92 protein-coding genes are annotated in these 115,343 nt (G+C 38.8%); 14 read left to right on the forward strand and 78 right to left on the reverse strand.

Features of this window, described 5'->3' with window-relative positions:
* Positions 1–356: 356 nt before the first annotated feature.
* The 3 genes from ACR65M_RS01495 to ACR65M_RS01505 all read right to left on the reverse strand — a co-directional run bounded on the left by ACR65M_RS01495 (position 357) and on the right by ACR65M_RS01505 (position 3,638).
* A complete protein-coding gene (locus tag ACR65M_RS01495; RefSeq protein ID WP_121445708.1) occupies positions 357–1,643 on the reverse strand; it encodes an extracellular solute-binding protein in 1,287 nt (428 codons plus the stop codon).
* A gap of 204 nt (positions 1,644–1,847) precedes the next feature.
* Complete coding sequence (locus ACR65M_RS01500; RefSeq protein WP_440272362.1) at positions 1,848–2,444, reverse strand: DUF624 domain-containing protein; 597 nt, start codon at positions 2,442–2,444, stop codon at positions 1,848–1,850.
* Between the two features lie 336 nt (positions 2,445–2,780).
* The gene (locus ACR65M_RS01505) at positions 2,781–3,638 is read right to left on the reverse strand and encodes an SIS domain-containing protein (protein ID WP_121445706.1); all 858 of its coding nucleotides are present in this window, start codon (positions 3,636–3,638) and stop codon (positions 2,781–2,783) included.
* Positions 3,639–3,968: 330 nt separating this feature from the next.
* Here ACR65M_RS01505 and ACR65M_RS01510 point away from each other — a divergent pair, with 330 nt between their 5' ends.
* Positions 3,969–5,039: a hypothetical protein gene (locus ACR65M_RS01510; RefSeq protein WP_440272363.1), complete on the forward strand. Its 1,071-nt coding sequence runs from the start codon at positions 3,969–3,971 to the stop codon at positions 5,037–5,039.
* Positions 5,040–5,261: 222 nt separating this feature from the next.
* Here the strand turns inward: ACR65M_RS01510 and ACR65M_RS01515 are convergent, their stop codons facing one another.
* The 3 genes from ACR65M_RS01515 to ACR65M_RS01525 form a co-directional block, all read right to left on the reverse strand.
* Positions 5,262–8,135 (reverse strand): family 10 glycosylhydrolase, encoded by a 2,874-nt coding sequence (locus tag ACR65M_RS01515; RefSeq protein WP_440272364.1) that lies wholly within the window; start codon positions 8,133–8,135, stop codon positions 5,262–5,264.
* 555 nt (positions 8,136–8,690) lie between these two features.
* Entirely contained in the window at positions 8,691–9,830 is a 1,140-nt protein-coding gene (locus ACR65M_RS01520; RefSeq protein WP_440272365.1) for a M15 family metallopeptidase, read from the reverse strand.
* Positions 9,831–9,841: 11 nt separating this feature from the next.
* The gene (locus ACR65M_RS01525) at positions 9,842–10,525 is read right to left on the reverse strand and encodes a TraX family protein (RefSeq protein WP_440272366.1); all 684 of its coding nucleotides are present in this window, start codon (positions 10,523–10,525) and stop codon (positions 9,842–9,844) included.
* A 400-nt stretch (positions 10,526–10,925) separates the two neighbouring features.
* Between ACR65M_RS01525 and ACR65M_RS01530 the strand changes: the two genes are divergently transcribed.
* Entirely contained in the window at positions 10,926–11,450 is a 525-nt protein-coding gene (locus tag ACR65M_RS01530) for a hypothetical protein (RefSeq protein ID WP_341333035.1), read from the forward strand.
* 165 nt (positions 11,451–11,615) lie between these two features.
* Here the strand turns inward: ACR65M_RS01530 and ACR65M_RS01535 are convergent, their stop codons facing one another.
* Positions 11,616–13,013: a VWA domain-containing protein gene (locus tag ACR65M_RS01535; RefSeq protein WP_440272367.1), complete on the reverse strand. Its 1,398-nt coding sequence runs from the start codon at positions 13,011–13,013 to the stop codon at positions 11,616–11,618.
* Between the two features lie 272 nt (positions 13,014–13,285).
* Here ACR65M_RS01535 and ACR65M_RS01540 point away from each other — a divergent pair, with 272 nt between their 5' ends.
* The 3 genes from ACR65M_RS01540 (at position 13,286) to ACR65M_RS01550 (ending at position 16,134) form a co-directional block, all read left to right on the forward strand.
* Positions 13,286–14,263: a M20/M25/M40 family metallo-hydrolase gene (locus ACR65M_RS01540; RefSeq protein ID WP_440272368.1), complete on the forward strand. Its 978-nt coding sequence runs from the start codon at positions 13,286–13,288 to the stop codon at positions 14,261–14,263.
* Positions 14,264–14,650: 387 nt separating this feature from the next.
* The gene (locus tag ACR65M_RS01545; protein ID WP_440272369.1) at positions 14,651–14,851 is read left to right on the forward strand and encodes a hypothetical protein; all 201 of its coding nucleotides are present in this window, start codon (positions 14,651–14,653) and stop codon (positions 14,849–14,851) included.
* Between the two features lie 404 nt (positions 14,852–15,255).
* The gene (locus ACR65M_RS01550) at positions 15,256–16,134 is read left to right on the forward strand and encodes an N-acetylmuramoyl-L-alanine amidase (protein WP_440272370.1); all 879 of its coding nucleotides are present in this window, start codon (positions 15,256–15,258) and stop codon (positions 16,132–16,134) included.
* Positions 16,135–16,232: 98 nt separating this feature from the next.
* Here the strand turns inward: ACR65M_RS01550 and gloA2 are convergent, their stop codons facing one another.
* The 10 genes from gloA2 to ACR65M_RS01600 form a co-directional block, all read right to left on the reverse strand.
* Positions 16,233–16,619 (reverse strand): SMU1112c/YaeR family gloxylase I-like metalloprotein, encoded by a 387-nt coding sequence (gene gloA2 / locus ACR65M_RS01555; RefSeq protein WP_440272371.1) that lies wholly within the window; start codon positions 16,617–16,619, stop codon positions 16,233–16,235.
* A 226-nt stretch (positions 16,620–16,845) separates the two neighbouring features.
* A complete protein-coding gene (gene araA, locus ACR65M_RS01560) occupies positions 16,846–18,261 on the reverse strand; it encodes an L-arabinose isomerase (RefSeq protein WP_440272372.1) in 1,416 nt (471 codons plus the stop codon).
* A 16-nt stretch (positions 18,262–18,277) separates the two neighbouring features.
* Entirely contained in the window at positions 18,278–18,973 is a 696-nt protein-coding gene (locus ACR65M_RS01565) for an L-ribulose-5-phosphate 4-epimerase (RefSeq protein WP_341333042.1), read from the reverse strand.
* A complete protein-coding gene (locus tag ACR65M_RS01570; protein WP_440272410.1) occupies positions 18,967–20,583 on the reverse strand; it encodes a xylulokinase in 1,617 nt (538 codons plus the stop codon). The genes ACR65M_RS01565 and ACR65M_RS01570 overlap by 7 nt, the downstream gene beginning before the upstream one ends.
* A gap of 159 nt (positions 20,584–20,742) precedes the next feature.
* Complete coding sequence (gene mmsB, locus ACR65M_RS01575; protein ID WP_440272373.1) at positions 20,743–21,906, reverse strand: multiple monosaccharide ABC transporter permease; 1,164 nt, start codon at positions 21,904–21,906, stop codon at positions 20,743–20,745.
* A complete protein-coding gene (gene mmsA, locus ACR65M_RS01580) occupies positions 21,890–23,440 on the reverse strand; it encodes a multiple monosaccharide ABC transporter ATP-binding protein (protein ID WP_440272374.1) in 1,551 nt (516 codons plus the stop codon). Before mmsA ends, mmsB begins: the two co-directional genes overlap by 17 nt.
* Before the next feature lie 77 nt (positions 23,441–23,517).
* Positions 23,518–24,609, reverse strand: a complete 1,092-nt coding sequence (gene chvE / locus ACR65M_RS01585; RefSeq protein WP_121445692.1) for a multiple monosaccharide ABC transporter substrate-binding protein — start codon at positions 24,607–24,609, stop codon at positions 23,518–23,520.
* A 140-nt stretch (positions 24,610–24,749) separates the two neighbouring features.
* Complete coding sequence (locus ACR65M_RS01590; protein WP_121445691.1) at positions 24,750–25,967, reverse strand: response regulator; 1,218 nt, start codon at positions 25,965–25,967, stop codon at positions 24,750–24,752.
* On the reverse strand, positions 25,960–27,789 hold the full coding sequence (locus ACR65M_RS01595; protein ID WP_121445841.1) for a cache domain-containing sensor histidine kinase: 1,830 nt from the start codon (positions 27,787–27,789) through the stop codon (positions 25,960–25,962). The genes ACR65M_RS01590 and ACR65M_RS01595 overlap by 8 nt, the downstream gene beginning before the upstream one ends.
* 24 nt (positions 27,790–27,813) lie before the next feature.
* Positions 27,814–28,809 carry a substrate-binding domain-containing protein gene (locus ACR65M_RS01600; RefSeq protein WP_440272375.1) on the reverse strand — a complete coding sequence of 332 codons (996 nt, stop codon included), beginning with the start codon at positions 28,807–28,809 and terminating at the stop codon, positions 27,814–27,816.
* Between the two features lie 296 nt (positions 28,810–29,105).
* On the opposite strand from ACR65M_RS01600, the gene ACR65M_RS01605 reads away from it, so the two are divergent.
* Complete coding sequence (locus ACR65M_RS01605) at positions 29,106–30,575, forward strand: amidase family protein (protein ID WP_440272376.1); 1,470 nt, start codon at positions 29,106–29,108, stop codon at positions 30,573–30,575.
* Between the two features lie 75 nt (positions 30,576–30,650).
* On the opposite strand, the gene ACR65M_RS01610 is transcribed toward ACR65M_RS01605, so the two are convergent.
* From ACR65M_RS01610 to ACR65M_RS01640, 7 genes are all read right to left on the reverse strand, one after another.
* Positions 30,651–32,288, reverse strand: coding sequence for a xylulokinase (locus ACR65M_RS01610; RefSeq protein WP_440272377.1), 1,638 nt, complete (start codon positions 32,286–32,288; stop codon positions 30,651–30,653).
* Between the two features lie 132 nt (positions 32,289–32,420).
* Entirely contained in the window at positions 32,421–33,125 is a 705-nt protein-coding gene (gene araD / locus ACR65M_RS01615) for an L-ribulose-5-phosphate 4-epimerase (protein WP_341333051.1), read from the reverse strand.
* Between the two features lie 107 nt (positions 33,126–33,232).
* The gene (locus ACR65M_RS01620; protein WP_440272378.1) at positions 33,233–34,309 is read right to left on the reverse strand and encodes an alcohol dehydrogenase catalytic domain-containing protein; all 1,077 of its coding nucleotides are present in this window, start codon (positions 34,307–34,309) and stop codon (positions 33,233–33,235) included.
* Between the two features lie 87 nt (positions 34,310–34,396).
* Entirely contained in the window at positions 34,397–35,368 is a 972-nt protein-coding gene (locus ACR65M_RS01625; RefSeq protein ID WP_121445685.1) for an ABC transporter permease subunit, read from the reverse strand.
* Complete coding sequence (locus ACR65M_RS01630; RefSeq protein WP_440272379.1) at positions 35,365–36,864, reverse strand: sugar ABC transporter ATP-binding protein; 1,500 nt, start codon at positions 36,862–36,864, stop codon at positions 35,365–35,367. The genes ACR65M_RS01625 and ACR65M_RS01630 overlap by 4 nt, the downstream gene beginning before the upstream one ends.
* A gap of 75 nt (positions 36,865–36,939) precedes the next feature.
* Entirely contained in the window at positions 36,940–37,899 is a 960-nt protein-coding gene (locus ACR65M_RS01635; protein ID WP_440272380.1) for an ABC transporter substrate-binding protein, read from the reverse strand.
* 498 nt (positions 37,900–38,397) lie between these two features.
* Entirely contained in the window at positions 38,398–38,994 is a 597-nt protein-coding gene (locus tag ACR65M_RS01640; protein ID WP_121445682.1) for a response regulator, read from the reverse strand.
* A 298-nt stretch (positions 38,995–39,292) separates the two neighbouring features.
* On the opposite strand from ACR65M_RS01640, the gene ACR65M_RS01645 reads away from it, so the two are divergent.
* Positions 39,293–41,146, forward strand: a complete 1,854-nt coding sequence (locus tag ACR65M_RS01645) for a histidine kinase dimerization/phosphoacceptor domain -containing protein (RefSeq protein WP_440272381.1) — start codon at positions 39,293–39,295, stop codon at positions 41,144–41,146.
* Between the two features lie 188 nt (positions 41,147–41,334).
* Here the strand turns inward: ACR65M_RS01645 and ACR65M_RS01650 are convergent, their stop codons facing one another.
* The 6 genes from ACR65M_RS01650 to ACR65M_RS01675 form a co-directional block, all read right to left on the reverse strand.
* Complete coding sequence (locus ACR65M_RS01650) at positions 41,335–42,351, reverse strand: zinc-binding alcohol dehydrogenase family protein (RefSeq protein WP_341333054.1); 1,017 nt, start codon at positions 42,349–42,351, stop codon at positions 41,335–41,337.
* Positions 42,352–42,409: 58 nt separating this feature from the next.
* On the reverse strand, positions 42,410–43,678 hold the full coding sequence (locus tag ACR65M_RS01655) for a TRAP transporter large permease (protein ID WP_440272382.1): 1,269 nt from the start codon (positions 43,676–43,678) through the stop codon (positions 42,410–42,412).
* Between the two features lie 16 nt (positions 43,679–43,694).
* Positions 43,695–44,177 (reverse strand): TRAP transporter small permease, encoded by a 483-nt coding sequence (locus ACR65M_RS01660; protein WP_341333056.1) that lies wholly within the window; start codon positions 44,175–44,177, stop codon positions 43,695–43,697.
* A 129-nt stretch (positions 44,178–44,306) separates the two neighbouring features.
* Positions 44,307–45,350: a C4-dicarboxylate TRAP transporter substrate-binding protein gene (locus ACR65M_RS01665; protein WP_440272383.1), complete on the reverse strand. Its 1,044-nt coding sequence runs from the start codon at positions 45,348–45,350 to the stop codon at positions 44,307–44,309.
* Between the two features lie 92 nt (positions 45,351–45,442).
* Entirely contained in the window at positions 45,443–46,618 is a 1,176-nt protein-coding gene (locus ACR65M_RS01670) for a UxaA family hydrolase (protein WP_341333058.1), read from the reverse strand.
* A complete protein-coding gene (locus ACR65M_RS01675; protein ID WP_341333059.1) occupies positions 46,605–46,916 on the reverse strand; it encodes a UxaA family hydrolase in 312 nt (103 codons plus the stop codon). Before ACR65M_RS01675 ends, ACR65M_RS01670 begins: the two co-directional genes overlap by 14 nt.
* A 489-nt stretch (positions 46,917–47,405) precedes the next feature.
* Here ACR65M_RS01675 and ACR65M_RS01680 point away from each other — a divergent pair, with 489 nt between their 5' ends.
* Entirely contained in the window at positions 47,406–48,098 is a 693-nt protein-coding gene (locus ACR65M_RS01680) for a FadR/GntR family transcriptional regulator (RefSeq protein ID WP_341333060.1), read from the forward strand.
* Positions 48,099–48,382: 284 nt separating this feature from the next.
* Here ACR65M_RS01680 and ACR65M_RS01685 read toward each other — a convergent pair whose 3' ends face one another.
* The 18 genes from ACR65M_RS01685 to ACR65M_RS01770 all read right to left on the reverse strand — a co-directional run bounded on the left by ACR65M_RS01685 (position 48,383) and on the right by ACR65M_RS01770 (position 67,824).
* On the reverse strand, positions 48,383–48,994 hold the full coding sequence (locus ACR65M_RS01685; RefSeq protein WP_341333061.1) for a flavin reductase family protein: 612 nt from the start codon (positions 48,992–48,994) through the stop codon (positions 48,383–48,385).
* Positions 48,995–49,291: 297 nt separating this feature from the next.
* Positions 49,292–50,521: an FAD-dependent monooxygenase gene (locus ACR65M_RS01690; RefSeq protein ID WP_341333062.1), complete on the reverse strand. Its 1,230-nt coding sequence runs from the start codon at positions 50,519–50,521 to the stop codon at positions 49,292–49,294.
* Between the two features lie 57 nt (positions 50,522–50,578).
* Positions 50,579–51,274: an ABC transporter ATP-binding protein gene (locus ACR65M_RS01695; protein ID WP_341333063.1), complete on the reverse strand. Its 696-nt coding sequence runs from the start codon at positions 51,272–51,274 to the stop codon at positions 50,579–50,581.
* Positions 51,267–53,054 (reverse strand): branched-chain amino acid ABC transporter ATP-binding protein/permease, encoded by a 1,788-nt coding sequence (locus tag ACR65M_RS01700; RefSeq protein WP_341333064.1) that lies wholly within the window; start codon positions 53,052–53,054, stop codon positions 51,267–51,269. The genes ACR65M_RS01695 and ACR65M_RS01700 overlap by 8 nt, the downstream gene beginning before the upstream one ends.
* Positions 53,051–53,926 (reverse strand): branched-chain amino acid ABC transporter permease, encoded by an 876-nt coding sequence (locus tag ACR65M_RS01705; protein WP_341333065.1) that lies wholly within the window; start codon positions 53,924–53,926, stop codon positions 53,051–53,053. The genes ACR65M_RS01700 and ACR65M_RS01705 overlap by 4 nt, the downstream gene beginning before the upstream one ends.
* Before the next feature lie 11 nt (positions 53,927–53,937).
* Positions 53,938–55,089 carry an ABC transporter substrate-binding protein gene (locus ACR65M_RS01710; protein ID WP_341333066.1) on the reverse strand — a complete coding sequence of 384 codons (1,152 nt, stop codon included), beginning with the start codon at positions 55,087–55,089 and terminating at the stop codon, positions 53,938–53,940.
* 176 nt (positions 55,090–55,265) lie between these two features.
* Positions 55,266–56,312, reverse strand: coding sequence for a 2,5-dihydroxypyridine 5,6-dioxygenase NicX family protein (locus ACR65M_RS01715; RefSeq protein ID WP_341333067.1), 1,047 nt, complete (start codon positions 56,310–56,312; stop codon positions 55,266–55,268).
* Positions 56,309–57,151 carry an alpha/beta fold hydrolase gene (locus ACR65M_RS01720; protein WP_341333068.1) on the reverse strand — a complete coding sequence of 281 codons (843 nt, stop codon included), beginning with the start codon at positions 57,149–57,151 and terminating at the stop codon, positions 56,309–56,311. Before ACR65M_RS01720 ends, ACR65M_RS01715 begins: the two co-directional genes overlap by 4 nt.
* A gap of 117 nt (positions 57,152–57,268) precedes the next feature.
* A complete protein-coding gene (locus tag ACR65M_RS01725) occupies positions 57,269–57,934 on the reverse strand; it encodes an isochorismatase family protein (RefSeq protein WP_341333069.1) in 666 nt (221 codons plus the stop codon).
* Positions 57,935–58,012: 78 nt separating this feature from the next.
* Complete coding sequence (locus ACR65M_RS01730; protein WP_341333070.1) at positions 58,013–58,801, reverse strand: maleate cis-trans isomerase family protein; 789 nt, start codon at positions 58,799–58,801, stop codon at positions 58,013–58,015.
* Between the two features lie 318 nt (positions 58,802–59,119).
* Positions 59,120–59,899, reverse strand: coding sequence for an isochorismatase family protein (locus tag ACR65M_RS01735; RefSeq protein WP_341333071.1), 780 nt, complete (start codon positions 59,897–59,899; stop codon positions 59,120–59,122).
* Between the two features lie 484 nt (positions 59,900–60,383).
* The gene (locus ACR65M_RS01740) at positions 60,384–61,283 is read right to left on the reverse strand and encodes an AEC family transporter (protein ID WP_341333072.1); all 900 of its coding nucleotides are present in this window, start codon (positions 61,281–61,283) and stop codon (positions 60,384–60,386) included.
* A 227-nt stretch (positions 61,284–61,510) separates the two neighbouring features.
* On the reverse strand, positions 61,511–62,980 hold the full coding sequence (gene gucD / locus ACR65M_RS01745; RefSeq protein WP_341333073.1) for an alpha-ketoglutaric semialdehyde dehydrogenase GucD: 1,470 nt from the start codon (positions 62,978–62,980) through the stop codon (positions 61,511–61,513).
* A 29-nt stretch (positions 62,981–63,009) separates the two neighbouring features.
* Complete coding sequence (locus ACR65M_RS01750) at positions 63,010–63,912, reverse strand: fumarylacetoacetate hydrolase family protein (RefSeq protein ID WP_341333074.1); 903 nt, start codon at positions 63,910–63,912, stop codon at positions 63,010–63,012.
* A gap of 246 nt (positions 63,913–64,158) precedes the next feature.
* Entirely contained in the window at positions 64,159–65,151 is a 993-nt protein-coding gene (gene kdgT / locus ACR65M_RS01755) for a 2-keto-3-deoxygluconate transporter (RefSeq protein ID WP_341333075.1), read from the reverse strand.
* A 194-nt stretch (positions 65,152–65,345) separates the two neighbouring features.
* Entirely contained in the window at positions 65,346–66,248 is a 903-nt protein-coding gene (locus ACR65M_RS01760; protein WP_341333076.1) for a fumarylacetoacetate hydrolase family protein, read from the reverse strand.
* 14 nt (positions 66,249–66,262) lie between these two features.
* On the reverse strand, positions 66,263–67,036 hold the full coding sequence (locus ACR65M_RS01765) for an SDR family NAD(P)-dependent oxidoreductase (protein ID WP_341333077.1): 774 nt from the start codon (positions 67,034–67,036) through the stop codon (positions 66,263–66,265).
* A complete protein-coding gene (locus ACR65M_RS01770; protein WP_341333078.1) occupies positions 67,033–67,824 on the reverse strand; it encodes an IclR family transcriptional regulator in 792 nt (263 codons plus the stop codon). The genes ACR65M_RS01765 and ACR65M_RS01770 overlap by 4 nt, the downstream gene beginning before the upstream one ends.
* A 237-nt stretch (positions 67,825–68,061) precedes the next feature.
* Between ACR65M_RS01770 and ACR65M_RS01775 the strand changes: the two genes are divergently transcribed.
* Entirely contained in the window at positions 68,062–68,898 is an 837-nt protein-coding gene (locus ACR65M_RS01775; protein WP_341333079.1) for an isocitrate lyase/PEP mutase family protein, read from the forward strand.
* Positions 68,899–69,266: 368 nt separating this feature from the next.
* Here the strand turns inward: ACR65M_RS01775 and ACR65M_RS01780 are convergent, their stop codons facing one another.
* Both ACR65M_RS01780 and ACR65M_RS01785 read right to left on the reverse strand, forming a co-directional pair.
* Positions 69,267–71,102, reverse strand: coding sequence for a diguanylate cyclase (locus ACR65M_RS01780; protein WP_341333080.1), 1,836 nt, complete (start codon positions 71,100–71,102; stop codon positions 69,267–69,269).
* 161 nt (positions 71,103–71,263) lie between these two features.
* The gene (locus ACR65M_RS01785; protein ID WP_121445628.1) at positions 71,264–71,857 is read right to left on the reverse strand and encodes a DUF5317 family protein; all 594 of its coding nucleotides are present in this window, start codon (positions 71,855–71,857) and stop codon (positions 71,264–71,266) included.
* A gap of 232 nt (positions 71,858–72,089) precedes the next feature.
* On the opposite strand from ACR65M_RS01785, the gene ACR65M_RS01790 reads away from it, so the two are divergent.
* Positions 72,090–74,309 (forward strand): YhgE/Pip family protein, encoded by a 2,220-nt coding sequence (locus ACR65M_RS01790; protein ID WP_341333081.1) that lies wholly within the window; start codon positions 72,090–72,092, stop codon positions 74,307–74,309.
* A gap of 246 nt (positions 74,310–74,555) precedes the next feature.
* Here ACR65M_RS01790 and ACR65M_RS01795 read toward each other — a convergent pair whose 3' ends face one another.
* The 27 genes from ACR65M_RS01795 to ACR65M_RS01925 form a co-directional block, all read right to left on the reverse strand.
* The gene (locus ACR65M_RS01795) at positions 74,556–75,191 is read right to left on the reverse strand and encodes a YesL family protein (protein WP_341333082.1); all 636 of its coding nucleotides are present in this window, start codon (positions 75,189–75,191) and stop codon (positions 74,556–74,558) included.
* A gap of 53 nt (positions 75,192–75,244) precedes the next feature.
* Positions 75,245–76,651 carry an FAD-dependent oxidoreductase gene (locus ACR65M_RS01800; protein WP_341333083.1) on the reverse strand — a complete coding sequence of 469 codons (1,407 nt, stop codon included), beginning with the start codon at positions 76,649–76,651 and terminating at the stop codon, positions 75,245–75,247.
* A gap of 13 nt (positions 76,652–76,664) precedes the next feature.
* On the reverse strand, positions 76,665–78,002 hold the full coding sequence (locus tag ACR65M_RS01805) for an ABC transporter substrate-binding protein (protein ID WP_440272384.1): 1,338 nt from the start codon (positions 78,000–78,002) through the stop codon (positions 76,665–76,667).
* Between the two features lie 26 nt (positions 78,003–78,028).
* The gene (locus tag ACR65M_RS01810) at positions 78,029–78,916 is read right to left on the reverse strand and encodes a carbohydrate ABC transporter permease (RefSeq protein WP_121445622.1); all 888 of its coding nucleotides are present in this window, start codon (positions 78,914–78,916) and stop codon (positions 78,029–78,031) included.
* A gap of 16 nt (positions 78,917–78,932) precedes the next feature.
* Positions 78,933–79,817: a carbohydrate ABC transporter permease gene (locus tag ACR65M_RS01815; RefSeq protein ID WP_341333086.1), complete on the reverse strand. Its 885-nt coding sequence runs from the start codon at positions 79,815–79,817 to the stop codon at positions 78,933–78,935.
* Between the two features lie 203 nt (positions 79,818–80,020).
* Positions 80,021–81,517: a response regulator transcription factor gene (locus ACR65M_RS01820; protein WP_341333087.1), complete on the reverse strand. Its 1,497-nt coding sequence runs from the start codon at positions 81,515–81,517 to the stop codon at positions 80,021–80,023.
* A gap of 64 nt (positions 81,518–81,581) precedes the next feature.
* A complete protein-coding gene (locus ACR65M_RS01825; RefSeq protein WP_341333088.1) occupies positions 81,582–83,324 on the reverse strand; it encodes a sensor histidine kinase in 1,743 nt (580 codons plus the stop codon).
* Positions 83,325–83,670: 346 nt separating this feature from the next.
* Positions 83,671–84,660, reverse strand: a complete 990-nt coding sequence (locus tag ACR65M_RS01830) for a C-terminal binding protein (protein WP_440272385.1) — start codon at positions 84,658–84,660, stop codon at positions 83,671–83,673.
* 108 nt (positions 84,661–84,768) lie between these two features.
* The gene (locus tag ACR65M_RS01835) at positions 84,769–85,779 is read right to left on the reverse strand and encodes a Gfo/Idh/MocA family protein (RefSeq protein ID WP_440272386.1); all 1,011 of its coding nucleotides are present in this window, start codon (positions 85,777–85,779) and stop codon (positions 84,769–84,771) included.
* 82 nt (positions 85,780–85,861) lie between these two features.
* The gene (gene nagA, locus ACR65M_RS01840) at positions 85,862–87,001 is read right to left on the reverse strand and encodes an N-acetylglucosamine-6-phosphate deacetylase (protein ID WP_440272387.1); all 1,140 of its coding nucleotides are present in this window, start codon (positions 86,999–87,001) and stop codon (positions 85,862–85,864) included.
* Positions 86,961–88,061 (reverse strand): LacI family DNA-binding transcriptional regulator, encoded by a 1,101-nt coding sequence (locus ACR65M_RS01845; RefSeq protein WP_440272388.1) that lies wholly within the window; start codon positions 88,059–88,061, stop codon positions 86,961–86,963. Before ACR65M_RS01845 ends, nagA begins: the two co-directional genes overlap by 41 nt.
* Before the next feature lie 90 nt (positions 88,062–88,151).
* Positions 88,152–89,465, reverse strand: coding sequence for an ABC transporter substrate-binding protein (locus ACR65M_RS01850; RefSeq protein ID WP_440272389.1), 1,314 nt, complete (start codon positions 89,463–89,465; stop codon positions 88,152–88,154).
* A 70-nt stretch (positions 89,466–89,535) separates the two neighbouring features.
* Complete coding sequence (locus ACR65M_RS01855; RefSeq protein ID WP_440272390.1) at positions 89,536–90,360, reverse strand: carbohydrate ABC transporter permease; 825 nt, start codon at positions 90,358–90,360, stop codon at positions 89,536–89,538.
* Between the two features lie 16 nt (positions 90,361–90,376).
* Entirely contained in the window at positions 90,377–91,315 is a 939-nt protein-coding gene (locus ACR65M_RS01860) for a carbohydrate ABC transporter permease (RefSeq protein ID WP_440272391.1), read from the reverse strand.
* Positions 91,316–91,358: 43 nt separating this feature from the next.
* Positions 91,359–92,111: a glucosamine-6-phosphate deaminase gene (locus ACR65M_RS01865; protein WP_440272392.1), complete on the reverse strand. Its 753-nt coding sequence runs from the start codon at positions 92,109–92,111 to the stop codon at positions 91,359–91,361.
* Positions 92,112–93,182: 1,071 nt separating this feature from the next.
* On the reverse strand, positions 93,183–94,166 hold the full coding sequence (locus ACR65M_RS01870) for an agmatinase family protein (RefSeq protein WP_440272393.1): 984 nt from the start codon (positions 94,164–94,166) through the stop codon (positions 93,183–93,185).
* Positions 94,138–95,427, reverse strand: coding sequence for an imidazolonepropionase (gene hutI / locus ACR65M_RS01875; protein ID WP_440272394.1), 1,290 nt, complete (start codon positions 95,425–95,427; stop codon positions 94,138–94,140). The genes ACR65M_RS01870 and hutI overlap by 29 nt, the downstream gene beginning before the upstream one ends.
* 1 nt (position 95,428) lies before the next feature.
* A complete protein-coding gene (hutU, locus tag ACR65M_RS01880) occupies positions 95,429–97,102 on the reverse strand; it encodes a urocanate hydratase (protein WP_440272395.1) in 1,674 nt (557 codons plus the stop codon).
* 61 nt (positions 97,103–97,163) lie between these two features.
* Positions 97,164–98,687, reverse strand: a complete 1,524-nt coding sequence (locus tag ACR65M_RS01885) for an HAL/PAL/TAL family ammonia-lyase (RefSeq protein WP_440272396.1) — start codon at positions 98,685–98,687, stop codon at positions 97,164–97,166.
* A 40-nt stretch (positions 98,688–98,727) separates the two neighbouring features.
* Positions 98,728–100,308, reverse strand: coding sequence for a BCCT family transporter (locus ACR65M_RS01890; protein WP_440272397.1), 1,581 nt, complete (start codon positions 100,306–100,308; stop codon positions 98,728–98,730).
* A gap of 284 nt (positions 100,309–100,592) precedes the next feature.
* Entirely contained in the window at positions 100,593–102,077 is a 1,485-nt protein-coding gene (locus tag ACR65M_RS01895) for a helix-turn-helix domain-containing protein (protein ID WP_440272398.1), read from the reverse strand.
* 452 nt (positions 102,078–102,529) lie between these two features.
* Positions 102,530–103,054 (reverse strand): type 1 glutamine amidotransferase domain-containing protein, encoded by a 525-nt coding sequence (locus tag ACR65M_RS01900; RefSeq protein ID WP_121445605.1) that lies wholly within the window; start codon positions 103,052–103,054, stop codon positions 102,530–102,532.
* 294 nt (positions 103,055–103,348) lie between these two features.
* Positions 103,349–104,668 carry an alpha-glucosidase/alpha-galactosidase gene (locus ACR65M_RS01905; protein ID WP_121445604.1) on the reverse strand — a complete coding sequence of 440 codons (1,320 nt, stop codon included), beginning with the start codon at positions 104,666–104,668 and terminating at the stop codon, positions 103,349–103,351.
* A 24-nt stretch (positions 104,669–104,692) separates the two neighbouring features.
* Positions 104,693–105,619, reverse strand: coding sequence for a carbohydrate ABC transporter permease (locus ACR65M_RS01910; protein ID WP_207899825.1), 927 nt, complete (start codon positions 105,617–105,619; stop codon positions 104,693–104,695).
* Positions 105,616–106,500: a carbohydrate ABC transporter permease gene (locus ACR65M_RS01915; protein ID WP_121445603.1), complete on the reverse strand. Its 885-nt coding sequence runs from the start codon at positions 106,498–106,500 to the stop codon at positions 105,616–105,618. Before ACR65M_RS01915 ends, ACR65M_RS01910 begins: the two co-directional genes overlap by 4 nt.
* Before the next feature lie 14 nt (positions 106,501–106,514).
* Positions 106,515–107,867, reverse strand: a complete 1,353-nt coding sequence (locus ACR65M_RS01920; RefSeq protein ID WP_121445602.1) for an ABC transporter substrate-binding protein — start codon at positions 107,865–107,867, stop codon at positions 106,515–106,517.
* A gap of 65 nt (positions 107,868–107,932) precedes the next feature.
* A complete protein-coding gene (locus ACR65M_RS01925; protein WP_121445601.1) occupies positions 107,933–108,955 on the reverse strand; it encodes a LacI family DNA-binding transcriptional regulator in 1,023 nt (340 codons plus the stop codon).
* 415 nt (positions 108,956–109,370) lie between these two features.
* On the opposite strand from ACR65M_RS01925, the gene ACR65M_RS01930 reads away from it, so the two are divergent.
* From ACR65M_RS01930 to ACR65M_RS01945, 4 genes are all read left to right on the forward strand, one after another.
* Entirely contained in the window at positions 109,371–109,856 is a 486-nt protein-coding gene (locus ACR65M_RS01930; RefSeq protein WP_121445600.1) for a DUF2062 domain-containing protein, read from the forward strand.
* Between the two features lie 436 nt (positions 109,857–110,292).
* Entirely contained in the window at positions 110,293–110,838 is a 546-nt protein-coding gene (locus tag ACR65M_RS01935) for an RNA polymerase sigma factor (protein WP_121445599.1), read from the forward strand.
* Between the two features lie 4 nt (positions 110,839–110,842).
* On the forward strand, positions 110,843–112,507 hold the full coding sequence (locus ACR65M_RS01940; RefSeq protein WP_121445598.1) for a LolA family protein: 1,665 nt from the start codon (positions 110,843–110,845) through the stop codon (positions 112,505–112,507).
* Between the two features lie 514 nt (positions 112,508–113,021).
* On the forward strand, positions 113,022–113,897 hold the full coding sequence (locus ACR65M_RS01945) for a M15 family metallopeptidase (RefSeq protein ID WP_440272411.1): 876 nt from the start codon (positions 113,022–113,024) through the stop codon (positions 113,895–113,897).
* A gap of 212 nt (positions 113,898–114,109) precedes the next feature.
* Here the strand turns inward: ACR65M_RS01945 and ACR65M_RS01950 are convergent, their stop codons facing one another.
* Positions 114,110–115,291 carry a M14 family zinc carboxypeptidase gene (locus ACR65M_RS01950; protein WP_440272399.1) on the reverse strand — a complete coding sequence of 394 codons (1,182 nt, stop codon included), beginning with the start codon at positions 115,289–115,291 and terminating at the stop codon, positions 114,110–114,112.
* Positions 115,292–115,343: the final 52 nt, after the last annotated feature.

The raw sequence follows: 115,343 nt of genomic DNA on the forward strand, positions 1-115,343 counted from the left end.
TCAAATTAATGAAAAAGTGTTAAATTTAATATGGATAGGTGTTTTATATATGTCTCATTTGGCTAGGTCAGTTCATTGAATCTGCTATAACTGTGGGCTCTTTTCTTTCCCATAGGTTATTCCCTCCTAATCTTCTAAAACCTTTTCGTATTGCGCAGATTAGTAAGTCCACATGATGTGGGTCACAAAGACGTTTCCACAGGAAGTGGGGGTATGAAGCCTTAGTCTTTGGATCTTACTTTATAAAAAGTTCCATGATAAAATCTGCGGCAACGCAAAAGGCTTACCTCTTATTCAGCTTTTGCTGGATAAAAGTAAATGGGCAGATGTTCATCTGCCCATTCAATTTTCATATATTAACGAGCTAAAATATCATTAACTTCTTTTTCAGCTGCTTCAAGCTCTGCATCAAGGTCTTCATCATTGATGTAGATATTTTGTAGATGTTTATTGATTGCACTATCTACATCGCCTGCGTTTTCAACACCAAGGTAGAAATCTGTTGCTTTGTCTAAACTTTCAACAGATGCTGTTAAAGCTTGTCCTTCTAAAGTTCCATCATTTTTATAGAAGTGCTCATCCTTCGCAGCTTCTTTAGTAGATGGAAGTGTGTTTGCTACTTTCGAGAATGCTAATTGATTCGCATCATTTGTTACATAATGTGCAAATGCTGTTGCAGCATCTACATTCTTCGATTCTTTAGGAACAACTAGGTTCATTGTGTTTGTAAAACGAATGCCCGCTTTTCCTACTGGTGCTGGAACCGCGATTGTATTTTCATATACATCTGGTGAAGCTGTTTTTAATTGGTTAATAAATGAAGAACTTGAGATGATCATCCCTACTTGTTCACTACCAAACAGCTCAACCTGCTTACTAAAGTTCGGAATATCCTTTGGAATAACCCCTGCTTCGATTAAATCGATATTGCCTTGGATATATTCTTTTACTTCGTCGTTATTGAAGATTGCTTTATCGCCTTCTACAATTTTGAAACCTTCTTCAAGGATAGAGCGAGTTTCCATTGTGAATACGTATCCAAAAGAATCTGTTTTGTCAGCAATTTGTTTACCCCATGCTGCTAGATCTTCTTTTGTTTGTGGCGGATTATTTAAATCGATTCCTGCTTTTTCTGCTAATGATTTATTGATATAAAGAACCGGAATACCTGTATACCATGGAAGGGCATATGCACCATCACCCTGTACAGTAGAATCATAGATTCCTTCAAAATATATACCCTTTTGCTCATCTGTTAATGCCTGATTGAAATCTACTAACGCACCTTTTGACGCCATTTGATGAGCCATAACTGTATTTAAGTTAACTACATCTGGAGCTTGCTTACTTGCAATACTTGTTAATAATTTGTTTTGTACTGCATCATAAGGGAAGTCCTTCCAATCGATTTTTACGTTTGGATTTTCTTCTTCATATTTCGCAATAAGATCATTGAAGTAATCATTAAATGTTGGTTGAAGCGAAATGGTCCAAAATTCAACTGTTGTCTCTTCGTCCCCGCCTTTTGCTTTATCTGAGCCTGAATCTTTTGTTCCTGAATCTTCAGAACTACATGCAGCTAAGACACCTAAAACAAGTAAAAACACCATTGCTACGGATAGTACTTTTTTGAATCTACTCATTTTTTCCCCACCTCATTTGGAATTTTTTGAATTTTGATCTCTAATAGCAACTCTCTTTGTGTACCCCCTACTAGACTTCAAAACCCTTTTTGATTAAACGCTTTCAATAGAGAATTTTCTATCTATTAGAAATGTATCACCTTTTGGAGATTAAATCCACCTTTTTTATAAAAAAATAAAAAAATCTCCATTTTTTATTTTAATCTAACTATTCTCTGCCTCATAATCTCTTGCCATCATGACAAAATAGTAGGTAAAGGCAAGAAGACTGAAAGAGATTAAAAAAGGAACAAATCTTAAATAGATTGATAAAATCACAATCATTGTATTGATTATGATGATGAGTAAAGGCTTTAATGGTTTTCTAAAAAATAGAACAAAACTCCGAAATACTAAAGGTTTTAAACGATGCTCACCCAATATAAATAGTTTTGTAAGATAGCTAAATATCCCGAAAAATAAAAGAATCATAATGATATTAAAAGGAAGAAGAAAATTCTGTAACTCATTTGGTAAATAAAAGGAGGCGAAAATGTCTCCTATGATGACGACCGAAATAAAAAGAAGAGTCATCCAGACTTTCATCCCTTTTATTAAATACTGAATAAATAGCTTAAAAAACATTTTCCATGCAGGTAGCGGATCGTCTTCTGATGTATATTTAATCGCCCCCACCAATGCAACAAAGGCAGGGTATGCAGTTACGAGAGGAAGTGAACATATAATAAATAGAAAGTTTAATAGAACCAGATCTACTATATATTCGAGAACCTCAAATAGCTTATTATTTGAAGCAACCATGATTTTCACCTTTCTCTATTCGATTAGATTCTTGTTCAAAAAGGAGGATGAAAAGGACCCGTCTTCAACAACGCTACGTCCTGTGCAACTGTCTACACTAGCCCATCCTGCTCGTTTATAGTTCGAGGCGGTGCAGATTTGAACAGCGCAACGTATATTGTGAATACGTAAGCACAAAGAATGTTCCTTCCTTGAATCCGTTTCGCACGCCGGAAAAGTGGTTACTTTTCCAAGGAACTAAAAACCAAGCCAACGAACTTCCACTGGATGTGCCAGCTTTTAGTCGAAGTTCCTCCAGCGCTATGACATTTTCGCCAGCCGTTTTGAACATCCACTCTAGTACAATTTATCAAGAACTGATTCCGCTGTATTTTTTATCGCTCTAAATGTTTGTTCTTTATTCTTAAGAGCTGCATTTGTTGCTAGAACATCTAATAGTAAAAGCTGAGCAATCTTTGAAGAGAAAATACCACCTTCAAATGGGGATTCCTTATTTGCAGCCAACAGAATTAAATCCGCATATTTTGTAATCGGTGACCTCGCCTGGTTTGTAATACAGATGATAAACGCATTATTTTCTTTCGCAATTTCAATTGCATCAACGACGTCCTTTGTGCTTCCTGATGAAGACAAGGCAATAATTAAATCTTCTTTGCCTAATAACGAAGCAGTCATTGACATGATATGTGAATCAGAAACATGTTCTGTATCATAGCCCAGCCTCATAAATCGATGTTTGCCGTCTAATGCCGTGAATCCTGAAGAACCAACCCCGAAAAAATAGATTTTCTTGGCGCTATTAATCTTTTCGACCGCTGTCTGTATAGTAGGATCTTGGAGTAGGGCGACTGTATCATTTAAAGCACTTACATTTTGATTCGCTATCTTTTTCGCAATCACATCAAGGGAGTCATTTTCCTCAATCTTTCCATATACTTGTTCATCAACTTCCATTAGGTTTTGTGCGACAGCCAATTTAAACTCTTGAAAGCCACGATATCCTAGTTTTCTACAAAAGCGCAAAACAGTAGTTTCTCCAACCCCTACCACTTCCGCTAAATCGGTAACAGACGAATAGACTGCTTCCTTGTGGTGTTCCATTATATAATCCGCTACCTTTTGCTCTGTTTTCGTAAGCGAGTTATATACAGATGTAATAATTAAAAGAGGGTTTACGTTCTCTGTCTTTGGCATTATAAAAATCTCCTTTTTTACTACTAAAATAGTTTGAAGGAATATTCCTCCATTTTACACAAAAGAGAATATATCCTCCAACTCAAGAATACAAAATTCTCCCCGCTGGGTCAAGGGGACAGGTCCCTTATTCCACCATTTATTTACATCTTGAAGTTAACTTGTCCATCACTTATCTGTTAAAAAGGGGACTTTTTCCTCATTTATACAAAAAAAGGAGGAAAAATCCATCAAATATCGAAAGTAAATTAATATTGAATTCCCATCCCAACCTCTAAATGATTGAGCAACTGTCATTGGGATTTCAATAATATGGAGAGGAGGAACAAAATGAAATTGAAGTCTACTTTAGTCTTAGGTACTGTTTTATTGGCATTTCTTTTGCCAAATCAGACATTCGCCAATGAAAATTATGTACCAATCGAAACACTTCAGCCCGCTGTTCATCTAGAAAAGCCCGAATTAAAACAAACAGGAGGAAAACTGATACTGAGTGATTCTCCAGAAACATACTCCGACAGTGGTGCGTTTTATCGCGACTCCGCTACAGGAGAATTTCGTGTATTCTGGCATCATCAGAATACAAGTGGAGAAACTCGAATCGTCAGCCTAGCCCTAACCAATACCTCTGCGGAACCAGTAATGTTGTTCTCTAAAGGAGTTGGCGCTACAGCTAGTATTTATCCAGACGTTGCTGGGAAGGAAGCGTTAGTACAATTCCTAGAAGAAAAGGCTGAAAAAAAATACATTCAGACCCTACAGCCTGGTGAGAGCTATTTCTTGGAAACAAGTGCACCCGACGGAGAAACGGTTAGTGGGATTGCCCAATATGATGTTTATACAAAACATGGGAATCAGCCAGCCACTGTCACTGCAACGATTCTTAATTACGTAGAACGACCAGCTGACCCACTTTCTGTTGATATCTTACCGCCAGACTCACATGTTCGCGGAAGTTTTCCACACTTTGATCGTGAAGGTACACTTACGTATGATACTGCTTTAGGAAATGCCTATATTCGCCTCTCATCTGCTGCCTATGGTCAATGGAGCGATAAGTTACCGGGAGAATATGAAGAAGGTATTAGTGTTGTGGATGGAAACAAGCCGGTAATTAACAATGGGAATTATGGTGTGTTATATGATTTAGACGTTAAAGTGGAAAACAGTTTACATCGTCCACTGCAACTCTCAATCTATGATAATCCATCAGGTGGATTTGGCCATTTTGTGATGCAATGGAACGGTCACCTTAACACGACCGGCTTCCTAAGCTATGTAAATGCATGGAAGTTTGCGTCTGAAAACATTGGAGCCAACGGGAATCAATATGATTTTGTTACAAGTCTTCCAGGCGGCGCATCAGGTCCATCTGTGATTTACTTTGTTCCAGAAAACTAAAAGATAGAAAGGCTGCCATGATCAACATGGCAACCTTTTTTTGTGTCACCGGTTCAGTTGCGCCTCACAATTTCAGCTGTGGGACACGGGTCCATCCGCTCACACATTCAGTTGTGGGGCTCGGGTTCAATTGCGGCTAACGAATTCAACTGTGGGAAACGGGGACAGGTCCCCCGTCCCACCATATTTTTACAGGGACAAGGGACCTGTCCCTCCGTCCCATTATAAACTTTTTAAATATGATACTAGTTGTTCAGCCACTTCTTCTGGTATGTGTTTACCAGCATGTTTTTGAACAAATAGCTGAAGTTCTTCTAGTTTTTGGTTACCACTCGCTTTTGCTTCCTCTGCTTGCTCAACTAAGCCATCTTCTTTAAGTTTTTCTGCTGAAGCAAAATCCTTTTGTGCACTTTCTAATTGAGCGAGTACCGCTTGTTGGATACCTTTATTTGTGAAAGTAGCATTTTCAACAAATTCGATTACCTCATCAAATGTAAGTTCTTCACCAATAACTGTTACCGTTTGTTGGTGTGTTTTGAAACCATCGACAGTAACGACTATTTCAATTTGATTTTCACCTGGCTGAAGTGCAAGCTGTGCTGTGAATTCACCGTTTGATTGAAGTGTTGCTGGTGAACCATTCACTTGTACGTCTGCTTCTCCAGGTCCGACTACTTGCACTTTTCCTTGATATTCAAAACCTACAGTTGGATAGGTTTTCCCCTCATACTCTAAAAATCCTTTTAATAACGCGGAACGAACCTCATCCCCAATATCAAAATTAGTACCAACTAGGACCCTTTTTTCACGGGCACCGGAACGATCAAGTGCTGAAACGACAAATCCACCTTCAGGAATGAGGCTATTGTTATCTTCTACAGCAGTCCAGTTCCAGTTCATTGCTTGTTTTTTATTGACCATCTTAACAACTTTACCATTTGCATCAACTACTGCTTCTACTCCCCATTTATTGGTTCCTGTTGAAAGTCCAAACGAGTCAGAGTAAACATTTAAATTATCATCATTACGATTGACATTGAAGAAATCGCCAACAAAAGGACTTTCTGGTTGGATTGGATTACTGATTCCTAAAACATAATCCTTCACGTATTCCTCGTCTGCAATAGAAGCTTTAATAACAGGGAAGTTCGCTTGTGAATAGTCAAAAAGCATAAGCCCACTTGTGTTTTGAAGACCAGCTTGGAAGACTTCTCTTTGTAGGGCTGGATCTTGTACATTCACCAATGCCATTCCTGCATACAGAGGTACTTGTCCATCAGTTAAAATATTTCCTAACGTAATATATTTATTGATTTCCTGTGATGTCGTTTGGTACGTACCAATCATTAGGAAGTCTAATTTATCTGTATAAGCTGTTTGTCTATACTCTTCCCCATATAAACTCTCTTGAGGAAATTGCAAGCGAGAATCATATGAAAAGGTAGGGCTCGACCAGTTTACACCGTTTAGATAATACGATTCATACCATGAACCAACATACGCAGATAACTGTATATCTCGATTTTCACTACTATTATAGTGGTCAACTAATTCTCTTGTTTCTTCTACGTAACTATTAATGACTCCTGATCTAAACGTATACCATTCATTAATGAGCGGACCATCTACCCGGTTACTACCTTCATAATAGAAGATATCTTCTGGCCAATTTGTTAATGTTTTTCCTTTTTTATTAAGGAACTCTTCAAATTGCGTTTTAGTAAGATCGCTAAAATCAGCAAAATAATTATCATATCTTCCACGGTCTAATAAGACGCCGTCAACATCATAGTTTTTCATTACTTCTTCAAATGTTTTTAATTGATAGTCACGAACCTCAGGGTTAGATGGGTTCACAAATGTAACTAATGCACCACTTTTACCATACGTACTTTCTCTTAAAGGTAAAATTGCTCCGTTATCTTCAGAACGATAGACTTCCTCTTCCCATTCTGGATGATCATTTAAAACGGCAAATTCATTATGAGCAATAGAGCCTTCCGCGAACACGTTAAAAGAAGCATGAACCTCTAATCCTAACTCATGGCCATGTTTGATAAACTCTTCTAGTAAATCTAAATCTGGGTTCGAACCACTTCTACCTTCTGCTGTCATCTCACTTACATATGGACGATTTGTTAAATCATTCTTTTGATAGGAAGCGAATCCTTCAACACCTTTTACATCTAACACAACAGCCGTTACGCCTGCATCTTTCGCCTCGAGGAGCATATTACGTACATCCTCACTAGACTGGAATCTTCGAGCGCTTGGTCCTTGCTCAACCCAGAGAAACACTTCCTTCTCCTCTACAGATGGGTTGTCCTGATAGTAAACAACTAGAGACTTTACATCATGTAAAATATCATTCTTGTAAATTTCTACATCAATATAATTCGTCCCTTTTGCCAGTTCATACACATACTGGAAGGAACCACCTTCTTGAAGCTCTACCTCCTGCCCATTTACAAGTAATTGATAGCTTTGATCACTTTCAATGTTTTGAATGGAGCCAGAAATATCAGCCTGCGATTTAGTAAGCGTATACATTAATTCATTTTCTAAATTAATACTTGCTTTCAATCCATCACCAGTCATAAATTCTGTAATAGGAACTTCATTTCCGTTTTTCCTTAACTTAATCGTATCGCCTACTTTAAAATTTGTGGCTAAGAATTTACGGAAGTTTTTCGTTGCCCAAGAATCGTCATGAGCTAAAAGCACATACCCACCTTCTGGTATTGCTAAAGACTGTTCTTCCTCCCAAACAGGTGGTGCCCCATTTACAGATTGACTAACAACGTCTGTAACTTTATTATTTGCATCCACTTGAACAGCAACCCAGAACTGTTTCACTAAAATCTCTTTTGCATACTCAGATGTATAAAGCATGATAAAATCTGCTTTACCCTCAACATCTTCATCAATATAACTTATTGGATGCTTAAGCCCCATTGGATCAATTGAAGGGTCTAATGGTGCTGCCTCAACCTCAATCAAATCCTCACTTTTCGTTTCAGCAAGTGGTGAAACCGGAAATAAGGAAATCAGTAATAGCAATGATAAAAAAACACCTAAAAACTTTTTGACTTTCACAACCTTCACTCCCTTAATTTTGTAAGTTAATTTGGTAAGTTAAAAAAATTTCTTTACACCTCCCATAACCATTAGAAGGTAATAACCTCCTAAAAATAAAATAAGTTAGGAAAAATCCTCCTGAACTCAACATACAGAAGTACATTTAAGAGGTCAATGAAAAAGTTGAATTTTCAAATAAATAGGAAAAAGGTAATAGGACATGAGTTGGGTCGCAGGGTTAGGTCCCCTGTACCACTTCCATTAAACAAAAAAAGGCACAATAAGTGATTTTTTTAGCCACTCATTGCGCCTTATTTATTTCTCATAAAATTTTCGTTTGCAATATCAACATTTTAAGTGCCTATTTTCACACATCAAAAATACGTCCAAACAAACGATTGATTGAATTTCATATTTCATGCTGATATTGAATTAGGGTGCTAATCAAACGTTTGTTTGAAATTAAAGTTCCAGATTCACACTGAGTTAATAAAAGCGAAATTTCACTATAGTAGAATAGGGACGAGGGATCTGTCCCCTTGACCCACCGCAATCTGCGGGGCCTTTGTCCCGTTATGGGCTCTCGCTTAATATGTCAGTTAGTAGGTAACCCCCGTCGCTTGGGTTTTGTTTAGTTTGGTTCATGGCATCTAGATCGTTGAAGTGCCACCATTCGGATGCGAGTGGTGTGAGTCCAGCGTTTGTTAAATAGGATTGGAGTGTTTTCGCCGATTCATTCATTGTGTCTGCTAAAACTGCATGTTTCCATGCTGTTGGCGATGATGATGGGACAGGCTTTGTAAATGTAATGGATGCCAAGCTTAGTTCGTGAATAGGTGTTGGCATCGTATATTCTGTGTAATCCGTGATGTCGGTCACTAAATATTCACCAATGGCTATATCTTCTTTTGATTCGACTCTGGCTAAAGTTACATCAATCGCATAGCCCATTTGATGGTTCGAAATGTTTTTAGCGATAAACCAACCTGTGCTCCACGGAGCAGTATTTATGCCAGCCATTACAGCCATATCCTCATATGCAACAGAAGTCAATGCATCTACCACTGCTTTTTGAACGGAATAAGGTCGATATCCTTCATATATGACCAGCGTATCGCCATGCGCCAATGCTTCTTGTTGGGCAAGATATACCTTTTTTGACATGGAATACAAAACCGGTACAATGAATTCTTCTTTCCCAAATCTCTCATTAAAAGCTTTACCCTCATACAAAGTTTGTCCAGTTATTCCTGGGATTTCGATTCCGGACGAAACGAACTTAGAAGAATAGGTGTTGCTGCTATTATAGGCAATGGAAGGAATCACGTCGGGAAGATTAATGAAACAATACGTATGATCAACCCATCCCTCTGAAGTGGCATCTTTCACAAACCACCACTTTCCTTCTTCTTTTAAAATTGTAAAAGCTGTTCCAGCATTAAGTGTTTCAATAGTTTCCGAGTCTACATTTGGAGAAGTTTTTAGGTTTAGATCAACAGATGTATATCCTGTTGCACCATGAATCGGCAATTCCAAATCACCTTCATATTTTTCAGGAGTTGGGATTGGCTCTAACTCTTCCAGCGAATCTGTTTCTTGAACGTTCGCCACAGCTTCTACCGACTCTTCAACTTTCACATTTCCTGTAACATTTGAACAAGCTGCAAGTACCAGTAAAAATGAAATAAGTGCAAGTATCTTAGATCTGGACATATACCCGCCCCCTAAGCGTAAATTACGTATTTTATAATATATAAAACGATTAAATGTAATGGATAAAAAACATAAAATCCCCATTTTAAAAGGTTTGATTTTCTCCCACGTCTGCCTTTGTACAACAGTAACAATGGGATGGCCAAGAAAATGCCAATTTGATACGCATGATGCCAGCCCATATTCAAAATTTGCGGTATGATGTGGGCAAATATCCCGATAAGAAGAAAGCTAATAATTTGTTTTTTCAATTGTCCTCGATAAATGCCAAAAAATACGATCCACAATACGGCCACGAAGTTCCAATCTGCAGGATACGCAAGCATACAACAGACCAAAACAAGGGCTAGTTTCGCATACAATGGGAGTTTTTCACTTTTTACAATCGTCAACGCGATTAATCCCAACGCGAGGCTCCACATGACACTCGTCGTTTTCCACGGCGACAATTTAAAGTATAGTACATACGGAAAGTGAGAGATAGCTGCAAATATAACCAGTCTTTCGATATACTTTCTAATATTGGATGTGTAAAAATATCCCATCGCGATAAAATAACAAAAAATCGGTGCGACAACCCTTCCAGGAATCCGCAAAACAAAACCAGCTACCGTTTCCTGAGGGATAAAACCCGCAACAAGATGGTCAAAAAACATCGCAATCAGAGCTATGTACTTCAAAGCATTTGACGTCAAATCCCTCTGAAAAATAGTATCCTGAAACATATCCTTCTGATAAGTAGTATACTGCATCCATTCTCCCTCACTTATTGCGGGACAAGGGGACAGGTCCCTCATCCCAAATTCATCAACCACATGCAAAAAGGCACAACGAGCATTTTTATTACACTCATTGTGCCCTAATCATATTTAAATTATTGGAGATAGCTCGGTACTAAACTTTTTTCTCATACCCAGGTTTTAGTATCACGGGTTAATTCGTCTCGATCCACTATTTTTTATAAAGTTAAACTTCCTAATTATATCCTTTCGGAAGATGGAAAAGATAAAGCAGATGTACCATTAGTATTCTTCGCTAATACATTTTTAATGACTATATAAAAAAAACATAAAATGAATGGCCGAGGTGTATAGAATGACAATTGAGATTTCCGATATAAGTTATTCATTTTCTTTTGAAACTGACTTAAATATGATGAATGGCTACGGTGAAATCAAAATATTTTCAGATGAAGATTTTGAACAAGAGGAAACAATTGGAGGTATTTCATTCCACTTTTATAATGGCTATGAATTTGATAGCAATCAAGAACTCCTTATCAGCTCAGACTCTGTATCTGGTGATGAAATTTATATGATACATTCATTCTTGGAAAGTGACTTCGATCGAGGAAAAATTGTTACACTAGACCGAATAGATGTACAAGAAACTTACCATTCAGTTGAGATAGAACTGCAGATTTTAGAAGAATTTGTTGAGTTCTGTAACTACATGGATTTTGACTACATAGTAGTAATTGCAGCAAACCCGAAACATCACGATAAAAAAGGAATCGTTGAATTTCCACAATTAAAACCGTACCGCGAACTCAATTTTACGAAATTGGGAGGAACTGATAATCGATTACCCGTTATGATTAAGGTTCTAGATGAGATATAAGTTACATGCGGACAGGTTGCAAAAAAACAAAACAAGCCGCTTTTTGCGACTCATTGCGCTCCCAATTTATTAGTAATATTGTTGTGGGTCACGGGGACAGGTCCCTAGTCCCACATGCTCGAGATGCAACTCCACAAAAAAGACCAGGAACAATTTCCTGGCCTTTTAGTTCCCATTCTTCTTATCAATGGTTTCTCGTATTTTTTGGTTTCCTTCGTCAATGTATTCACGTCTTTCACGGTTCCCATTGTCAATAGATTCCCTTCGGAGTTGGTTACTTGTATCGATTCCATACCGTCTTTTGTCATTCGTGTAGTCGATCACCACAGAGCGTACATTTCGGACCGGATGGTCAAAGTCCTCGAAACGGTCCTCGAGATACTCCTGCGCCGCCTTCATCCGCTCTTTTTCACGAAAGGCCTTTTCCTTCACGCTTTCTTTTGTGTCGAAGGCAATTTTCTTTTTCTCTTCTTTTATATCGAATGCTTGCTTCTTCCCAGCTTCTTTCCACTCAAACCATTTCTTTTGAATCTCTTGATACTGGGCTCTCATATACTCTTTAAGATCCCGTTCGGAGTTAACATACGTGAACTCACCATTTCCAGCACTTGCTACTTCCTTAAGAAGCTTTTGACCCTCGTTATCGACATCAAAACCAATGATATTGACGACTGTTTGGATATCGGATGAAACGAGATCTTTCGCCTCCTTCACCGGATCGCCGTTACAAGTTTCAATCCCATCACTTACAACATAGACCACTACATCATCCGTGCCCTCTGGAATATCTCCCTTAACCATTTGCAGCGCAAGCGCGATAGGTGTCCAACCAACCGGTTTCACTTGTGATAACGCATTTTGGAAACCTGCAGCTTCAAAATGGCTATTATATAAAACTTCCGTGCTGTCACAGGACAGTCCTTTATCAGAATCACTGTTCGAGCCCTTATGTCCATAAACTCGTAATGAGATGGTCGCGTTTTCTGGGACTTGTTCCGCGAATTCCATAACGGCTTCCTTCGCAGCTTCCATCCTTGTCTTGCCTCCAACCTTTGCCGCCATACTGCCACTAGCATCCACTAAAATGGCATAGTGGGCTGTTTTTAAAGTTGGCGCATCAACAGTTTCATCCGGACGATCTATGTCAACCTCAATGGTCGAATCAAAGGTAAGGAGCGTCTCCATTTCTTGATGGTAATCCTCAGTCAATAAATACTTCAGTTCTTCCAAATACTGCTCCTTGGTAAGGTCATCTGGCAACTGGTCGAGTGCTTCCTGAACCTTTGCCTCGTCATACTTGTCACCACTAAAAACCCCCGGATGACGCAGCATCTCCTGCTCAAGCTCCGTTAATTCACGCTCGACACCTTCAACTTCATAATAGGCAACCTCTCTTGGAGTATAAACTTCCTCCGTTGGCTCTTCATCTCTCTCGGCCTTAGTTGTTTTTGCTTCCTCCGTTTTTGGTCCCTCAGGTTCAGCTTTCGCCGGCTGACTCTCATCCTTCGAACACGCAGACAGCAAAAGCACCAGCATAGCCAAACTTAGTAAAAGTTTCTTCAATCCTATTCTCCCCTCCAACAATGGGTCACGGGTACAGGTCCCTCCGTCCCATATCAAAATCACACCATTTACATACTACTACAATCAACACCCATAATTTCCTAAATTAGTAAAAATAGGTAATAAGTATTATGTGTTGATATACAAGGACAGGTTTTATATCCCTATACGGGACAGGGGACCTGTCCCTCTGTCCCACCTTTCGCCCTATTTCACCTTCACTATAAATATATTAATCTATAAATTAATACCTATATGAAGGAGGAATGGGAATGAAAAAGAAGTTAGCTTTGATTTTGATTGTTTTGATGGTAAGTTTACTCGGTTTTGTTGGAGGTGTCTCTGCACAGACGGTTACGTATCATCCGTCCTTAGTCCATAAAGATGGGGCAATGGCCTATGAGCACATGAAGTATCTGGCATATGAAATTGGGCCTAGGGTTGCCGGAACTGGAAATGAACGAAAAGCTGAGCAATACGTTAAGAGTCAATTTGAACGCATGGGTTTCACTACTGAGGTTCAGGAATTTAACTACACAAGAGGCGGAGCTATTATCTCATCATCTAACGTGATCGCCTACAAACCAGGCAAATCTAGCAAACAAGTAATCGTTGGCGCACATTATGATTCCGTTTCTGCCGGCCGTGGAGTGGATGATAATGCATCTGGCGTTGGAGTTATGCTCGAGGTGGCAGAGGTATTGAAAAAAATTAATACTCCATACTCCATCGTATTCATTGCATTTGGAGCTGAGGAACAAGGCTTAAGGGGTTCTAACTACTATGCAAGTCAGATGACAGAAGATGAAATTGAAAATACAGTTGGCATGATTAACCTTGACAGCCTAGCGGTCGGGGACCAAATGTATGTCTATGGCAGCCCAGGGGAAGATGGATTCATTCGTGATCAAGCATTAAAGATAGTTGAGAAAAAGAAACTAAATATCGAAACAAATCCTGGACTAAATCCGGATTATCCTGCTGGCACAACAGGCGACTGGAGTGACCATGCTCCATTCAAGAGGGCTGGTATTCCAATCGGATATCTAGAGTCTTCGAACTGGAAAATTGGAGACTTAGATGGATACACCCAAACGGTTAAACACGGAGGAGTATGGCATACAAAAAACGACACCATTGAATTTATTGAACAAGAATTCCCTGGTAGAATCCAAGAACACCTCTCCTCATTCAGTGTATTACTAACCGATCTACTAAAGTTCATGAACAAAACAAGCACCGCAAAATAGCACTGCAGTTTGCTTTGAGTCTCAGGTGGGACGAAGGGAAAGATTCTTCGTCCCACCTTATTTTTACAGGGACACGGGACCTGTTCCTCCGTCCTATTAATTTTTTACAGGGGCGCAGGGACAGGTTCCTCGCCCTACCAATTTTTTATAGGGTCAAGGGGGCAGGTTCCTCGTACCACCGTAAATTGAACACAGGTCCAACTTTGGAATTTTCGGGATCACTGAGCCATCCTACACACCATTCACCCAATCCAAATATTAACCAATATAAAAAAGGGGCATCACCAACTTTTGGTGATGCCCTTTTTCACCTTGTTTTGTCTATAACAATCGTAAAGGAAAGATTTTGTCCAAGGACTAGTAAACTTCGGACAAGCTAGTAACGAAATGGCAAGTTTGTGTCCGAAGGCTAGCAAACTTCAGACAGGGAAGCAACGAAATGGCGACGGTGTGTCTGAAGACGAGCAAACTTCAGACAACGAAGCAACGAAATGGCGTGATTCTGTCCGAAGACGAGCAAACTTCGGACAGAGATGCAACGAAAAGGCGACGGTGTGTCCAAAGACTAGCAAACTTCGGACAAGGTAACAACGAAAATGCGACGGTGTGTCCGAAGACGAGCAAACTTCAGACAAGCTAGTAACGAAATGGCAAGTTTGTGTCCGAAGGCTAGCAAACTTCGGACTAGGAATCAAAGAAAAAACTAGTTTGTGTCCGAAGTCTAGCAAACTTCAGACTAGGAATCAAAGAAAAAACTAGTTTGTGTCCGAAGACGAGCAAACTTCGGACAATGAAGCAACAAATAGGCGAGTTTGTGTCCGAAGACGAGCAAACTTCGGACAACATAGCAACGAAAAGGCGTAGTTGTGTCCGAACACCCCCTTAGAACTTAGACAGCTGTCCCAACTATAGCCCCTATTTCGCCAAACAAGGTATGTGCCTGTACAAACAAAATGAATTTTACATATTTTAACAGTAAAGGAGTGATTTTTATGAACTGGATTCAAGATGCCGGGCATGGTGGTAGTGACCCAGGTGCGGTGGCGGACGGGAATACGGAGAAGGTATATACACTAGAAGCTGCACTTTATGTGGACAAACGGTTGGCTGAACTAGGGATTGCAAGTGACTTGACCCGTTCAAGCGATGTTACTATAAATCCCGAGCCAAGGACCTCGAAGGTAAAGAAATACAAAAAGTGTATTTCCCATCATTTTAATGCTGGCGGAGGTAGTGGTGTTGAAACCATCCACTCGATTTATGCTAATGGCAAGTTTGAGCAAATGTTAATTGAGGAATTTAGAAAAGCTGGCTATCCAGTTAGACCACGTCCTGTGTACACACGTAAGAATTCTTCGGGCGGGGATTATTACTATATGCATAGACTTACTGGAAATTGTCGTACTACTATACTAGAATACGAATTTGTAGATGGCCCACAATCCGTTAAAATCAAGGATAAAGCATACCGAGAAGGAATGTATGAATGCGTGGTTCGCGCTATTTGTCTTGATGAAGGTGTTAAATATGCTGGACCTGGTTCTGAACCAAAACCAGCGCCTAAACCCGAACCAACGCCTGTCAATCCTCCGAAAGAAAATCTCGCAGTTGACGGTTATTTCGGGCCGAAAACAATTAGTGCCCTCCAAAGATATTTTGGAACACCTGTAGATGGTTACATTAGCAAACCATCTCTCGTCATTAAAGCATTGCAAAAATGGCTCGGCGTCACACAAGATGGCTACTTCGGGCCAATTACAATCTCAGCCCTACAAAAACGACTAGGAACACCAGTTGATGGGGTCATAAGCAAACCATCACTCGTCATTAAAGAACTGCAAAGACGTTTAAACCAAGGAAACTTGGGATAATATTGAAGGCCACAGGGGTTTCTGGTGGGTCACGGGGACAGTTCCCGCGCCCCACCATTTTTTTCCTTTTGGGATGATGGACCTGTCCCTCTGTCCCATTATCTTTCGTAGAGTTCTAATGGTAAGTCGTCTGGGTCTCTAAAGAAGGTGAATTTTTTACCCGTCACCTCGTCAATTCGCAAATCTTCTACTATGATTTTTTTGGCAGTTAACTCTTTCACCGCTTCTTCTATATCATCAACTTCAAAGGCTAAATGACGCAGACCCGCTGCCTCCGGATAACTTAGTCTTTTTGACGAGTCCGGAAATGAGAACAACTCAATTTGATAGGTATCCCCAACAGCTAAATCAAGTTTGTAAGAATCACGGTCTACACGAAACGTTTCATTTAAAATGGTAAAACCAAGCTTATTGACATAAAAGTCTTTTGACCTCTCATAGTCAGTACAGATAATGGCAATATGGTGAATACGATTAATTTTCAAAGTAACCATCCTATCCTAATAGTAATTAGTAGTTGATTCATAAATAAATAGTTGGAACTCCTGGCCCTCTATAAAACAGAGTATAATAAAAAAAGAAGTGCTTGAACACTTCTTCTGTACCCTCAACGATTAACTATTCTCGAAAATATGGTAGCAATATTAAAATAAGGATAGTATTTCATGCCAGGGCTGGAACAGTGGACCTGTCCCTGCGTCCCAAAATTTTTTATTTTATTAGGACGTATTCGAGGTCGACCAGTTTGGCGTAGGTTATGATTTGGTCTGTTGTTAATTTCAACGAGACGACTGTATGGTGACCGCCGCCGTTTTGGATCCAGGCTTTTACGCCATCTTGAAAGTTTGGCTTTACCTCCCAAAGCACACGCGCTACTGGAAGATTTGGAGCTGGGGTGGTTGGTTCAAATGCGCAAACTTCATTGATTAATAGTTTGTAATGGGTACCAAAGTCGGCCATTGAGACGACTACACCGTCTCCTGCCTTCCCATCAAATACTAAACGTGCAGGATCTTCTCGATCACCGATACCAAGTGGTGAGACAACAATTCTCGGTCTATTGCTTGCTAAGGTCGGATCGACCTCAAGCATATGAGATTGAAGGACTGCTTCCTGACCAGCAGCTAATTCATACGTGTAGTCTTCCATAAACCCCGTTGATTCGTTATGGCTCATTACCTTTAATAAGCGATCAAGTGCGGCCGTTTTCCAATCGCCTTCCCCCGCAAACCCATATCCCTGTGCCATTAATCGTTGAACAGCAAGACCAGGTAATTGCTTCATACCATATAAATCTTCGAAGTTTGTGGTAAAAGCATTGTACCCTCCATCATCTAGGAAACGCTTAATCGCAATTTCATAGCTTGCTTGCACTTTTACGCTAGCTTCCCAAGCCTCTCTCTCGTAACTGCCATAATCAAACTCATAGAGCTCTTCAAATTCGGCAAACAACGCATCAATTTCTTCTTCCTTAACCTCATTTACATATTGAACAAGATCACCTATACCAAAATAATCGACTGTCCATCCGAATTGAATTTGCGCTTCAATTTTATCTCCCTCGGTAACGCCAACATTTCGCATGTTGTCACCAAATCGAGCAACTTTTATGTTGAAACTTTCATTATACGCAACGGCCACATCCATCCAGTCTGCGATTTGTTTCTGTACTTCGGGGCGCTGCCAGTACCCGACTACCACTTTATTTTTCTTTTTCAAGCGAGCATTGATAAACCCATATTCCCGGTCACCGTGAGCGGATTGGTTTAAGTTCATAAAATCCATATCAATCGATGCCCAAGGAATACTTTCATTAAATTGGGTTGCCAAATGTAAGAGTGGTTTTTGTAACAATTTTGTTCCTCGAATCCACATTTTCGCAGGTGAGAATGTATGCATCCATGTGATGACACCGGCAACCTCATCCCGATAGTTTACTTCTTTCATAAGGTTTATAATTTTATCTGCACTAACCGCTAATTCTTGTAGTATGAGCGGATAAGGTAGTATACCACTTTCATTTAAGGCGTCCGTCATCTCTTGAGCATGTGCTTTTACTTCTGCCAACGCTACTTCCCCATATAGATGTTGGGAGCCTACGATAAACCAAAATTCTTTTTTCTCCATCTTAATCCCCTTTCCATCACTTTTGGCCGTAATATGCGTTTTTCCCGTGTTTTCGTAGATAGTGCTTATCTAAAATCCGTTGTGGTAGTTCTGATGCGAGGTCATTTAGTCCCCTTGCAAACAGGTTCATTTTCGAAACTTCATCCAAGACAACACTATTCACCACTGCGGCCTTTACATCTTTCCCCCATGTAAAAGGACCATGTCCGCGCAGCAAGACACCCGGAACCGCTAAAACATCGATCCCACGCTCTTCAAATGTTTCAATAATAACCTGACCAGTTGCTGCTTCATAACCACGATCAATTTCCTCTTGTGTCAAAAAACGAGCGCATGGGATTGCTCCATAAAATGTATCGGCATGAGTTGTTCCCATCGCCTGAACATCAAGGCCTGCTTGCGCCCAAATTGTCGCCCATGTTGAATGAGTGTGAACGATGCCACCAATTTCAGGATAATGCCTATATAGCACGGCGTGTGTCAGTGTATCTGATGAGGGATTAAAGTCTCCTTCAACAACATTCCCGTCTAAATCAACAACCACCATGTCACTTGGTTTCATCGTCTCATACTCAACACCACTAGGCTTGATCACAAATAAACCACGGTCATGGTCAATCGCACTTGCGTTTCCCCACGTGAATTTTACAAGTCCATGTTTGGGCAATTCTAGATTCGCCTGGTATACTTCTTCCTTCAGATGTTCTAACACGTTACCCCTCCCTCATTTTTGACATACAGCAAATGTTCAACAGCAGTTCGCTCAATCTCAAGTCCTTTTCTATATCGCTCAATAAACACTTCAAATCCTTCTACGTCTTCAGGATCAGGATTGATTTCGTCCCCAACCACATCGTTAAAGACTCTTCTATCGAGGAATTCTTCTAAACTTTCATCCTTGCTTTTATTCATCATATAAGAAGCAAGGATCGCCATTCCCCACGCACCACCATCACCGGCTGTTGCCATGACAGAAACAGGAGTATTCATTGCGGCTGCAAGAACTTTTTGTCCCACAATAGGCGTTTTAAATAATCCACCATGTGCTAAAATACTATCTATCGCAACATTTTCTTTCTTCGTTAAAATATCCATTCCCATTTTCAACGCACCAAAAGCAGTAAAAAGATGTGTCCGCATGAAGTTCGCTAGATTAAAAGGACTTTCCGGAGAACGAACAAATAATGGTCTACCTTGATCTAATCCCGTGATATTCTCACCTGAAAAATAACCATAGCTTAGCAATCCACCACCGTCTCGGTCTGCTTCCAACGCTTTGTTGAACATCAAACTGAATAATTGAGCAGTATCAATTTCATATCCCATCGCTTCCGAAAACTCTCGGAACAGTCCCAGCCACGCGTTGATATCACTTGAACAGTTATTCGCATGAACCATCGCAACAGGACTCCCGTTCGGGGTCGTAACGATGTCAATTTCCGGATATACGTTCGAGAGTTCTTTTTCTAACACAATCATGGCAAAAACGGAAGTTCCTACGGAGATGTTTCCGGTGCGTTTACTTACACTATTTGTCGCTACCATCCCTGTTCCTGCATCACCTTCTGGTGGACAAATCGGGATTCCAGGTTGCAATTGCTGTGAAGGATCTAGAGTGTTTGCTCCCTTTTCTGTTAAAAGACCTGCTTGTTTTCCTGATATAAAAACGGTCGGAAGAATATCTCTAAGATTCCAAGGATACTTTTTCACGGCCAAAAGTTCATCAAATTGCTGAAGCATTGCTTCATTGTAATCCTTCGTTTCTTCATCAATCGGGAACATCCCAGAAGCATCGCCAATTCCGATCGCTTTGTTTCCGGTCAGTAACCAATGAATATAGCCAGATAACGTAGTGATATAATCGATTCGAGGTACATGTTCCTCTTCATTTAAAATGGCTTGATAGAGGTGAGCAATACTCCACCTTTCCGGAATATTGAATTGAAATCGATTGGTTAAATCATTCGCTGCAGGACCTGTCGTCGTATTCCGCCAAGTTCGAAATGGAACCAGCAGCTCTCCCGTCTTATCAAAAACCAAATACCCATGCATCATCGCCGAAAAGCCAATCGAACCAATTGTTCGTAGTGTAATTCCAAATTTGCGTTCAACTTCCTGTTTCATTTCACGATAAGCCGCTTGCATACCAGCGATAACATCCTCTTGGCTGTACGTCCAATACCCATTTTCCAACCGATTTTCCCACTCATAACTGCCAGACGCGATTGTTTCAAAATGCTTATTAATCAAAACAGCCTTAATCCGGGTGGAACCAAACTCAATCCCAAGCGAAGTCTCACCCTTAGCAATCGCCAGCTGCATCTCATCATAATTCACCCTCACATCACATCCCTCCTCAAATGGGTCACGGGGACAGGTCCCTCGTCCCACCATTTTTTTCCTGGGACAAGGGACCTGTCCCTCTGTCCCAAACCAAGCGAGCACCACCTCATTGGAAGTTACCGGGAACATTTCGCCCCGCTATTTCCCTGCTCTGTTTTTGTTGTAGATATCAAATCCTACTGCGAGTAGGAGTACGAGTCCTTTGATGGCTTGTTGCCAGTCGATTCCGACGCCAATGAGTGACATACCGTTGTTCATGATCCCCATAACGAGTCCACCGACAATGGCACCGATGACGGTTCCTACGCCTCCTGCCATAGAAGCACCACCGATAAAGACGGAGGCAATGGCATCAAGCTCGAGCATGTTACCCGCTGCAGGTGTTGCAGAATTAAGACGCGAAGCAAACATTAAACCAGCTAAGGCTGCGATGACTCCGTTGTTCACAAAGACCCAGAATACGACACGCCTTGTTTTAATACCGGATAAATCCGCCGCTTTCTGGTTACCACCTGTTGCATACACGTGACGGCCCATAACTGTGTTTTTCATGACGAATGTGTAGACCACGATAAGAATGATGACAATGATTAACACCGTTGGAATTCCTTTATTTAACGCCAATTGGTACGCGAACCAGTTAATCACTGCGATAAGTAATGCCATTTTTGTAACAGATAGCCATAACGGACTCACTTCGAGGCTATATGTTAATTGTTTTTTACGGTTTCTGAACTCCATATAAATTAAGATGATTGATAGAATGACAGATAAAAGAATAGTGAGTAAGTGCAACTCCCCGGAACCAATCGAAGGTAAAAAGCCCCCACTCAGCATGCCAAATGACTCAGGAAATGGCGCAAGTGATTTTCCATCTAATAGATACAAGGTTAACCCCCGGAAAATTAACATGCTGGCCAAGGTCACGATAAAGGATGGTATCCCGACATACGCTATCCAAAAGCCTTGCCAAATTCCAATGATTGCCCCAACAACAAGCGATAGAATAATAGCCAACCATACCGGCACATTGTGATTAATCATGAGGACCCCTGCAATTGCGCCGACAATTGCAACAACGGAACCGACAGATAAATCAATATTTCCTGTAATGATGACTAAAACCATTCCAATCGCTAGGACGAGGATAAACCCGTTTTGCAAGATAAGATTGGTCAAGTTTAAAGAACTAAAGGATATTCCATCCGTTAAGATCCAAAACAGCCCTGCAATGAATACAAGTGCAATAATCATTCCATATTCCCGGATGTTGTTGCGAAATAAATTACTTAGTGTTTGCACGTTTCGTCCCTCCTGTTCCAGTCATATAACGCATGACACTCTCTTGGTTTGCCTCTTCACGACCGAGCTCACCGGTTATACGACCTTCATTCATGACATAAATACGGTCAGATAGCCCCAGTACCTCAGGTAACTCCGAAGAAATGACAAGGACACCCATTCCTTCAGCTGCAAGTTCATGGATGAGTGAATAAATTTCAAACTTAGCTCCTACATCAATTCCTCGAGTCGGTTCATCCAAAATTAAGATATCTGGCTCTGTAAAAATCCACTTACTTAAGACAATTTTTTGCTGATTACCACCACTTAAATTTCCTGCAAGTTGAGCCAATGATGGAGTTTTAATATTTAATCGTTCTCGTAAAATTTGGGCTTCCTGAACTTCCCTGTTTTCATCAATCACTGTATTCGTTGAAATTCGCTTGAGATTTGATAGAGTTATATTCCGTTTGATATCATCAATTAAATTTAGACCATATGTTTTCCGGTCCTCTGACACATAAGCAATTCCATGCTGAATCGCTTCGCTAACTGTATTTGCCTGTATTTCTTCACCATTTTTATACAACAGCCCCGTAATTTTTTTTCCATACGTTTTCCCGAAAATACTCATCGCAAGCTCTGTTCTTCCAGCTCCCATTAAGCCTGCTAAGCCGACTATTTCCCCGCGACGAATATGAAGATTGACATTGTCGATGACTTTCCGATCACGCTGCAATGGATGATAGACATTCCAATTTTCCACTTCAAAAATAGTGTCACCAATGTTCGGTATTCGTTCTGGATACCGGCTTGTCAACTCACGACCTACCATTCCTTTAATGATACGATCCTCTGATGCCTTTTCACCCTTCGCTGCAAACGTCTCAATTGTTTGTCCATCTCGTAAAATCGTAATGTTATCCGAAATACTAGATACTTCATTTAATTTATGAGAAATCAGTATGGAGGTAATCCCTTGTTTTTTCAGTTCAAGTAAGAGGTTTAATAAGTTTTCGCTATCTGTTTCATTTAGGGCTGCAGTTGGTTCGTCTAAGATTAAGAGTTTCACATTTTTAGATAGTGCTTTTGCAATCTCTACGAGCTGTTGTTTCCCAACCCCGATATCCATCACGGCCGTGTTAGGTGATTCTTTTAACCCGACCCGATCTAACAACTTTTTTGCCTCAGAAAAGGTTTCCTGCCAATTGATAATCCTTTTAGACTGTCTTTCGTTCCCTAGAAAAATATTTTCTGCGATAGATAAAAAAGGACTCAAGGCCAACTCTTGATGGATGATCACAATCCCAATTTGTTCACTTTGTTTAATATCTTTAAAGTGACATTCTTCCCCTTCAAAATAGATGCTACCTTCATAGGTTCCACTTGGATAAACACCACTTAATACTTTCATCAAGGTTGATTTTCCGGCACCATTCTCACCTACTAGTGCATGAATTTCTCCCTTTTTCACCTTTAAATTCACGTTGTCTAATGCTTTAACTCCTGGAAATGTTTTTGTGATGTTTCGCATTTCTAAAATATACTCAGACATATCCTCACCACCTCGTTAAAATCCGGAATGAAGTAATTTAGTGGTGACATGAAAATCACCACTAAATAGGGGGGTACTTATTTCACTTCGTCTTCTGTGTAATATCCGCTATCAATTAATACTTCTTTGTAGTTGTCGATATCGACTGACACAGGGTCAACTAAGTAAGAAGGAACGACTTTTTGACCATTATCATATGTCTCTGTATCATTCACCTCTGCTTCTTCACCAGCTTCAATCGATTTAATCATTTTTACCACTACAGCAGCTAAATTACGTGTATCTTTAAACACCGTTTGTGTTTGTTCACCCGCAATAATTGATTTAACAGAAGCAGACTCAGCATCTTGTCCAGTAACAACTGGTAGTGGAAGGTCAGCAGAACCGTAACCTACACCTTTTAATGCTTGAATAACGCCACGGCTAATTCCATCATAAGGTGATAAAACGGCGTCAACCTTTTCCCCGCCAGAGTACGCTTTACTTAAAATGTTTTCCATACGTGATTTTGCGGTGTTTCCATCCCAGCGCATTGTTGCTCCTTGTTCAAATTCTGTTTGACCACTTTGAATAACCAATTTCCCGCTATCAATATGTGGCTTTAGAACAGACATCGCACCATCCCAGAAGAAGTAGGCATTATTGTCATCTGGTGAACCACCAAATAATTCAATATTAAATGGTCCAGCTTCTTCCTTAAGGTTCAGTGCTTCTTCAATATAGGAAGCCTGTAAGACACCTACTTGGAAATTATCAAATGTTGCGTAATAACTTACATTTGGTGTTTCCATAATTAAACGGTCATACGCGATGACTTGTATGTCTTGATCGGCAGCTTTTTGTAATACATTGGTTAAAGCAGTACCGTCAATCGATGCCACAACCAAGATTTTTGCACCTTTTACAATCATGTTTTCAATTTGCTCGATTTGCTTATCGACATCATCTTCCGCATATTGTAAATCTGTTTTATAACCAAGTTCTTCTAATTGCTTCACCATATTGTTTCCATCATCCACCCAGCGCTGTGATGACTTTGTAGGCATCGCAACCCCGATTAACGTACCCTTTGAATCGCCCCCAGAACCTGACGATTTGTCGCTTCCACTACAGGCCACTAACGCAAATACCAAACTAATGATTAGTGCTAAAAAACCTAATTTCTTCATACATGTAACCCCTTTCATATTTTTGCTACTATTAAATTATCATTTCCGTTGATGAAAGGGCTTTACATAAAATCAAACACTTTTTATAATTTTTTAAACTTTCCGTAACATTTGTTATGAGTGCATAAAAAAAGCACCTTCTATGAAAGGTGCACGTTTTCTACATCATTCTTGAATTGCATTGGTGAAATACCGACTACTTTTTTAAAAGTGGTGCTAAAGTAATGTTGTGTATCATATCCAACCGTTTCTGCTATATCTCGGATCGATAAATCTGTTGTTTTCAGTAAATCAACAGCTTTGTTAATTCGCATTTGAGTTAAAAGTCCAACGTAGGAAATACCAAGCTCATGCTTAATCATCCGACTTAAATAGACACTAGTGATATGTAATTCATCCGCTACTCGTTCTAGCGTGAGGGAAGAATCCTGATAATGCTGTTGAATATAGGTTAGAGCCTGTTTAACAATTGGGGACATTTTGATTTGCTGTTCAACCTGCCGTTTGCATTGATCATAGATTTTATACAAATGAACAAAGTCCTGAATAAAAATATCTTCCATATGATAATAGATTGTGAGATTAAAATAGGTTTGCACGACTTCTTCTATTTTTGTGAGGAGCTCCCGGTTGAGTTGCTCCCATACACACACATTAAGCAAATGGGATTGGTCCCAAAAAATAACCGTCTTTTCTGAACCAATCATTTCTTTTACGATATTCTCTATCGCAAATAAGTACAACTGCCGGTCATTTTCTTGCATAAACGTTTGATTCAAATGATAATCGGGCCATTTAATCACGAGATATTGTGTTGGAAGAGCGACTGGCAGGTGTAAAAACTGAAGTTGCTCTCTAATCTCTTCATTCGCTAACTGACCTGCAATCCAATCCTGAAAAAAACGTTCCCTAAGCTGGACATGATTCCTTTTTATCTGTATGGTAGCTTGTTTGATATATTTCTTCTGGTTAACTTCCAGATCAAGTTTTTGTTTGAGGTCCATGATTAACTCTTCCAGTTTTCCCGGATTGATTGGTTTTAATAAATAATCTTCGACCTTTAATCGAAGGGCTGCTTGTGCGTAACGGAAATCATCATACCCCGAGATGACAACCATTTTACAGTTTGGCAATTGCTCCTTAATCTCCTCCATTGCTTCAAGTCCATCCATGATGGGCATATTTAAATCAACTAGTAAGATATCAATCTGGTGTTCAATCGCTAATTCAACAGCCTCTTCACCATCCTCTGCTTCCCCAATGACCTCCATATTGAACTTCTCCCAGTCAATAGAAGAATGGATTCCATCCCGAATAATATACTCATCATCGGCAATTAAAACCTTCCATTTACGCATGTTGTTTTCGCTCCTCTTCCCATTCAATATCTTCTTCTAAAATAGGTAACACTAACTCGAGCGTTGTCCCAACCTTTTCCTTACTCTCAATCGTAATCCCATACTGTTCCCCGAATGCAAGTACGATTCGAGCTTGAACGTTCAAAATCCCATATCCCTTCTTATGTTTCGATTCAGTTTGATTCTCTGTCCTTCTAACAGCATCCTTAAGGGCGACACGAATTTCGTGAAGCTGTGATTCTGACATTCCAGCACCGTTATCTTGAATCAATAGGCGTAAATTTCCGTTCATTTGTTTTGCAGAGACCATGATTTGACCCGGCCCCCGTCGCTCTTTTATTCCATGGTAGATTGCATTTTCGACAAGTGGCTGCAGAATAAATTTGAGAACATATAGCGAAGCGGCACGTTCGTCCACATCAATCTGATACTGTAATTTTTCACGATATCTCGTTTGTTGAATTTTTAAGTAACTTTCAATATGCTCTATTTCCTTATCGAGTGGTATCCGATCTCTTCCCTTACTTAATCCAATTCGGAACAATTTTGCTAACGATTCAACCACTTCGGCTATTTCAATCGCCTTTTGCTTTCGTGCCATCCATTGAATCGTATCAAGCGTATTATAGAGAAAATGAGGATTGATATTGGCTTGTAAACTTCTAAATTCGGCTTCTCGCTTCTGTCTTTCGTGCCTCTCCGTTAAGCGTAGCAATTCATTGATTTGTTTTAGCATTTTGTTAAAACTTCGGCCAAGCATACCAATCTCATCATCTCGTTTTTCAGTATACCGGACCCCAAACTCCCCACTTTCGGCTTTCCGCATAAACTTCATTAACTGGCGAATTGGCTTAGAGATCGAATTGGATAAGAAGTACGATACCGGAATCCCAAATAAGAGAATGATAAAGACAAAAACGACTAAATAAAACTGTATCTCCCTTATTTCGAATATGGATTCCTCGGTTGGAAAGACGCCGATGGTGGTCCAGTTCGAGTATGGTGATTCTTGAAAAATAAACTGCACCTTCTGTGAACCAATCTTCTTTGAAAACGTACCTGACCTTTTTTCATCCAGCCATTCATTTGGGATCGTTTCAATTAAAGGATCTTTGGGCTGGTAAATCGGTCTACTTTGTTCATCAATCACCGTCAAATAGCCGGTTTTTCCAAGCCGTACATCGACTAACGTTTCAGCAACCGTCCTAACCTTTAAATCGATTAAAATGACCCCTAGTACTTCCTGTGAAATTGGATCAATGACAGCGCGAACGCCTGACACCACTTCATCATTTTTGTAACTAACCAATGATGAGAGACGGCGGTCCTTCGGTTGACCAATCATTCGAAAGATCCCTTTATTTTCTACCGCCTCTTGATACCAAGACTCTTCCGTTAAATTCTCTGAAGCCGGAGCGTACAGTTCATTACTCACATACTCCCCTGCGCTGTTCACGACTAAAACCCCTGCTACTTCAGGCATTAACGTTGTAAAATTACGAAGATAGCGTTGAATCTCATATTCATTTGTTTGATATTGACCAGGTTGCTGACCATTATGATGAAAAAAGTCCTCAATCCGCTCATTATAGGAAATAAAGTAGGTAACACGTTGCATGTTGTTTATGTAGAATTCAAGTGTTTCATTCACTTTACTAATAAGCTGTAATGTATTCTGATTGACTTGCTCTTCCACAACACGCTCAACCGTCCAATTAATTAAAAAACCTAAGCAGATAATCGGGATGATACTAATAATTAAAAAATGAGAGATCAGTTTATATCGAATTGGTAAATTATTTATTTGTATGAAGTTCTTCAATTCAACCAATCCATTCCTAGAAGTTTATTGTGGATAGTAGGAGTTCACATTTTCCTTTGTAACAATGGTCACACCTGTATCCACGTATCGAGGTAAAGGTGCATTTTTTCGGTCTTGTTCATGAATGCCATGTTGCAAGTGAAACAAAAATTGCAAGGACCAGTATCCCATTTCCCATGTTCCCTGTGCAATGGTGGCGGAAATCACATCGTCCTTAATCATATCAAGGGTTCCCTTATCTGTATCAAAACTAATGATTTTAACAGAGTCTTTGAGTTTATTGGCGATGATGGTTTGTCCAACTCCAACTCCACCGTTCGCCTCCGTCACGAAGATGCCTGCCACATTCGGATTCTCGGCAATCATCGATTCTGCTACCTCTTTTGATATCACTTGATCGCCTCTCCCGTCTTTGACAGAGACAACCTCCATTTCAGGATATTCCCTGAAAATCGTATCCTGAAATCCTTTGGTACGTTCCTGATGGTTTAACTGATTGGGGAGGGTAATCACACCAACTTGTCCCTTTTCATCTACTAACTCTGCCATTTTGTGAGCCGCCTCAACACCTGCCTTGTAATTATCCGTTCCTAGAAACGAATACGCCTTACTTTCTGGTGCATCTGCATCGAACATGACGACTGGTATTCCAGCCTCAACCGCTTTATCAATCACAGGATTTAAAGCTTCTGGATCCATTGTGGAAATTGCAATTCCTGCTGGATTCTTAGCGATTACCTGCTCGAGGACTGTCATTTCCTCGTGTACATCATATTGCGTCGAACCCCGGTATTCAATCGAAACATTTAACGCTTCTGCCGCATCCTCAAAACCTTTTAACGCTCGCTTCCAGTAATCAATCCCCACCATAAACGTGACCATTACATACGTTTCATCCACGTCCCCGACCAGCTCATTCTCATTCCAGGCACGTTCCGTCGAACTCTCCGCTTGATAGTTATATATGTAAAGAACAAACAATCCAATGAGCAACAAATACACGAAAAGCAGCTTCTTCATCTATGAAACCCCTTTCATAAAAAGAGTGATTAGTAGATTCAATTTCAATATATGCCTATTATAGCGTAACTCTTTCAAAAATTCTTATTATTTTAGAGAGAGTTATAGAATGGAGGGGTTGGGTTGGCGTTGGTAGTCGTGCTGGGCCACGAAGTTAAAATCGGCCGTTGCTGGGTCACGGGGACAGGTCCCACCTCGAAAGAAAGGACTTGTCCCACTTTTTGTTTTAAATAGGTTAGCTATAGCATATATTTGGTTTGTAATATTCAAAATAATTTGATAGGTGGCGATGAGGTTTGGAACGATCTTCAGTACAATCTCGTGCATCTCAGGTATTACATAATCAAGGTAAGGATGAATTATGGCGTTGGTCGGCAACAGATTTGGCTCATGGCATTCGAACAAGACTCATTTCTTGTCGCGAGGCTGTTGAGAGCTGTTTGGACAGAATCGAGGAAGTCAATCCAGTGCTTAATGCCCTGGTTGAAGTTCATGCAGAAGAGGCACTTGCTGCAGCTGATCAGGCAGATCTTGCTGTAAAAAAAGGAGAACTGCTTGGGCCTTTACATGGTGTGCCTGTTTCTACAAAAGTGAATGTTGACCAAGCTGGACATGTAACAACAGATGGTGTTGTGGCTTTTAAAGATAATCTTGCTGAAACGGACAGTCCCCCAGTGGCAAATCTCCGGAATGCAGGAGCCGTCATTGTTGGCCGCAGTAATACGCCTGCTTTTAGTTTCCGCTGGTTTACAAATAATGATTTGCACGGAAGAACCCTGAACCCTTGGGATAAAACACGTACTCCTGGAGGGTCGAGTGGAGGCGCTGCATCAGCTGTTGCTTCTGGGATGATGCCAATTGGGCATGGTAATGATATTGGTGGTTCTGTTCGACACCCAGCATATGCTTGTGGAATTACTGGAATTCGACCAACTATAGGAAGAGTTCCTGGCTGGTTTGGTCCTCCGGATGGAGATCAATCCTTTTCAGGACAACTGATGTCAACTGATGGTCCGCTTGCCCGTAGCGTTGGGGATCTTCGCCTTGCACTTCAAAGCATGAGTGCATTTGATCCCCGTGATCCACTTCATGCTTCAGTACCGTTAATTGGCGAACCCCTTCAAAAGCCAATTCGAGTTGGGCTTTTACGTGATATTGGTGTCGCTACTCCATCTACAGCCGTTAATCAGGCTTTGAATGAAGCAGCCGACCAGTTGACAGAAGCAGGTTATGTAGTGGAAGAAGTGAAGCTCCCTCTATTTACTGAAGCCTACAGACTTTGGTATTTGTTAGTGCTTGAAGAATTCAAATTGAATATTTCGCTTATAGAGCAGTATGGAGACGAAGGTATGAAAAAGGCTGCTTTGCATTATTCCGAAAATGCAAAAGAATGGTGGGGCGAAAACCCTGGACTAACCGACTATATTAAGGGCTACGCACGTCGCGGAACGCTAATTGTACAACTTCAGGAGTTTTTACAAGAATACCCGCTATTGCTCATGCCAGTCTCCGCAGAACAGGCATTTGAACAAGATGAGGATATCAAAAGCATTGAGAGCATGAGGCGTGTTATGGATGCACAATGGTCCATGATGGCCATTCCAGTGCTTGGTTTCCCTGCTATTTCCGTTCCTACTTCTGTTGCCGATGGTCTACCAGTTGGAGTTCAACTCCTCGGAAGACGTTTCCGGGAGGATACACTATTTGATGCTGCTGAAGTAATTGAAGCACACGCACAAATCCAAACACCGATTAATCCAAGATAAAAGGTGGGACACCGGGACAGGTCCCATGTCCCACCATATTTTTCCTTTTGGGACGAGGGACCTGTCCCTCTGTCCCTACAATTTTACTGTTTTCTCGTCTTTTGTTAGATGCAAATTATCAACCGCTGCCTTCTCAATTTCTATTCCTTTTTTATAGCGCTCAATAAATACTTCAAACCCTTTTACGTCTTCAGGATCAGGATTGATTACGTCCCCAACCACATCGTTAAAGACTCTTCTGTCGAGGAAGTCTTCTAAGCTTTCATTCTTGTTTTCATTCATCATATAAGAAGCTAGAATAGCCATTCCCCACGCGCCACCTTCTCCGGCTGTTGCCATGACAGAAACAGGCGTATTCATGGATGCTGCCATCATCCTTTGTCCCACTACAGGCGTTTTAAATAAACCACCATGCGCCAAAATACTATCTATCGCAACATCTTCCTGCTTAGTCAGAATATCCATTCCAATTTTCAATGCACCAAATGCTGAAAATAGATGTGTACGCATAAAGTTTGCTAAATTAAAGTTACTCTCTGGTGAACGAACAAACAATGGTCTGCCGTGTTCTAATCCGGTAATAAATTCGCCTGAAAAATATCCGTAACTTAGCAATCCGCCACCATCTGGGTCAGCTTCCAATGCTTTGTTGAACATGACACTGAATAACTGATTGGTATCAACCTTATACCCCATCGTTTCCGAAAATTCACGGAACAATCCCATCCAAGCGTTAATATCACTTGAACAGTTATTGGCATGAACCATCGCAACAGGACTACCGTTTGGCGTTGTGACCATGTCAATCTCGGGATATACTTTTGAAAGTTCTTGCTCTAATACAATCATGGCAAAAACAGAGGTCCCCACTGATACGTTTCCTGTACGTTTTCTTACACTATTTGTCGCAACCATCCCTGTGCCTGCATCACCTTCAGGTGGACAAATAGGAATACCATGCTGTAAATCATGTGATGGATCTAGAATTTCAGCTCCAACATCCGTTAATTTCCCGGCATACTCACCAGAGATATAGACTGGAGGAAGAAGGTCTCTTAGCTTCCAAGAATATTTTTTCTCGGCAACGAGTTCATCAAATTGCTCGACCATTGCTTCATTATAATTTTTTGTTGCTTCATTAATCGGGAACATACCAGAAGCATCACCAATCCCAATTGCCTTGTTCCCAGTCAATAACCAATGAATGTAACCAGATAATGTTGTAATGTAATCAAGTTGTGGTACGTGATCCTCTTCATTTAAAATCGCTTGGTATAGGTGAGCGATACTCCATCTTTCGGGAATATTATATTGAAAAAGATCTGTTAATTCTTTAGCTGCTTTACCAGCATTTGTATTCCGCCACGTACGAAAAGGAACGAGTAGCTCTCCCGTCTTGTCAAACGCCATATAACCGTGCATCATGGCAGAAAATCCAATAGAACCAATCGTTCGTATCGTGATTCCGTATTTTCGTTCAACTTCTTTTTTCATTTCGTGATAAGCTGCCTGTAAACCAGTAGTTATATCTTCTAGGTCGTACGTCCAATAGCCATTTTCCAGACGATTTTCCCACTCATAACCTCCAGATGCAATGGTTTCAAACTGCCTATCAATTAGAACCGCTTTAATCCGTGTCGATCCTAATTCAATCCCAAGAGAAGTATCTCCATTCATAATCGCTTGCTTAATGTCTACCTGATTCGCTTTCATGTCACATCCCCCTCCAGTAACAATTTCAATGTGTAAATAGGATTCCAAAAGCGCCAATTATTGGGTCAAGGGGACAGGTCCCCTGTCCCACCCTATTTTTCCTGGGACAAGGGACCTGTCCCTCTGTCCCATTTAGTTGTTTACTTTTTTGTGTTGGCCATAGTATGCGTTCTTGCCGTGTTTTCGTAGGAAGTGTTTATCTAGTAAGTGTTGGTCAATTGCTTCTAGTTCCGGTGATAGACTTTGAGTATAGTAAGCAAATTTCGCAACTTCCTCCATGACAACCGCATTTTCTACAGCTTTCATTGGATCTTTCCCCCAGTTAAAAGGACCGTGGTTATTTACTATAACTCCTGGAATAGAGGCTGGATTGATATCTTTAAATGTTTCTACAATGACTTCCCCTGTATTGTGCTCATAGTCATTGTCAATTTCAAACGGAGTCATATGTCGTGTACAAGGAATGTCTCCATAAAAGTAATCAGCATGTGTTGTTCCATATGCAGGAATCGCCCTTCCTGATTGCGCCCATTTTGTACACCATGGTGAATGGGTATGCACAACCCCTCCTATTTCAGGAAATGCCTTATATAAAACTAAGTGTGTCGCAGTATCTGATGATGGGTTCAGTTCACCCTCAATGATATTTCCTTCAAGATCGATTACCGGCAAATCTTCCGCTTTCAAATCTTCATAAGCAACGCCACTTGGCTTAATTACTACTAGGCCTTTTTCTCGATCAATTCCACTTACATTTCCCCAAGTAAAGATGACTAAGTTTCGTTTTGGCAGCTCAAGATTTGCTTCTAACACTTTTTGCTTTAAATCTTCTAACACAATCATTCACTCCGTTCTATAAAGAAAACTCGGCAAATGCCGAGTCTTCCTTTATTCTTTATTATCAATACTCGCGACATATACTCTAATGTGTTATAACAGCTAAATTAAGGTTTTAATAATACTTTAATTGCTCCTGGATTATGTGCCATATCCATAGCTTCAGCAAAGTCTTCTACATTGTAGCTATGTGTAACAATACCTTCAGCTGTTAATAAGCCACGTTCAAATAGGTCGATTGCAATTGGGTATGTGTATGGTCCTAAGTGAGACCCTCTAATATCCAATTCTTTTCTGTCCCCGATAACGCTCCAGTCAGTAGTTACTTCTGATCCAAATACGCTAAATTCGATAAATCTTCCAAGTCTTCTTACCATTTCTAGGCCTTGTGTTACACCACTTGGATGACCAGTTGCTTCAATATATACATCACAACCATAACCGTCTGTTAAATCTTTAACGATTTTGATTGCATCCTCTTTTAATGGATTAATGACAAGGTCAGCGCCTAACTTTTTCGCAACAGCTAGTCGGTTTTCATTTCCATCTAGTACAATTAATTTCTTAGGTGTTTTTAATTTAATGAGTTGAAGCATACATAATCCAAGAGTTCCAGCACCTGCTAACACAACTACATCTTCAAACTCAATTGTTGCTCTTTGGATGGTATGAACGGCACAAGCCATTGGCTCAACTAATGCAGCTTCTTCAGGAGTAACTCCATCCGTAATTTTATAAATAGTTGCTGTTTCGCTGAATTTCATATATTCAGCCCAAGCTCCTTCAGCAATGTCTTTTTGGAAACCATAAATGTTATGAACATCACACATCCAGTACTTACCTGTTTTACAGAACTTACATTTTCCGCACGGATTAATTTGGTCAGTTGTTACGCGATCGCCAACTTGTACTCCGTGTTTTTCTGCAGCCCCCACTCCTAATTCAGCCACAATTCCGTAGAATTCATGTCCTGGAATAACCGGTGCTTTCATCCAAGGGTCTTCTCCGCCCCAATACATTGCAGAACCATGATATGCCTTTAAATCACTACCACAAATACCACAAGCTTCGACTTTGATGATAACTTCCCCTGGTCCAGCCTTAGGAACTGCAACTTCCTCTACTCGATAATCCTCTGGACCATGTGCTACTACAGCTTTCATTGTTTCTGGTAATACTGACATTGTTCTACATCTCCCTGTATGTTTAGAATTTTAATAGATTAAGTAAACTTACATATTGTTAACGCCAGTGCTTAGCATTCTAGTATATTAGTCTTTTTGACGAGTACTACTATAGTAGATCGCACCAACGATAATCACACCTTTAAGTACACGTTGTACATATGGCGATACACCCATAAGGTTTAATCCGTTACTTAATACACCTAATAGAAGAGCACCTAGTAACGTTCCAAAAATATGTCCTCGGCCACCCGCAATGCTTGTTCCACCTAATACAACTGCTGCGATTGCATCTAACTCATACCCTTCCCCAGCCATTGGTTGTCCGGAAGAAAGTCTTGAAGTCATGATCATTCCACTGATAGCAGCTGTCACACCACTGAATAGATAGACAAACGTTTTGATACGTTTTACTTTTACTCCAGATAATCTTACTGCTTCCTCATTACCACCTAATGCGTAGATATAACGACCAATTGGTAAATGGTTCAAGATTATATAAGCTGCGATAAAAACAAGAATCATAATGACTGCAGGCATTGGAATTACCCCAAATAGATAGCCTCTACCGATAAACGCATATGATGATGGCAGACCTGAAAGCGGATATCCACCTGTATATAAAAGGGCTAAACCACGAGCCGCCTCCATCATTGCTAATGTGACGATAATTGCCGGGATTTTCGCATATGCGGTAAACAAACCATTGATATAACCTAGTGCAGCACCTAAAACAATCCCAATTAATACTGCTACAATTGGAGGTAATCCAGTATTAATCATCATACCTGCAATTATGGTCCCAGTAAGTGCCATTACCGATCCAACGGATAAATCAATACCGCCTGTTAAAATAACAAAGGTCATCCCTACAGCGAGGATCCCGTTTATTGAAACCTGTCGAACAATATTCGAAACATTATCTGCCGTTAAAAAACTTTCTGCTGCAATGGAAAAGAATATACATAACACTAAAAATCCAATCAGCGTTAGCATCTCTGGGTACTTAAATATTTCCTTAGCGCTAAACCCTTTTTTCTTGTAATCTAATTCACTCATCCTTCAGCACCACCCGTTGCGTAATACATTACTTTTTCTGAAGTTGCTTCACTTCCCGGAAGTTCTCCCTTAATTTTCCCCTTATGCATAACAAGAACTCGGTCACTCATCCCTAGAATTTCAGGTAATTCTGAGGAAATCATAATGATAGAAAGTCCTTCGTCTGCTAGTTTTCTCATTAGTTTATAGATTTCTTCCTTCGCCCCTATATCAATTCCACGGGTAGGTTCATCGAAAATTAACACTTTACAATCGGTATTCAGCCATTTTGCTAAAACAACCTTTTGTTGATTTCCCCCACTCAGGTTTTTTACTAACTGTGAGCTGCTAGGTGTCTTGATCAATAAGTCCTGAATGGATTGCTCGACAATTTCGTTTTCTTTCTTCTTATTAATAATTCGTACGAAGTTGGTCAAATCTCTTAAAATTGGAATACTAATATTGTTTTTAATAGATTGGCTAAGCACGAGACCTTGCGTTTTTCTACTTTCAGGAATTAATGCGATTCCATGTGCTAGTGCATCTGTTGGATTCTTGATTGACACTTTTTGACCGTTGATATATACATCTTTCTCTTGTGCATCATCAGCGCCAATAAGTGCCCTTACAACCTCTGTTCGTCCTGAACCAACAAGACCAGCAATTCCGATGATTTCACCCTTTTTCAGGTTGAATTGAATATCATGAATCTGTTTATTTTGCATTCTCTTAACTTCTAAAAATACTTCCTCATTTCCTGTTTTCACTGGCTTATCAGGAAACGCATTGACAATCTCACGACCTACCATCATTTTGACAATGTCTTGTTTAGTTGAATCCTTCACTTCACGGGTTCCTACAAACTCACCATCCCGTAAGCAGGTATAGCGGTCGCACATTTTTAGAATTTCCTCTAAGTGGTGCGATATATATATAATGGTTACACCATCAGCTTTCAATTTGGCGATTAATTCAAATAACTTATCAATTTCTTTTCCTGTTAAACTAGCTGTTGGTTCGTCGAAGATTAATACCTTTGTATCAATTGCAATCGCTTTAGCAATTTCGATAAATTGTTGATTTGCCACACTTAAATGTGCGACAGGTTTATTGATATCAATATCTGCATCTAGCCTTTGTAATACTTCCCTTGCTTCCTTACGCATTTGTTTTCTATTTAATAACCCATTTGCTTGCCTTTTCTCACGACCTAAGAAAATATTATCCACACCACTTAAGTAAGGAATTAAACTAAATTCCTGGTGAATAATACTAACTCCTAATTGTTGTGCTTGCTTAGGATCTTTGAATGTGACTTCTTTTCCATCTAAACGAATTGTTCCCGAAGTAGGTGAGTAAACACCAGATAGAATTTTCATCAATGTTGATTTTCCAGCACCATTTTCCCCAACTAATGCATGCACTTCACCACGTCTAATAGTAAAACTAACTCCGTTTAAAGCTTTTACCCCAGGAAATTCCTTCGTAATATTCTCAATCTCTAGAATGTTATCCATAGCAATCACCTTCCTTCTTACACATATTTAGGAGAGGCGCTATGCAAGTTTGCAAAAGCGCCCTATTTTGTTAGATTACCAGCTAAAGTCAGCTGCGTTTTCTTTTGTTTGTAGTTCTACATCAATTGGAACTTCAGTTGGTACTACTTCTGCACCCCAAAGTTTAGCCAAAGCCATACCAAGACCAATTCTTACTTGGTCACGTGGGAATTGAGCAGTCGTTGCCTTGAATGGTCCACCCTTTGTGATTGCTTCAATTGCTTCTGGGTGTCCGTCAACACTATAAATCGCTACATCTTTACCTGATGCCTCAATTGCACCTAGAGTACCTAATGCACCTTCATCATTTACACTAAAGATTGCATTTAAATCTTTATTTGCTTGTAGCATGTTTTCTGTAACCTTCATTGCTTCAGCTCTATCTTGTTTACCGTTTTGCTTGTCAACAATTTCGATTCCTGGAGCCTCTTTAACTGCATCTTCGAAACCACGTACACGCTCTAGAATAGGAACAACTGGAATACCATCAAGAATTGCAACTTTACCTTGTCCACCTAAATCTTCTACCATTTGCTTACCAGCTAAATACCCAGCATCATAGTTTCTGGAGCCTACGAAAGAGTCAATAGGACCTTTTGCTTGAGCGTCAATAGCTACAACGATAATTCCTGCTTTTTTCGCAGCTTCTACTGCCCCTTCAACACCGTCACTGTCAGTTGGGTTGATTAATAAAATATCAATATCCTTTTGGATCATGTCATCAATATCATTAATTTGCTTTGTTACGTCATGTTGAGCGTCAGCAATAAATGTTTCTGCACCAATCTGTTTAGCCGCATCTTCAAATGCTTCTTTCATTGAAATGAAGTAAGGATTGTTCATTTCCTGGAAAGACATACCGATTTTAATATTTCCTTTTTTTGCTTCTCCGCCTCCATCACTTTCGCCACCAGCGCTGCCTTGACTTGAGCAACCCGCTGCGATGAATAGAAGTAAAACGAGTGAAAGTACAACGAACTTTTTCAAATGTTTCATTGGTTAGTTCCCCCTATTTTTTAGTAGAAATTTAGTAAAATTATATTGTAAACAGAATGAATATAAAGCGGTTACATCTTTCTTGAGTCAGTCTTGTTAACTTGTCATAAACCAGAGATCAAGTAACGTGTTACCATCTCTATTCCATCCCCATCACAACCACTTGGTTAATCAGCTAGTTCTTGAAACATCACCCCTTTCAATGGATTGAACACGTTTGCATTTCTTGTAAAAAACAAAAGGGTGCCTTAGACACGTAATCCTAGTAAACTCTACAAAATGAGAGAATAACAGATTAACGTATATAAGGCACCCATAGCCATTATAAATTTTATACCAGCCATAAGTATAAAATTTATCGTATATGAAATTTGATTGTAAACGGTTGTAATTTTCTATACCAATCATTAGTATAGATTTCAACTAACCTTTAAATTTGTAACGTTATTGTAAATTTAGTATATTTCCTTAAAATCGAATAGTCAAGAATTTTTTTCTCTATTTTTGATCTGAATGGAATAAAGAATCCGCTTCAATGAGCTCTTTCGCAATTACAACTAATTTCTTGTTTTTATCTCGACTCATTTTCTGTAACCGTTTCATGGCCTCTGGTTCTTTCAAGTTCATCCGCTCCATCATAATCCCTTTAGCTTTTTCAATATATTTACGGGCTTCTAATGCATTCTTAGTACTTTGCAACTCTTCCTGTAGCTTCTTAAATTCCTCAAATTTAGCTAAACTTATATTGATGGCTATTTTTAATTCTTCTATATCAATAGGTTTTAGTAAATAATAGAGTACACCCTCTTCTGTTGCTCTATTAATTAATTGTTCGTCATGATAACCGCTTACAATAATACTCGGGATAAATAAGGTTTTATTAATCTCTTTAATGGCATCAATCCCATCAAGGTTAGGCATATTAATGTCCATAATAACAAGGTCAGGCTTTTTTTCTAATGCTAATTCAACTGCTTTTTCCCCGTCTGTTGCCACGCCTACAACTTCGTGACCAAGGCTTTCTACATAAGACTTCGTCGCCATTAAAACCAAAAATTCATCCTCTGCAATCATAACTCGTAAAGACTGTAACAAAGCTATCACCACCCTATTTATTCATTGTTATATCCACAAAGAAGCATGTATTTAAAAGTTCATTTATCTACCTAAAGTATATAGAAATCAGTCTAAAAATGAAAGCGAAAACAGTCGAAATTTGTATTATATTATAAATATAACAAAGATTACTAGTATATAACTACTTGAAATAAAAAGTTGGATTTGTCGTATTCATAAAAATGATTTATCATCAAATAAGGTAATTAAACTATTTTAAAATAATAGTACCTTCCATTTTAAAAAACACGGTTTTCTTACGATTGGGGGTATATGCTTGAGTGAGTATATTTTGGAATGTAATCGTGTAACATTTAAAAGTCCTGATGGAGATATAGATAACCTTAGCTTTAATCTAAAATATTCTGAAATACATGCTTTTATCCTAAAGAATAGTTCTGAGCAAAAGGTGTTCGTACAGGCACTTAAGAACATAGTAGAGAAACCAAGTTTGAATGGTGAAATGAAAATAAAGGGCAAAGTGCTAACGAATGATAAACATGTAATAAATAAAATTGCTATTTTACAACAAAAACCGTTGTTGATAAAAAACTTTTCTATCGCTGAAAATCTTAACTTATCTAGTTTGCCAAGACGGAGATTTCTTCCCTTTGTCGATTGGAAAAAAGTGAATAAAAGAGCAGAAAAGGTGTTAACCCTACTTGATTTTCAATTTGACTATCGGAAGAAGATAAAATACCTCTCGGATGAAGAAAGAAGAATCGTTTATATTGCACGGGGCTTTATGCAGGATCCCGAAGTCCTTGTGATTCAAGAACCAATGGAAGGTCTTTCTGATAGCAATGCTTCAAAACTATATAACACAATGAAGCAATTTAAGAATGATGGCAAAAGTATAATCTACATTACAAAACAATGGGAGGATGCGTTAAAACTTGCCGACCGAATAACCGTAGTAGCCAACGGAGAAATTACTGCTGAAATGACAGCAGATGAAGCAAAAGCCGATCCTCAAAAATTACTTAAAAAAATTGAGAATTACAATTTTAACGATAATGATGAGTATAAAGACGAAGAAACGCAAACGGTTCTTGACGCTGTCTTTAAGGCCGCCGAATTTCTTACATCTGAATATGAGTTGAAAGATGTTTTGTTACTATTAGCGAAAGAAGTTACGAGAGTGATGAAAGCTGACAGCGGTTCAATTAAATTAATTGATGAGATCACATGGACGATTATTGATGATTACGAATATAAAAATAAACAAAACGTCAGCGCTCAACTAACGCAAGATGCCATTTTACAGATAGCGAAGGGCAATGAAGTCTTTTACGCAAATAAGAATGATACGTTCTATCCCACTTTGTTTGAAAAAGTTGAGAATGTCAAAACAATTATCTGTATTCCCGTTTTGATACGTTCCCAGGTAACGGGACTTATTCAGGTTTCCTATGAAAACTTATATGTTCATTCAAAAGAGGAGACGAAATTCTTATCAGCACTGGCACGACATGCAGCAATTGCAATTGAAGATACAAGATTATTGGGGAGATCCGCGCTTCTCCAAGAAAGCCATCATCGAATTAAGAACAATCTACAATCAATTGTTGGATTGATTTCCTTACAAAAAGTGTTTGTAACAAACAATCCGGAGCAACCTGTTGATGAATTACTTGATAGCCTTATTTCACGAATCAAAAGCATTGCCTCCGTTCATAACCTTCTATCAAAGGACAAATTAGGCAGGAGTATCATTAATGTAAAACAAATTATCGAGTCTATTATTCACATTATCGATAACAGTCCCAAAGTAACGATTCAACTAGAGCTTGATGATATTTTCATTCCGTATAATAAGGCTACATCAATCGCACTGGTAATTAATGAGTTAGTGATTAACTGCTTTAAGCATGCATTTGCTGATGATGATATCGGAGAAATAGTAATCAAATGTAAGAGGGTAGATCAAACCATCTACTTATCAGTTACAGATAATGGCCGTGGCTTCCCAGAAAACTTTGACATGACCAAGTCTGCATCCTTAGGATTATCCATCATCCAAGGTATCGTCACCAGCGAGTTCCAAGGTCAAATGAGCTTTGAAAGTAAAAAAGGAAACACACTCGTTGAAATTAAACTGCCAACAGAGCGGATTTTTCTGCACCAATAGATGGTGCCACTTTCAGTTTGGCAACTTGCTGGGTTGGGGTGGTGGGTCACGGGGACAGGTCCCTTGCCCCACCCTATTTTTCCTTTTGCGACAGGGACCTGTCCCTCTGTCCCAGAGGAAGCTTGGATTCTTGCTTTTTTTGAATTCTGAGTTGTCTATGGCCCCTTATCTTTGAAAGGAAATTGGTCCTAATCAAGTTCGATTAATACTTTATTCGTATTGTACATTTTGGCTTGGAAATAGTCTGGGACTTTTTCAAATCGAATTTTTTTAGTAATGTAGGTGTCAATATCAATATTACCTTGATTCATGCAATCAATGACATATTGGAAATCCTCAATTGTTGCATTTCTGCTTCCCATTAGAGTTAATTCTTTGGCGTGAAAATCCGGGTCATTAAAAGTAATTTGATCCTTTATAAGGCCTACATATATAAGCTTTCCGCCATGTGAAACGTAATTGAAGGCGCTCATCATGGAATGCTTGTTTCCAGTTGCATCAAAAACAATTGCAGGTAAGTCACCCTCATTTATGCTCGTAAGTTCTTTAACAAGTTCAAGCTCATTTCCAGCAATTAATACTTGGTCACACCCCGTCCATTCCTTAGCAAAAGCTAAGCGTTCTATACTAATATCCATCATGATTGTTTTCGCCCCTTGCAGTTTTGCAAACCTTGCAACGCCAAGTCCAATTGGACCTGCTCCAATAATCAGCACACTATCCCCTTTTTGTATTTGTGCTCTTCTCACTGCATGAGCTCCTATACTCAAAGGTTCAATGATTGCTGCAGCATTTAATGACAGTTCATTTACTTTTAAGACATGGCTCCCAGGCAGTACTAGGTATTCCGTCATGCCCCCATCAATATGTACTCCAATCACTTGCATTTTTGTACAACAATTTGTTTTTCCATTTTTACATGCAATGCATTCACCGCAATGCATGTAGGGAATAACCGTGACTTGATCTCCTATATCAAGAGTTTGCACATTTCCACCGACACTTTCCACAATCCCTGAAAGCTCATGACCAAGTATTCGGGGGTATTGAAAGAAAGGCTGGTTTCCTCCATATGCATGTAGATCCGTACCACAAATCCCGATCCTTTTCACCCGAATCAGGACATCCTTTTCCCCAAAAGATGTGGGTGCTTCCCTTTTATGCATTATCATTTCCCCAGGATTTTGGCAAATAATCGTTCTCATCTTTTCATATCTCCTTCCAATAGATTAAGGACCTATCCCATATAGGCCCTTAATTTGTCTAGAATAGTGTATTTGGTAGAAACATAGAAATTGCAGGAATAAACGCAAGCAACAGTGCTACAATTACCAACAGTAGTAAAAATGGCCAGCTATGCTTCACAAATTCCTCAACTTTTGTTCCGGTAATTGAACAAGTTGCAAACATGATTGTCCCTAAAGGTGGTGTTAAAGTCCCAATACTAATACAAACAATAAAGAAAATCCCAAAATGAACTGGATCAATTCCATACTGCATTAACATCGGCATAAATAGTGGTGTTAGAATAATAATTGAAACGTTTCCTTCAACAAACATCCCTATAACTAGAAGGAATAAAAGGACTACGATAAAGAACATAATGGTAGAAGAAACATTACCAACCATAAACTCTGTCATTCTTTGTGGTACCTGTTCCAAAGTTAGTACCCAAGCGAACGCAGAACCTGCTGCAATAATAATTAAAATGGATGCTGCTGTGTGTGCTGTTTCTAGCAATGCTTCCATTAACTGTTTTATCTTCATTTCACGATACACAAGCATTCCAAGTACTAAAGCATACAATACCGCAAATGCTCCCGCCTCAGTTGCACTAAATACACCAAAGCGAATTCCCCCAATGATAATAACAGGTAGAAGTAGGGCTAATAAGGCGTCTTTAAAACTGAGCAAAAATTCTTTAAGTGTGATTTTGTCTTGTTTTTCCGTTTCTAGGTTATGTTTTTTGGCATAGAAATGGACGTAAATCATAAAAGATAAACAAAGAACGATTCCAGGAATGATTCCAGCCAAAAATAATTTACCAATTGAAACGTTTCCTACATAACCATACATAATTAATGCAATTCCAGGTGGAATGATTGGGGTAATTAATGAAGTTGATGCTGTTAATGCAGTAGAGAACGACTTTGAATAACCCTTTTTAATCATTTCAGGCACTAGGATTTTTGATTGCATTGCTGCATCTGCAATATTAGAACCGCTCAAGCCGCCCATCAAGGTACTAAGAATAACGTTTACTTGAGCAAGACCCCCAGGGAGTGGTCGAGTAATTACTTGAGCAAATCGAAGCATCCTTGAAGTGATACCTGTGTAATTCATCAGAATTCCAGCAGTCATAAAGAAAACAATTGCTAGCAATGGTACAGACTCTACCCCACCAATCATTCTTTGGATGAGGACCATCGTAGAAAAACCATCCGAGAAGAAGAAATAAAACGCCGAAGCAACAATCATGGCAAATGCGATAGGAACATTAATTAAGAATAATATCAGAAGTACGATTAACATGAGAGTTAAGGCCATATCATGCTCTCTCCTTTTTCTCTGGATTGGTTTGGAAAGAACGAATTAGCTTAATGGTAAAATGAATAGCTGTTAAAAACCCTCCAATAGGAACAGCAAGATCAATATAGGTGTAGCTAATTCCTAATACAGGAGTTACTTTGCTTCCGGCTTGAGAAGCGAGCTCAAAACCCCAAAATATAAATATGTATATGAGTACAAAATAAATTGCCGCAGCACCTATGATCGTACACACATTACGAATGGCTTTCGGCATCTTTTGAATGAAATAATCTACTCCGATATGCCCATCTCTTTTCATTGCAGAGCTTATCCCTATAAAAACGAGCCAAATAAAACAACCAAGTGTTATTTCTTCTGCCCACGAGATGGGGCTATTTAATACAAAACGACAAATAACATTAATAATCGTCAAGAACGATATTACCGAAATTGCTATAACGGATATGATATCATCAATTGGGTTAAACCATTTTTTAATCATTATCTTATCCCTCCTGTAATCTAGAATAATTAATTATGAGAATAAAAGATTAGGAGACTTCCGTACCTGACGTAAAGACTATAAAGCCATACTGAGAAAAGGTAATAGCTTTTCTCAGTATGGAACTAATTAGGAAGGCCTATTTTCTAATAATTCTAGAATTCTATCGTATAAACCAGGAGTCCATTCTGGAAACTCTTCATATACGCTTTGAACTTTTTCCTTAAATTGTTCTACATCAACCTCGTGTATTTCAACGCCCTGACCTTTAAATTCATCTAAAACGCTCTCGGTTTGTTCTTCTAGTACACCTCTACCATAATCTCCAGCCTCATCACCTGTTTCTTTGAGAATCTGTACTACATCTTCAGGTAGGGTTTCGATAAAACTTTGTCCAGCAATCCAAGTTGTAATGAACTTTTGATGGCCTGTAAGACTGAGATGTTTTGAAACTTCCTGTGCCTTTACACCTTGTAGAACTGGAAGTGGATTCTCAGCACCATCAATAAGTCCCTGTTGGAGGGAAGTATATAAATCCCCTAGTGGTGTTGGAGTTGCTGTTGCCCCTAAAGCTTCAAATGTTGCAATCGACATTTGGTTGTTAGGTACACGAATTTTCATTCCATCCAAATCCTCAGGTGTTGTAACTGGATCATTAGTTAACAGGTGACGCTCACCGTAAACAGTATTTGTTGTAACAATATGAATCCCCTTCCCGTTTAAAGCTTCATGGAGTTCAGTAAACCAGTCGGTTATTGTTAAATATAACAAGTCATCAACACTATCCGTAATATACGGAGCAGTCAGAATCCCAGCATCTGGTACATAATCCATTAGGAAATCATATCCCGCCATAACAATTACGTTGTTCCCCATAGTTGCTTGTTCAACAACATCTTTTTCAGATCCTAACTGGGAACTTGGGTAAAGCTTTAATTCAATTTTTCCATTACTTTTTTCCTCAGCTAGTTCTTTCCACTTTTTCGCTAATAAGTCAATTGGCTCCCCTGGCTGATTTCCATAAGCAACGTTTATTGAAATTTTTTCATCGCTGCCTTTACTATCACCTGAACCTTTTTCGGAACTGGAACTTGAGTCTGAAGAGCAAGCAGTTAAAAAGGCGACCAACATTGCAACAACCAAAACAGACATCCATTTAGATCTTCTCACCATACGATTACCCCTTTTTCTTATTATTCATTTTTAAACAAGTAAACTTGTAATCTCTCCTGAATCATGTAAAATGTGACATTACACTTTATAGATTAGAAGGTTGGTCCGATTCTCCAGATGCCAAAATCATGTTGTTTTAATATTTCAGCCTTCGTTAATTTCCCGGAACTAACTAATGCAATTTCGTCAAATATTCTTTTACCAACTTCTTGGACCGTTTCTGTTCCTTCGATAATCGTTCCAGCATTGAGGTCCATATTGTCACTCATTCTTTCAAACATACCTGTATTTGTTGAAATTTTAATAACTGGGGCAATCGGTGAACCTGTTGGTGTGCCTCTTCCACTCGTAAACAGGACAACTTGGGCACCACCAGCAACCATACCCGTTAATTGTTCAATATCATGTCCTGGAGTATCCATCCACACTAGACCTTTTTCTGTTGGCTCTTCGGCGTAGTCTATTAATTCTTTAAGCTCACTTTTCCCAGCCTTATTTGCTGCTCCAAGGGACTTTTCTTCTAATGAACTTAATCCTCCGGCAATATTTCCAGGACTAGGGTTTCCAGTTCTAATATCCACTCCCATGAGAATAGAGCGATTTTCCATTGCCTCAATAACCTCGTATACCCGTTTCGCCACTCGATCATTTGCTGCTCGATTTGCCAACAAATGTTCTGCACCAATTAGTTCTGTCGTTTCTGCTAGAATGGAAGTTCCGCCTCGTTCTACAATCATGTCACTAACGGCACCTACAGCAGGGTTAGCAGATAATCCGGAACATGCATCAGATCCGCCACATTCCGTACCAATAATTAATTCACTGAAATCACATATTTCCCTTGGTTGGGCGGAAGCCTCTTGAACAAGCTTTGCAGCTGCTTGTGCTCCTTTCGCAATAGTAGTTAATGTGCCTCCATGGTCTTGAATCGAGATGGTTACTACAGGTTTTCCTGACTTAGCGATTTCTGCAGCAACGCTTCTGGCCTGATGTGTTTCACAGCCTAACCCTAAAACCACAACTCCATATACATTTGGATTTTTTCCTAAACCTACGTACGTTCTAAATGTTTGTTCATAATCAACTCCAACTTGTGCACAACCATGTTGATGGATAAAAGTCACTGTTCCATGAACTAGTTCAGTAATCCTTTGGGCCGTTTGTGTTGCGCAAGTAATTGTCGGTAAAATTAAAACGTGATTTCTCACCCCTACCTTACCATCTGGACGACGATATCCTAAAAACTTCCCTTCATTATTTAGTTCCAATTTGGTCACCTCTTCCTCGTGTTCCTTCAAGATTGTGAACATGTACATGCTCACCTTCTGCTATATCCCTAATCGCTTTGCCAATGATTTCTCCATACTTTAAGATAGTCTCTCCCTTTTGGATTGACTTAATGGCGAATTTATGGCCAAAAAGTATTTCGTCCTTTAATAGAATCTTCTTTGATAATTCACTAGAAAGTTCTACATTAACCTCTTCATTTTGAGGAATATCTTGCAGTGAAACTGCAACACTATCTGTCGGTTGCATAACTAGTGTTCGGTATTTTTTCTCGCTCATCTTACTCATCCTCCTTAGTGAAGGTATTAATGTTAAAAAATAGTTTAAAGACCTCTTACGTACACGAGCACAAGCTTTTAGTTTTCATTTTTTTACAATTACTAGGAATTTCTATGTAATTCGTTTGGTATTGTGGTAGTACCATAGACGCAAAAAAAATACTTATTATATTTAATCAACTCTCCTCCTTGGGAATTTATTTTGATTAACGAAACTACCGATAAAACGCTTTCATATAATGAAAAGGTTCTGTGGTAGTACCAGTAATTTGATGTTACCACGTAGTTTTTCCGTTTTCAACAAATTTTCAAATTTTTTTAATTAATTAATATATTTATATAAATAGACACAATTTCATTTCCTTTCTATTCTTCTCCGTTTTATCCACGAACTTTTCACATAATTCCTAATCATTTTAATTCTATTCTTGCTTACAATGTGGTATTCTGGTGGTACCAATAAAAATTTCATTCACTAAGGGTGTTGTATATGGTAAAAATCAATCCAATTAAAAGAGTAACTTTAACTGAGCAAATTTTAGAACAAGTTGCATCATGGATTATCTCAAACGAATTAAAACCTGGAGACAAGCTTCCAAATGAGAGATTATTAGCAGAAGAATTCCAGGTAAACAGAGGACGAATCCGAGAGTCTCTGAGAGCCCTTGCACTTATCGGCTTAATAGAAATCAAACCAGGTGAAGGCAGTTTTGTAAGCGCTAAAGAATCGGTACTGCCCGCTGAAACTATTCTTTGGATGTATCATGATGAAGTGAATAATTTAGAGGAAGTTTATGCTGCAAGGAAATTAATTGAGTCTGAGGTTTATTTAGAAGCAGCTGATCGCATGACAGAAAATGAGATTACAGTACTAGATGATATTATGAAGAAATTAAAAAACACCCCAAAAAATAACAACGAAGAATTTCAACGGTTATTAGACGACTTTGATCTGTATATGGGCTCATGTAGCGGCAATAAAATCTACAACAAGTTAATGCAAACAATTGTCCATCTTCGCCATCAATCTATGGTAAAAATCTTAAATGTCCCTGGTGCACGTGAGAACAGCATTAACTCTCGTACAAAATTAATTAAAGCCATTAAATTACGCAATCTTGAAGAAGTAAAGGAAGCTATTGATTTAAACTTTACAGGAGCAAAGAAATTTTATAAACAATAAAATAAACCCAATACAAAAATAAGACCAGAATCATCTGGTCTTATTTTTGGGTCACACGGACAGGTCCCGTAACCTACCATATTTTTCCTTTTGGGACGAGGGACCTGTCCCTCTGTCCCATAAAAAGACAGAACAATTCTGCCTACAATGGAGCATTATATGCGGTATATTATGGGGGAATTTAGTGGGCAGTTGAAAGACTGGCATTAGAGTTAGAAAATATTCGTAGTAGAAAGATTCGTCTTATTAGGTAAAAATGCCAAATCGTTTAAAATCAAACGAGCTTATGATTTCAGTACTTTATCTGGATTATAAGTTCTTTTTAATGAATATGGTTTTATATTCGTATACATATTCCCAGCTAATCGGCCAACTGGGTTTAACTTTTCAAAATCAATTTTGAAATTACCTTGGTAGATTGTATCATCTATATCAAAGTGAACCACCTCTGCAAGGACCATATTACTATCCTTTACCTGAATAATGCGATCTAGCTTGCATTCCATTTTAATAGGAGCTTCCTTGACGGCTATACCATCAATAACTTTGGCAGTAGCTGGAGTGAATCCTACTTCTTCAAACTCACTGATTTCCGGTAAATATTCCGAACCGGCATTATGAACTTGTTGGGCCATTTCAGCATTAACAAGATTGATGACAAACTCCGAATGTTGTTCAATATTAAGGACAGTATCCTTCTTTCTATTACCTTTCCTATTTCCAACCGAAAACATAACCATTGGTGGGTGGATGACATTGAAGAAACTGAATGGGGCAACATTGTAAATGCCTTCCGCACTTTTGGTGGAAACGAGGGCAATTGGCCTAGGGACAACCGTTCCGGACATTAATTTATAGAGCTCAGTTGGAGAACAGTCCTTTGTATAGATCTCCATATTAGCTCCCCCCTAACTATTATGTATTTCAGTCCCATATATAGAGTATTATCGTTCAAACCTTCATTTTCGTTCGTACTTAACTTATTAAACCTTCAAATACTCCTAATAAATCCGTAACTTACAAGAGGCCAAGTCACGAAAGAGCGCATCTACATCTATACCCTTTTCCAGACTAGAACCTCTTATTGTTACAACAATTGATAATCCAGCTTTATTTATCAGTACGATTCTATTTTTTCTAGTAAAGCAGGATGTTTATTTAACTAATTTGCTTCACTTCAACATTACTTTCATCTAAACTGACGCGTTCGATGTCCCAAAACGTTGACGACATGCTATTGCGTCGTACTCATAAATCCACTCAGCACTAATGCCAACAGCATTCGGATTCTGATTTTGCCTTTCACGCATTTCAAGATCACGCTTGCGTTGCTCCTCCGGGGATTCCAGATGATAGGTACGTCCTCTTTCACGGGCCTGTAATTGCACATTTCGGGTCCTATTGCGGCGCTCTGCTTCGTATGCGTCTAACGCCACAGTTACTTTCCTTTCAAAATAATCTAGGGCTTCTGCAAGAACATATGCATCTTCTATCGCCATCGCTGCACCTTGAGATAAGTATGGAAGCATTGGATGTGCGGAGTCTCCAAGGAGAGTCGCATGACCTCGGGACCACTGATCCATAGGATTACGGTCATACAAGCCCCACTTGAAAACTTGTAGATTATCTGTTTGTTTGAACAGATTAATCAAGTCAGGATGCCACCCTTCGTACGCATCCAAAAGTTCATCAGTTGTACTAGGTTCAGTCCACGATTCTTTCACCCACTCATCTGTCTCTTTGCAAGCTACAATATTGACTGCTTTACCACCTTTGACATAGTAAGTAACCACGTGAGCTCTCGGACCAAACCAAAAGTTCACAGACGGATCAACGAAAGGGAGGGGATGATTTTCGACCGGAACAAGGGCACGCCAGCACATATGCCCAGTAAATGTTGGAACATCCTGGCCGAACAATGCGCCCCTGACAGCAGACCGGATTCCGTCTGCACCAACAATGAGGTCTGCTTCGAATTCAGTTCCATCATCAAACACTGCAAGTGCCTTATCACTCTTTAATTTCACGTCTACACATTTCACATTAAACGTAATACTATCCTCTGGTATACCTAATGCTAAAATACTGTGAAGGTCAGCACGATGTACATGATAGTACGATGCACCAAACAGTTGTTCAAACGTACCCTTTAAGGGAGTTCGAAATAATTCTTCACCTGTTTCTCCACTTCGTCCAACCATCGCTTCTGGTAAAAAGCCAACCCTCTGAATGGCATTTTCCAAACCAAGAGAATTCAGTACTTTCACAGCATTAGGTGTCATTTGGATTCCGGCCCCAACTTCTCTAAACTCTGTTGCTTGTTCAAACAAGTGGAAGGAAATCCCTCTTTGTTGTAACGCGCGCGCTAAAGCTACCCCACCAATACCTCCACCGATAATACCGACAACTAAAGACTTTTTCATCTTTTACATCACCTCAATATTATTTTTGAAAGATAAAAATCAGCCAAATACCCCTGTTCATCCTAAATAAATAGATTGGATTTTCTGATCGTTTCTTAAAGCTTCACATTCTCCGGATAAGACACAACGACCAAGTTCAATAACATAAGCCCGATCGGAAACATCCAAAGCTAGTTCTGCATTTTGTTCAATTAGTAGTATCGTTGTTCCTGCCTTTCGTAGGGCAATAATAGAATCAAAGATCATATCAATGATTTGTGGAGCCAGACCTAGGGATGGCTCATCAAGCATTAGGAGTTTCGGTTCCCCAATCATAGCACGGCCAATTGCTAACATTTGCTGTTCCCCACCGCTCAAACTGCCCCCTAATTGGTTTCGGCGCTCTTTCAAACGCGGAAAGATACTATAGATTTCCTCTATTCTGGATTTAGTTACTTTTCGTTTGAGGAAACCTCCCAGTTTCAAATTCTCTTCCACGGTTAATGTAGTGAAAATCCTTCTTCCTTCTGGGACTTGTATGATTCCTCTGGAAACAATTTGATGAGGTGGTAGTCGAGTAATGTCCTCTCCATTAAAAATAATGGTTCCTTTCTTTTGTTTTACAATTCCACTAATTGACATCAAGGTGGTGGATTTACCTGCCCCATTGTTTCCAATGAGACAGACAATCTCCCCTTCATTTAAGGTGAAGTTGATATCCTCAAGTGCCTGTGCATTTCCGTAAAAAGCTTGGAGATTTTCAACATTAAGCATGCTTCTTATCTCTCCTTCCCAGATACGCTTGAATAACTTCTGGATCACGCACCACAGCAAGAGGCAATCCATCCGCGATCTTCTTTCCAAAGTTTAGAACAGCCATATGGTCACAGATCTTTGTTAATAAGTTTAGGTCATGCTCTACAATGAAGATTGTGATACCAAAATCATTACGTAAACGAATAATCAAGTCCTTTAAATTTTCTCTTTCCTTAAGGTTTAGACCGGCAGCAGGTTCATCCAAAAACAGCACTTTCGGTTGAGAAGCAAGAGCTCTGGCAATTTCCACTAGCCTGCGATGTCCGTAAGCAAGATTTGCACATAAATCGAACGCTTTATCTTCCAAGCCGACCAGCTTCACCAAGCTCATTGCAATGCTATAAGCCTCTTGTTCCTCATGATGAAACTGCTTATTTTGCAATAAAGCTAAACCAATATCATTTTTAATCATGGTCGAAGTTCCAACCATGACATTCTCAACGACTGTCATACTGTTAAATAGCTTACTAACTTGGAATGTCCGAACCATCCCCATTTCACCAACGTAATGCATCGGCTTGCCGCTGATGTCCTTGTCCATGAAAGTGACTTTACCAATAGTCGGCTTCTCTACGCCTGTAATGGTGTTAATAAAAGTTGTTTTACCCGCTCCGTTCGGACCAATTAGACCAAATACTTCACCTTGCTTTACTTCCAAATCCACATCATTAAGAGCAACCACACCTCCAAACTGCTTTGTAACATGATCCATTTTCAATATGGTCTGATTTGTATTAAACGGTTGGGACAAGTAATTTTTTAAGTTCAAATCCAATTTCGTGTACTTGATAATGGATTCCATCGTCTGTTTCTTGAATTTTTTCACTAGGCCATATAATCCGTTAGGCCAGAAAATCATCATTACTGCAATAAAAATTCCATAAATGATAGGACGGTAAAGTGGGATTTCCTTTAACAATTCATTTAAGAACGTAACCCCGAAGCCCCCAAGAAACGCCCCGAAAAATGAACCAAGACCACCTAGTACGACCATAAGAACAACGGTTATAGATTCATGGAAGGAAAAGGGCTCAGGACTGACGAAGGCATACATATGTACCATGACACTTCCCGCTAAACCAGCCCAGAAACAACCTAAGATAAAGCCTTTGATTTTTGTCATTCCAATGTCGATGCCCAGTGAGGAAGCAGCCATCTGGTTATCACGAATAGCACGGAAATTACGGCCAAGCCTTCCTTGAGTGATTCGGATAACAAAGAAAAATTGAACCAAGAGAATAAGAGAGGCAAGAATAAAAAATTCTTTCTTTGAATCTACTACCCAACCGAAAATATTCGGAAATGGGATACCTGGAAGTCCATTCCACCCTCCAGTGAGGCTGCCTCCGTTGGCAAATATAATAGTTAAAATGATATTGAATGCTAGAGTTGACATGGCAAAGTAGGTTTCATTTAACTTGGCCATAGGTGATAAAATGAGTGATGCTAGAGCAGCAACAACCCCTGCTGTTAAAAAGGCAAGGACGAAATTCCAGTCATAATGATAGGTTAAAATAGCTGAAGTATAAGCCCCGATTCCAAAAAAACCAGCGTGAGCTAAACTTACCTGTCCTACATAGCCAAAGATTAACTGCAGTGAAACGGCAAGGATGGTATAGATAACTGCTTGCGAGAGTAAAGACAACATATAATTCGACTGAACAAAGAAAGCGAGTAACGCTAAAATCGCTAAGGCACCGATTAATGTCCCATATTTCTTCACTACGGATTGACTCATGCTGTATCCCTCCGTTGTTTAATTCCCAAAATACCAGTTGGGCGAAATAACATAACTGCGATTAATATCACATAAAGGATTAAATCACGGAACTGCGAACTGATCATGGTACCACCAAAAGCTTCAATAAGCCCAAGTAAGATGCCACCAATAACAGCACCCGTTACATTTCCAAATCCTCCCACAACAGCTGCGGCAAAAGCCTTAACCCCAATAGTCCCCATATCATAAGAAGCGTAATAGATAGGTCCAAGGAGCACACCAGCTACCCCTGTTAATCCTCCTGCAATAAGGAAAATGAAGGCGATGTATTTATGGTTGTTTATCCCTAGTAACTGAGACATAATCCGATCGTCCGCAATCGCCCTCATCGCTTGCCCGAGACGTGTATAGCGGAAAAAAATCTGGAAGACTACCATTACAATAATACTTAATACAATAACGAGGAAGCTCATTCCGGAGATTTGTGTTACACCAATATTGACTTGGCCCTGCGAAATATTGTTTGGATAGCTTAAAGGCTCAGCCCCCCATATCAAAGCACCTAATTGAGGTAGGCTGATTAAAATTCCTATGCTGGCAATCAGGACATGAACGTCCTGACCGCCTCGCTTTTGGATTGGATGAAAAATAAGTGTGTTTGCTAGATAACCAACGATACCAGCAATTAACATTGCTAGAATGATAGACACATAATAATTTGCCGAAAAACTGCTGATAACTGAATATCCTACTAATCCACCGATCATCACAAACTCGCCAGTACCAATATTCAACACTCCAGATGACCGAAAAATCAAACTGAAAGACATGGCGATTAAACTATAGATACAACCAACAGCTAGTCCGCTTACTAATATATCTAAGTACACGATATCCCCCCTTAATAGGATCCTGGTTCGAGTGTTTTCTCCAATTTTAATTCTCCATTATCCCATTTGATAACATAGATTGGTTTTGTTGCTGATCCATCAGAATTAAAGCTTGTGATACCTGATGCTCCTACATAGTCTTTGATATTCAATAATTCTTTTTGAACCTTCTCCTGGTCTAAGCTACCAGCCTTTTCAATCGCACTTTTCAGAATATAGACAGCATCATACCCATGAACCTGATAAACGTTCGGATCAATTTTGAATTCAGTCTTCCACTCTTCAATGAATTTTTTTGTTGCATCTCCAATGGTTTCGCTTGAAATATACGCTGAGCCGATAAATGTATTGTTAGCAGCATCTCCTGCAATCTCCAGATATTGAGGATTCGACATAGGATTGGTTGCAAAAATAGGTTTGTCATATCCATTAGCTCTCGCCTGCTTTGCGATTAAACCACCATCTGCTGCGTATCCAGTAAGAAAGATAGCCGCATTAGGATATTCACTAATTCCTTGACTAATATAAGAATTAAAATCCTTTGCATCAACTGGATATTTAAATTCTTTTACAATCTTACCTCCATTTTCCTCATACTTTTCTTTGAATGCCTTTAAAACGCTCGTTCCATAGGCATCATCCCGAACAAAGACAATCATTTCTTTAATGCCCATTTCATTGGCTGCATAATGAGCAGATGACCAGCCAAACTGGTTATTGTTTGCCAAATTAACAAAGAAACGAGGGTCTTCTGACACGACATCTGGGTCAGATGCAATAGGTGATACAGCAATCATATTATTTGCTTTGACCTTTGCTACTTGAGATAAAGCTACCGCACTACTTGATCCACTTATAACAAACTTAATGTCACTGTTCGCAAATTTATCAATGGCCTGCTGCCCTTTGAAGGGGTTTCCTTCATCATCATCTTTTACAAGTTCTACCTCTTTACCATCTATTCCACCGTTTTCGTTAATCTCATTGATCGCATATTCTACAGCTTCATAAGTTGGAATCCCAAAAGCAGCCGTGGGACCACTTAGCCCGCCAACATATGCCAACTTTATACTCGATTCATCTCCTGACGTACCACTACTTGAACAACCCGTAACAATTGCAATCAACGATAAACATACAATAAAGGACCTCAGTTTTAACATATTTCTCCCCCTTTAAATCTATTATTTTGTTCACATAATCTCTAATTAAAAAGGTGACACCTGTTCTTTTGTAATGGATTAGGTACCGCTATTCTTCAAAAGAAATAGGTGTCTTTTTCTGCTATTTTTAATTTTCCAAAAATTAAATTGATAGATTTCTACAATATGAAACAGCCTTACCTTTTCGCTAATTGCGTATTAACTGGTTGCATTTCTTCAATAACAACGTCCCCATCTTTAACGATTAATTTGCCATCGAGATATAATGTGCAATTTTTCATTGGCAAATCAAGGTGACATGGAGTATCATTGCTTCCACCTAATTCGGAATTTGGACCTAACGAGAAAAGAACGTTTCCGTAAAATGCACGGCCATCCATACCAAATACTTGATCATCGAAGGCTAAACTATGCCATTGTGCTCGTTCATTTAATCCCCAGCCAATATGAGAGATCGCATATGCCCTTGGGTCATTAAAGCTTTCCATATAATCTTTTATGAGCATAGCGTCAAAACCGCCCTCTATATTTGTCACATAGCCATCTTTGATTGTAAAGGTCACTTGCTCTTGTAAATATCGATTAAACGGAAATAAGATATCTCCTTTATCCATAACAACAACACCGTCAACACCACCATCGTTTGAGGTAGCTGCTGCAAAGCAACTTGGGAGATGGTCCCATCTTCCCGGCTCATCAGCAAAAGCATACTCTGTTAGGATCGGATATTGTCCTAATTGATAGGTAACATCTGTCCCCGCCTGGTTTGTCACTCTTAATTCCTTTGCATTTTTTAGAAGATTAGTTGCGTATAATACTCTGTCCTTGTCGCTTTCTTTTGGAAACATTCTTTTAATAACATCAAAAGGTTCAACTACTAGTAAAATTCGGACGCCTGCTTCTTGCAGTTCCAATTGTTCTTTTGAAAACAAGAGAAGCACTAAATCTATAACAAGGTCGGCCTTTTTCAGACATTCAACAGCGACTCGATTATCTGTTAACGGTGTGATACCAAAAGACCCTTCAGCTCCACGATTATTAGGAGGAAGTTTTAATTCAAATGCATTTGCTCCGATTTGAGAAGCAGCCGTCAAAAAAGCCTTTGCATAATCTGCTCGAATGTCACCAGAAGTTAGAACTGCCATTGTTTCTGTAGGCTGTAACTTACATAATTCAAGTTCCTTTTTAAAAAGCTCTACCATTTCATCAAATTCTACTGTCATTTTAAAACACCTCTCCCATTTAAATTAAATACTTTATCAACAAAAGATGTAATATATTTCGCTGTTTCCACAGGTGCATCCTTATATACCATATGTCCAACATCTTTGACCAACACTGTCTCCATCGATGGATTTATCGACTTCAATACTTGTAATTCATTTTCACGGATTGTATCTCCATGTTCTGCAACTAATAGTAGGGTAGGAACCGAAAGCATTTTTACATGCACTTGAAATGGCTCTTTCAGTAATGATTCGTATGATTGAACAATTGCTTGGAAACTATTATTTCTGTATTCCTCTGCTCTTTCTGAAAGCTGTTCTTCAGTAAATGCAGGAAAATAACTACGGAAAACATCCATCTCTCCTTGATCAACAGCCTCTTTTTGCTTGATAAACATGGAGAGCGGATTCGGATAAACTTGTCTTTGTCCAGGTCCGTTAATTGGTGGATCAATTAATACAACTCCAGAAATAAGGGACGGGTAACTGCTAGCGAACGAAGCAGCGATTCTAGCCCCCATTGAATGTCCGACTAATAATGGAGGGTGAGGGTTATCAATAATTGCATTGATAACATTCAGTAGGTCTTCAGAATAATCTTGTAGTGTGTATCCATCTTTAGGGACATCTGAAAGCCCTCTGCCTCTTGGATCCATGGATAAGAGATAGCAATCATCAGGCATCCTATTTAAGATGTTTCGAAATGAATAACTGTAACTCGTTATTCCTGGGAGAAAAATAATAGGAACTCCCTCTTTTTTTCCTTTTGTGATGAGGTGAATTTTTGCATGTAGCCCTTCTACAAATAAATCTTCAAAAGAATCACTATGATTCATTATACTAGCCCCTTCCTACGAAGACTTTCTACGTGTATTTATGTGAAAGTATATGAAGTGAATGATATTTTAATAGAATCCTATATTCCTACTTTTCTTACCTTGAGAAAGGCAGCGTTACATCTGATAATCCTTTGTGACTTGCTTTTTAAATTTCGACATATTTTCAATGACTTCACTTGTCTTTAGAACATCCGCGTATTTTTGACGAAGGTCAAATAGACTTTGTTCATGTGATGCCCTTGAGCGATCCCCAACAGCATCTTCAACAACTATTGGTCGATACCCTAATTGCAATGCATCAACAGCTGTTGCTCTGATACAACCGCATGTTGTACAGCCAACAATAATGACAGTATCAATATTGTTCGCATTGAGACGAGCAATGAGATCTGTCCCGAAAAACGCTGAAGCGTATTTCTTTACAATAAGGCCGTCACCAGATTGGAAGTGTAACCGAGAATCGACTTTAACTGCTTCGGTACCAGAGATTAATGTCTCTAGTCCTCTCATTTTCTGATACCAAATACCAGAATCCGCGAGTGACTCATCATCATAAGAGATAGTCGTAAAGAATACTGGAAGTTTTAACTCATGCATGACACTTAATAATTTATTTGTCTGTTCAATTTGTTGCGTTAAATCAGATCCCATCGGCATGGTTGGGTCTGTAAACCCCTTTATCATATCTACTACGATTAAACCAGGCTTCTGGCCAAACCCTAATAATTTTCCAAAACCTTTTTCTTTAAAAAAGGTTTCATCGTCTAAATGCTGTATCACCAGGCTCCCCCTCTTCACCATCAAATTGTTCCTTACATTAATGATTGAGAAAAAATAATAACTCCCGCATTTTTACGCTTATTCTCCCCCTTCCTTTGTAGAAACCCCTGCTAATAGATTTCCTGAAAGTAGTCTTCCTGCATTTGGTACATAGGGATCTATATTTAATGTTTTAAGAATCTTGTAAACTGTCGCTACAGAGGCTGAAAGAACGGGCTTACCGATGTTGTCTTCCACGATTTGGATGGCTTCTAATGAAGGCATTTGAACACAAGCTGATAATACAACCGCATCTGCTTGGCTTATATCTAAATTCTTCACTATCTCTACAAGACGTAATGGATCTTGGCGTCCAACTTCAAGATTATCGGGAATTTCTAAACTAATAGAGTCCGTAACTTGAATTCCGCTTGCTTCTATATATTCAATCACTTGATTTGTTAGAGGCTTCATATATGGGGTAATAATGGCTACTTTTTTTGCTCCTAATTCCTTTATCCCTTCTACAAGGGCTCCTGCGCTACTAACTACTGAAGTAGCTGCACCATTATCCTTGGTCTTTGTAAAAAGACGCTGTTCGGATTCTTTATGGTACCCAGGTCCTTGGCACATAATAGCAACCAGACACGCGTAGGCAATTACATCACATCTTGCATCTGAAAGTTCAACTGCACATCTGTCACTTTCAATGTCCATTGATTTTAATTCTTCTTTTGTTACCTTTTTCATCCGCATTCGACTTGAATGAAATGTAAATGTTGAATCTGAAACGATTTGTTGTCTCCTTTGAAGCATGGCTGGTATTTCAGTTTCCATTGTTGTGTTAGAGCTAGGAACAACTAGCCCGATCCGGTAGTTCTTCGTCACAAGTTCACACCCTTTTGATCGTTTTATTAAAATACCTATAGTTAAGCGATTTTGTCATATTCACTCTTCTTGTGGTGCTTTGTTTTTATTATTTCCTATACAACTTCCGTTTTTTACGTTCTCTCTCCCCTCCCATTTTTTTAGATTTCTAATCCAATTACTTCTAAAATTAATTAAACTTATCAAAAAACTTTAAACTTACCAAACTTACCAAACTTGTTAATTCACATTTTACTCTACACTTTCAATGGTGTCAATATTAAAACTAAATAAAATTTTCAGTAAATTAATGATAAAAAAACTGTGAATGGTTTTCATTCACAGTTTACTAGACCTTTTCATTCCTTTTATAGTTTTATCTAAACTAATCACATCTGCATATCTTGCGTTTAAATCTAACAAAGTTGAGTTCTGTAACGTCTGATTCCGATCGCCCACAGCTTCTTTCGGAATAATAACTCGATATCCTTTTTGAAGCGCTTCCACAGCAGTCGCTCTTATGCTTCCACTTGTCGTTGCTCCTGCCAAGATGATTGTGTCTATTTGTCTGGTTTGCAAAAAATCATTTACTTCGTTATTATACAAATCCGTAATATAGGCCGTAGGATTAATAAGATCATAGGGGTAATCTCTAAATTCTGGGTGAATCTGGGTCCATGTGCTTTGATGATCTAAAATTTGAAGCGATGGGAATTTCTCACTCCACAACCTAGATACCTTATTATCAGGTTCATAAACCGTTTTGCTAAAGATAATTGGCATCTTATGATCGAAGGCGACTTCAATCAACTTCTTAACAGAAGAGAATTGATTCTCGAGTTGAATAGATAATTGGGAATGCGGATCGGTGAAACCATTGGTCAAATCTCGGATTAACAAGGCAACCTTATCCCCAAATCCAATTTGTCCCGAAAACCCCTGATTCGAATAGAGTTGCTGGATTTCATCCAATATATATCTCCTCTGACCACCAGGTGTATAGATAACCTTTAATCCATATTCTTCAATATAGCCGTTCTTCTCCAATCTACGTAATGTACTTGGCGAAACACCCAATAGTTTTGATGCTTCAGATATATTTAAAAGATTCTCATACATCTCAATACCTTCTTCCATCGTATTCTTTTTATTACAATATTAAAATGATACAAATGAACATCTTTATCGATAAACAAGTATTCATCTCTGATTAGCAAGATTACAACTTCAACATTTCTACCAAAGTCTTTGATAACTTCCAAACTTACCAAACTTACCAAATAGTATATCATATTATTTCACTTTTTCTCTATAATTCACAAAAAATACAAAGTATCTGGTTCCTTTTTTAAGGAAGCAACTAGGTATTTATATTACAGACCTTTTCAAAACAACCGAGAAACCTAACCCTGGTCTCGAGTTTTCAACAATTACTTACCAGTATATGGCGAACAGTTTAGTATTTTGGAATTTCTTATAACTTGTGAGGCCTTTGAAAAGGATGGTCATAGGATTTTAAATGGGGTAATCTTGTTGGCATACAAGATTAGTTTCTAGGGGGTGTATAAAGAATTGGGATGAGGGACCTGACCCTCTATCCCACTTAAAGCAGAAAGATTACAAACGGGATTGAAATCAAGCTAAGTAAAGTTGTGACTAGTGTTGTAAATGATATTAAGTCTGGCTTGCAATCGAATTGGACGGCTAGCATGGTTGTGTTAGCTGCGACAGGCATCGCGGCCAAGAGAATAAAAACGTTTTTGATTATGTCGCTCACTGGCATGATCTGAACTAAAGCTAAGGCAAGAAGCGGTGATACAACCATACGTAGGATTGTAATACTACTAACATATTTCAAATTAAATTTTTGCGGTTTGATTTCAGCCAATTGCATGCCAAGGATTAACATAACAATTGGAATGGATGCATCTCCCACCATACTTATTCCACCTATTATTGTAGATGGTAATGGTATGTTCAAAATCTGAAATAGAATCCCCAATATAGCTCCATACATGACGGGCATTCGTATCAACCGAATAAATGCACCTTTCATTCCAGTTGAGGTGTCCCCACCGAGGGATGCAAGAAAGATACCCAATGAATTGATTAAAAATGCATGAATCACCATAATAATGATGGCATAATCAAAGGCCAAACTGCCGAATGCAAACAAAGCAACTGGGGCTCCGTAATTCCCGCTATTCGGAAAAATACTCCCAATCTGCAAAGCAGACATATGAGGTCGGTCTACCTTTAATAGTTTTCCAGTCAAGAAGGTTATACCCACTAATAGAACAGTAAGCAATACTGTAAAAACAAACATATAAAAATAATCGGCATTTAGTTGATTGGTATAAAACGTATCAAATGTTAAAAAAGGTAATAACAAATATAAAGACAGTTTTGAAATAGATTTAATATCAAATTTGAGGACCTTTTGACCAATAAATCCAGCAGTGAAGATAAGGAATGCAGGTAAAACGATTAATAATAACTCCATCTGTGATTTCCTTCCATATTTATACTAATATCTTATTCTAACATAGTGGAGCAAGGATCGGGTTGGTCACGGGGATAGGATCCGTAAACTACCATAGTTTCCTCATAGACTTCCCTATTAAAAAAAGCCCGATTGTACAGATTACTCCATAATCGGGCCATTCATATTCTATTATAATATGTGATTTAAACCCATTGTTTTGGGACGAGGGACTTATCCCTTTGTCCCTAGCAACCTTTTACGAAGACGGTTTTGATTGCTGTGTAGAATTCTTTTGCAGCTTCTCCCTGTTCACGGGAACCAGAACTAGAAGATTTCATGCCACCGAATGGCGCTTGTAGCTCAACACCAGCACTTTCAGCATTGATTCTTACTAGACCTGCTTCGATATCTTCAACAAATTCTAAGATATTACTAATATTTGAAGTAAAGATTGACGCGCTCAAACCGTATTTAGTATTGTTCGCAACATCAATAGCTTCCTCTATATCTTCAACTTTAATCAAAGCAATAACAGGTCCAAAGATTTCATCTTGGGCAATTGCCATTTCCGGAGTCACGTCATCAAAAATTGCAGGAGTGATGTAGAATCCATTTTCGAACTCTGCCCCTTCAGGAACATTGCCTCCAAATATAAGAGATGCACCTTCCTCTTGGCCTTTCTTGATATAACTTTTTACGGTATCTAATTGGCTTTCGCTAGCAGACGGCCCCATCCAGATGCCTTCCTGTAAGCCGTTGCCCACTTTAATTTTCTCAGTTTCCTTGATTAGTTTTTCTTTGAATACCTCATATACCGGCGCTTCCACGATGACTCGGCTGGATGCTGTACATTTTTGGCCGGAGGAACGGAATCCACCACTGATTACGGCTTCCACCGCCTGATCGAGATTGGCATCTTTCGCTACGATGACTGGGTTTTTACCGCCCATCTCAGTTTGGAACTTGATGCCTCTTGCAGATGCAGACTTAGCTACACCTCTGCCAATTGCCTCTGAACCCGTAAACGTGATTCCGTTGAGCAACTGATGATCAATTAAAGCCTGCCCTACAACCGAACCGGAACCAGTTACAAAGTTCAAAACTCCTGCAGGAAGTCCGGCTTTTTCAAAGCACTCCACCACTTTCGCAGCGGTAACTGCAGCCTCTGATGCTGGCTTGAAAACGATTGTATTACCATATACTAGGGCAGGAGCAATTTTCCAAATTGGAATGGCAACTGGGAAGTTCCAAGGTGTAATGACTCCTACGACACCAAGCGGAGTTCTCTTCGTGAACATAAGAGCTTCATTATCAGAGGAAGGAATGACATCTCCTTCTTTTCTCATGCCTTCACCCGCATAATAACGAAGAATAGCGACCCCACGGGCTGTTTCCCCCTTTGCCTCCGGAAGTGTTTTACCCATTTCTCGAGTCATAGTTTCAGCAATTTCTTCTATGTTTTCTTCGAGAACATTTGCAACCTTATAGAGGATTTGACCACGTGCTGCTTGACCAATCCTTCGCCATGCCTTCTTAGCTTGGTGAGCTGCTTGAACCGCTTTTTCAAGATCTCCAACCGTGGACTTTTGAACATATCCTACGGTTTCGTATCGGTTTGCTGGATTGATGCTTTTGATCAACTCATTCGATTCCGATTTGACCCATTCATTGTTAATGAAATTGCTGTACGTAATTGTTTCTGTTTCCACTTTCACTTTCATTACCTCCTGATCAATTCGTAAATTTATTCAGCCACGAGAACTTCGCTCGGTTGCTGCTTCTTAACTGGGTTTCTTAGAATTCCGATTTCAGGAATCTCAATTTCTACTTGATCCCCATCTTGCAGAGTAAACTCGTTCGGCGGAACGATACAAGTGCCCGTCAACAGTACTGTGCCATCGAAAATGATATTATCCCTAATCAGATAAGAAACTAACTCATCATACTTCCGCTTTAACTGGCGGGTGTTGGCAGTCCCTTCGAATACCAACTGATTGTCCCGATAGATTCTGCAAATAATATCCAATTGATAGGCATCCTCAACGGAATCCGCTAATAATAATGCTGGTCCAATTGAGCAGGATTGCTTCCAGATTTTCGCCTGTGGTAGATACAGCGGATTTTCTCCCTCAATGTCTCGGCAACTCATATCATTTCCGATGGTGTAGGCGAGGATTTCCCCCTCTCCATTGACTACCAGTCCTAGTTCAGGCTCGGGAATCTGCCAGTTCGAATCACTTCTTATATATACATCCTGATTTGGCCCTACCGTACGATTAACAGTTGACTTCAAAAAGATTTCAGGGCGTGGTGCATCATACACTTTATCGTAAAATGTTTGCGCATCTAACTTTCCGTTTGTTGCTTCATAGTTTCTCGCTTCTCTACTCTTTTCGTATGTCACACCTGCTGCCCATACTTCTGGAGCATCAATTGGCACTACCAATTCAACTTCTTTCATTCCATAATCAACTGGTTGAAGGTTTGACACTTTATCCTCCACAAAAGCTAGGATAGATGTTTTGCGAGCTTTTGCATCACGAGTGATGTCGATAAAACCTTCATAAGGAAGCGGATAGATCGCACCGTCGGACGTGACCGCCGCAATAATTTGCTCTTCTTCTTTTCGGTAACGGATAATTTTCATCAACAATACCCCTTTCGGAATGTTTTTATCAGAAAAATTTAGTCTTCTATTTTTATATAGGGGATTGAAATGTGGAAATCTCAATACCCCCACTTCAAGTCACTTTTGTTTATTTTTCATTATTCGATAGTATAATAGATGTGTGTGTGTTGGTATCAATAGATGTCATTCAAAGAATCGCTTTGCACCACAAAACGATTATTGATATCTGTTGATGCCTTTTTTTGTCTATTAAACTCATCATTTTTACACTGCCTTTTTTATATTGTCTATGCGTTTGTTAAGAATTGAATTCTTGTTTGCAAACTTGTGATATACACCCGTCACGATTGGAACAACAATTGATGTTACAATTAGTGAAGTTGCAACCAATGCTGTTGCTGCTGGTGCTACTGGTGCAAGTTCTGGAACCATTTCAGCTACCAATAGTGGTGTAGCAACTGCTGCTCCTGCAGTACTTGAAGCAGCAATCCCCGCAGTACCGTTACCCTTACCAACAAAGATATCTGCTAGGATTAGAGGTATTCCTGTTACTACAATTACTAAAAGTCCAAGAATAATACCAAAAAGACCTGTTTCCGCAAGAACCGTCAATTTAATACCGTTACCGAGCGAGAATGCGAAGAAGGGTATCAGAACTGGAATGGCACGGCTAAGGAATTCACGAATGTCCTCATCTAGATTCCCAAGGATATAACCGACGATGAATGGTAAAATCAAACCGACTAACACTTGAGGTTCGAATGATGCAACTCCTGCAGTACCAAGGATAATCATAGTCATTAGTGGGCCAGATTCAATGTTCATGAGTACGAATGCACCTGCTTCTTCTTTTGAACCATATTGATCCATTAGAGAAGCGTAAAGACCTGTATTGGTCATATCCATGGCTGCTACCAAGGCGAGGGCAGAAACACCCGCGAAGAATCCGGATTCAATCATCCCGTTACCAAGATAATGTGAGGCTACAAAGCCAACAACCCATGCAACACTCAGTTTTGTTACCAATAGAACCCCTGATTTTCTGAGGACAATGCCTGTCGACTTCAGACGAATAGATGCCCCTAGACAGACGAACCAGACAGCTAGTATAGGAACCGTTCCTGATGTCAGACCAAACGTAAAGGATCCCAAAGATTTACTTAAATTAGGAAAAAACGTATTCAGCAATGCTCCTATAAAGAGCGGAACGACCATCAAGCCACCAGGAATTCTATCAATCGTTTTTTTAATTTTCATATATTGACCTCCTTTTTAAACAGCTAATTGTTTTAGGTACTTTTTCGTTTTGGGCACATTAATTTACATGATGGTCCAGTAAGTCTTCTTAGCTGTTTTACTCTAGTTGGTCTTTTCAAAGTTTGCTTTTCCTGTAGATTCGTGCCTCCATTTCAATCAACATACTAAACTACTTTTTAAGTAAGGGTTTTCAATTAAACTAAAACTTTTTCTTCGACAAACTTATTGGTTAATGTACCAAGCTTCTCGATTTCAACAGTGACTACGTCACCAGGCTGGATGTAAACTCTCTCTTCTTGTGGAAGTCCAAGAACGACGCCTTCTGGTGTTCCTGTTAGAATTAAATCTCCCGGCAATAGAGTCATATGTTTAGATATATAACTCACAATTTCTGCACATGAGAAAATCATATCTGATGTGTTTGAGTTTTGTCTGAGTTCACCATTCACATACGTTTTAAGTGTAAGATTGTTGGGATTTCCAACTTCATCCGATGTGACTAGGTAAGGACCCGCCGGGCTAAAGCCATCACAAGATTTCCCGAGCAGCCACTGCGGCGTTCTCATTTGTAAGTCTCGTGCGGATAGGTCATTGACCGCGCAATATCCGAATACATGAGAGAGTGCTTCTTCCTCTGATATGTTTTTCGTTTCCTTGCCGATTACAATACCAAGCTCAACTTCATAATCCAATTCATTGGTAACACCCGGAATTTCGATTTCAGCATTATGACCAGTCAGTGTGTTGTCAAATTTGTTAAAAAGAATTGGCACTTCAGGGTAAGGAGCATTTGTCTCGTCAGCATGCTTCTTGTAATTCAAACCAACACAGATAATTTTATGTGGTCGGGTTACACATGGACCCCAGGTTACTTCCTCTTCGTTGACCACTGTTGCCTGCCCGTTATGTACAGCTTGTTTAATCTGTTCCTCGAAATGTTTGAATTCATCTGATGGCATACCAATTACGTTCATGATATCCTCAGGTACTACATTCCAATTATTCTGTTCAGCTGTCTTTTCGACATCAATTAGAGAATGATTCAATTTAACTGCCAGTCGTTCTTGCTGGTTGTATAGATACGTTCCTAATTTCATTTCAAACCCTCCAGTTAAGCATTTTTTCCAAATACAACTCCACCATCGATATATAGTGGTGCACCCATCATAAACGAAGACTCATCAGAAGCGAGAAACAGTGCTGCTTTTGCAACATCATCCGGACGACCAAGATTACCGCTTAGCTGCCTCTTTTTAATCCCTTCAATCGCCTCTTCAGGATCATCATAGGAGTTTTTAAGGTAGTTCTCTACAAAAGGCGTCAAGATTGTACCTGGAAGTAGAGCATTTACCCGAATATTGTATGGAGCGTAGTCGACCTGCATAGATTTCGTCAATGATAGGACAGCTCCTTTAGTTGTTGCATAAACAGCTCGTAGCTTTAGTCCGATTTCCGCAATACAAGAAGACATATTAATGATTGTACCTTCATTTCTCTCAATCATGTGCGGTATGACGTACTTGCTTGTCATATAGACACCCTTAATGTTAACGTTTACAACTTTATCCCAGAGTTCTTCGCTCGTTTCATGTAGCATACCAACTCCTGAGATTCCTGCGTTATTAAAGAGTACATCGATTTTACCTGTGTGACGGATGATTTCATCAACCATTCGTTGGACGTCATCCGCTTTTGTCACATCAGCTTGAATGAAGGTTGCTTCCCCACCATTATTCTTTATGAGCTCTAGTGTCTCCAAACCGCCTTGTTCGGAAGTATCATTCACAACTACCAAAGCACCTTCTTTGGCGAAGAGTTGAGCAGTTTCTCTTCCAATTCCTGAACCTGCTCCAGTAATCAAAGCTACTTTTCCTTGAAGTCTCATCTAACCACTCCTTTATCTAAGTTTTGAGTTGTACTGTATCCTGCCTTTAGTGAAATCCTGTGGGCTAGATCCAGAATCTCCTTCTCCACCTGCTTTTGTTTCCGTTCCCAGTTCACCGGGAGCATCGTGACGCTAACTGCTGCGATAATATCTCCCTTATTGTTTCTGATTGGAACACTGATACAAGTGAAACCCTCAACAGCCTCTTGATATTCCCTAATATATCCGTTTTCCTTTAGGGATTCGATTTGTTGCCAAAGCTCATCCAAGGTCTGGACTGTATATGGAGTCTTTGCTTCCATCTTCTTTCCAGCATATAACTCTTCAAGTTCATGATAATTATACTTGGATAGCAGAACCTTTCCCATTGCGGTTGCATGGGCAGGATATCTCATACCCGGACCAGATACAACTCGAATTGGAGAGGATCCTTCTTTCTTGGCGACGTAGAGAATATCTGTCCCGTCAAGAACTGAAAGCTGCACAGTTTCGCCTAGATTTGATACTGTAATCTCTGACTCAATCAAAAATGTATCAACAAAATCGAACTGGCTTACATACAACGTACTAAATAATCCGAATCTCATACCCAACGAATAGGTGTCATCCCTATCCTTTTTAACCCACCCCAGGCTCTCCAAGGTATTCAACATAGAAAAAAGGGAGCTCTTGTTCATATCCAATTCCTTGGACAAATCTATTAATCTATACTTGTTTGGACGATACGCAATCAGGTCGAGAACTTTATCTGCTCGCTCTAAAGCTGGAACCCAATATTTCTTTTCCAATCTAGTCCCCCCTTTTTTGTTGGTTTTATATAGTAAACCTGATTTAGTATCCAAAACCAATTTATCACTATTATTTAAAATAGTCAAATAATTTATTTTATTCCCAACAATTTTGGTGGGTCACAGGGACAGGTCCTTTGTCCCACCATATTTTTCCTTTTGAGCCTGTCCCTTCACCCCAGAAATAAGTTACAATAAGATTATAGTTTTGATTCGAAATTAGAAAGGAGTTTGGCGATGATAAGTGAACAGCTAGTAGCTAAAGCAGAGCGTTTTCGGGCTCTCCATAAGGGGCCAAATACCATGATTCTACCGAATGCATGGGATGTAATCAGTGCAAAAATGTTCGAGGAATGCGGATGTGAAGCAATTGGTACAACAAGTGCAGGGATTGCGATGTCACTGGGGTATCCTGATGGACAAGAGATTCCATTTGAAACGATGTTACGTATTATCAAGAATATGGTTAACGCGGTTGACGTACCAGTAAGCGCGGACCTTGAATCAGGTTATGGAGAGACGACGAAGGAAGTTTTACATACAATAGAACAAGTTATATCAGCTGGTTTGGTTGGTATCAATCTCGAGGACGCTACTGGTGATGCTAGTTCTCCGATTTATGATCCACAACTGCAGAAGGAAAAGATTGCTGCCATTAGGGAGTACTGTGATTCAATTGGGTTTCCGTTGTTTATCAATGCACGCACGGATATTTTTTGGCTAAATATTGGCGAACCAGAATCTCGTATTGACGAAGCGATCTACCGCGTAAAGCTATATGAGGAAGCTGGCGCAGATTGTGTCTTCGTCCCCGCTCTGAAAGATATCGATGAAATTAAAAAACTTAGAAAAGCAGTCAATTGTCCAATTAATCTATTAGCCGTCCCGGGGCTTCCTTCATTAGAAGAGTTATCTGAAATAGGAATTGAAAGAGTAAGTACTGGCTCTAGTCCATTCCGCGCCAGTGTATCCCTCTTGAAACAAATCGGCGACGAGATCGTGAACCAACGTACATTTAATAAAATAACAGATAATGTGCTTTCCTATGGTGAAGTATCCACTTTAGTGAAATAATGGGTCAAGGGGACAGGTCCCTTGACCCACCATTTTTTTCCTGGGACAAGGGACCTGTCCCTCCGACCCTTTTTCAGAATACCAAATTGATAGTATAACAGTTTCATTTGCAATACCGATTACCTAGCGAATTAAATTCAAACAAACGATTGATTGAATTGAGAGTTTCATGCCACTGCTGATTTAGACCATTAAACAAACGTTTGTTTGAAATCGATAAATTCAAAAAAGGCCCGATTAGTACAGATTACTGCTAATCGGGTTTTTGATATTTTAGTATAATATATTGTTTGACACCTAGATTTGGGACAAGGGACCTGTCCCTCTGTCCCAACCCCAAAAAACCAGCAGCCACCGACCACTGGTTTTTACGAACTTATGACGAGTTCTTCTTTTATTTGGTTTGCATATTTCTCTTCGATCATCCCGATGAAGGGTTCGACTAATGTTGGATCGAATTGACTTCCTGAGCATTTTCTTAGTTCGTCGATGGCTTCGGTGAAGGTTTTTGTCTTTTGGTATGGGCGTTCTGTTGTCATGGCGTCAAAGGAATCGCACACACATAGTATGCGAGCCAGTTTCGGAATTTTTTCACCTTGTAGGCCATGCGGATATCCCTTTCCATCGAAACGTTCATGATGAAGCTCAACTAATGGAATCAAAGGCTCCAATTTTTTATTGGTCGAGATAATTTCTTTCCCCCAGGTTACGTGTTTCTTCATCATTTCCCATTCATGAGGTTCGAGTTTTCCTTTTTTATTGATAATATCACGAGGAATCTCTAGTTTACCGATGTCATGAATAAGGGCACCTAATATTAACGTCTTCTTTTCAGATTCACTTAAATCTAGTCTACTACTGAAATCAACCGCATATTGGAAGACACGTTTACTATGACGATAGGTGTACACATCTTTCGATAAGAAGATCTTTAGCTGTTGTTCAGCTTCGGTTAACTCTTGATCGAGATTAATCGCATTTTGAGCAAAGTATTGAGAATTCTCATCGAATACCTGAACAATGTTTTTTCCTTGTGCTTTCGCATAATACATCGCTTGGTCGGCTTTATTCAATATTTCGGATGCATCATACATCCCTTTTTCCCACTCCACAACGCCTGCTGAAAAAGATAGACAGCCATACGGAAGTGCTTCTACACCTTTGAAGTAGCTATTATTCACTTTTTTTCGCAATGAATCAATGAAAGCTAATCCGTCGTCCACACAAGTGTTCGGCATGACAATTGAAAATTCTTCTCCACCGTATCTCCCAACGATATAGTCATGTGAATTTGCTTCTTCTTCTAAGATTGAACCGAAAAATGTTAGTAAATGATCACCTTGAATATGACCATATAAATCATTATATTTTTTAAAATCATCTATATCTAAAAGTGCTAAGCTGACAGGCGTTCCATTTTCCCTAGCACTTGATATTTCAGCATCAAATAATTCTTTAAAATAGCCATGATTATTTAAACCTGTTAAGAAATCCTTATTCGCCTTATCTGAAATCTCTTGATAGAGCTTAAAATGCTGATCAAATGCAGCTGATAACAGTAAAGCAATACAAACGAATAAAAAAAGGCCAAATATACCTTCTGCTTTTAGCAAAATTCCAAGAATCAAGGGTAGTAACAACGTCGTAAAATAACTAATCACAAAAGTTTTATCAGTAGTGACCCCTTTAATTACGTTCTCAATACTACCACTACCATAAAGAAAGAAATAAGAAATAATAAAGAGCATGTTGCAAATAAAATACGTACATAGAGATAGAATATATGGCAACAGATGATGTGTATCGATTTCTCCAACTGATCCTCCAGCAAAAACAAGTGAAAAATAGGAGGCGATAATCATAATGCTGTACATCGAGAAATTAAATAAATGCTTCCACCAAGCTATTTTCCGTTGGACAAAAACATAGATAAGACTGGACAATGCCAGTACAAAAAGGGTAACGTCTAGTCCATACATAAACAAACTAGCGAGATAAATAGAAGAATCTAGAGAAAGTGAATTATCCTTTGGCGGGATATGGATAACATGATAGTTTAAAAGAGTAATAGAACCGATTAATACAAATATGATCACCCAATCTGATAAGGTGATATTATAATCATAAAAATAGAGGAATGAAAATACTCCTACTATAATGGTAATGCTCGTGTATACATGTATGGGTTTAAAGTTTAATTTCATGTTTTATCATCCCTCGGGTTAAAAGGTAGAGGAGGACTCATTGGATATTCAACATCCTCCTCCTAGGTTAATCATTTATACTAGTTTCCAACCAGAAGTAAAAGCAAGTACAACAGATCCAAGGATAACTGCATTTAGTAAAATACGAGTTACTTTTGTTTTCATGATTTCACCTCCTTCAATGAAGGGGTTTCATCTTCTAATGATGTGTGTTTATTTTTATGTACCATTAAATATTGGATAAATTGGAAGACGCCAATGTTCATCACAACATCTCCAATACTAATGACTTGAGAACGCGGATACGGGTCCGTTAGAGGTATTATATCACCTAAAAAACCTAATCTACTACTCTCTGTGAGCAGTGTATGTTTCGCATAAAGCTCATTTTTTAATGTGTCTAAGTAATGCGGATCTAGTAGCGTTGCAGCAGACTCTAATACTGGCATTCTACCTCCGTTCAAAGCCATGACAAGGAAGTTTAGGAATGTCCCGATTAAAATAAGAGTAAAACCAGAATTATGTCGGTTCACCCAAAGAAACGCCATCCCAATCACATAGACAACCATATAAATATAGCCACTAAGAGACCCCAGCATTTCATACTTATTCTGTAGAAAATAAACAAAAAACTGCAGAAAAACAAGAATCGGAAAAATCCATCCGAATTTTAACTGTAAATCAGCCAATCCTCGCAAACTACCTTTTCGAAAAAAACCCACAATAATCGCAATGAGAATCCCATCAAAAACCATTTTTTACCCACCAATTTGTTAAATTTAAAATTACGTATTTCCTGCTTCTAACGAGGAGTAACCCCCATATTTCACCAATATACTACAAATTATATCAGAAAGTTTCAACTTTTACGGGAAAAATTCCCATGGAAACAAAATTTATGAAAACAGCCTTTCAAAAAGAATTTGATAATAAGTAAATATTCAAGGCATTACTAAAAGGAACGTCTTTTTAGAAAGGAACAACTCCATGAAAAATATCAGAATGATTTTTTTCAATGATCTCCGAAATACGTATACAAATTGGGTTGCAGCAGTTGTGATTACGGCTCTTATTCTACTTCCTTCTCTTTATGCCTGGTTCAACATTAAAGCGTCATGGGACCCATACAGCAATACAAACCAAATACCCGTTGGGATTGTGAGTGAGGATCAAGGGGCATCAGTAGAGGACAAGGAAATTCATATTGGTTCTGATTTAATGAAAACATTAAAGAATGACAACTCGTTTGAGTGGCATTTTATTGACCGCAACCTAGCAATGAAGGAAGTTAAGTCTGGCGACCTGTACGCAGTTATGATCATCCCCTCAGACTTTTCAAAAAAGCTTGGAACCGTCATCAGTGACAATCCTACGAAGGCAACTATTGAATATTATGTCAATGAAAAGGTCAACGCCATTTCACCCAAAATCACGGAAAAAGGGGCAACCGTGATCACCGAGCAGATTACCAGTCAGTTCGTTTCAACAGTAAATGGGATCATATTCGACGTTTTTAATCAACTCGGAACTGAAATAGAACAAAATTTACCAGATATTGAACGATTTCAATCCTTTATTTTTTTATTAGAAGAAAAATTGCCTTCCATTAAAACTACACTTGACGATGTTTACAGGGATATCATTCAAGCAGAATCAGTCATACGAGATAGTCAAGAATTGATTCCGAAAGTAAAGGACAAAACGAATCAAGCCTTACATACAATCGAGGATGCGAATACGTTCCTAACGAAAGCAGAAACTCGTTTTAATGAATTGTCGCCTATCGTAAAAGCGGATCTGACAAAGGTGCAAAATGCAACTCATCTCGTAGATGACTATATCCAGTCTGTAGATGTCAATCTTACAGAATTAGTGAATGCTGCCAACGCAGCCAAATTAGATATCGATAACCTACAAAACCTGCTAGCTGATTTGAAAAGCGTCGTATACAGCCAGGGTATCAACTTTAGTCAACTTGATTCACTCATGCAACATCCAGAATATGAACAATTACATGAAATACAGAATGAACTAAATCATTTAAAAGAACAATTCAATGACCAAGCCATAGTTCAAAACAATAATTTAGAAAATGCGATTACCAACGCAGACGCCTTAGAACAAAAAATAAATGATATTCAGAAGATAATTCAGGAAAACAAAGCGGAAATACCAAGCCTAGAGGAGATCAAAAGTTATTCAACAAACACAAGAGATCAAATCGATACATTCATTACTCAATACAACAATGAAATTGAACCGAGAATTCAAGCCCAGTTAAAAAATATGAAAGAGGTTTTACAAGGAGCAAAAGAGATCATAGTAAAAGTTCAAAAAATCATACCACAAATCGAAACAATCCTTAAGAACGCGAATGATCATCTACAAGAAGGGAAAAACACCATCGTGGCAGCACGAAATCAGTACCCTTATCTCAATCAAAAAGTCCATGAACTTGCCAAAAAAATACGAGATCTCAATCAAAAAGCTGATATCAATGACATGATCGAATTACTGCGAAATGACCCCGAGGCAGAACGAGGTTTCTTCGCCGAACCTGTTATTTTAGACTCCCACAAGCTATTCCCGCTTCCAAATTACGGGACTGGGATGACTCCATTTTATACAGTCTTATCATTATGGGTTGGCGGATTATTAATGATTTCACTTCTTTCGGTTGAAGCACACGGAGTTGAGAACATCACTGGCAGACAAGAGTATTTTGGAAAAGGATTCACATTTTTGGTGATTGGTATTTTACAAACCATTATCGTAACGATGGGAGATATGTGGATACTGGGAGTCGAGGTGAGTGCTCCCTTCTATTTTATCTTGTTTAGTGTATTTATCAGTGTTGTCTTTGTTGCGATGATCTACACCCTAGTATCTGTTCTTGGCAATGTAGGAAAGGCGCTCGCGATTGTGCTACTTGTTTTGCAAATCTCAAGTTCCGGCGGCACATTCCCAGTTGTCCTGTTGCCACACTTTTTTCAGTATATTCATCCCTACCTTCCATTTACGTATGCAGTTAGTTTAATTCGGGAGGCCGTAGGTGGCATTGTCTGGGGAACGGTCTTCAATAATATCTTAGTCTTAAGCCTATTTGGGATAGTAGCCGTTATTATTGGTGCATGGCTCAAAGAACCGCTAAATAAAATGGGGACCCCTATCAAACAAAAATTAAAAAAATCTGGACTGTTTCACTAAGTCCAGATTTTTTTATTTAGCTTTTAATTTCAATAGTGCTCCAAAATACTGGGAAGCAGGGGTAAGGTAATGAATCATATAGTTCACTTATTTCCTTCTTGAAATATACTATTATGGCCTTATTCCCTGTTTGAATGTGGTCAAAACTCTATAACGATAGTTTAATCCGCGTGAAAAAATAAAAAAATCCCGATTAGTATAGGTTCCTACCAAACGGGATTTTAATATTCTGATCTAATATCGCATTTAACCTATGATTGGGGACGAAGGACCTGTCCCTCTGTCCCGCAGGAACCCCCAGTTGTATGCGATGTAGGTGGTCCATAGTGCTGAGAGGCTGCCAAATAGAAAGAAAAAGGTGGCTGAGAAGAAAGAACATACGACAAAGATAAAAGCGCAACCACTAACTATCACAAGGCCTTGCAAAATATGAGAAATCCCAATGATGAACGCACTTTTTATATATGTTAGAAGCTTCATGTCAAAATGAACATATATTGGAAATAAAAAAAGGATAGAGACTAAATAGAGTAGCATTAAGCCTAACATTGAAAATTTACCAAAAATAATATTTTGTTCCGAAAAGAAATGATAATTAAATAAAAGAAGGAATCCTACCGTTCCAAAAATGAGCCCTAAGGCTTGCATTTGCACAAATTCACATTTATATTTCTCCCAAAATAACGGAAAGATTTGAAAATCACGTTCTCCCATGACCCATTTTCTTGTTACATGGAACATGGCTGCAGTGGAAGGCATAATTCCAAAAATCCCTAAGCCTAAAATGGTAAAGACAATCCATAAAATATTGACATACACGAGATTCATAATCCATTCAAAAAGGACATTGATTCTACCTAATAATCCCACGTTATTTATCATCCGGAAACCTCCTTATTAAAAAGAAAGGTCTGCTTCTATGCAGACCTCCCTAATCATCTACTTACTTCAAGATCGCCAGCAACAATTGCATCTTGTTGCCGTAAATAACTTTGAAGTTCACGAACTGATACTTCGCGGGTTTTTACTCCTTGCTGGGCAGATAATGCTGCTGCCACACCGGCTGCTTGCCCTTGTGCCATGGAATGCGATTGAACCCTAGCAGAAGCAAGTGCTTCATGCGTTGCCGAAATACAACGACCTGCAATCAAAGTGTTTTCTAAACCAACCGGAAGTAGACAACGGTACGGAATATCATATGCGTCATCCAATTCAACCCAGACATTCTTTTTATCCGTCGGGCTATGAATGTCTACAGGGAAGCACCCCTTTGCAATGCCATCGTCAAATTTTCTCCCTCGTAACACATCTTCTTGAGTTAGAACGTAATCGCCAATAATTCTTCTTGTCTCTCTAACACCAACATGTGAGGACGCTCCAGATAAAACGGCCTTTTCAAACCCTGGTAAATACTTTCGGGCAAATTTAGTTAAGGACATCACTTGTTCTTTTAAATCTAAACTTGCTTGAATGAGTTCATTGTTGTTTAGCGCATTTACTTTATTCAATCTCGTTGCATTGAAAAGTACATCACCCTTTTTAAAATCAGAAAAGATGGTGATTCTTTCTCGTCCCAAATTCAGCTCCCCACTTTGCTGACCTTTCGCAACTAGATCATTAAAGCCCGTTACAGCTACCATTTTATCAGCAAAATAGTCTGGTAGATTGTCAGGAAGAACTGGGTATGTTAACCAAACAAACTCATTTCGATTCTTATCTGTATACTCGATAAAACGATCAATATCCACATAACTCATTCGAAACATGGTCGTTACAGGCTGGCTTAACCCATCTTGCTTCCGTCCAAATTCAAATTCAGCACCCGCCTGGACGGCAATATCCCCATCACCTGTACAATCAATAAAAACCTTTGCTTCAAGTGTACTGCGAGAAGATTTTGTCTTAATACTAACGGATTCAATCTTCCCATTATTACTTGTAACAGTGTCAACATATGTGTTTAATAAAAGGTCTACTCCTGCTTCAATGACCATTTTGTTCAAAACATATTTTAGGATTTCACCATCAAAAGGTGTAATATGACCACCTGTACCTTGCGTATTACCAGGATCATCGTAAGGACATTTAAGAGTCCCCGTTGAACCTTCATGCTTAACCAGTTCATCCACAATATCTTGGAACACACCTCTAATGACCTGTGTATCCTGGTGATAGTTTGTCATCCAAGGTCCTACCATACTAGCAGTTCCAGCTCCACCTAAAAATGGATTTGGTTCAATTAATACTGTTTTTACACCCATTCTACCTGCAGCAATCGCTGCGGCAACCCCCGCAGGACCGCCGCCTATTACTGCAACATCATAGTTTTTTTCAAAAGTCATCTGTTAGCAACTCCTATTCTAATGCGCTATCGATCGCTTTTTTCATTTCTGTTATTGCTTCATCCGACGTTTGTTCACCAATTAAGACCTTCTCACCTTGCTCTTCAACGATTTTTTGAATTTCTGCCAAGTTATCAAATTTTGTATCTACAACAATGTCAATATCTTGATTTAGTACAACACGTTTGAAAGAATCAACATCAAATAATTTTTCTGGATTTTCACCTAATACTAATTCAGCTACTTTATTTGGATCTGCCTTTTTCCATGCCGGTACACGTCCACCAGAAATAAGCGGTTCATTTCCTTCTGTCACATACCATTTAACGAATTTCCAGGCTGCTTCTTTATTTTTTGATCGTGAGTTAATTGCAACGAAGTCTAAATAACCTGTTCCTCCACCAAGATATTTGCTATCTTCAGTCATCTTAGGTGGTGGAGCAAATGCAGTCACAAAGTCGTGCGGGTAATCTTCTAGGTTTTTAATACTTCGAATAGCAGCAGTTCCACTCCAGTTCATAGCCGCTTTTCCTGTTAAAAATAAGTCAGTACCTTGCATTTTGGTTGCTTTCGCTTCTGAGAATGGTGGCTGTACCTTCAATTCACGTTCCATGTTAACCATTGTATCTAAATACTTCTTGAAGACTGGATGGTCTACATTACTTGTTCCATCTTCCTTGAAAAATGCATTTGAACCAAGCTCTGTTTTAACTGCCTTATCCATCCATTCATAGATTTTAGGTTCAAGATTTCCAACAAATGAACCCCAACGCTTGTTTGGACCCTCTCCTTGGGATAGGGTAGTCGCATATTCCACATATTCATCCCATGTCCAATCAGTTGGAACTTCGAGATTTGCTTCATCTAAAAATCCTTTGTTGATCGTGACAAAGTCGTTTAAGATAATGGCTGGAATATAGTGTGTTTTCCCATCAATTTTAACAATTGAATTTTCACCAAAGTTTTCTTCAATATTAAAGCTATCTTTCTCAATAAATTGATCAAGTGGTTCTGCCATGCCTGCTTTAATACGTTTATCAAGCTTATCAATACGATAATTAACAAACACGTCGACTTCCCCACCTGCTAGAAGGGAGGTTTCTAATTTGGTATTACCCGCTTCATCGTTAACATACCTTACATATTCAACTTGAATATCAGGATTCGCTGCGTTCCAGTTATCTACTGCTTCTTGTGGTCCACTTTCAGCAGGAACAGCTCCCCAAAACTTCAAATGAACGACATCATTGTCCGATTTTTCATTCCCTCCATTGCTTGATGAGCTTGCGCAGCCCACAACAAAACTAGAAACTAACAACATAAAAGCAATTAAAGTTAGAAACTTTTTCAATTAAGACACCCCTTACATCTTTTTGTTTATCCCTTTATACCACTTGCTGCTACACCTTCAATAAACCACTTCTGACACGCTAAGAATAAAATAAGGACTGGAAGAATTGCACTAACGGCCGCCGCCATCATTAAAGTATAATCCGTACCAGATTCATCTATAAAATTAGAAAGTCCTAAAGGTACCGTAAATAATTCTTCACTTGTGATAAAAATGAGCGGATTGACAAATTCATTCCAATTCAGAGTAAAGCTTAAAATAATGAGCGAAACAAGCGCTGGCTTTGAAAGAGGAATAATGATTTTTGTCCAAATTTGAAAATGATTTGCCCCCTCCATTTGCGCAGCCTCTGAGAAATCCTTTGGTATAGACAAATAAAACTGCCTTAGTAAAAATGTGCCCAATGCGGTGAAAATACCCGGCAAAATAAGAGCCCAATGCGAATTATAAATCCCCATGTAATTAAATAAAACAAATCTTGGAATGAGGGTTACTTGCTCCGGAATCATTAGCGTTGCTAGATACAAGAGAAAGATAGCGTCTCTTCCCTTAAATTGAATTCTTGAAAATCCATACGCAGCAGCAGAACTGAATATCACAATTCCTATTACAGTGATGCCTGTCACTTTAATCGAGTTCAAATAGTACACCCAAAATGGCTTCGTTCCAAACCAAACCTCTTTATAATTACCCCATTCAAACGTAGTAGGAATCCACTCAATCGGAAAAGTAAATACGTCAATTGGTTTTTTAAATGAGGTTGATAACATCCAAATAAAAGGAAGGACCATACTGAGCGCAAACAACAATAATAGTGATGTAAGAATAAGCTTCTTCCAATTTTTCCTCAGCCATGACACGTTCTGCGTTTTTACATCAACACTATTTTTTGTGGTTACAACTTGCGCATCCATCACACCACTCCTTTCATTAGTAATTTACCCATTTCTTCTGTCCACGCCATTGGAAAACGGTTACAAGAAAGACGATTAAAAATAATACCCAAGCCATTGCTGATGCGTAACCCATGTCATAAAAACTAAACCCTGTTTGATAAATATAAAAAGTAATTACGCTTGTGGCGTTTCCAGGTCCACCTTGTGTCATGATAAAGATGGCAGCAAATACCTGGAATGACTGAATAATACATGTAACGAGAACAAAAAACGAAGTTGAAGATAATAATGGTACTGTGATCTTAAAGAAACTTGTAATCGGGCCAGCACCATCTATTCTTGCTGCTTCATACAGTTCCTTTGGAATTCCTTGCAACCCTGCTAAATAGATGATCATGTTATATCCAATATTCATCCATATTGTCATAATGATAATCGCCGGAAGAGCCCAGGTTGTACTTGACAACCATCCAGGTAAATCCGATATTCCTAGGCTTGCAAGAAATGAATTAATGGGACCGTATGATGGACTATAAAGAATGGCCCATACGACAGATACTGCAACAATACTAGAAATATAAGGCATGAAGATCATTAACCGAATTGTTGACTTTAAAAAGACTTTATCGTTTAGAATAACTGCTGTGATTAATGATAAAATCATCGTACAAGGAACTACGACAATGGTAAAAACGATATTATTTACCAAACTCTTAGTAAACCATTCATCGGACCACATCTTGATAAAATTTTCGAAACCAATAAAGCGGATCCCCTTAAGGCCTTCAAGAAAATTCCAATCTGTAAAACTAAGAACTAATGAAAACAGAATGGGAATTAACGTTAAGAGGCCAAATCCTATTAAACAAGGAAGTATAAATAACCATCCAGTTAAAGCCTCTCTATGCGTACGAATCAACCTACCTCCACCTTTCCTAGACCTTTTGTATATCTTTGATTGTAAGTGAACGATAAAGAGATAGGTACCGACATATGTTTGAAGATGAGGGACTATTCCATGAACTTGAAAGCCCTTACCTACAATTCTTTGATATCGCACTCCAATTCACAGAAAAGTCATAAAAATAGTATCAAGTGAATAACTTGATACTTTAACTTAGACTAGTTTTTTCCATTTTGAAATTGTACCGGAGTTAAACCCACGTATCTTTTAAAGATTTTTGAAAAATACTTTGGATCCTCAAATCCTACTTGAGCTCCTACTTCTACCCAGTCTGCTTGTCGATTTCTTAATAGTTCCTTTGATTTTTCGACCCGAGTCTCCTGCAAATAATGGGTAAAGGTTTTCCCAGTTTCTTTGGTAAATAAATTACTAAAGTAATTTTCACTTAGGTTAACCAAACTAGCGATATCTTGAACTCGCAATGGATCCATATAATGAATTTTTAGATATTCAATTGCTTTTTGTATTTCAAATCTACTCTTTGAAGATTTTATTGCTTGAAGCATTTCTTGAATCACAAGATGAAGGCGGTAACACCATTCACGAAGTTCAAAGTACGTTTTGAATTGTTGAATTTGCTCAAATGGAGATTGACCTTGGAGCATTCCCTCAAGATTTCCCCCCCAGTCTCTTAACAACATAATATTTGTTGATAACCACTGGTACACACTGTCCCGTACAGATTGTGGGGGGATAGATTCATCAATTGCAATAGGGAATAACTTGTTAAAAGCATCGTCAGCTTTATCAGTTGCATCTCCCTCAATATACACTTGATAATCTTTAAGCGATTGAGACTCAAAGAATGTAGAGTATTCTCTTTTGGAGGGGTGTACTTCCTGATAGAGAATGACATGTCCATCTCCTCTATGGAATCTGTATTCATTTGCTTGGATAGCTTGTTCTAAGGCTACTTTTCGATTACTGACGTCTCCAAAAATTTTACTTAAACCAATAGAGGATTTATTATAATTCTTATGTAACAGCAATACTGCATTTTCAAGATATTCCGCATCTATTCCACTTATAAAGAATAGGAAATGATCCAATTCTAGCTCTTCAACTAGTGAAAAAGTTACTCCTTTGGACTGTTTCAGAATTGATTGGATTTCCGAGTAATCCATTTGATTTCCACTAAGAATACCTACCTGATACAGATTACTTTCCCTAAGAGATTCATCATCTACCATTGAGGTACCCAATAACCAATCTTCTAGTTTATGGTTCTGCCCATTTTTCGCAACTTGATTTTGAATATTCGAAGATGAAGTGTCACTTTGATCTATTGTATTTTTTAGATTTAAGACCACACGCAATAACTCCTCAGGCTCTGTAAGTTTATTGATGTAGTCATTGACACCTAAACGTAATGCTTCTCTAATGGTACTAAAATCATCTAGAACACTTAATATTAGTATTTTTATATGTGGAAGTTCTTGTCGAATTAAACGAATCATCTCTAACCCGTCCATATTCGGCATGCGGATATCTGTAATGACTATATCTGGGATATGCTTACGGATTAATTCCAGACCGGACTTACCATCTGAGGATTCGCCAATTAGTTCGATATCGTACTGGTCCCATGAAATACTTGAAATAATCCCTTTTCGAACAAATACCTCATCATCAATAATGACAATTCGAGTTTTCACTTAAAATCCCCCCTACAGCATTGCTAATTTACCATTGGATGACTGTTGGCTCTTCTAATAATGGTTAGAATCGTTTAACAGGTAATGATAATGTCACATATGTTTTTTCTTCTATATTATCACGCCATATCTTAATCCCATATTGTTCACCGAACATCATTTGAATCCGCTGATGAACATTTTTAAGACCTATACCAGAGAGTCCTTCATGTTTTTCTTTTTGTATGTCATTCATTAATTGACTAGCCTTCTCTTGATCCATATTTTTTCCATTATCTATAACATGAATTTCTAGGATGTCATTCGTTGATTGAGTGCGAATTTCCATTGTCCCCCCATGTAAAAACAATCCGTGATTGTATACATTCTCTACTAAAGGCTGAAGGGACAATTTAGGAACAATACAATCTACAGTATCAGGATTAATTTCTTCAATCACCTTAATTGAATCACCAAAACGATATTTTTGTATCGTCAGGAAGGCTTCAACATTCTCAAGCTCTTCTTTTAATGTAATTTCTTCTTGTCCTCTATGAATACTCATATCTAGTAGTTGTCCTAATGACATCAACATTTTAGTTATATTTTTTGTTCCAGCCATAACTGACATCCACCTTATGGTATTCAATGTATTATAGAGAAAATGGGGATTGATTTGTGCCTGGAGTGCTTCTAATTTAGCTTTTTCACGATTCCTTTCAAGCAAAACTCGCTGCTTTACATTATCTCGTGTCTGCGAAATCATTGTATTAAAACTCTTACCTAGGAGCCCGATCTCATCATTGTTTTTACTTGTAAATGTAACATCTAAATCACCTTCCTCGACTCGCTTCATTGTCTCACGAAGTTTGATTAAAGGACGTGTCAGCATGGTTGAAAAAAGAATAATAATCCCGATAAATATAGCCATACTTACCAACAATATAATAAAGACGATATTTTGAATTTTGCTGACATCCGTAAATATTCCATCATGGGATACAATTTGCAAAACCCTCCACCCCGTAAGTGGGATATGATAGGTACTAACAATCGCCTTCTTACCGTCGACCTCCCAATTAAATGTATCAATTCCCCTTGTAAGTGTTGGCTTAATATATTGATAGATTTGGTTAATATTCTTGCTTTCATCACCTATCATACTTCCTTGTTCATCCACCATAAAACCGTAACTGTCAGGAATATTCGTTCGAACTTTTAAGATATTAATATAGTTTTCAACAGGCTCACTTATAATTAAAACTCCTAAATTCTCGGTTAAACTTTGACTTTTGATCACCCTTGATACAGTTATAAACCCCTCTTTTTGGGGATGAATGTAATTTTCTTGGTTCAATGACCACACCATGAAGCCGTTTTGATCGACCGTCTGCTTATACCATTCCGAACGAAGGATTCTCTCATACGACGATTCCGAACTTCCCCAATTTGTATACATATTTCCATAATTATCGATTAAGGTTAAATAGACATTATCTGATATAAGAGTTGTGGAGATTTCGAGGTATTTATCATTAATTAGTTTACTAATATCAAGCTGCTCTCGTTCGGTCGTGTATGGTCGCTTTAATAATTCACGAATATGATCCTCCAACACAATTGAATTCGAGGCATACATCATTGCTTTTAATTTCCGCTCAATATTCATATTTACCTGATGTAACCGGTCAGACGTGGTTGATTCAATTTGATTGCGAAGTACATTTTCAACTTCTTTATATCCTATTATACTTGCTGCCAAAATAGGGATTAAGATAAAGGTAATAAATGCCACAATAAGCTTTGTTCGTAAGCTGATAAATTTCATAAAATCCCCCTACTACACATTCATTAAAAAATCGCTTACATTTCGTTTTCCTGAATATATATTTCGACAAATATCTACTATATCCTCTAACAAGCATGATTGGCTTTAGAAATGGGCAGGGTTTTTAATCTACTATGTAAATAGAGTAAGCGTGAGGTTGATTGCTACCATTGTTCCTTTCACCTAGTAATACTGTCCTTAAAATTCCATTACACAAGAAAAAGGGCACCTTCATATTTGAAGATGCTCTTTACAAAAAGGATGTCTATTTAAAAACAGTTCAAAACGTACAATGCAGCCCCTTCCCTATATTTGGATAGGGACAGAAGATCTCTTTACGAATACCCTATCGTTTTAAGGAGAACTTTTCTTGAACACTTCTATTAACCAAGTATTTTGGTAGTTGCCCTTTTAGGACATCCACTACATTTTGTGCGGTTTTTTGTTTTAAATCCATTTCCGACTCCTCCGAATAAAAGGCGACGTGCGGGGTTAAAAGGACATTCTCCATCCTAAGTAGTGGATGATCGCTATTGATTGGTTCTTTTTCCAGAACATCTAATGCAGCCGCTGCAATTTTTTTCTGTTCTAAAGCTTCAATGAGTGCTTGTTCATCAATGATAGGTCCACGTGCTGTATTAATAATACATGCCTCTTTTTTCATGAGGTTAAACTGTTCAAAGCCTACCATTCCCCTTGTATGTTTGTTAAGCGGAGTATGAATCGAAATAAAATCAGAACGTCTGCACAGTTCATCCAATTCCACTAAATCAACATTCATTTCTTCAGCAACTTCAGCTGGAACAAATGGGTCATACGCAATCACTTTTAATCCAAAGGCTTGGGCCTTTTTTGCAACATTTCTCGGGATGTTCCCAAAGCCAACAAGACCTAGGGCTCTATTTTTCAATCTATAAATCGGTTTACTTACTTTATAATCCCATTCGCCACTTTTTACAGAGTTATTTAAAGTTACTATTTTTCTTGCCAATGTTAGTAACATAGCAACGGCATGGTCCGCCACTTCATCAAGACAGTAATCCGTTACATTGGTGACGAATATCCCTTTTTCAGTTGCTGCATCGATATCAACTGTATCAAACCCTATTCCATATCTCGCAATCACTTTACAATTTTCTAATTGATCAATGACACGCTTGGTAAAAGGTGCATATTGGTGGATGATGCCATCTGCATCTTTCGCGATATGTATGACGTCTTCCTCGGTTTTACATTGCGCTGTTATGATTTCTGCATTTAGTTGTTCTAACACTCTCATCTCAGGCTCGAGTGTACCATATTCATAATCCGTGATGACGACTTTAAACTTTTTCATTTTTCGGCACCCCTATGTAATAGATTGAAATGCAGATGCTAAAACAGGAAGGATGAGCAACCCGAGTGGGCCAAGAAAATAACCTCTGACCCACAGGAGCTATGTCACTTAATCAACTACTCTTTCTGGTTTACCCGATTCAATCGACTTATGGGCAGCACTAAGGATTGCGGTGACATGATGAGAGCTTTCAAGGCTAATGTGGGTAGGTTGATTATCGAGTACGCAATCAACAAAATGTTCGATCGCTAAAGGGACAGCGCCTATTCGTTTACCCCCGATTTCAAAGTTTAGTTGGTTTCTTGGAGTCGCAAACCCATCAGGGCCACCATATTCGATATTCTCGATTTTTCGATCGAGGTAAATAACCTCTTCTTCTGTAACCACTTCGACAAAGGAATCAACAATTGTAGGATATGTATTCGGATAGATCCAGCAGGATTCAAAGGTTGCAATCGCCCCGTTTTCATACTTTGCCTGAATCTGGACTGCATCAGGGGTATCTATCCCTTTCCCTTTAAGTACTTTATGAACAGCTGTCGCATAAACCTCGACTACCTTTGAGTCAAATAACCAGTTCATTAAATCAATATCATGTGAGGATAAAAAATAAGCCGGCGATGTTTTATGCGACCATGTAATCATTTCTGTTGGGACAGCGATTCTATCATTCTTTCTGGCATAGCCCATAATTGGAGACAGATTTTTCTTTTGCAGTAGCTGTTTTGCCTGAGCATATGAGGATAACCATCGATTACTGAATAATGTCATCACTGTTAGGTTCTTCTGTTGGGCAAATGCAACGATTTCCCTACTTTCTTCAACACTTATGGTTAAGGGCTTTTCTACAAGCACATGCTTTCCAGCTGCCAATGCATCCATCACAATAGAAAAATGCGCGAAGTCTGGAGTAGCTATACTTACCGCATCAACGTCCTCTGTATCTAGCATTTCCTGATGATTTTCATAATACGTAACACCAAATTGATCACTTATCTCTTTTCCACGAGTGGGGTTCGGGGTTGCCAACGCTTTGATTTGGCTTCGATGGTATTGCTGATAAATCGTCATGTGCTGCTGCCCCATGATTCCTCCACCAATTTGTCCTACCTTCAGCATTTTATTAAAACCTCCCAGTTTATTAGGGACCTTTTGTAAATCGGATCCCGTGTGGGACGAGGGACCTGTCCCTGCGTCCCAGTTATGACCCCATTGATATTGTTTGTAGAATGGTGAAGTCTTTTTCTTTACCCCAATTGAATAGGATGAAGTCTGCTGGTGAGCCTACTTCAAGGGTTCCGACTCCGTCATCTGTTAGGCCAAAGAGTTCTGCGGGATGTAATGAAGCCATATTGATGACTTCTTCAAGCGAAAATAGCTCATTTTTTAACACCTTTTCAATTCCTACATGTAGTGGAGTAGCAGATCCTGCAAGGATATCTGGTGTACTTGCTAAATGTAGGAATCCATCTTCTTCAAGGACCACATCATCATTAATATGCGTGTGATAGCGACCTGGTGGTAAGCCTGCTAAATTTACAGCATCACTTGTTAAAATGGCCTTCTTGCCTTTAGCTCGAACCATGACCTTCAACGTCGAGTATGGCAGATGATGTCCATCTGGAATCAGTCCTGCCCAAAGTTGATCCTCTGCAAGTTGAGCCCAAATATAATTTGGATGACGCTTAATATAAGGATGTGCCCCATTGCCAAGATGAGTACTCATGGTAGCCCCTGCATTTACAGCTTTCTGTATATCTTCTTCCGTACTATTGGAATGTCCGATTGCTGCAACTACCCCTACTTTTGCTAGGTTTTCTATAAATGGTATTGCTCCTGGCTTTTCAGGCGCCAGCGTAACTTTGCGAATACGTCCCCCTGCAGCCTCTTGCCATTCTAAAAATTCATCCCAATCCGGATCTCGAACCCAATCTCGGTTATGTGCTCCTCGAGGACCATCCTCCGTTGAAATAAATGGTCCTTCAACGTGAATGCCAATAACCGCATGATTGACAACAGGGTCTATCTCACACGCCTTCGCTATTGTTTTAACACAGTGAAGGATCCTTTCTTTTGTTCCTGTTACAACCGTTGGACAAAACCTCGTTACGCCACCTTCTTGTAACACCCTTACAACATTTTGAATGGTCTCTACCGTAGAATCATGACTATTGATGTCAAAGCCACCAATGCCATTTACTTGAACATCAATCAGCCCTGGCGCAATCCAATTTTCAGCCTCTTCCGTTGCTTTCGTGATCGAAGAAATTCTCCCATCCTTGACTTGAACTTCAATCGTCTCACCGGTAACCCAATGCTTTCCAACCCATTTTTGTACCATGTAACTTCCTCCCAACATCAATTTCCTTTATGGAACCTCTTTCAATAAGCTTCGGTTGGAGCAAAATATCAACTTCATTAAATTCTCCATCCAGTACTTCCAGTAGGATTTTACAAGCGATTTTTCCCATTTCATAGTTTGGTTGATGAATGGTTGTGAGGCCTGGCGAAATCATTGAGGAAACTTCAATATCATCAAGGCCCATGACACTCACATCATCTGGTATTTTTAAGCCCATCTCATTCAACTGTTTGTAAACACCTAGTGCAGTCATGTCATTACAAGCAAAAATGGCAGTTGGTGGATTCTGTAAGTTCATCAGTTTTTCAGTCAAGTTTCTCCCATTTTCGAATTCGTAACTATTCTCAATCGATTCATATTCATTTGTTGAAATAAGGATGTATTCTTCAGGTAAATCAATTTGATATTGAAGCATCGCGCTGCAAAATCCATCAAAAACACTTTTTCGACTAAATCGATCAAGAGGAGCAGAAATAAACCCTATTTTCCGATGACCTTTTTTTAATAAATGCTCTGCAGCCATAAAACCTGCTCTTTCATAGTCAAATAGAATTTGCTGACAATCAAAGTTCTCCATTTTTTGATCCAATGCTACAAGAGAAACACCTCTCTCCTGTATCTCAGAAAACATGGAATAGTCATTAGAAATGGATGAGACAATGATTCCTTTCACTTGATTTTCATACAACGTTTGTAAATAACCCTTTTCAACATCCGCACTTCTCCCTGAATTACATAACAAAACCTGCTTACCTGCTTGCCTCGCTACTTCTTCAATTCCCAACAGAAGTTTCGGATAAAAAGGATTACTTATCGAAGGAAGGATTACCCCGATATTTGTAGTAATTTTCTTCTTAAGCTGACGTCCAATCATATTAGGCATATACCCCAACAAATCAGCCGCTTCCTCCACTCGTTTCCTAAGTAACGGTCTAACTCCATATCCACTATCACTTAAGACCCTCGAAACAGTGGCTGGAGAAACTTTTGCTTCCTTAGCAATGTCGTATATCGTAATATTTTTTTTAGATTCATTCATCATAGTTCTCCTCGTTAGACTACATCATATAAAGAAGGGTACATCCTCAAATGCTGATTAAAGGAATGTACCTCGACTTTTTTAATTACGTTATTTTACATTTTTATCAATATCATCAATCATTGCTTCAACTTCTTCAATGAATGTATCAAGATCCATTTCACCTGTTAAATATTGTTGAAGTAGCTTTGGTACTTCATTGATTAGCACTGGGTATTCTTTATAGAATGGAGCAGTGACAGACTTTTCAATGATTGCAAGTAAGTTGTCTTTCCATTCTGCATCAATTTTATCGAAATGCTCTTTAATTACAGGAAGTTTCCCCCATTCCGTACCAGCTGCAATTTGGGTTTCACCATCCATTAAAGCCTCTTGAATAAATTGAACAGCCGCTTCTTGATTTTTAGAAGCTCTAGGAACAATGATTCCTGCCGTAAATGCATAAGAACCATTTACTTCTGAACCTGGAATTGGGATAACCGTTGTATTTCCTTCACCTACAGTTGGTTCAGCCTCAGGAGCGTGTGAACCACTCTGTAAAAGCATGGCAACTTGATCAGCCTTATAGTTATTACGGCCCGCATCTTTGTTTGTGAATGTATCGATTGAGAAAACGCCTTCGTCAGCACCCTTTTTCCAAATCTCTAGCATTTCTCTCATTTCAGGTGTATCAAATGTTAATACACCATCCTTGTCGTAAAAGGTTCCATTCATGGCTTGTGCAACTGAAATTAATGTGGATTGTGCATTTGGTCCCCACTGAATTGTCATACCTTGTTGGGTAACCTTACCGCCTTCAACCTTTGTCATTTTCTTTGCATATTCATAGAGTTCATTCCAATCTTTCGGTTGAATCACTTTGCCATCGGCATCTAAAAGACCAGCTTCTTCAAACATTTTCTTATTCACATTGATTGCATATGTTTCTAAGCTGATTGGAATTGCAAACTGGAAGCCGTCAATCTCACCAAAGCTAATCGAATTACCAACAAAATTTTCTTTTGCAGTAGGACCTTGGAAAAAGTCCGTTTCATTAAAATCAATTAGTAAATCCTTTGCGAGAAACTGGACAGCCGTTGCAGTTCCATCAACCATTGCGATATCAACATCTGTTTTTCCTTGCGACCATTGTAAGGCAAAAGTAGATAGTACTGTTCTGTCTGCATATGGAGAAATTTGAACTTGGATATCTTCATGATTTGCATTGAACTTTTTAACTGCCTGATCTAATTTTAGTTTTTCAACCATCCACGCATCGGCCCCGAGTTTTAACGTTACTTTTCCGCTATCTTTTTCTTCTCCACCTGATATCTTTTGTGTTGGATCTTTCGATGAACACGCAATAGGGATTAATAACACAATGGAAATAACAATCAAACCTAGTAATCTAGCAAATCTCTTCATACATCTACCCCCTGCAATTTTTTATTATCATTGAGAACCTACTCGCCTAAATAACAACAGCTCCTCCCTTCTACCCTTTAATTGACCCTTGTGAAATACCTTCTACCATCTGCTTTTGGAAAATAATAAATATGATAATTGGCGGTAGCATCGATAAGACGATTACTGCAGCCAAAGTACCAAACGCCCAAACCTCTCCTTTAAAAAGGGTTAGACCAACAGTTAATGGCATGGATGCCTGGTCAGTCGCTAATGTTTTGGCTAATGTGTATTCACCCCAAATGTTATAAAAGCCATGGATGATGATAATAATTAATCCATTTTTGGCCATCGGCAGCATCACTCTCCACCATGTTTGGAAGACGCCACACCCATCGATTGCTGCTGATTCCTCGATTTCTTTTGGAATACTTAAGAAGGTTGCCCTCATAATAAAGATGGCAAATGGAAGCCCCACCGCTACGTTAGGTAGGATCAGTCCTAGATTTGTATTTAAGATTCCTAAGCGATTTTCCATAAGGTACATCGGAATAAGAAAGATCGCCAGTGGAAGAGTGATTGTCATTAGCAAAGCAACAAGTAAGATATCTTGTCCTTTAAACGGCAACCTTGCAAATGCATAACCAGCTAACGCACTTAAGATTGTGATCAAGATAACCCCAACAATGGTGATGATGGCACTGTTTACAAAGTAATTTGAAAAGCCTTCCGTAAATATCTTGATATAGTTATCAAAGATGATATTATTCGGGAAAAAGCTTTGTGGTACCTGAAAGATCTCTTCTTCTGATTTAAATGAATTGAATAATGTATAAATGAACGGAGTAATGAAAAACAATGCTGCTGCGAATAGAATAAAATACTTAATCCCACTACTTAATCTTGAAACTCTCATCATCTTCCCCCCTTCATTACGCCTTTTCTTTCGTACGGTTAATATAGAAATTAATTAACGAGAATACGAGTGCTAATGTTCCAAGGATATAAGCCATCGCTGAAGCATAGCCCATATCAAAATACGTAAAGGCTGTATAGTAAATTTCTTGGTAGAGTACAAGTGTTGAGTTACCTGGCCCACCATCCGTCATGACCATCGGTTCTACAAACACCTTCAGACCATGTAGGATTGCCCAGATTCCGGTTAAAATATAAGTCTCCTTTAAGTTCGGGAGGATGATATAGAAGATTCTTTTAAAACCACTAGCTCCATCAACCTCAGCAGCCTCAAGGATATCCCTTGGAATCGATTGCAATCCTCCTAGGAATAGAATGGTTTCGAATCCGATCGTTGCCCAAAGACTTACTCCGATAATACTCGCCATTGCCGTATCCCCATTGTTCAACCAGGCATACGTCAAAAATGGCATATTTAAGACGTCACCTAATATATGGTTTAACAGACCATAGTTTTCTTGGAGAATCCATAGAAATACAAGTGCTGATAAAGAAACAGGAACAACAATGGGCAAAAAGATAATCGTGCTAAGAAAATTATTGAATCGCTTCGTATGGAATATGAGTAAAGCTAATGTTAATGAGATAACCATTACGAGCACAAAATAGGACGTTCCAAACACAAATGTATTTTTTAACGAAACGATAAAGTTTTTGTCCTTAAGAGCTTCAATATAGTTTTCCAGCCCTATAAATGTTGGCTTTGCATCATATACAAAATTGTAATCGTGTAAACTCATATAAAACGAGTAGACAAGTGGATAAACCATAAAAGAAAAAATAAATAAGAAAGCAGGAAGAATAAAAAGGATGCCATATAGTCTTTTTTTCTGATTCATCGATCTAATCTTTTTAGGTTTAACCACCTTGTTCTCTAGCATCGGCTGGCTTTCCATAAGCTTGCCTCCCTACATATAGAAATCGATTTCTAAAAATTGGTTATTGGTATTGTTTTAGGCTTTCCTTATTCAGTTCGGAAGAAGATTGTTCGTCTAAAAATAGAGTAATGTCTGGGTGGGTTTTAAGAATGGTTGCGGGAATCATGTTGGTGACATCTTTTTCAAAAACATCTTTGATTGCTTTTGCTTTAACTTTGTGAGGTACACAGGAGATAATCGTTTTACAACTCATAATTTGATGAACTGACATTGAAATAGCTTGATTTGGTACTTTGTCTACAGACTCAAACCATCCTTCTCTTACTTGCTGTGCTTTGCAATCGTCATCTAAATTTACAATTATGTAGGGGTCCTTTGTGTCAAAATCAGCTGGAGGATCATTAAAAGCAACATGAGCATTTTCTCCAATACCAATTAATCCTAGGTCAATTGGTTCTTTACTTATTTCTTTGGATAGCTCTTTGACCTTTTCTTGATAATCGCCTTCTCCATCTACAAAATGGGCTTTCTTTAAGGAAACAAAATCTACAAATCGTTCTTTCAGATACTTTCTGAAGCTGGCTTTATGGGATTCAGGCAGGTTCACGTATTCATCGAGATGGAACATTTCAACCTTACTCCAATCAACCTCCATCCTTATCAGATGATTGATGGTTTCAAACTGAGAAGCACCGGTAGAGAGCGCGAGTCTAGCACTACCCTTTTCCTTAATCGCTCGATTTAACACTCCAGCTGCTTGAGCCGCAGCTTCTTTTCCAAGTTTCTCAGGAGTTTCTAGTATTTTTACATTCACATTAATTCCTCCATCCTTTTTAGAAATCGATTTCTTTTTAATATTGTTAATTATCTAAATATTTATTAAATAATAGCACGTTCGAAAGACTACGACAACGCTTTCAACATATTTTTTTTCGGAAACTGTGATACTTTCTTCCTAGATGTTTTAAAATACGTTGAATTTCCGGATGTTATTCCTAGTTTTTAAAATAAAAATTGATAAAAGTTTTATTAGTTACCACGTTCGGTTTCAGGCGAATTTCTAGAAACTTTTCTAGGATAGGGAGAAATATTTCATTTTTTCCTGTTCTTTCCAGATTAAAAATGTTTGAATAACACATTCTAATAAAAAATAGTAGGGTGGTTATGTTGATAGCAAATTTTTTTAGAATTGCAAATGCAATTGTGTTATGGGCTATTGTTATATACTTTCTTCCAAAAAAATCGTTTAAAAGATTTTTGCCAGTTACTTTATTTTGTTCGTGTCTTTTGTTAATACAAACACTCTTAAACCCAATTTTTAACTGGTGGAAGGTTAAAGGAGGTACCAAATACATGGTATTTGATGCCTTAGCCTTTATATTTGGTCCCTTTTTTACAATTAATATGTGGGTGTTTCATTTTACTTATGGGAAATTTTCGCTCTATGCATTAAGCAATTTAATCATGGATCTCATTTTCGCCTTTCCCTTAAACGCTTTTTTTCAAAAGATCGGTCATTATAAACTAAAAAAGTTTAATTCTAAAATCATCTTTTTAATTTTCTACTCATTTTCTCTTTTGAATTATGCTTTTCAGAAATTCTTCGAAAAGAATAACTCGGAATTAACTAACCCTGAATCCAGTAAATAAACTGGATTTTTTTTAGTGTGTCAAAACTCTATAAAAAAAATGACAACCATATAGGTTACCATTTTATCTTTCGCATTTTATTTTGGTGGGACGTGGCCCGTCTAAATGATATTCATACCGACCTGTTCATCTTAGAAATTCTATAAGTTAACAAAAAAGTCCATCACCAAATAGGTGATGAACTGAATTGAACTAGATAAACTTTTTCTTAAATATAATTATGTGAGCTTTAACCTTAAACACTACCATTTTCATCACGGCAAACCAGTCCTGTCACAAATTGTAACCATGCATAGACTCCGGTTTTAACCGTTTCTGATACAGCAGAATCCTTACTTGGATCTAAGCAAACAAAGTCAATATGACGAACAGAAGAATGTCTACCAATCTCTATCAAAGAATCAAACAACTCAGTGGTAGATAAGCCTCCTGGTGTGGAAGCAGGTACCCCTGGGGCAACCGATATATCGAGTACATCCATATCAACTGTTACATACACCCGGTCCACTTTTTCCGATAACTTGTTAAGTGCTTCTTTTACAGTTTGAACAAATCCCGCTTTGCGAGCTTCTTTCAACGTTACCATTTGAATAGAATGTTCTTTGGCGTATGTAACCAGTGGTCTTGTATTAAAATAGCCATGCAAACCTATATTGATGATATCTTCTCCTCGGACGGTTGAACCATCCACCAATTGTCTTATTGGAGTTCCGTTTGCAGGTCCTAATTCAGCCGGATCACGTACATCCAGATGGGTATCAAGTTGCAGGATTCCAATGGACTCATCTGGAAAAGCTTCCTTAACCCCTCTTACTGCACAGGCTGTTATGGAATGGTCACCGCCAATCATTGAGGTGATCGTATTAGGATAGGATGATGCTAAGTAACTTGTAACCTCTTGTATTCGATGGTGGGATAAGGGAATGTCAGTAGTATGCATTACGATATCCCCTGCATCTGCAACCTTGTAATCTACTAAATCAATATCCTCATCGATGTTGTAAGTGGAAAAGCCTTTCCATATCCGACGAAATTCCGTTGGATATAAGGATGCACCTGATACACTAATTGAAGAGCGTGAAATCGGTGCACCATATAGAAGAAGATCTGGTTTTTCCTCCATATGATTAATTTGTTTGACCCACTGGTGAACATAAATTGGGTCATCTGTATTCACATTCCAAGACCATTCAGGTGGTTGTAGCCACTGCTTGCTCATAGTTACCTACCACCTTTACACCCTTTTTCCAGACGGCCTTTACATGGTTAACACCAAACAAATATTGTAATTCCTGATAGTTCTTCACATTCCATAACACCACATCTGCTTGCTTCCCGATTTCTAGCGAACCTATTTGATGTTGACGATTAATCGCACATGCTGCATTATACGTTGCAGCCGTTAATGCTTCTGCAGGTGTCATTCGCATAGTGATACAGGCCAAGTTCATCACAAGCGGCATCGATGTAGTCGGGGAAGATCCTGGATTACAATCAGTAGAAATCGCAACAGCTACACCTTCATCAATCATTTTTCTTCCATCTGCTGCTTCTTCTCGTAAATACAAAGCGGTTGCTGGTAGTAAGCAAGCAATTGTTCCAGCTTTGGCCATTTCTTTTATCCCATTTTCAGAGGCCTTCAACAAATGTTCCGCTGAAATGGCACCAACCTTGGCTGCTAATTCCGCCCCGCCATATGATACAATCTCATCTGCATGTATTTTCGGAATCAATCCGTATTTTTTCCCTGCTTCTAAAATTCGTTCTGATTGCTCAGGCGTGAAAACATCCTTTTCACAAAAGACATCATTAAATTCCGCTAATTGCTCCTCTGCCACAATTGGAAGCATTTCATTAATTACATAATCAACAAACTTTTCCTCTCTCCCTTTGTACTCGGGTGGAACTGCATGTGCTCCCATGAAAGTTGGAACAAGGTCAATCGGATGTGTTTCTTGTAGTTCTTTCATGATTCGAAGTTGCTTTAGCTCGGTTTCAATGTCCATACCGTAACCACTTTTTCCCTCGACTGTTGTGACACCATGCTGTAAAAAGGAATCTAAGCGCTTCTTTGTTTGAGTGATTATCTCCTCTTCTGTGGCCTGTCGGGTCATACGGGTGGTTGCATGAATTCCACCACCCTCATTCATAATCTCCATATAAGAGACACCTTCAAGACGCATTTCAAATTCACGCTCACGGCTTCCACCAAAAGCAACATGTGTATGGGGATCAATTAATCCGGGCGTCACCAAGTAACCAGATGCATCAATTACTTCAGCCGTTTCTATTCTAGTTTTAAAATTCTGTTCCACTTCTTGAGTCGAACCTACCCCTTTAATAATTCCGTCTTCGATCCATAGGCTCCCATCTTCAATTATTCCTAATTGAGACATGGCTTCCTTTGAACGGGGACCTGCCTCTTCGGATACAAGCGTTGCCAGCTGTCCAATATTTTTAATCCAAATCGGTTTTCCCATCTTATTTACTCTCCATTTCTAACATCGGAATGTTTACTCCTCTTTCACGTGCCGTTTTCTTCGCTAACTCGTAGCCAGCGTCTGCATGGCGTACTACACCCATTCCTGGATCTGTAGTTAGAACGCGTTCAATACGTGCTTCTGCTTCTTTCGTTCCATCCGCAACAATTACAATTCCTGAGTGGAGCGAATATCCCATTCCAACTCCACCACCATGGTGAAGGGACACCCATGTTGCTCCACCAACAGCATTGATCATTGCGTTTAAGATCGGCCAATCCGCTACGACATCAGAGCCATCTTTCATCGCTTCTGTTTCCCGGTTTGGTGATGCTACAGAGCCTGAGTCAAGATGATCACGTCCAATTACGATTGGAGCCTTTAATTCGCCATTTGCTACCATTTCATTAATAATTTTACCGAAACGCGCTCTTTCTCCATATCCTAACCAGCATATTCTGGATGGTAATCCTTGAAACTGGATTTTTTCCTGGGCCATACGGATCCAATTACATAAATGGTCATTGTCACTGAACTCACGTAAGATTACTTCATCTAGCTTATAAATATCTTCTGGATCTCCAGAAAGTGCAACCCATCTAAAAGGACCTTTTCCTTCACAAAATTGAGGTCGGATATAGGCTGGGACAAATCCAGGAAAGTCAAAAGCGTTTTCTACACCTTCGTCCTTGGCAACTTGGCGAATATTGTTTCCATAATCAAATGTAACTGCGCCTTTCTCCATCATTACAAGCATCGCCTTTACATGCTTAGCCATTGAAGCCTTAGATTCCTTCACATATTGGGTTGGATTATTTTTTCGTAACAGTGCTGCTTCTTCAAGGGACATGCGTGATGGTACATACCCGTTTAAAGGATCATGCGCAGATGTTTGGTCTGTAACGATATCTGGAATAAATCCTTTTTCAAGCATCTCCGGAAGAATATCTGATGCGTTTCCTATTAGTCCAATTGATAATGCTTTTCCTGTTAATTTCGCCTCAATAGCGATACGAATGGCTTCATCTAATGAATCTGTTTTTATATCTGTATATCGGGTTTCAATCCTTCGGTCAATTCGAGTTTCATCAACATCAATACCGATACATACTCCGCCATTCATTGTCACAGCCAGAGGTTGAGCACCACCCATTCCGCCTAGACCCGCAGTTACTGTAATCGTGTTTTTAAGTGTGCCACCAAAATGTTGCTTCCCTATCTCTGCAAATGTTTCGTATGTTCCTTGTACAATTCCTTGAGAACCAATATAAATCCAACTTCCCGCAGTCATTTGGCCATACATCATAAGCCCTTTTTGGTCGAGTTGATGGAATGTTTCCCAATTTGCATAGGCAGGGACAATATTGGAATTCGCTATAAGTACTCGTGGTGCATCTGGGTGAGATTTAAAAATAGCAACTGGTTTCCCTGATTGAACCACTATTGTTTCATCATTTTCCAATTCTTTTAACGACTTGACGATGGCATCAAAACAATCCCAGTTACGTGCCGCCTTTCCAATTCCACCATAAACAACTAAGTCCTCTGGCTTTTCTGCAACCTCATGATCTAAATTATTCATTAACATACGAAGAGCAGCTTCTTGCAGCCAACCTTTCGTATTTAATTCAGTTCCACGATATCGAATAACTTTTTGAGTTTTTGTTTGTTCCATCTCGATGGCCTCCTTTGATATAAAAACATAGTGATTTAGTTTCGTTCATATTTTTTAAACGTTAGAGCAGCTTACCAACCTTCTCTTCAACCACTGAAATAATCTCTCCCGAGTGTATAAATTCCTTCAAGATTTCTAAATAAGGGTAAAGATATGTATCTTCGTCCATTTTTGGTATGGATTGTTCAATACGTTCTAGCACAGCTGTTGAAGCTGAGCCGGGAGTCAAATTACTTTCAACAAATTGATGTGCATTATATATTGCCAAAAGCTCAATCGCTAAAATATATTCCAGTTTTCTTGCTATTTCTCGTGCCTTTTTCGCCGAGTTATAACCCATGGCTACATAATCCTCTTGATCTGCACATGTAGGAATACTGTCAACTGTTGCAGGTGTGGATAATAATTTCATATCATTTAGTAACCCTGCTTGAGAGTACTGTGGAATCATTAACCCTGAATTAAGACCCGCATTCTGAACAAGGAATGGGGGGAATCCTGAAAGATGTTGATTGATAATCCGATAGTTCCTGCGTTCAGACATTTTCGCTAATGCAGTTACTGCAATACAAGCTGAGTCCAATTCAATGCCTACGTAGGATGAATCGCAATTACTTCCTGAAATGGCACCACCATCTACCTCATCTGGCCATAAAACTGGGTTGTCACTACATGCATTCATTTCTATTTCAAAAGTATTCAAAGCATCAAAAAGTGTTTTTTTGGCAGCTCCATGAAGCTGCGGGATGGCACGTAAAGATAAGGCATCTTGTAAACGGTGATTAATCGACTGTTTTGCAAGTACCGAGTCCTCTAAGATCATTCTTACATTTGTAGCTGTGTTTTTTTGATGTGGGTGTGGTCTGACTTTCATCAAACGATCGTCAAATGCACGTGTGGTTCCCCTTAATACTTCTAATGACATTGCCCCGATGATATCTGCCGCCATAACAGCTTGTAACATGTCATACAAAGCTAAGGCTCCAATAGCAGTTGGACTAGTTGTACCACTAATTAACGCTAATCCTTCTTTTGCGGAAAGTTCAATTGGCTCTAATCCTACTTTTTGAAGGGCTTCTTGTGATGGCAATAACTCACCATCTACATAGGCCTTTCCTTCCCCTAGCAGAACCAAGGCGATATGAGCTTCAACACTTAGATATCCAACGGAACCTTCACGAGGTGCGAAGGGGATGACACCACGGTTTAAAAATTCTCGGTACATTTCCAACGTCTTGAGTCGGACCCCCGAATACCCTTGGCCTAAATTTTGTAACACCATTAGCATAATAGCCCTGACACTTTCCTCTTCTAGTGGTTCACCAACTGATGTAGCGTGAGACAAAAGAATATTCCTTTGCAAAACCTTCGTTTGATCGGCAGAAATAATTTTTGTGGATAGAGCGCCAAAGCCCGTATTGACCCCGTACATAATCCGTTCTTCATCAATCCACTTGTTTACGAGCTGACAGGACTTTTCTACCCGCCTTCTGTATTCGTCCGAAAACTCAACTTGAGTACCAAAACGCGCTATGGAGACGAACTCATCTAATGTAATTTCATGACCTAATACTACTTTTTTCATCTTGTTGCCTCCATTAACTTTTCTATTTCCTTAATCAAGATTATTTTTCAATTTTATCGAAAAAGAACATTTTGATTGCTGAACAAACTTGAAGTACAAAAATGAATAAAACAGCAGAACCACCTAGCGCAGCAAGGTATTTAACACCATCTACCCCTTGTTCCCCACCTGCAAATGCAACCATTACGTAAGCAATAATAGCAATTGAAATCGCCCATACTAGCATTTTCCATTTTGCCGGTTCTTCATCAAAACGAATATTCACAGTACATAACGTTGCAATTGAACGAACCATTGAATCTGCTGCTGTTGCAAATGAAAGGATTAATGCGATCATCACCACAGGAATAATAATTGCTCCCAAAGGTAGATTGGCTAAAAAGGCCCATAAACCGGCAACAGCTCCACTTTCTTTAATGGTAGAAACGAGATCGACTGTATTGTTTTGTTGCCAATGTAGGGCTGTCCCACCGAAAACTCCGAACCAAACAATACTAAATACAGCCGGTAGGATCCAATTGATTAACATGAACTGTCGAATCGTTCTTCCATATGAAATGACTGCAAGAAATATCCCCATTAATGGTGCGTAGGCAATCCAAATCGCCCAATCATATAATGTCCACCACATAACAAGTGCTTCTCCACCAATGATTCCCGGATCAAGACCCCAACCCCAAAAATTTTGTAGCCAGTGTGAAAAACCTGCCGTAGTCGTTTGTAAAATATAAAGGGTTGGACCAATAATGATAAGTGCTACTAAAATGACATAGAATACGGTGGTATTGATGTTCGCCATTCTGCGAATCCCTTTATCTAAACCATTCAAGGCTGAAAGCGTAAACATTGAAGTTATGATAAAAACCAGTATGAGCCAAACGATAGGTCCTTGCTTGATACCATAAAACGTCTCAATACCTGAACCTACTAAAGCTAAACCAGCTCCAAGCGAGGAAGCTAAGCCAAGTGCGATTGCCAAAACAGATAATGTATCAATAATCCCTGGCCAAATTCCCTTTGTGATCTTTTCACCAAACAATGGCGTTAAGGTCCCTGTAACAGACAATGATTGCTTACGATTAAAATACATATATGCAACTACTAATCCACTCAGCGAATACATTGCGTAAGGAATGAATGTCCAGTTGTATAGGGAACGTCCCATTGCATAAATGGCAGCCATAGAGGTACCTGGTTCGATTCCCGTATTTTCCATTTCCCCATATATGTTGCCAAAGTATATGATCGGTTCATTAACTCCATACGTAATGACTCCCGTAGCTATTCCACCAGTCAAAGCCATTGCAAACCATGCCGAGAATGGATATTTAGGTTTCGCCTCTGAACCCCCTAAGCGAATGTTACCTAACTTTGAAAAGGTTACGATTGCCACAAGAATTAGTGCAACAATGGATATAATTTGATAAAGCCAACCGAGTCCGCGTAACGATCCTACAAACCCATTCATTGAAATATCCGTCAACAATTGATTGTTCACAATTCCGAGAATGGCCCCTCCACCTACAACAAGAAAAGCCGGTACAAAAACTGATAATCGCGTCAATTGCTTTTTGTCTACAACGATTTTAGTAGCCCTATCATTTTCTGTTTTCAATGACATCATAGATTCCCCCCTACTTATAATTCTGAAATAGATAAAGAAGCGAAAAACGAAAGGACAACTCTTAGACTTAATACTAGGCGCTCGTTGACCTAACAGATAATTTTTCCTTATCCCAATATACTGAAAATTTTAACGAATATTTTCTCGTAGAAATAGATGATTCATTTTCGAATTATGATAGTTTCTTTTGAAAAATTATATAAATAGGAAGTTAAATATCCAAAAACTTATAATTATTTACGATTATTATAATTATTTACGTTTTTTTAGAGAAAGGACGTTTATTCCATTCCCTCTCTTATATGCATCCGATATTCACGAGGAGATATCTTTGTCATTTCTTTAAATATCCGAGTAAAATAACTAGGATTACGAAACCCAACATGATATGCGATTTCTTTAATCGTTAGCTGCCCATCATGTAGGAGGCGCTTTGCTTCATTAATACGTATATTTGTTAAATACTGACGAAACGAAATCCCCTGCTTTTTCATTAATAAGTGGCTGTAATACGATGTACTCCTCCCGACAGCTACTGCAACATCTTCTAATGTTAAATCAGGATTGGTATAATGCTTTTCGATATAAAGGAGGCCTCTTTCAATTACATCTTTCTTTGAAAACACTTCACCCGTTTTAGCACGATCAAGTAAATCGTATAAAAACAAAAGGATTTCCTGCACAATTCGATATAGTACACGATTGAATAAAATCTCTGAAAATATTTTCATATAATATTCTTCCATTTCATCGTGATCGAGTTGATAGGTTTTCATGAATCTTCTGATCTGAGCTAGGATGCTTGTTAGGCGTGTCCTTAATTTTTCCGGATTTGGAAAAGGCGTTTCCATATGTAAAAACTCCTGATGCATCCATCTTTTTATTCGATGTTTATCAAAACTGTTTAACATCTCTACCCATTCCCGCTGTTCAGCAGAGGTTAAAAAGGGGTCTATTTCTCGCCACTGTTCATTAACTTCTTTTGGTAAAATGACTTGACGATACCCAATAAAAAACGTCATTTCTAACAGCCTTCTAGCCACTATATACATTTCATATACAGATTTCATTTCATTATTAGGCGGGATCACGACTGCAGCAAGAGGTTCGATGTTTGAAGCCTCCCACTCCCTTAAGATTTTAGATGCTTCTTCTTTTGTATGCTGTGTTGGATTTTTGAACAAACATACAACCATGTCTGATAAGGGTAAAATTGTTGGATGGTCCCTGAATGGAAAATAAGTCAAAAATTGTAGCAAATCCGAAATTTTTTTGTTATTCTCCACATGTAACAGCATTAATGAAATATCACCATTATTTTGTTCTTGATCTAAAAATATAGATTGATAAGAATAGCCTTCATCCTTGTTAGGTGAAAAAGTATGTATTGGTTCTCGACTTGCAAGTAGTGACAATGCCATTCTTAGACATTGCTTGATTTTTACCGGATCGAGTGGTTTAACAAGTAAATCAACACTACCTAATTCAATTGCCTGCTTTGCCCGTTCAAAGGTCGCTTCTGCTGTAACAGCAATAATTTTGGGTGAAAAGTTTTTCACACTCCTTCTAACTTGTGACCAATGTTCAGCCGGTATCATATCTAATTCCAAATACAGAAGTTCAGGAAGTTCTTTTTCAATCACAGCCATTGTTTCCTTTACTGTGTTCGTTACGAAAACTTTATTAATCGGGATCGAGTAAGTCGATATAAGCCATTCAATTGCAACACCTTCATTGTAATCCCGTTCTGCAATGACTATTTTCATAGTTTCCTTCGCTCCTTAAAATTAGTAATCTCATCTATACTTAACATCAAGGCAATCCTTCCCTTGACTGGAGTTCTCATCCTAACTACTACATTATAGCAAAGTGAAACCTGTTCCTCCTTTCCTATACTAAGATTTTAATACGACAGTATAACAGTCTAACCCAGGAGTCCCTTTTCCTCACAAAACCAATTGAAACAAACAATTGATAGACTTGAAAATTCCCCGATATCATTGAGTTCAACCTTTAAAAATCGTTTGTTTGAAGTCGAAGAATTCAAAAATAGCCCGATTAGTACAGATTACTGTAAAATCAAGCCATTGGTTTTCCACTATAGTTTACACTGACATTCTTTGCATAAAAAAAAGCCCTTCAAGGCTTTCAAAAAATGCGGTGGGACGAGGGGACAGGTCCGTTGTCCCACCATTTTTCTTGGGATGAGGGAACCCCACTATTTTTGTTCCAGGACTTTTATAAATTCTCTCATGTAGTCTGGTAGGTCTGGTGGACGGCGGCTAGAGACGAGATGGCCGTCGGTTACGACAGGTTCGTCAAACCAAGTCGCGCCTGCATTTTCCATGTCATCTTTAATTCCTGGAGTGCTCGTCACTTTTTTCCCTTCCAGTATCTTAGCTGAGATTAGTACCCAACCTGCATGACAAATTTGTCCGATTGGCTTTTTGTCATCGTTCATTTGCTGTAGCATCGATAATACTTCCGGAAACCTACGAATTTTATCTGGAGCCCATCCTCCCGGCACTAAAATCGCATCGTAATCTTCTGCTTTTATATCACCATACGCAAATTCGGAAATGGCAGGGACACCGTACTTACCTATATATTTCTGATTCGCTTCTTCACCAACAAGGTCCACAATAGCCCCTTCTTCTCTAAGCCTCATAACCGGGTACCATAGTTCTAGATCTTCAAAGTCGTGGTGAACAAGACCGATAATCTTTTTTCCCATTAATCGCATTACATAACCATCCTTTCATTTCTAGTTTCATTCATTGTACCATTTCAAAAGGCTATCTTAAACTGAGGAGGTTTTATATAGGGTCAAAGCGAAGAAATGTATAATATAAAGGTTTGGTGAGTCCTTTCTTCCTATTCTTCAATAGTAAAAATTCAAACAAACGTTTGTTTGAAATCGGCATTTACAAAAATAGCTCGATTAGTACAGGTTACTGCACTATCGAGCTATTAGTACTCTAGTATAATTTCTTATAAATCAGATATGAAGTGGGACGAGGGACCTGTCCCTCTGTCCCTAGTTTGCAACTAGGTTGTTTTTGTGCAGGTTTCTTCCAGATGTGAATTCTGGTAATAGATCTGCATGTGCATCAATTAATTCTTTTGTCATATCCCAGATTTCATCAAGTGAAAGGACGGAAGCAGTGTGTGGGTCCATCATGACTGCTTGATAAACATAATCGATATTTTTAGTTAGAACAGCTTCAACTGTTAGTTGTTGTACATTGATATTTGTCATGTTCATCGCAGCTAATTGCGGAGGTAGTTCACCAACATAGCAAGGTTGAATTCCTCCTTTATTAACTAGACATGGAACTTCTACACAAGCATCATTTGGCAGGTTTGTAATCAAACCTGTATTGGCGACATTACCCCAAATAACACGGTCTGTACCTGTTGTGATAGAATGGATGATTGGTGCACCATATTCATGGCTTTTCTCTGCCTCAATGATTTCCCCATTTTCCACTTTAACCTTGGTTTCTTCAAACTTCTTTAAGTTGTTTTCGCTTCGACGAATATATTCGTCGATAGGAATATCAAAGCGTTGAATAAGTTCGTCTCTTTTAATAAAGTATGGAGTGTACTCTGACATATGCTCACTGGATTCTGTAACAAAATAATTCAATCGTTTCATCATTTCAAAACGGACCTTATCTTGGCTATAAATTTCTTCTTTCTCCATGGCTTCAAATAGTTTAGGATATAAATCCTCACCATTCTGCTTTAATTCTAAAAACCATGCCATATGATTAATTCCAGCAACCTTATAATCTAGTTCTTCAACTGGAATATTCAAGTAGGATGCAAGATCATCAGCCGTATTTTGAACACTATGACATAGTCCAACAGATTTAATAGAGGTTGCCTTAGATACGGCATGCATTAACATGGCCATTGGATTTGTATAGTTTAATAGATAGGCATCGGGACAAACTTCCTCCATATCTTTGCATATATCAAGCAACACCGGGATTGTGCGCAATGAACGGAATACTCCACCAACTCCTAGAGTGTCAGCAATTGTCTGTTTAAGCCCGTATTTTTTAGGAATTTCAAAGTCTTTGACTGTCGCTTCATGCATTCCTACCTGAATTAGATTTAATACAAAGTCAGCATCTCTAAGTGCTTGCTTTCTATCCAATGTCGCAAATACTTGGGCTTCTTTTCCTTTGATTAAGTTACTAGCCATTTTTTTTGCGGTATCCAGTCTTTCTTCGTTGATATCTGTTAACCAAAAAGTGGTGTCTGATAGTTCTGGATAAGAAATAATATCTGATATTAATCGTTTGGCGAATACAACACTTCCAGCACCTATAATAGTTACCTTTGTCATAATGAATCTCTCCTCAAATCATATTTATTCTTTCATTCCAGAACCGACAAAGCCCTGAATAAAGTATCGTTGGAAGAACAGAAATACAAGTAAGATAGGGATAATCGATAATAAAGTGAGTGGCATTATTTGAGTCCATTCAATATAATGTTCACCTTTTACCATAGCTAGACCTAATTGGACAGTGTACATGCTTTTTTCAGATACAACAATTAGTGGCCATGCTAATTCATTCCATCTCCACATAAATGTAAAAATAACGAGCACTGCGATTAGGGGTTTAATATTTGGCAAGATGACCTTAGTAAAAATTTTAAATTCACTTGCTCCGTCAATTCTTGCCGCTTCAATTAATGAGTTAGGAATATTTAAAATGTACTGTCTTGCCAAAAACAGTCCAAATGCCTCTGCTGCTCTAGGTACGATTAGACCAGCGTAACTGTTGATCCAATCCAATTCTTTTAATATAAAGAAGTTTGGTACCATTGTGATCTGGACGGGAATCATTAATGTACTAAGTACCATTAGAAATAAAAAGTTTCTTCCTTTGAAGCTGTATTTTGCAAAGGCATAGCCAGCCAAGCAGTTGATAAACACGGTAAGCGCCACAGCTAAAATACTGACAATTAAAGAATTGCCGATATAACCAAGAAAAGGAGCTGCATCTAGTGCATCAATAAAATTACTCCATCTTAACTCTTCAGGAAAAAGAGTAACATTCTTTGAACTTACCTCCTCAGGAGACTTTAGAGATGTAGACAACATCCAAAAGAACGGCATGATAAATAATAGAGCCATAAAGCATAAGGCGATAAATGCAACTGTCTGTTTTACAGTAAATGACCGTTTCCTTCTTCTCTTAGGTTGCATACTTGTAATGTTACGGAAGTTCCTTGTTGGGTTTGTTTCTGGATGTTCTTTATGAGAAATTGGAGTAGCTGTTGATTTCATGAATCATCCCTCCCTATCCGAAGCTGTATAGCAGTTAATACCATAATAATCAGGAAGAAGACGGTACCGATTGCTGATGCATAGCCCATGTCACCTTCAACAAATGCTTTTTGGTAAATATACTGAACGATTACTGTTGTTGAAAAGCCTGGACCACCATTTGTCATCGTGTAGATAAGGTCAAAGACCATGAAACCATGTATAACTTCCATCACGATGATAAAGACGGTTGTGGGTTTAATCATGGGAAGTGTAATTCTCCAGAACTTCTGCCAATCATTTGCTCCATCCATATCTGCTGCCTCATAAAGGCTGTCCGGAACAGCTTGGAGTCCTGCTAAATAAATAACTAAACAATAACCAATTCGTAGCCATAGCGTTGTAATTATGATGGCCGGCATTGCCCAAGTCGTTGAAGTTAACCAGTCAACTGACCCAATTCCAAAGTAAGAGAGAATTTCATTAAACAATCCATAGTGTGGATTGAACATCCATGTCCAAATGAGTCCTGCTGCTGTCATGGAGACAACAACAGGAGCAAAGAAGATCGTACGAAAGATAGGGCGCAGAGGAATCTTGCGGTTAAGCAAGATAGCCCCTAATAAACCGAATGCAGCACTCAAAGGAACAGTGGCAGCTGTATAATAGACGGTATTTCCAAGCGACGTCCAAAATACGTTATCCGAAAACAGTTTCACGAAATTTTGAAATCCAATGAATACTGGTGCCCCAAGAATACCCCAATCATGAAAGCTAATATAGAATGTGAAAATGATTGGAATAATCATAAAGATTAAAAACAATAAGACATTGGGTGCAATGAATATATAGGGGGCAATTGCTATTGAGTTCTTTTTATACCAATTTTTCATGAAATACATAGCTATAACCCCTTTTAGTTTTCTTCAAGTATAGAGTTGATCCTTTCATTGAAACTCTTAGCTGCATCTTCAGGTGTTGTATTGGAAATAAATAACTCTTCTAATGTCTCTGCTAAAGCTTGGTTTATCTTAGAAAAATTAGTGCTTGTCACTGTTTGAGCCAACTCCGATGGCACTGTCTGTGATTGTTCGATAAATAGATTCAGCATTTCAGGATCCTCAACTGCATAATTAAATGGTTCAGTAATATCTGTACGGGAAGGTAAGAATAAACCTTTCTCTACAAATGCCTTCATAACTTCTGCTTCACCCATATAGGCTAAAAATTTCTTAGCAGCCTCACTATGTTCAGAAGCAGCCGGAATTGCTATACCATTACCACCTAAGTCAGATGCTGCAGACTGCTTCACAGGCATGTATGTAACGCCCCATTCAAAATCTTTCATATCAGTTTCGTATTTCGGTATCATCCAGTTTCCTGAGATTAATAGTCCAACATTTCCAGAAGAAAATAACATATTGAAATCATCTGAACCCTTCATGCTATTACCTTGTGACATATGGTTCTTAAACATATCCTGTAAAAATCTAAAAGATTCAATAGCCTCTGGAGTATCTACATTTCCTTTTGTTGCGTCTTCATTTAGTATGGTTGCTCCATTTTGGAAGAAGAATGGTAGAGAACGGTATGAGGAACTCGCTGCCCAGTTAAATGCAATTCCTTTTTCAGCTAGCCCAGCATCCTCAATTTTTGTAGCTACATCAATAAATTCTTCCCATGTCCAAGCATCTTCAGGCGTACTTGGAGCTTCAATTCCTAGTTCATCTAAATATGTCTTATTATAGAAAACGGCTAAAGTATCTGTGTGATGTGGTAAACCAAAGATTTTATCTTCAAACGTGACTGCTGTTAATAAACTAGAATTAAAGTTTTCCTTATCTGCTTCTAAAATATCGGTAACATCTAGTAAAGCACCTTTACTAGCAAATTCTCCAAACTTTTGGTATTGAATTCGGAAGATATCTGGCGAGTCATTCGCAGCGATTCTTGTCTGGATTTTGGTGTAATAGTCCCCTTGTGATGGAGATGGTACTTGGTTCGGTTTTACATCAATATCTGGATTTTTTTCCTCAAAATCCTCGATCATATCTAAAAATGCTTGTTCCTCTCCGCCCGCAGCAGCCCAGTATACAAATTCAATTGTTTCTTTATCACTATTCTCTGCCGGATCTGATTCTCCATTACTACTATCAGATGAGCCTGCACACCCTGTTAATAAAAAGGCAATCATAAGGGATACAAAAAGAATAAAACCAGTTTTATTAAACGCTTTCATTTTACTTCCTCCTTTTTTAAACGCTTTCATTTAAATCCCCCTCCACTTAATGGCTTTACTAGAATAGTTGCGATTGGGCTGATTCCTCCTTTTAATTATTTATTATTGTTACCGCAGCTTTTGCGGACAATTAACTCAGTTGGCAAATATGTAGTTAATGGAAGTGTGATTTCACCTTTTACTCGTTCTGATAGTAATTTAACAGCTATTCTACCTAACTCTTCTTTATGTACGCGAACTGTCGTCAAAGGTGGATTTATATAGGGTGACATTTCTAAATCATCAAAGGAAATAATAGATATGTCATTAGGTATCGTTAAGCCTTTTTCCTGAATCGCCCTATATGCGCCATAGCTCATCCTATCACTGGCAATGAATAATGCTGTAGGAAGATGATCTAAAGCCAAAATTTCCTTCATCGCACGGTACCCACCATTAACTGTAAAACTGCCATTTTTAATCCATTCTTTTTTTATAGGAATATTAGCGTTATTTAGGGCTTGTTCATATCCTTGGTATCTTGCTTCCTCAGTTATTACACTTTCGGAAAGTGCATTTGCCCCAATAAAAGCAATATCTCGATGTCCAAGATTCAATAGATGACTAACCGCATTGAATGCACTCTTTTTAAAATCAAGGGTGACATAATCAATGGGTAAAGAGGGGTTTCCCCCAACAGATATGATGATTGAGACCTGTTGTTTAATCGTTTGAAGATATGAGTTTTCAAGTGGGCCAACAACAATAATAGCAGTGTTATCTCCAGTGAATTTAGTTGGCAACATACCTTCCTGCAATTCCTGTTCATCTATGGTAAATTGTATATTTAAACCCTGGTCCATCAATTCTTGTTCAATACCATAGATAATTTCTGAAAAATATGGATCCTTGTATTTATTTTTTGAATTATTTAGCAATAAACCAATCTGTACTTCAGAAATATTTCTGATTTTTTCTGTGGGTTTCATATGTTTTTTATATCCTAGTTCTCTAGAAATACTAAAAATCTCATTTCGAGTTTCTTCATCTATTGATGTTGGTGTATTATTCAGTACTCTTGATACAGTTGATACTGACACATTTACCCTCTCAGCAATATCTTTTAATGTAACTTTCATAACTTGCCCTCCAATTATTTCAGAAAAAACTCAGAAATTTTCTGTAAATTTATTGTATATTATTCAGAATTTAAAATCAATAAGAATTATTAAAAAATTTAGTCAATATATTTCTGAGATACAGGACCGGTCCCTCTGTCCCAGTTTCACTACTATATTAGCATTTCTTTAAGACGCAAATAATAGTTCCATCAAGCTTTTGTTTGAAAAATATTTCGCAGTTGATACAAGTTAAATTAATAAATAGTACATTATTAATTATTTCCTCTCTATAATTTCTGTAGTGGTACGCCCCTCTCGTCTCTCTCCCTTTTGTACTTGTCCTCATTAAAGTGTTTAGCGTATGATACACTAGACACACAACAAGCATTGCTGGATAAAGTGTTTGTCTTAAGCAATTGGAGGCGTAATCAATATGAAATTAGGTCGAAAAGTTAAATATAATCTTGTGCGTTTACTTAGAGTTAACGATAGCCCTCATCAGGTGGCGTTAGGTTTTACATTGGGTTTTATACCAAATTGGTATCCTACTTTTGGACTTGGCGTGATTCTCTCGGTCGGCCTAGCAAAATTAGTTAGGGCGAATACAGTGGCAGCCTTTGTAGGTGGTTTGATTGGGTCTCCCTTGTGGCCTGCGTTATTTTTGTTAAATTATAAAGTTGGTAGTCTTCTTTTAGATAGGAGTACGAGAGTAGATGAACTCGAGGATGTTGACTACGCAGATGCTCTGGAACATACGTTAGATGGAGTAAATAGCCTTTTTTCAAAAGGATTTACATTTCTAGAAGGGGCCTTTATTAATACCGTTCTTTTCTCCATATTCTTTTATTTCATCGTGAAATTTCTATTTAAAATGTACCGTAAAGGTTTATTACGTATGATCAGAGGGAAGTTTCACTGACCGCTCCTGTGGTTCTAGAAAGCTAGGCTTTCCTCCCCAAACACTTCACATACATCTCCTTTCATCTATTTGATGCACATTGGGGTCTAGCCCAAAGAATTAGAATAGTAATTCACCTCGTTTCACCACTAGAACAGCATTTCTACTCCACCCAAAAAGTCGTCCAATCAAGCGTTGATTGAAATTGAAAGTGCTTGGTACTGTTGTCTTAGACTGCTAATCAAACGTTTGTTTGAAATAAAATTTTGCAATTAGTACAGGTCGAAGTAAATTAATAGTACCGTAATATTCTTTAACACTTGGTTCTGGGACAAGGGACCTATCCCTCTGTCCCTCCCGGGCGTCACTGTGACGCAAAAAAAATGTAACGTTTTAGCCTTGTAGAACGTTTTTATTAGTATGAGAAACCTGGCCAGGGAAAAAGGAGTTACGTCTTATGTCCGACAACAAACATGCAAGGAAAATAGGACACGATGCTGACTTGAATTCCATTGAGGAGATTTGTTCTGCGACATGGGAAAAAGTATATCGATATATATATTATAAAGTTCAAAATCGTGAGGAAGCCGAAGATATTACGCAAGAAACGTATGTAAAGGCCATCCCCTTTTTACAAAAGGGAGGCATTCAACCAGAAAAATACAGTGGTTATTTGAGAAGCGTGGCTTTAAATTTGCTTCGTGATGTATGGCGCAAGAAAAAGCGGAGAGGCACACACGTTAATCTCGAAATGATAAATCCACTGGAAAGTGCCATAGACGATGCTACCGAAATGAGTGCACAGAGGATGGTTATTGAAAAAGCACTAACTCAACTGAAGAAAGAGCAGCGCACCATTATCGAATTAAGAATTCTACAAGGATATTCCGTAGCGGATACAGCTAAATTGATGAACAAAACAGAAGCAAACATACGTGTAATACAGTATCGAGCCATCCAAAAGCTTTCTGAAATCCTTAATGCACATGAAAAGGAGGAATAAATGAATGAACGACAATCATAAAAAACTATCTGATTATATAGATGATTTAAATGCAGAGCAAAAACCAAGTGCACATGGAAATCCAACAAACAATGAAGAACTAAATGAACTTTACGAAACTGTAAGGAAAATTCACAGCTTAAAAGAACCATGTATGCCACAGACAGGTTATGAGAAAACATTAGTAAATTCTATTAAAAAGAACAGACCAAAAAAGAAAACATCATACAAGAAAAAACGTTTCTGGGTTACAAGCGTGGCAAGTATCGCAGCCATACTGTTCTTAGCAATTGCACTGAATTTCTTCTTGCCTCTTACTAACAACGCCAACATCGTTCACGCCATGGAAGAAGCTTTTCAAGAAGTAAAAGCATATCATGGGAATCTTACAATCGTCGAAACCAATGCGAATGGAGATTCGATCACACAGTCAACATTAAAAGTATGGGCAAATCAAAATGGCGACTATTATACGGAGGGGTTGAAAGGCGCGCATAAAGACTTAGTTACAGTAAATAATGGCGAAAAGAAATGGCAAATTGTTCCCGATCAGGAGCAAGTTCATCTGTTCGCACCATTTCCTGATACGTATCGTTTTACATTTGAACTTGGACATGAGATTGAAGAAGTGAAAAATGCGCTATCCACTGAGGTGATCGGGGAAGAATCGATTGATGGCCGTGAAGCCACGATTTTGGAAGTTATTCCACAAGGTGGAGAGCCTTATCGGATTTGGATTGATCGTGCTACAAATCTACCGATTCAAAAAGAAACGACGATGTACAATGCGCTTCAATACAAAATAACATTCACTGATTTGGAAGTTACTGAACAGATTCCAGATGAATTACTGACATACAATGTTCCAGGCAACTATGAAGAAATCGAGTCAGATGGTGAGCAAGTTTTAAATAACTGGATGGAAGTTAAGGAGTATGTCGACTTTTCACCTAAATTACCGAGTGGAAATCCAGCTGGCTTTTCATTAGAGAGGATCGCTATCTTAACAGATCATGAGACTTTGAAGCTTTATTATATGAATCCTACTCAAGACAAAATAATTACTGTCATTCAAGGAAGGGCTACCGATGAATTCACTCCTGATTCTAATGCCATTTTAGGTAAAATCGAGAATCAAACTGCAGAGATTCTGTCTCCTATAGCGGATCATGGAATCCTTGTAGGCTCCATTCCGTATGCTAGTACAACTGACCTTCACTCTATTCGATGGCAGGAAAAAGATCTAGAGTTTACTATAATTGGAAATACGACGTTAGATGGATTGGTTGATTTCACAGAAACTATGACAGATGGTGATGTGAATATCCCATTGGATGAGTCCTCCAAAAAAGGAAAAATCGAAGTACCTGTTAACCTAGAAGTTGAGAAAAATGACCAGAAAAGTGCAGATGCAGGACACTCAGTCTTTAAACTTGACCCATTATTTGCCTCACAAGTTTTTGTAAGTCTGAAGATTTCACCTGAAGGTATTAGTGGTGAATATCCAATAACAGAAAGTGACTTAAAAGTAGTTGAAAACACAGGGAAAGATGCCATAGTTGAAGTAACTGGAAAGAAAACTCCTATATCAAGAGTTTACCTAAAGAGGTTAATCAGACAAGATTCTACTGGAATATGGACGGTTGTAGGATACGACCCCAAAGAATAGATGCTATGGTTGGCAAATAGAAAGCTGAGAGCTATAGATGCTAAAAAGTTACTTATTGTTAATTGGAAAAACTGTCTTAGTTAGACAGTTTTTTTCTTGTATTTCGGATATCTTTATTTGTAAGGAAGAAGGAAGTAGCATAGAATTAAAAGGCGTTCTTTTCCATTTTATAAGGAGTGAATACATTGAGAAAAGCCTCTATTTTGTTTATTTCAGTCTGGTTTTTCATTTTCCTAACAGTTACCAATCGGAAAAAGAACGAACCTCTTCCGAATTAAAATACTGACGACTTTTGTCGATATAATATTTAAATGTATAGTGTAAGGTGGAAAGAAAATGATTCTTAAATATTGGCATTTTCTTATGATGAAATATTACTCCCATTTAATTAGTGATGCCAGGGATCCAATACTTAGAGAAAAATTGATAAATAAGCTTGAATACCACAGTAACGAATATAATAAAAAAGTAAGATAATCGTATAATCGATAAGGAGGCGAGATAATTGCAGCGGATGAAAAAATGGATATTGCCAGCTTTCTTGATTACGATTATTGCTGCTACTCTTGTGATTTCAATTCCGTTCCTTCAACCTGAAGAAACACAAAATGAATCATTAATCGTTTCTAACATGATGAAAAGAGAGCCCCCCGTAAAGAAGATCAAAACCATTGATATTAACGAGAATCAGATTTCCCAAGGAGACTTGCTGTTAGCCAACAATACCTACCCGATTAAACAAACGAGTATAAAAGAAGATATTGTAGCCTTATCATCAATAGAGGAATTAGGTAAACAATTCGGGACGAGCGTTGATTCTATTTCTCTATCAAAAGAGGCGGGACTCGAATTTTCTATGATGATGGATGCAGCCAAAAAGGATGGGCTGGTTCACTTTTCGGTGAATAGTGGATTTCGAGACTTTGAAGAACAAGCAAAACTCTATAAAGAGATGGGATCTAGTTATGCCTTGCCACCAGGTTATAGTGAGCATAATCTAGGATTATCACTCGATGTTGGCTCGACCATGATGAAAATGGAAAATGCCCCTGAAGGAAAATGGATGGCAGAAAATGCATGGAAATACGGATTTATTCTCCGGTATCCAGAGGACAAAACAGATATTACCGGAATTGAATATGAGCCATGGCACTTTCGCTATGTAGGCTTGCCCCATAGTGCGCTTATGAAGGAAAAGGACCTCGTGCTGGAGGAATACATAGATTATCTAAAAAAAGAAAAGAACGTGATGACAACGGTTGGAGAAATAGACTATTACATCTCCTACCACCCTGTTTCAGACACACTTGAAATCGTAGAACCTATTCTTTCTCAATATGAGATTTCTGGGAATAACGTGGATGGGGTGATCGTGACGAGATATCGGTAGTATTTCATGGTTCAACAAAAAATAAGAGATGCCTGTAAATTTACAAGCATCCAAAAAATATCATTATCACTTTAATATAGTAACTTTAACTTATCCCGAAGCGATCTTGCACCAGTATCCCTAGACGTTACTGTGAGAAAGAAGTGGGACAAGGGACCTGTCCCTGTGACCCACACTTTTGACAATCTTCGAATCTTCAACATGATCTTCGCCTATTGTCTACCTTTGGTCAATGGAATAGATTCGTATTCTTCGGGATTAATGTCGTACACGGTTCCGTCGGATACGCCGTTGATAATTCCGTATAGACCTCTTTCAACCGCTTTTACTAATTCACCCTTTTTCTTTTGGCCCATGCTTTGTGTTTGGCCTCTCACTTCAAACAACACGGCGCCACTTCCGTTTAATGCAAATGTTCCTAACGCTGTACCTGGTAGGTCAAGGCCTTGTGGATAGAGGGAAATGTTTGCATTCCCTTTTTCTTGTAAGGCATCAAATACTGCAACATTCAGCTGGCGCGAGAAATCAAAGTCATACGTGTCCGCATATTCGGCATACTTTTCAGTTGTGGATGGGTCTGGGACGAATTGACCACTGATAGAGAACGTGACTAGATCGTCTGTGCCTTCCACCTCATAGTATGGTGCTTGATGATGTAAGTCTACAAATACGTCCACCTTGCCAAACTCAGCTTGAAGGTCCTTATATACGTCACGAACGACCTGGGATTCAGGTGTAATATACCATCCTGGTTGAGATGAATTCCCTGGGAAGTCCTGAGGTTGTGGGACATAATCAAGGTTTGGATTAAAGTCACGGTTAACATCAAAGCCTGGCTGTGATGCATAATCAAAAGTCTGATTCTGATATGTATAGTAGTTCCACGTTGGTCTTACGCCTGCTAATTGCGGGAAGTCCTCGACTACCTCTGCCCACGTTAAATCATTTCCACGACGACTCAACTCAGACGCGTCTGGGTTCATTTTCGGTAGTGCTACAATCGTCACCTCTTCACGAATCTTTTGTGCTTCAGGAGAATTTGTACCTAAGAATTGTAAAATGTTGAGTATGGCCTCCGTTCCTGTCGGTTCATTTCCGTGAATTTCACTTTCGAGTAAAATGACCTTGTCTCCTTGGCCAACTGTCGCCTTGTAGATTTCTCTACCACGGTTTGAATAACCCGCTACCTCAACCTGAACCTTTCCTTGGCTGCTCTTTGCGATTTGCTGCAGTTTTTTCCCTAACTGCTCATGATTCGTGAACCCCTCTACAGATAAAACTTGCTCATCAGGTGTCCCAGGTGATGTTTCCGGTTGTTGTGCAAACACCGGCGTTACTAAACTTGCCGATAATGCAATAACCCCTAACGTAGAAATAACCTTTTTCTTCTTCACTACTACCACTCCACTCTACTATTTTTTCTATGAATACAACTAGATTGTATAA

It is taken from the genome of Ferdinandcohnia sp. SAFN-114, from assembly GCF_059415045.1.

Coding starts and splice junctions, on each gene's coding strand:
- ACR65M_RS01495 (WP_121445708.1), bottom strand. CDS start 1,643: ATGAGTAGATTCAAAAAAGTACTATCCGTAGCAATGGTGTTTTTACTT.
- ACR65M_RS01500 (WP_440272362.1), bottom strand. CDS start 2,444: ATGGTTGCTTCAAATAATAAGCTATTTGAGGTTCTCGAATATATAGTA.
- ACR65M_RS01505 (WP_121445706.1), bottom strand. CDS start 3,638: ATGCCAAAGACAGAGAACGTAAACCCTCTTTTAATTATTACATCTGTA.
- ACR65M_RS01510 (WP_440272363.1), top strand. CDS start 3,969: ATGAAATTGAAGTCTACTTTAGTCTTAGGTACTGTTTTATTGGCATTT.
- ACR65M_RS01520 (WP_440272365.1), bottom strand. CDS start 9,830: ATGTCCAGATCTAAGATACTTGCACTTATTTCATTTTTACTGGTACTT.
- ACR65M_RS01530 (WP_341333035.1), top strand. CDS start 10,926: ATGACAATTGAGATTTCCGATATAAGTTATTCATTTTCTTTTGAAACT.
- ACR65M_RS01540 (WP_440272368.1), top strand. CDS start 13,286: ATGAAAAAGAAGTTAGCTTTGATTTTGATTGTTTTGATGGTAAGTTTA.
- ACR65M_RS01545 (WP_440272369.1), top strand. CDS start 14,651: ATGGCAAGTTTGTGTCCGAAGGCTAGCAAACTTCAGACAGGGAAGCAA.
- ACR65M_RS01550 (WP_440272370.1), top strand. CDS start 15,256: ATGAACTGGATTCAAGATGCCGGGCATGGTGGTAGTGACCCAGGTGCG.
- araA (WP_440272372.1), bottom strand. CDS start 18,261: ATGGAGAAAAAAGAATTTTGGTTTATCGTAGGCTCCCAACATCTATAT.
- ACR65M_RS01570 (WP_440272410.1), bottom strand. CDS start 20,583: ATGCAGCTGGCGATTGCTAAGGGTGAGACTTCGCTTGGGATTGAGTTT.
- mmsA (WP_440272374.1), bottom strand. CDS start 23,440: ATGTCTGAGTATATTTTAGAAATGCGAAACATCACAAAAACATTTCCA.
- chvE (WP_121445692.1), bottom strand. CDS start 24,609: ATGAAGAAATTAGGTTTTTTAGCACTAATCATTAGTTTGGTATTTGCG.
- ACR65M_RS01590 (WP_121445691.1), bottom strand. CDS start 25,967: ATGCGTAAATGGAAGGTTTTAATTGCCGATGATGAGTATATTATTCGG.
- ACR65M_RS01600 (WP_440272375.1), bottom strand. CDS start 28,809: ATGAAGAAGCTGCTTTTCGTGTATTTGTTGCTCATTGGATTGTTTGTT.
- ACR65M_RS01610 (WP_440272377.1), bottom strand. CDS start 32,288: ATGAAAGCGAATCAGGTAGACATTAAGCAAGCGATTATGAATGGAGAT.
- ACR65M_RS01620 (WP_440272378.1), bottom strand. CDS start 34,309: ATGTCAGTATTACCAGAAACAATGAAAGCTGTAGTAGCACATGGTCCA.
- ACR65M_RS01625 (WP_121445685.1), bottom strand. CDS start 35,368: ATGAGTGAATTAGATTACAAGAAAAAAGGGTTTAGCGCTAAGGAAATA.
- ACR65M_RS01630 (WP_440272379.1), bottom strand. CDS start 36,864: ATGGATAACATTCTAGAGATTGAGAATATTACGAAGGAATTTCCTGGG.
- ACR65M_RS01635 (WP_440272380.1), bottom strand. CDS start 37,899: ATGAAACATTTGAAAAAGTTCGTTGTACTTTCACTCGTTTTACTTCTA.
- ACR65M_RS01650 (WP_341333054.1), bottom strand. CDS start 42,351: ATGAGAACGATTATTTGCCAAAATCCTGGGGAAATGATAATGCATAAA.
- ACR65M_RS01655 (WP_440272382.1), bottom strand. CDS start 43,678: ATGTTAATCGTACTTCTGATATTATTCTTAATTAATGTTCCTATCGCA.
- ACR65M_RS01660 (WP_341333056.1), bottom strand. CDS start 44,177: ATGATTAAAAAATGGTTTAACCCAATTGATGATATCATATCCGTTATA.
- ACR65M_RS01665 (WP_440272383.1), bottom strand. CDS start 45,350: ATGGTGAGAAGATCTAAATGGATGTCTGTTTTGGTTGTTGCAATGTTG.
- ACR65M_RS01675 (WP_341333059.1), bottom strand. CDS start 46,916: ATGAGCGAGAAAAAATACCGAACACTAGTTATGCAACCGACAGATAGT.
- ACR65M_RS01680 (WP_341333060.1), top strand. CDS start 47,406: ATGGTAAAAATCAATCCAATTAAAAGAGTAACTTTAACTGAGCAAATT.
- ACR65M_RS01685 (WP_341333061.1), bottom strand. CDS start 48,994: ATGGAGATCTATACAAAGGACTGTTCTCCAACTGAGCTCTATAAATTA.
- ACR65M_RS01690 (WP_341333062.1), bottom strand. CDS start 50,521: ATGAAAAAGTCTTTAGTTGTCGGTATTATCGGTGGAGGTATTGGTGGG.
- ACR65M_RS01695 (WP_341333063.1), bottom strand. CDS start 51,274: ATGCTTAATGTTGAAAATCTCCAAGCTTTTTACGGAAATGCACAGGCA.
- ACR65M_RS01700 (WP_341333064.1), bottom strand. CDS start 53,054: ATGAGTCAATCCGTAGTGAAGAAATATGGGACATTAATCGGTGCCTTA.
- ACR65M_RS01710 (WP_341333066.1), bottom strand. CDS start 55,089: ATGTTAAAACTGAGGTCCTTTATTGTATGTTTATCGTTGATTGCAATT.
- ACR65M_RS01715 (WP_341333067.1), bottom strand. CDS start 56,312: ATGACAGTAGAATTTGATGAAATGGTAGAGCTTTTTAAAAAGGAACTT.
- ACR65M_RS01720 (WP_341333068.1), bottom strand. CDS start 57,151: ATGAATCATAGTGATTCTTTTGAAGATTTATTTGTAGAAGGGCTACAT.
- ACR65M_RS01735 (WP_341333071.1), bottom strand. CDS start 59,899: ATGTATGAGAATCTTTTAAATATATCTGAAGCATCAAAACTATTGGGT.
- ACR65M_RS01740 (WP_341333072.1), bottom strand. CDS start 61,283: ATGGAGTTATTATTAATCGTTTTACCTGCATTCCTTATCTTCACTGCT.
- ACR65M_RS01750 (WP_341333074.1), bottom strand. CDS start 63,912: ATGAAAATTATCCGTTACCGAAAAGAAGAAGAGCAAATTATTGCGGCG.
- kdgT (WP_341333075.1), bottom strand. CDS start 65,151: ATGAAAATTAAAAAAACGATTGATAGAATTCCTGGTGGCTTGATGGTC.
- ACR65M_RS01760 (WP_341333076.1), bottom strand. CDS start 66,248: ATGAAATTAGGAACGTATCTATACAACCAGCAAGAACGACTGGCAGTT.
- ACR65M_RS01765 (WP_341333077.1), bottom strand. CDS start 67,036: ATGAGACTTCAAGGAAAAGTAGCTTTGATTACTGGAGCAGGTTCAGGA.
- ACR65M_RS01775 (WP_341333079.1), top strand. CDS start 68,062: ATGATAAGTGAACAGCTAGTAGCTAAAGCAGAGCGTTTTCGGGCTCTC.
- ACR65M_RS01780 (WP_341333080.1), bottom strand. CDS start 71,102: ATGAAATTAAACTTTAAACCCATACATGTATACACGAGCATTACCATT.
- ACR65M_RS01785 (WP_121445628.1), bottom strand. CDS start 71,857: ATGGTTTTTGATGGGATTCTCATTGCGATTATTGTGGGTTTTTTTCGA.
- ACR65M_RS01790 (WP_341333081.1), top strand. CDS start 72,090: ATGAAAAATATCAGAATGATTTTTTTCAATGATCTCCGAAATACGTAT.
- ACR65M_RS01795 (WP_341333082.1), bottom strand. CDS start 75,191: ATGATAAATAACGTGGGATTATTAGGTAGAATCAATGTCCTTTTTGAA.
- ACR65M_RS01800 (WP_341333083.1), bottom strand. CDS start 76,651: ATGACTTTTGAAAAAAACTATGATGTTGCAGTAATAGGCGGCGGTCCT.
- ACR65M_RS01810 (WP_121445622.1), bottom strand. CDS start 78,916: ATGGATGCGCAAGTTGTAACCACAAAAAATAGTGTTGATGTAAAAACG.
- ACR65M_RS01825 (WP_341333088.1), bottom strand. CDS start 83,324: ATGAAATTTATCAGCTTACGAACAAAGCTTATTGTGGCATTTATTACC.
- ACR65M_RS01830 (WP_440272385.1), bottom strand. CDS start 84,660: ATGAAAAAGTTTAAAGTCGTCATCACGGATTATGAATATGGTACACTC.
- ACR65M_RS01835 (WP_440272386.1), bottom strand. CDS start 85,779: ATGCTGAAGGTAGGACAAATTGGTGGAGGAATCATGGGGCAGCAGCAC.
- nagA (WP_440272387.1), bottom strand. CDS start 87,001: ATGGTACAAAAATGGGTTGGAAAGCATTGGGTTACCGGTGAGACGATT.
- ACR65M_RS01845 (WP_440272388.1), bottom strand. CDS start 88,061: ATGAATGAATCTAAAAAAAATATTACGATATACGACATTGCTAAGGAA.
- ACR65M_RS01850 (WP_440272389.1), bottom strand. CDS start 89,465: ATGAAGAGATTTGCTAGATTACTAGGTTTGATTGTTATTTCCATTGTG.
- ACR65M_RS01855 (WP_440272390.1), bottom strand. CDS start 90,360: ATGAGAGTTTCAAGATTAAGTAGTGGGATTAAGTATTTTATTCTATTC.
- ACR65M_RS01860 (WP_440272391.1), bottom strand. CDS start 91,315: ATGGAAAGCCAGCCGATGCTAGAGAACAAGGTGGTTAAACCTAAAAAG.
- ACR65M_RS01870 (WP_440272393.1), bottom strand. CDS start 94,166: ATGAGCAAGCAGTGGCTACAACCACCTGAATGGTCTTGGAATGTGAAT.
- hutI (WP_440272394.1), bottom strand. CDS start 95,427: ATGGGAAAACCGATTTGGATTAAAAATATTGGACAGCTGGCAACGCTT.
- hutU (WP_440272395.1), bottom strand. CDS start 97,102: ATGGAACAAACAAAAACTCAAAAAGTTATTCGATATCGTGGAACTGAA.
- ACR65M_RS01885 (WP_440272396.1), bottom strand. CDS start 98,687: ATGAAAAAAGTAGTATTAGGTCATGAAATTACATTAGATGAGTTCGTC.
- ACR65M_RS01890 (WP_440272397.1), bottom strand. CDS start 100,308: ATGTCATTGAAAACAGAAAATGATAGGGCTACTAAAATCGTTGTAGAC.
- ACR65M_RS01895 (WP_440272398.1), bottom strand. CDS start 102,077: ATGAAAATAGTCATTGCAGAACGGGATTACAATGAAGGTGTTGCAATT.
- ACR65M_RS01900 (WP_121445605.1), bottom strand. CDS start 103,054: ATGCGATTAATGGGAAAAAAGATTATCGGTCTTGTTCACCACGACTTT.
- ACR65M_RS01905 (WP_121445604.1), bottom strand. CDS start 104,668: ATGACAAAGGTAACTATTATAGGTGCTGGAAGTGTTGTATTCGCCAAA.
- ACR65M_RS01910 (WP_207899825.1), bottom strand. CDS start 105,619: ATGAAATCAACAGCTACTCCAATTTCTCATAAAGAACATCCAGAAACA.
- ACR65M_RS01915 (WP_121445603.1), bottom strand. CDS start 106,500: ATGTATTTCATGAAAAATTGGTATAAAAAGAACTCAATAGCAATTGCC.
- ACR65M_RS01920 (WP_121445602.1), bottom strand. CDS start 107,867: ATGAAAGCGTTTAAAAAAGGAGGAAGTAAAATGAAAGCGTTTAATAAA.
- ACR65M_RS01925 (WP_121445601.1), bottom strand. CDS start 108,955: ATGAAAGTTACATTAAAAGATATTGCTGAGAGGGTAAATGTGTCAGTA.
- ACR65M_RS01930 (WP_121445600.1), top strand. CDS start 109,371: ATGAAATTAGGTCGAAAAGTTAAATATAATCTTGTGCGTTTACTTAGA.
- ACR65M_RS01935 (WP_121445599.1), top strand. CDS start 110,293: ATGTCCGACAACAAACATGCAAGGAAAATAGGACACGATGCTGACTTG.
- ACR65M_RS01940 (WP_121445598.1), top strand. CDS start 110,843: ATGAACGACAATCATAAAAAACTATCTGATTATATAGATGATTTAAAT.
- ACR65M_RS01945 (WP_440272411.1), top strand. CDS start 113,022: ATGAAAAAATGGATATTGCCAGCTTTCTTGATTACGATTATTGCTGCT.